Here is a 90277-nt window from a genome sequence, read left to right as displayed (position 1 = left end):
AGCCCTTCGACTTATGTTGTCTTCAAAACCGCCATCCCCAGCGTTCACAGGGTCTCAACCGCTGAACGTCACATAACCGCGAGGACAACATAATCGGCACTCGCGGAACCCGTCACAAGACCAACGGCTTTGCCCACCACAAAGGCGACGGCTTCGGCCTCCGTCTCGCGTACCGTTTTCGTCGTGGCCGTGCGGCGTTCTGCCTTGTGCAGGAGTTCATGCGCCGTTTCATGGACAAGGGTGGCGAAGGTTTCGGCCTTCGACTGTCCGGGCAGGATGGCGATGCGTCCGCCGTAGCTCATGCCGAGCGCGGGGGCGATGTTGGGGTTATAGACAAGCTGAATCCCTTTGCTCTGCACGAACGCGGCCAGCCTGTCCAAGTTCTCACCGGGGTCGCCGGAAACCTCGCGCATCTCCGGCAGGTCTACGCCGTCGGTCTGCGATACGTCGAAGACGTAGGCGTTGCGGAATCCCAACAAAACCCGCTCGTTCTGCTTCGTAATGTCCTTGTTGGCTTCCCCGTTCTTCTTGCGGCGAACGCCGACGATGGGGGCAAGAATGCGGATGCCTTTTTGTCCCGCTTTCACGCTGCGTCCAAGGTTCTTCCACGTCCAGAACCCGGCCACGCGGGTGGCCTGTGGCATCTGTCTCGCGATCTCCAAGACGTTCCCGAAGGAATACGAATGAAAGCGGCTCATGGCGGTGAGGTAGTTGGTAAGGGCTTCGGAGTGTCCTGCCTCCAACTGCTCAATCAGCAGCTTGATATTGGCGGCGATCAATTCCTGTTTGGTGGAAGGCTTCTTGCTGTCGATGGTGGCGAGTTTGTTGGTGGTGTTGGCTGTGCTGCTCATGGTGTTGTCTCCTTTGCGGTTGCTTTTGCTTTTCATGCCATGCGTGGCATGTACCTACATGCCGAAGGCCTCCTGGCGAAGGCGGGGGGTAGCAAGTGCAAGGAGAGGGGGATCACCCACCCTTGCAGCGCAATGCAATGGAGCGGAAAGGGCGAAGCGTAGCGGAGGGCTGCACAAGCCGCAGGCGCGGAAGCCTGGGGAGACTCCTTGCGCGCGCGAGGGGGCAGAGCCAACCTTAGGAAGGCTTGTCTACCGCATGGGTGCGCGTCAGCGCACAGGGACTATCAGGGGCGGGCGTTACGGGGCCGGAACAGGCCCCGTTGAGGAGGGTGGCGGAAGACGCTGCAAGCGGCTGGAGACAGGGAGGAAACCCGTCCTCCCTCATCGGTGAAGTTTTGGGACGCCCTTGCGGACCTGATGATGGACCACGACTGGATTGTGCTCCGTGCTGAATTCGAGATCGGAGCTCTTCGAAGTGAACCCATCCGTAGAAGGGACGTCCTCGAGGGCGCTTCTCAACATTAGTTACCATGCAGTCCGCAACTTCTTGCATTGCCGCTTTGAGTCCCGTACGTTCGTGTTTCGATTCACCGGGTGGTGCGCTTTACGACCGGCGGGCAACTTCCACGGCAGAGTAAATTGTTTCCGATAACCCGTCAGACGCGCCGCGGCAGGAGCACCAAGTCGGCCGCTTCCTCAGCATCTTTGAGGAGTGTCTTGCGCGGCGTGCCTATCCGCGCACGCATGGTCAGGGCACGAGCAAGATCCGTGACTTGGACCGCGCGCACGGCTACCGGAAAGTCAGGCGGGATGTCTCCCGCAGAGATCCCATCCCGGAAACGGCGCTCCAGCAGCGCCGCGCCGCCAGCGGCCGCATGCTGCAGGAACCGCTGAACCTCAGCGTCGTTCACAAGCGGCGCGACGCACATCAGAAGGCAGCCCCGGGCGGACCCTTTCTCGGTTGCACTTTCGACGGTGTACCTCAGAAAGTCCGCGATCGAATCGCGAAGACTCTGTTCCGAGAGGAGTGCCTTCGCGGCTGATGCGCCCTGCCGTTCCGCGTACGCCCTAAGGACACGCAAGAATATCGCCCGCTTGTCCCCAAAGACGGCATACAGGCTTGGCCGTCCCACGCCCATCCCGACGACGAGATCATCAATCGTCACTCCGTCGTAGCCCTTCGACCAGAACACCTGAGTGGCCTTTTCCAGAGCCCCCGTCTCGTCGAAGCTGCGCGGTCGTCCTCGCGGCCTAGCGGTATTTTTAATCATTTAGTTCAAAACTCCTTGACACTCACATTGTATCAATATACAACCGAATAGTTCGATATTAAAAAGCTGGCTCTGGCCTCGCGCTTTCCGGCTCTGTTTTGCCCTTTCACTAAGGAGCCAGTCATGAAACATTCGATCGCTCTCGTCACCGGGGCCACCTCCGGGCTCGGTCACGTCGCAGCCCACTTGATCGTCGGGGAGGGCTACCGCGAGGTCATCGTAACCGAGCGCAGCGTGACTCGAATGCTGGAGATGGCCGCTCAGCCCGAGGCTGAGACGAAAACAAGGGTCTTCACACCGATGGAGCGGGATCTGAACGCGCCGCACATCGTTCAGTCCCCGCTCGTGAACGGTCATCATCAACTGACAGTCGAATTGCTCCATTCCGCAAATAACTAAGAACCGAACAAGGAGAAGAAAATGATCGAAAGTGTCTTAATAACCGGAGCAAATGCTGGGCTTGGGAAAGAGACTGCCCGCCAGTTCGCGTTGAAACAAGAAACCAAAAAAGTGATCCTTTTCTGCAGAAATCGAGCGAGGGCGGCGGCAGCGAAAAAAGAGCTTGAGGAGAACACGGGGAAGAAGATTTTTGACATCGTTATTGGGGATGTCACGGACGCGGATTCCGTAAGAAAAGCTGTAGAGGAGATAAAGGAGCCGATTGACGCGATTGTCTTAAATGCGGGTGGAGTAGTGGGTAAAACGGCCGCGAAATTTACGCCTTCCGGCATGAATGAATTAGCTGCTACGAACATTTTAGGCAACGTAATTCTAGCGGAGGAATTGATTAAACGAGACAAGCTACGGAAAGCAGTTCTGGCAGTCAGTGCGGAAGCTGTTCCAGGAGTAAAGGCGCTCGGAATAAAACGAGTTTCAATGAAGACTTCTTCTGTAGATGAGTTTGCTGCGGTTCTTGATGGATCTTATTTCGGTAAGAAGTTCGTTGCATTGAATGCATACGCATATGTCAAGTACGCAGAAACCATGTGGACGTTATCCATGGCCAGACAATATCCCAAGCTAAAGTTTGTTGTTGTGAGCCCAGGAAACACAACAGGAACTCTAGCGCCAGATAGTCTTCCGCCGCCAATGCGGTTTATGTTGAAGTTTGTGATGATGCCTATCGTATTCCCATTAATGGGCGGAATGGTGCATTCGCTGGACGTAGGCGCAAAGCGATTTGTAGATGCCATTTCAGATGACCGGTATAAAAGCGGCGTGTTTTATGCCAGTAAAGAGGGCAAGTTATCCGGGGAGATGGTGGACCAGAGCACATTCTTGACTGATTTGAAAAATACTTCGTTTCAAGATAACGCCTACGAGGCAATTCACCGTTTCACGAAGTAGGTCTGGAAACGAAGTCTCAGAGCAATCGTTCCGGCTCAAGGGGAGTTGACGGATCCAATTGAGGCGAAGCACCAACCACAGCTCCACGATCGCGTAGCCAAGCAGCCGTGCGGCGGGCCGTAGTCAAGGTATGCGGTATCGGCTCGTCAGCCGTCATCCTTGATGAGTTGCAGAACGAGAAGGAAGAGAAAATGCTTGCTTTAAACAACAAGGTCGCCGTCATCACGGGCGGCAGTAGCGGAATAGGACTTGCCATCGCAAAGCGCTTCGTGTCGGAGGGCGCATACGTCTTCATCACCAGTCGCCGCCAATCCGCATTGGATAAGGCAGTGGCTGAGATCGGCAAGAACGTCACCGCGGTGCAAGGCGACGTTTCAAAGCTAGAGGATTTGGATCGGCTCTATTCGACCGTCTCTGCTGAAGGGCGGAGGATCGATGTCGTCGTCGCTGGTGCAGGTTTCGTCGTAATCGCACCCCTCACAACTGCGACACTCGATCAGTTCGATCAGACTTTCGATACGAATGCACGCGGGGCATTCTTTACCGTCCAGAAAGCGCTCCCGCTGATGAACGACGGTGGTTCCATCATCCTCATCGCTTCAGCCGGCAAGAACAAGGCGACTCCTGGCCGAAGCTTGTACAGCGGGACAAAAGCAGCACTGCGTGCTTTCGTTCGCACTTGGACGATGGAGCTGAAGGATCGCGGTATCCGCTCGAATGTCCTCAGTCCGGGTGCCACTGAGACGCCGATCCTCGAAGACTTGTTCGGCTCGAAAGAGGCTGCTGAAGCGGGAAAGGCGCAATTCGCATCGGCGACTCCGCTTGGCAGGATTGGCCGGCCCGAGGAGATTGCGGCGGCAGCGCTCTTTCTGGCATCAAGCGAGGCCAGCTTTGTTGCAGGCATTGATCTGGCCGTCGATGGCGGATTGAGTGCTGTCTAAGCGTTTCAACCAAAAGACGGTTGAACAGAACAGGCAGCAGGCCGTCATCAAGGTCATATGCAAATCAACATCGCCACATTCCTAACTTGGGGTTACGGCGACCAACGAATAACAACCAGTCACCAGGAGAATGAACATGAAACGGTATGAAGGTAAGAAAGTGGTAATCATCGGCGGCACGAGCGGCATGGGACTCGCTACGGCGAAGATGCTCCTCGATGGAGGCGCCCGCGTTGCGGTGACGGGTCGCTCAAAAGAAGGCCTGGAATCGGCGCAGAAGGAGCTTGGGAATGAGGCAATCGTGGTTTCGAGCGACGCACGGTCGTTGACGGACATCGACGCCCTCGCCTCTCGGGTGAAGACCGAGTTCGACACCATCGACCTGCTTTTCGTCAACGCCGGTTTCAGTATTCCAACGCCTTTCGAGAGCGTGACCGAGGCCATCTACGACGAGATGTTCAACCTGAACTCCAAAGGACCGTTTTTCGCGGTCCAGAAGTTCGCGCCGATGATCAGTCGGGGAGGCTCCGTCATCCTCACGACCTCGATCGCAAACGTCAAGGGAATGCCCAACCAATCCACATACGGAGCCGCCAAGTCTGCGCTGCGGTCATTCGCCCGGGGGCTTGCTGCTGAGCTTCTTCCTCGGGAAATTCGCGTCAACGCAGTGACGCCGGGTCCAATCGACACGCCGATCCTCGGCAAATCGTTTCCCGCTGAGGCAGCCGCTCAGATGAGGGAGAAAATCCCTGGGATGGTCCCGATGAAGCGTTGGGGAACGTCAGACGAAATCGCGAAGGCCGTCCTCTTCCTGGCGTTCGACGCGACCTTCACGACCGGCGCTGAACTTCCCGTCGATGGGGGCTGGTCGCAACTCTAAGGTGCTGGGCCGTCCAGGAAGGTGCTCACATCGAGGACGGTCTTCGATGACTCGCGTACCAGAGCGCACTCGATGCGGATACGGAAGGCGGTGGCGGCGACTCGGTCGTCGCCACTGCTCCCTCAGGGCAATTCCAAGCCAGTTCGTTGTAGCACAACCTACGGAGGAAACAATGAAAGTGATAAAGCAGATGGTGGTTGCGGTAAGTTTAGTTGGCATCTCCGCGATGGCACCGGTAGTGAGAGCCCAGCAGGGGTGGGAGAAGGTTGCTCCCGGGACAATGATTGCGCCTGCCGAAGCGCTCAACTCGCTGCTGAGTATGACTGAAATCCAGATGATCAGTCTGGTGAAAGCATTGCCTGCCGACAAGTATGGATTTGCACCAAGCGCGGCAATTTTTGCACCTGGGCAACGAACTGAGTACGCAGGCGTCCGCACATTCGGGGCATTGGTCATTCACGTCGCGCAGGCGAATTACGCTTTGGGTTCGCACTTGAGTGGACTAAAGCCCGATATCGATCTAACCCTGCTCCCTAAGTTGAAATACAAAGATGAAATTATTGCGGCTCTCGAGGACTCCTTCGCCTTTGATCATAAGGCGATAGGGACAATCACGAATGCAAACGCGTTTGAAGATATAGGTGGTCGAACTCCGTCAGGAGCAACCATCCCGTCTACGCGCTCCACACAGGCCGCGTACATCGCGGTGCATGCTTCCGATGAATACGGGCAGATGGTGGAGTACCTGCGAATGAACGGTATAGCTCCTCCTGCCAGCGGCGCTCCTGCTCCGCCGAAGAAGTAGGTAAGTGTCGCAAGCACCATAGAGATGGAGTGCCCCCAAACTCTTCATCTCTATGGCCGCAAGCCAAGCAGGAAAGGGACGAGAGGTGGAGGTGGCTGAGAAGGTTATCGTCGTTACGAATGTATGGTCGGGTCCTGGGCTTGCGGCTGCCATTCTACTTTCTCGCCGTGGTTTCAAGGTCTTTGGCGCAGTTGCCGAGTACGTTTCAACGACGGAAGAGCTTCCGTTCACACAGATACAACTGAAACGAGGCGATACGGAGGCCGTCAGAGACTCAATTGCGACCCTTCTTAGCGTCGCTGGGTGTGTCGATGTTCTCGTAAACATATCCGAGACGTACACAATCGGTGCATTGGAGGAGCTCAGCGAGGAGCAGACGAATCGGCATTTCGCGGATAGCTTCTTTGATGTTCTTCGATTGACTTACGCGGTCATTCCGTTCATGCGGGCACGCGGCATGGGACGAGTGGTCAATATAGTTTCTCCGTTTGGCACCTCTCCAGCTCCATTTATGGGGATGTACGCAGCCTCTCACGCGGCGCTTGAAAGCTGGTCACAAAGCCTCAACACAGAGTTGGAAGGGACTGGGGTTCAAGTCACGGCAGTGATGCGCGGCCTTATTAGGCGCGTAGACAATGAAATTCGTTTGCCGGAGCGGCCTTTGCGGCGCTATGACCAAGGCACTGCCAAGACGCTCGCTGCGCTTGCATCAGATTCTGACAGGTGGATCGGGGATGAAATGTTAGCCGAGCACATTGAGCGCGCGATCACGGATAGAAAGCCGAGGACGATTTATCGCACTGGCTTCGAACTGAGAATGTTTTCTACTGCTCTCCGTCTCGCACCACGATTACTCCAATTTCTCTTCAAACAGAGAACCTGAGATTGAGAGGAAATGATCAATCAATCTATACAAACGAGGACACATGAGCCACCTGACCATCTACTACATCGCCACCTGGACGAGCGCACTCATCGCGCTCACGACCGCCATTGTTTACTTTGCAAGACCGAGTGTGATCCTGCAAAACTTCTCGTCACTCGGCTTTCCCAGCTACCTACCCATTCTCCTCGGGATTTGGAAAGCTCTCGGCGCGATTGCGCTAGTAGCGCCTGTGTCTCCGCTACTTCGTGAATGGGCCTACGCCGGCTTCACCTTCAACTACACAGGAGCTATGTTCTCGCACCTTGCGACCAAAGAGTACCCGAAGGTATTGCCACCATTGATCATCTTCGGCATCCTTGCGATCTCTTATTTCTTCAATCCAAACCAACTCCACTTCTAAACTCTCGTCATGGCGAGCCTCAGCCGCGATAGAACCTGACCGATGCAGAGGTCGGGCGAATCCCGTCGCACCTCACTGCGTCGAATCAGCAATGGCGCGAGTTCCGAATGCTCTGAAAGGAGATTGTCATGATTGATTGTAGAGAGCTAGCCGGAAAGGTAATACGCTCGCTTACGATCTTTGAAGATGGACGCCACGTGGGGATGTAAGCAGCCTCTCACGCGGCGCTTGAAAGCTGGTCACAGAGCCTCAACAGAGAGTTGGAAGGGACGGGCGTTCATGTCACGGCAGTGATGCGCGGCCTTATTAGGCGTGTAGACAACGAGATTCGTTTGCCGGCGCGACCTTTGCGGCGCTATGAGCAGGGCTCTGCCAAGACGCTTGCTTCGCTCGCATCAGATTCTGACAGGTGGATCGGGGATGAAATGTTAGCCGAGGTTATTGAGCGCGCAATCACAGATCGAGACCCGAGGACAATCTATCGCACTAGCGTGGAAGTCAGAGTATTCTCCATTGGTCTCCGTCATGCACCTCGGCTACTCCAATTTCTCCTCAGATCGAGATCCTGAAACTGCCAGCGCTATCTTCACGATGGCGTAGCCATTCGCTGCGAGATAAGCGGCCTCAACAAGTTCACCACTACGTTGTGCGTCTTTCTAGCCCTCTCCTTACCAGCCTCCATCTCCGCGTCGATCCTCGCCTAAGGTGAGGTCAGCGCCGGCAATTCATACCGGCGCTGCGCGACCAATCGAGGCACTGTTACCAGTGCCAAACTGTCGGTTCCCAGTTTCGCACTAGTCCCTGCTGGGTAATGTGGCCTAGTCCTGGGAACGGAAAATGAGGCACCAATACCAACGATTTTTCGGCAATGACCTGATTGAGCACTCTTAGCCGTGTGCGTGCCCCTAGTTCCTGGTCGTTATCGAATCCGACATGCCACTCGGGATGCACAATGCTGAGGGCGAAATGATGCAGGGCGTCCGCAGAATAGAAGAGGCTCTCCGAGCCCGATGAGATATTGAAGGCGAGCATACCGGGCGTGTGGCCGAACGCTTCTACGGCGGTAATGCCGGTCACGACTTCCTGGCCGGGCTTCACGAATTCGACTTGCTTCTTAATCCCGCCGAGATGACGTTTCGCCCCCGCAACAATCATTTGCTTCCACTCATCCGGTAGGAGATTTCCGAGCTTGATGTCTGGCTTCATCCAGTACGCCCATTCCTGCTCCCCAATCACATAGCGGGCATTCGGAAATACCTGGGAGTCATCGGGAGCCAATGTGCCAAACACATGATCCAGATGTGCGTGCGAGATGATGATGGTGTCAATTTCTTCGGGAACAACACCGAGGTTCCGCAGATGTTCGGGCAGGTGTCCACCGGATGGCCCAAGATACGGTCCCATTCCGTTGTCGATGAGAACCTTGTGTTTACCGGTATCTACATACAGTGAGTTGATCTGAAAGTAAGCAGATGCGGAGGGGAGAAACTTACTCTCCATAAAGGCCTGAAATTCTTTTTCACTAGCTCCCGCCGCGATCATGATCCTGGGATTATCGAACTGGAGAAACCCGTCGCTGACAGACGCAACTTCAAATTCTCCAATCTTGAAACGGTAAAAGCCAGCGCCCTGTTCTTTATTCATTGCGGTCTCCTTTGGTGCCAATTCCTTGCTGTTCACTCGTTGCTGCGCCGTCAACTGCGGGTAGTAATATATCGAACACTATAGTATGCTCGACATGTTGTCAATTTTGTATAGCTATCGCTACACAACTGCACGATCCCACAGGAGAGCACACTATGCCAGCACTACAGGGAAAGGTCGCCATCATCACAGGCGGCAGTAGCGGAATCGGACTCGCTATCGCAAAGCGTTTTGTATCGGAAGGCGCATACGTCTTCATCACCAGCCGCCGCCAATCCGAGTTGGATAAGGCAGTGGCCGAGATCGGCAAGAACGTCACAGCGGTTCAGGGCGACGTTTCAAAGCTGGAGGATTTGGATCGGCTCTATTCAGTTGTCTCTTCTGAGGGACGGAAAATCGATGTCGTTGTCGCAAATGCGGGTTTCGTCGGAATGGGCCCAGTCGCAACTGCAACAGCTGAGTTTTTCGATAAGACCTTCGAGACGAATGCGCGCGGAGCATTCTTCACTGTCCAGAAGGCGCTGCCATTCATGAACGACGGTGGTTCCCTCATTCTCATTACCTCCGCAGGTAAGGACAAGGCGACCCCAGGCCGAAGCGCGTACAGCGGCACGAAAGCAGCTCTGCGATCGTTCGTTCGCACTTGGACCATGGAACTGAAGGAACGAGGCATCCGCTCGAATGTCCTCAGTCCCGGAGCCACGGAAACACCGATCCTCGACGGCTTATTCGGCTCTAAAGAGGCTACGGAGGCGGGAAAGGCGCAATTCGTCAAGGCGACACCGCTTGGCAGGATGGGCCGTCCCGAGGAGATCGCGGCGGCAGCGCTCTTTCTGGCGTCGAGTGAGGCCAGCTTCATTACAGGCATTGATCTGGTTGTAGACGGCGGATTGAGCGCTGTTTAACCGAAACGAAGCATTCCAACCGAATCAGGAGAGAACAAAATGAAGATCCAAAGAATCATCACGGCTGAGGGCAAAACTGGCGTAGCCACCAAAGTCGATACCATTGACACAGCAACAGTCGACTTCCTTACCAACATCTGGGGATTCGACAAAGTTCCCGAATTGCCGCTAACGCCAGAGCAGGTTTTGGGCGAATATAAGCCGTCGGGGATGTTTGGCCCGCTTGGCGGAATTCGGGCCGATCTCTTTACGCTGGCTCCGGAGACGCCAGAGGGACCAGCGCCGCTTGAACGGGCCGCCTCAGTCGACATGGGCACCCCAGGAATGGTCCCGGGCAAAGAAGGTGACGGGATGCATCGCACCGACAGCATCGATCTTGCCATCATGTTGGATGGCGAAGTGAACGCCGGATACCCAGGCGAAGATGGTCAGGTACACGAACTTACGCTCAAGACAGGGGACCTGATTGTGACTAACGGAACGTTCCATAGCTGGCATAACCGTTCCGCCAAGCCTTGCACCATTCTCTTTGTCGTTCTTGCAGCCGAGCGCAAAGCGTCTTAGCAAACTCCATGCCCGGTTTGTCCCTGTGAGGAACCTGCTTGCAAAACGTGGACGCCTCAAAGACGTGAGGCGTCCATGCAACGCCTGCGTCCTCGCTATCGAATGGAAACGCCACGCTGAGTAACACAGCCACTACTGCCGAATGCGCGAGGATGCGCTTTTACGGCTAGTCGGCCTCTGTTCCGGTCTCGTAGCAGCTGCTGAAGGCCACGCCGCCAGACCGACGGCGATCGCGCTGTACAGGTCTTTACGTTTCGCTCCCGATTGAGCTTCCACCGCCAGGCCCCACGCAGTGACTGCAATATAACGCGCGAGCACATCGGGATCAGCATTTACGGGAAGGTCGGTGGTGCCACGGGCCTTGGCGATTCGTTTACGAAGTCGCACGATCAACTCGCCGCGCAACTTGGCCAACCAAGCGCGAACCGTGTCGTCTTCTGCAGAAGGAAGAGAACTATTGAGAGCGAGGCAGCCAGGCGCGTGAGATGACCCGGTGAGGACGTCGGCATAGCCATAGAGAAACTTGGCCGCGACACCTCGCACAGTCGATTCCTGAAGCGCACTCTCAAGAAGCTCTAGCTGTTTTTCGTAATACTGCTCGATGACTACCCGGAAGAGCTTTTCCTTATTTCCAAAAGCAAAATAGAAGCTCGGCGCGGTAATGCGCATAGCACCGGTGAGATCACTGAGCGATGTGCCTTCGTAGCCCTTTCGCCAGAAAAGTTCAGTCGCCGTCTTGACGGCCGTGTCGATGTCGAATTCGCGTGGACGTCCCATGGCTGCTCCGTACTATTCTATACCACGCACTACATAACATTGACACCTATCGTCCGTGTACTATATCGTTCGATATAGTATTGCTGGCGCGGACGACTGACCTATCTCGGTCCGGTTCGCGTGAGCACTCACACAGTTTTTCGGAGGTCCGAGAAATGCCAGATACCACTTACGAAATGTTTCCCCGCACGGGCTTTACCGTAACGCACTTTCTCGTTTCGGCGAACATAAAGAAGTCGATGGACTTCTACTCGCGAATCCTCGGCGGGAAAGTCGTCATGGACGGCGAGAACGGCAAGCCCTGCGTCGTACAGCTAGAGAACACATGGGTCATCATCAATTTGGGCGGCGGGCCGACCGACGACAAGCCGGACATTTACCTTGCGGCTCCGAAGGATGGCGAGGCTGTCAGCAGCTTCATGAACATCCGCGTCGCAAACATTGCAGAATGCTACGAACGTTGGAAGGGTCTCGGTGCGGAGTTCCTAACCGAGCCCAAGGTTCACGAGGCCGAGACGCGGTGCTACATGCGCGATCCGGACGGCCACCTCATCGAGGTCGGCGAAGCGAAAAAGTAGCGTCGAACTGCTGGCGCGACTGGCGTACGATCTCGGTGCGATTCGCGTCAGCACATACAGTTTTTAAAGGTCTGAGGTGCTCTCAATGGACGTTCCTGTTCTTGTAGTCGATGGTGTTGTAAAGCTTCCTTCTGAAGCAAACGGTGCCGTCGTTGTTGGCGGCTCGAATGCCACGGCTTACGCGGCGTACTACTCGGCTAGAGCCGGCGTTCGTGCCGCCATCCATCATGACTGCGGCATCGGCCGGGATGAGGCCGGGGTCAGTGGTCTGCCTTGGGCGGACAAGCATGGCATGGCTATGGCGGCCGTTGCGACGGACAGCGCCCGGGCGGGCGACGCCGAAGACATGTTCCACCGAGGGATCATCAGTCGCGTCAACAAACTTGCGGCCAAGTGTGGTGTAGAGACCGGTCAAACCGTCGCACAAGCAGTAGAGCTATTGAAGTCTGCCCCCTGGCCTCACGCAGACGTGGAGGCACCGGTAGAGGAACGCGCCTTTGTTGACGGCATCCTCTGCATAGGCTCCATCTCATTTGCGACTCCAGAAGATGCAGGCTTGGTCGTGGCAAGCGGTAGTCATGGCGGCAGAAGCGCTGCTCCATTTACGCGTTCCTTCAAGCCACGCCTTGTTTTCTTCAATGATGCCGGTTTCGGCGCCGATCGCGCTGGTGCCGCCTGCCTTCCTCTTCTCGATTCCGATGGGATTGCCGCCGCTACGGTCGCTGCGGATTCGGCCTGTATTGGTGATGGCGAGTCAACGCTGACGCAGGGCATTATCTCGGCAGTGAATGAAACGGCATACCAACTGGGCGCCAGGGTCGGCATGCGGGCCCTTGATGTGGCGCGCACAGTAGGGGACAAACCCTAAATAGTCGACGTAGAGATTGTCACTCAGGTCTGCCGAATTCCAACCCCTACAGCGTGCGAATCCTACACAGAACCCGAGAGGATGTTATGCCCCAACGTGATGCAGTGTTTCCCGCTAACCCGGATGCCCTATACGAGAAGTACGGATATTCTCCCGCAGTACGATCAGGCGACCTATTGTTCGTGTCGGGTCAGGTTGGCAGCCGTCCCGACGGTTCGCCCGAACCCGATTTCGAAGCACAGGTTCGCCGAGCCTTCGCCAATCTAGAAGCCACGCTCGCGGCAGGAGGATGTACGCTGGACGACATCGTCGACCTGACGACGTTTCATACGGATTCGGAAAAGCAAATTGGCGCGGTCATTGCAGTAAAAAATGAGAAGTTCCCGAAAGCCCCGTATCCTAACTGGACCTCTATTGGGGTTACCCGGCTTGCGGGCTTTGATTTTGAGATCAAGGTGATCGCACGGATTCCGGCACGTGCCTCAACGTCAGTGAGCCGGCGCAACCCTCCAACGATGTGGGATATGGCGTCGCTTGGGTACTCGCACATCAGTGTCGTTGAACCTGGCCGCCTTGCGTTCCTGTCCGGCCAGATCGCAGCGAAGCCTGGCCGTGAGGACGTGCCCAAAGACCTCGCCGGCCAGGCAATGCTTGCGACTGCCAGCCTCGCCGCCGCACTGAAGGAATTGGAGGCGTCTGCGCAAGACATGTCATGCTGCGCGTCTATGTCGTGAATGCGACTACAGAAGCGTTCCAGCAGGTCCTCCCCACTCTACGTGAACTGCTCGGGGACGCAATGCCGAGCATCACGACGATTGGCGTTCAGGCACTCTATACGCCGGAGATCAAGGTCGAGATTGAAATGGTGGTGCGCGTCCCCTAGAAGGGAGATACAGGTCACGGCCATCGAACTTCGGTGGGCGTGTCAAAGGTGAAAGCGGATGTGTCGGGCCGGATTCGTTGGGGTCGAGATTCGTGCGGCGAATGGATACTAAATCGATCAATTTGTCCGGACACAAGGGGAAAGTGCAAACCAAGTGCAAGGAGAGAGGGATCACCCACCCTTGAAGCGCAATGCAATGGAGCAAGGGCTGCACAAGCGGAGCGCGGAAGCCTGGGGAGACTCCTTGCGGGCGCGAGGGGGCGGAGCCTAGTAGGTACCGGGGACATGGTTTACACGCAGTACCGGAGACAGCCTTTACAGATATGGAGAGAATGGCTCTTCAACGAGGACCAAGACGCGGCAAGATGCGTTAATGTCCTGGAAAGAGAGTCGCGTTGTGGATCAACGCCTACAATTTTTATCGAGCTATCAAAAAGAGGAGATGTCACTGACGGATTTGTGTCATGAGTACGGCATCTCGCGCCCTACCGCCTACAAATGGATCAAGCGATACAACGAGGTTGGGCCGGAAGGTCTTCTTGATCTATCGCGCAGACCGCGCAGTTGCTCGCATGCAACACCGGAAGAACTAGTCAACGAAGTACTCGCGTTACGGAAGAGATTTCCGTCGTGGGGAGCGCGCAAGCTCAAAGCCCGACTTGAACGGATGAACCCGAACGTAGCATGGCCGGCAGCGAGTACCATCGGTGAAATTCTTCGCCGCTCCGGTTTGACAAACCCTGTACGCAAGCGGAGGCGGACCACACCTTATTCTCAGCCGTTCTCCGAAGTCACCGCGCCAAATCAGTTGTGGTGCATGGACTTCAAAGGCTGGTTTCGGACAGGCGACGGTCAAAGATGTGATCCCTTCACGATCACAGACTCATACAGCCGATATCTGATCCGTTGCCAAGCGATCACTCGCATGGATACGGCGCATGTTCGTGCCATCTGTGAAGCAGCCATGCGCGAGTTCGGAGTTCCAGAACGCATACGCACCGACAACGGAGCGCCGTTCTCGGGAACCGGCATTCTGGGGTTATCACGTCTTTCGTTGGAATGGCACAGACTAGGTATCCTTCATGAACGAATTCAGCCCGGCAAACCCCAACAAAACGGTCGGCACGAACGGATGCACCGAACGCTAAAGCAGGACACGACAAATCCTTCGGCGAAAACAATCAGTGCTCAACAGAAGCGTTTTGATGAGTTCCGCCGTGTGTATAACCACGAACGGCCTCACGAAGCGCTGAATCACGAAACGCCAGGTAGCTTATATGTTCCGAGCACTCGGCTTCTGCCTCGCTACACCAAGGCTCACACGTATCCTTCACACTTCCAAACAAGACGAGTGAACGATGCGGGCGATATTAGTTGGCACAAGAGCCGTGTCTTTATCAGCGAAGTGTTCCGTGGTGAAGATATCGGTCTAGAAAAGATCGAGCAGGATTTCTACAAGGTTCACTTCTGCAATCTGGAGGTAGGCGAATTTGATGTGAGCGATCTGCGGTTTCGACCAGGGCTGCGAGCATAGACAAAGGCAGGAATGGAAGCGCAGAATGCGCTCCATTCCTGCCTTTCAGAAGCTTTTCCGCAACCAAAAGCGAACTTGGAAGGGTTCAACCGGATGAAATACGTCGGTGAAAGCAGAGGTTGCCGTAGGCGTAATGCGTGACTCATAGGCATAGTCGATGTCATGGTCTCGACGATCCAATACGTTTAGGAATTCAGCGGAAGCACGCCAGTTTCTGAGGAACGTGTAGCCGACCTCACCATTCAGCATCGCAGTGTAATTCGAGCGATAGATGCCGTCTGAAGTAAGGTCGCGCGGGCCAAAGAGGCGCAGGCGCAGGCTTGAGGAGAGGCCATGCATGTCATGCAGCGTTACCCCCGAGGCGATGACGAGGCCAACGGCCTCCGGCACGCGCTTACCGCCGGGGCTTCCGGGTGCAGCATCATCGGTATCCGGGGCCGTAAAGAGAGCCTTTGAGTTGGCGAGGTCGAGGTCTACCGTGACGTGTTCAGCAGGCGTGTAGTAGTTTGCCCACTCAAAGCCATAGCGCTCGCTGGGCTGTTGCGAGGCCGTCGTCCCACCGGTGTCGCCAGACTGCTGCAACTCCGACGCGCTGTGAAGGTACCACACTGAAAACGTGCTCTTAAGATGCGGAAGCGCGGAGGTACGCAGTCCGAACTCACCACCCTTCGTGGGGATCAACGCCGGAATCGGCGTGGCGGCCGTGTTCGGGTAAGGATTGTCGCCGGAGACAGGTTCGATCGTCAGCGTCGTCCCGCGCCCATCGTTAGAGTGGAAGCTGAAGCCCGCCTGCGCGTAAAGCTCCGTCTTGCCCCCAGGGCTGAAGATGAGGCTCATCTTAGGACTGGGCAACACCTTAGCGGTCATGCCGCTATTCGCTGAGGTGATAAGGCTGGTGACGTTGAAGACCTGGGCGTCTCCGCGCAGAGCGACTACCGAGCGGAACCAGTCGGTCCATTGGATGCGGTTCTCTGCGTAGAAGCCAACCTGCGTATCGGTGAAGTGATCCGCCTGCGTTGTTGCGGGTAACGTGTTGCCTGTGCCGGAGTCGGTCTTATCCACGCGGACGCGACCCTGCGACTGGAACAGCCCGTTGTGAATCCAGTCGTTGCGCACTTGCAGACCGAAAGTATTCTCCACCTTACGGCCGAACCACTCGCCGTCGATCCTATGGTGCGCATCAAGTCCCGCAGCCCAGCGGCGGTCGTTCTGCTCGAACTGGTCGCCGCGATTCGGATCGGTGAGATAGTAGGTGAAGTCGGAGAACAGATCGAGGTCGTAGTAAAAGCCATACGCAGTAATCTGAGTATGCGAGCGCTCGCTTTGGCGATGCCAGTCGCTTTGCAGGCTGTATCGCTGCGAGTGGCCGCCATCCGTGGGGTTCAGTGTGCCGAATAGGCCGACTAGTGGTACAGCATTGTCGGCGATCTGGTCGCTTGAATGCCATTGACCATGGTATCCGCGGGCACTCATGCTGAATCCGCTCTCAGCGCTGCCTTGACTATAGGTGAGCAGGCCATTGAACTTGTAGTAGTTGTCAGGATGCGTCCACGGACCGTTGTCATGGTACGCCTCCCCGCCGTAGAGCAAGTTTCCAACACCCAGCTTATGGGATGCACCGAAGACGAAGCGACCGTACCCAAACATGCCGCCTTCGACTTGCGCGAAGTTCTGCGGTAGCGTCTTGAAGAATTCGAGGTGGGCGGAACCGGCAGAGCCATAGTTGCCTACGTCCGCGTAGTAAGGTCCTTTTTCGTAATTCACGCGCTGCACTAACTCCGGAATGACAGTGTTCATGTCCGAATAGCCTTCTCCGTGCGCGTGCGAAGGCAGATTCAGAGGCATCCCATCGATGAAGATGGCGAAGTCCGTGCCATGGTCAAGATTGAAGCCGCGAAGGAAGTACTGGTTCGCCTTCCCGCCACCAGCATGTTGCGTGATGATGACACCAGGGATAGACTCCAACACTTCGCCTGAGCGAAGGATAGGGCGATTTTCAATTTCTTTGGCTCCGACCGTTCCCTGTGTGCCAGAATCGGCGATACCGCCCAAATCATCTTCTCGGCCATGAACCTGGACGGTGGTGTTCACAGGATTCAATCCTAGTGTGATGCTCAGCGAAACCGTTGTCCTGCCATCGCGAACGACTAATGGCACCTCACGGATCTGAAAGCCTGGGCTCGACACGACAAGCTGATAGTCACCTTCGGGCAGCGCTAGCGAAAACTCGCCATCCTTTTTCGTGAATGTCGTCTTTAGCGCAGCACCATTCGTACGGAGAACACGTACAGAAGCTCCACCGATCCTTGCGCCGGATGCATCGGCGACCATGCCTCTCAGCGGCGCTTGCGAATTATCCGCCTGTTTCGCCGCTTGCACATCCGCTACGCTTGGTATCTGAGCAACCACAGACGCAGCAGAAAGAGTTGCAAGTAGAAGACAGGAACTCTGTAGCGATCGAACGTAAGTCTTCCAAGGGGCGCGAACCTTCACCGTGAATGCCTTCATGTTGGCCAGGAAATTCGGAGTGAAGTGGTTAACCACTTCACTCCTACTTGATTGTGCCACAACTCCTAGAGAAAACGTGCAGGAGCCAATGATAAGTGCTAGAGTATGCTCTGCTGACACTCCGAATCGCCTATGCCAGAACTCGCGTCCACGTCTCCAATAGCCAACTCTCAACCGCCAGTGGTTGACCAGATACGCGATTGGATTGCGGTAGAACAGCTCCGATCGGGCGACCGTTTGCCCGCTGAACGTGAGTTGGCAACCAAGCTTGATGTAAGCAGAGGTGAAGTTCGCAGAGGCATCGGGTATCTCGCAGCTCTCGGCATTTTGGACGTTCGACACGGAGTCGGAGCATTTCTCGCCGAGACGCCAAGCGGGCTGGGTGAAGCGCCGCTTCAGTTCATGCGCACTCTAGGAACCTTAACAACGGAACATCTCTTTGAGACGCGGCGTGCTCTAGAGATCACGATTGCCGGGCATGCCGCAGAACGGTGCCAAAAAGAACAGCTCGTTGCGATCTCAGAAGAACTGACCGAGATGTTCGCAACTGCTGACGATCCCGAGGCTTTCCTTGTTCATGATGTCCGCTTTCATCGCGCGATAGCTCAGGCGTGTGGCAATCCAATTTTGTTGGCCATGATGGACAGTATCGTTGGTGGTCTCTTTGAAGAGCGGCGTCAACGAGCAGGAACATTGGAGAACCGACAAAGTGCATTGCTCGCTCACCGCCGCATCTACGATGCGGTACGACGTCACGATGCAGACTTGGCGCGTCGCGCGATGGATGAACATCTCACGACAGCAAAAGCTGAAACCTCCCGCCCGAAAGTACAGAAAACAAGGCGAAGCGCACAGCCGGGTTCAACGCGCAGAACTTCAACCCGAAAGTAAGCGTTGGAAATGCCGAGTAGTGGAAAGCATGGAAAGCCGAAAAACCGGCTTCCCACCCTTCCCAGCACTCTTGGAAATCCCTGCGGGATTCCCACATTCCCAACGCTACGGCTGCGAGGAATATCCTATTTCAAGACCGGGCTTAGCCAGCCATTCACCAATAACCGAGCCGCACTCTCCGCAAGGGGCTTGTAAACCCTCTCCCCGGTACAAAACGTAAATCATCTCCCGGTACACTCAGCCAACCTTAGGAAGGCTTGTCTACCGCGTGGGTGCGCGTCAGCGCACAGGATTTGTCAGGGTCGCGTTGCGGCAGGAACAGGCCGCTGAGGAGGGTGGCGGAAGACGCTGCAAGCGGCTGAAGACAGGTGAGGAGTGGAAAACTCCTCCCTTAATAGGCTATTTACGAGCATCGAGAATGGCTCAAGCGACTGGAAGAATACGAGGGTTTCACGGACATCGAGTTCAACCCGCAAAAGTCGATCAACTGCCAAGCCCGTTCCGTCGCTCTGTTCATGACCCTGATGAGACGCGATCTGCTGGAGGAGGCAGTGCGTTCTCCGGAGGACTTCCGCAAGATCCTCTTGCAATACCACTACGCCCCGAAACTGCGCGAAGACGGTGCGGCACAGCATGTCCTATTTACTCCTGCGGTTCAGCGGGACGAAACGAAGGAACAGTCAAAGGACGAACAGAATCCTCGTTCCGCCTGACAGGATACCTACAGGGAATTGGACACATCTCCGCCGAAGGGGGGCTGGCAAGTTTTTAAAAGACGCCATGATAGCGTGCTGACCGCTATCATGGTTTGCATCTTTGCATGACTGCTAAACTCTCTGCCCGTCTCGATCTCGATGCCCTTGTCCGTTCGGTGGCCGTCAACCCGAGCCAGCCGATGAGCCTCCTTTTGGGGGCAGGTGCTTCGATCTCTTCCGGGATGCCGTCGGCGGAGCGTTGCATCTGGGAATGGAAGCAGGATATTTTCGGGACGAATAATCCGACGCTTCGAGAGATCGTCGGCGAAATCTCTCTTCCAGCCAGCAAGAGACGGATTCAGAGCTGGCTGGACGGACGCGGTGGGTATCCTCCACTCGGGGCGGAAACCGAGTATTCGTTCTATGCGGAGGCGTGTTATCCGACTGCGCGTGACCGACGGGTTTTTTTCGAGAAGTACGTCAAGACTGCGCAGCCTTTCCTCGGCTACAAGCTGCTCCCGCTGCTGGTTCGGAACGATATCGTCCGCTCTGTCTGGACCACGAACTTTGATGGACTCCCGGCGCGTGCGTGTGCGGCGGTCAACGTCCAGTGCGTTGAGATCGGGATGGACACCCAACACCGTGTGCTCGCTCCCGCAAGCCGCGGTTCGCTGCGTCTCATTTCCCTGCACGGGGATTACCGTTACGACGCGTTAAAGAACACCGAGGTCGAATTGCAGGAGCAGGAGGCTCAGCTCCGCAACGCCCTGGTACACGATATTCGCGAACATGATCTGCTCGTGATCGGATACAGCGGACGCGATCAATCTCTCATGACAGCTCTTGGTGAGGCTTATTCAGGGGTCCAAGCTGGGAGATTGTACTGGTGCGGCATGCAGGCGCAGCCGGGTAAAGAGGTTTCTGACTTGCTCGCCACAGCGCAAGCCAAGGGGCACGAGGCGTTCTATGTGTCGATGCAGGGCTTCGACGATCTCGTCGAACGGCTTGCTCTACGGATTTTGCGCAACGAAGATCTTGAAGTTGCGAAGACGATCCTTGCCGAAGGCCGTTCTATTTCCAGCCACAAGGCTCGGTTCAGTGTCGGCAATGGCTCCCTAACCTCGTTGGTCAAGAGCAATGCCTATCCCCTGACCACACCAAGCGAGGTGCTGAAAGCAGATTTACGTTTTCCCGAGGACGAGAGACCAAAGCGGTGGCTTCTGCAAGCGATGACCGGCCAACAGGGAGCGTGGATTGCCACCCCGACCGGAGGACTCTTTCTTGCAACAGCCGCTGATATTCGGCAAGGTGTCGGGAGCGCACTCCTCGGTGTTCCGGTAGCCGTTCGTATTTCTCCTGAAGACATCGCCGCAGACCCGCAACTCTTTGCCTTGATGCGTATCGGCCTTGTGCGGAGCGTGGCCCAGACGCTCGGGCTCGATCAGAACGGCAGGACAATCTGGGAGAAGAAGCCTTATGAGCGCAGACCCCTCCAGCAAGGTACATTTGCTCTCCATAAGGCACTGTCGTTTCGCCTTGTCAGCCTCCAGGGACGGTTACATACCCTGCTGACTCCCGAGATCGTAGCCAAGACGTTGACAGACGAGTTCGCAGACCAGGAGTCCACCAAAATCCTGCGTAACGCCGTTTACGGCTACCAGCACAATCACATCTACGATCAGGACATCAAGGCATGGACGAGCCGGATCACGGACAAAGATCTGTTGGACCGCGGCGGTCAGACGTTCCGTATCGGAAAGGTGCCGATCTATGCAGGTCTGGCCCAAGCAGAGCGGCGCCCTTTGCCAGGACAGTTCCAGCGTTATGCGACGTTACGAGGGACTGTGCTCCCGGATGCGAAGCTGGTGTTTGCTTCTGCATCGGGTCACGCCGAAGTCAAAGAGACGAACCCGCTCATGGGTTTGATTCAGAACAAACCCTGGGACTATGCCCTCTCGTCTACGGCGCTCGCACACTCCACCGAGATTGCCGCAATCTGCCCTTCGCAATTTTCCCAGGCACTCTCCCGCTTCATCGGTAGCCTCAATAACGGTAGTCAAGCGGCTGCCACAGAGAAAGACTACCTCCAGGATTTTCCCGGATTCAGCGCAGCTTTCGGTCTCGCACTCACTTCGTCGCTGCCGACCGATCCCGCCTGGCATAACCTCCAAGTTGATCTCAATGGCAATGAGTTGGAGGTCGCCAAACGCATTGCACGAAGTATTTGCGCGGGGCTCGACCAGATTCGAAGCATCAAGCCTGGAGCCATCACCGCCATTTTTGTTCCCGGCACATGGGCTTCGTTTGAAATCGTGAATCAGGCGGACGAGCACTTCAACCTGCATGACTCCGTGAAAGCCTATGCTGCGCGCAACGGTCAGAGCACACAATTTCTTCGGGAGAAGACCGTCGTCCCAAACGTAAGCTGCCGGGTCAAATGGTGGTTGTCCCTCGCGTTATATGCAAAGACCATGCGAACACCGTGGAGACTGGAATGCCTCGATGAGGACAGTGCGTTTGTGGGCATCGGATATAGCTATGATGCCTACGCTCCGAAGACGAGTCAGATTCTTCTAGGGTGCAGTCATATCTATAGCGCGCGTGGTGAGGGGCTTCAGTTCCGCCTCGGACGGATCGAAAATCCTATCATTCGGGGACGCAATCCCTATATGTCACTCGACGATGCTCGGCGAACAGGCGAAACAATACGACAGCTCTTTTACGAATCCCGGATGCGCCTTCCTCGCCGCGTGGTCATTCACAAGAGAACACATTTTACGGAAGACGAGCAGCAGGGATTGAGCCAGGGACTCGAAGGGGTTCAAAACATTGAACTCATCGAGATCAATACCGAAGAATCGATCCGTTTTCTCGCCTCCAAGGTAGAGGGGCAGAATCTCGTTATCGATAAGTTCCCGATGCCACGCGGCGCGGCCATCGTTCTTGCCGACAATGCCGCACTGGTTTGGGTGCATGGCTATGCGCCTAGCGTTCAGAACCCTCGGTTCAAATATTTTCAAGGCAAGCGAAGGATTCCGGCACCGCTCTACATTACGCGGTATCGTGGCGATTCCGACCTATCCCAGGTAGCCACGGAGATATTGGGATTGTCGAAGATGAATTGGAATCACTTCGACTACTATTCAAGGATTCCGGCGAGCCTCGATTCGGCGAGCGCAATAGCTCGCGTCGGTCAGTATCTTAGCCATTTCGGAGCCGCCCCGTATGACTACCGCCTACTAATCTGATCTACCGACCCATAGCGAATCAGCCGAGATTGTTCGCAAAGCTGAAAGTGAGCAAGCCGCGACTCGGTTCATTGCGCAATCTAGGCGCAGCATAGGAGCGTCGTGGAGCATTCAGCGCGAAACGGGCGTCGTGGAATAGTCCTTCAGCAATTGCGGCTGGCCGCCATCATCCCGAGTCACCGTGGCTTCCAGCGATGTGGACATCTTCAAGCAGGAAGAAAATACGGTGCCATCGGTGAACTCGATACAAATCTCTGGCCCATCAATGGTGTCTTCGTAGATCGTGAATTTGCTTACGACCTTGCCAATGAACTCCATACACTCGATCATTCCAACTCCTCCCTCATTAGGGATGCGGCAAATAACGCATCGTTTGGTCGGCAGGGTGCATTCGGCCCGCCATCAAGACAAGCCGCAAGACCGGGGATGGCCCATGGGAAATCTGTTCGCGAAACGAAAAAAGGATAGCGCAAGATGCCGGGAACCGGCATCGCTCATGGTCACAAATCCGAATCGAGGCAGGCAAAGGGGGGCTGGCGGTGACGCAGGGAACATGGAATCCGTCTCCTCAACCGGATTCAGGGGAAAACATTTGCGGTGCGCCCCCGCAAACAGCCCTTAAACCCGTGATCGGGGAGTTGGAAAGCCGAAGTAAGCACGGCTCCTGTGACCTTTAGCTTTAGGGGCCTGGACATACGTCACAGGCACCCCGACCGCAAAGGCGTAGGGATACGTCGGCACGGTTGAGCGTGCCTCTTGCTTACTTTGGAGTTTCCACACTCCAGGACGGTGCGTGCCCGTCCCGCATCCATGATTTCGGAATAGGGAGCAAAATGCAAGGCGTCCATGGACGCCTTGGCCTTACCGGAGACTGTTGGAAGAATCTATGTACCGTTACAGGCGCGTAAAGTCAGGCCGCTCTCACTGCACGGGACTATCCAGTTTCGGTATGAAGCCAACAGAAGCCAGCTCTTCTTCCGTCGTGTCTCCCTGAGCAATAAGCACATGGCCCTCTTGCGCTTCCATACTGACCGGTTCTGAATCGGGATAGACCAGCTCGGTCAGGGTAACGAAATCCGTCATCGGCGTGGTGGTGATTCCAGGTTGCGGTGTGATGGTCGTACTGGCCGCGGTGAGACGAGTCGCAGTCTCAGAATCCAGAAAGCCAAGCGAAACGAGAATGCCTGCAACCTGCTCTATACACATAACCTGCATTTCCCATGCTTGCGGCGGCTGGGTAAAAGGCAGAATGGCGATCATGCGGAATCTCACGAATACATCCGTGACCATAATGGTGGCTTTCATGGTCCCCCTTCCGCAAAGGCAGTACCCTCATCGCATGAGCAAGCAGGGTATGCACTATAAGGATGAAACAGGAGAATGGCTCAGCGCAAGGTGAGAGCTAACCCCTTCACCGCCGCGTTGCTTTGTGCATTGCCGAAATTGAGGGACCCTAGTGAACCGTACCTAATTGCTCACTCATGACATAGCCAGCCTCTGTGCAATCATTGATAAGCATGCCGCCTACCTACCAAGTTGCTGAATACATTACGGATTTGCGAGCGATTCGCTCGACCGGGTCGGCGACGGCGGAAACTTCGTTCTACCCGCCGGTGGATCGACTTCTTAATGGCGCAGGCCAGGCGCTCAAGCCGCCCGTCTTGTTTTCTTCTCAGCTCCGCAATAGCGGGGCAGGCATGCCAGATGGCGGATTTTTCCCTCAGTACAACCGACAGCGAAGGAATACGGAGCCTCAGCCTCTTACCAATCCTGAACGCGGGGTGGTGGAGATCAAACCAGTCGACTACAGCCTTGACGCGCTAACGAACGAGCCGCAGACAATTCGCTATCTACGGCAGTATGGCCTAGTTCTGATTACGAATCTTCGGGAGTTCCGACTTCTTAAGCTTTCAACGACGGGTGTTCCACAGACTCTCGAATATTACATTTTGGCGGACAGTGCGGCTTCACTATGGTCGGAACCGATCGGGTCTTTTGAACGGCACGCTGAGCTCCTTCCTGACTTTCTTCGCCGTGTGATGCTTTATCGCGCGCCACTTACCCAACCCAAGGACGTGGCATGGTTGCTTGCGTCTTATGCCCGCGAAGCACGCGCCCGGTCTGAAGATCATCCGCTCGCCAGTTTTGAGGCCGTCAAGAAGGCTTTGCAGGAGTCCCTGGGAATTCAGTTCGAGGGTGAAAAAGGCGAACACTTCTTTCGCTCGACGCTCGTTCAAACGCTCTTCTACGGTATCTTCTCGGCGTGGGTTCTGTGGCATCGTTCTCCAGAAGGACGAGCTCCAAGCGCACGATTCGATTGGCGAGTCTCGGCCCATTACCTCCGCGTGCCTGTTTTGAGAAAACTGTTCGGCGAAGTCGCCGATCCAGGTGCGCTCAACTCCTTGCAGCTCCAGGAAGTATTGAATCTCGCAGGAGAAGCTCTAAATAGGGTTGACGATTCGTTCTTCGAGACCTTTCGCGACGACGTTGCGGTTGCGTACTTCTACGAGCCGTTTCTTGAAGCGTTCGACCCGGTGCTACGCAGAGAGCTCGGCGTATGGTATACGCCGAAAGAAATCGTGCATTACATGGTGGAACGTGTAGATTTCCTCCTCCGTACAGAACTGCATCAGCCACTGGGCCTTGCCAGCCCATCGGTTCGGATTCTCGATCCCTGCTGCGGGACCGGCGCTTACCTGACCGCCGTGTTGAACCGTATTCACAGGACACTGATGGAAGAAGCGGGGGACGACAATGCGCTGGTTCCGAACGACCTGCGGACCGCCGCTCTGACTCGCGTTTTCGGCTTCGAAATCATGCCAGCGCCTTTTGTCATAGCCCATCTCCAGATAGCTTCTCTCTTGGAAAACGCGGGGGCACCGCTTGTTGACTCAAGCAGGGCGGGAGTCTTCCTCACCAATGCGTTGACAGGCTGGGTCCCTGAACGCCATCCTCAGTCTTCTATATTCGAGGAATTCCGCCGCGAACGCGAGGATTCAGAGAATATCAAACAACACAACACTATTCTCGTGATTCTAGGCAATCCTCCATACAACGGTTATGCGGGGATTGCAAAGATAGAGGAGGAGCGAGACCTCACAACGGCATACCGAACCCCCATACCCGGTATACCTGCTCCTCAAGGCCAAGGACTAAACGATCTTTATGTCCGTTTTTTTCGGATTGCTGAGCGTCGCGTCGTCGGCGACGTTCATGTTGCCGGAAATCACGATGGCTGCGGTATCGTGTCGTTCATTTCGAACAATGCGTGGCTGGATGGACTCTCACACCCTTCAATGCGGCACAAATACCTGACCACTTTCAACTCGGTATTTATCGATAATCTTAATGGCGACAGATTCCGAACGGGAAAGACTACTCCAGACGGCAGACCTGACCCCAGCGCATTCTCCACGCCGCAGAATCCTGAAGGCATCCAGCTCGGTACGGCTATCACCACTCTAGTGCGGAGCTCGCGAGCAAGTACTGGATCTACGATTGAGCTCCGCGATCTGTGGGGAACAGGAAAGCTCGCCCAACTAGAATCTGAATCGTTCCACGAAACGGAGCTTCTATACCAGACCTTCTCTCCAGTTTCTGGCCTTGGACTGATATTCGCCGAACGGGCTCATTCCGCCAACTATACGAGCTGGCCACGTCTGACTGAGCTATTTCCATATTCGTTTCCAGGAATCAAGACCAGCCGCGATCCTCTCGTCATAGATATAGATAGGGAGCGCCTTGAGGAAAGGATGGGCAAATATCTGGGCCGATCTGAAAGCGACGAACAAATTGCAGCAATAGCACCAAGCTCAATGGAAAGAAGCGCCCGATTTGACCCGGTTTCCACTCGCAGGACACTCCAAGAGAGAGGTTTCCGTTCGTGGCAAATCGTGAGATACGTCTATCGGCCTTTTGACCTACGCTGGCTCTACTGGGAGCCGGAAACAAAACTCCTAGATGAGAAACGGGATACCTACATGGCTCAACTTGTAGGCAATACCACTTGGCTGGAGGCGCGCCAACGGGAATCAGGAGATACCTTTTCTCGGGGCACAGTCGCCAACGGTCTGGCCGATAATTTCGGTAACGGTCTATCAAGTTTCTTCCCTGAAAGAGTTTTATCGACCGCAGGGTTATTACTCTCCGACGTTGAGATCCATGACAATTTAAGTGTTGCGGCAGAGCGCTACCTGTTACCGAAGAATGGATCGGGTTCGGACTTATTTTTTCATGCGCTTGCGATCATGCACACACCCGCATACCGGGCGGAAAATGCTGGAGCCCTTCTCGGAGATTGGCCCCGAATTCCGCTTCCATCAACCGGCGAAGAACTTAAACGATCCGCTAATCTCGGAAGGTTTGTATCTCGGCTGCTGGATGCCGAATCGCCACTAAATATGACTGCGGAATGGTCCTTCCTTGGTAGACTCAGCCTTCCTTCGGAACACGACATCGAGACGATTTTGGCTCTCGAAGCGGATTGGGGTCGGTTGCAAGGCACGAAGGTTATGCCTGGAAACGGTCGAATCGTGACGCGTGACTGGACTGACGCTGAGCTTGGGAAGATCAACGCGCTAGCGGCAACTGAGTCAATTACGGTCGATGACGCATTAGCTCTTCTTGGCGAAAGATGTGTGGACGTCTACCTGAATGGCGCGGCGTGCTGGGCTGCGGTCCCAATCAACGTCTGGGCATACACACTAAGCGGTTATCAGGTTCTCAAAAAGTGGCTTAGCTATCGGGAGTCGCGGCTTCTCAATCGAGCCTTGCGTCCTGAAGAAACACAGTATTTTGCCCAGGTCGTACGGCGAATCGCAGCCGTTCTGCTACATGGAATTGCCCTCGATGCGAACTATCTAAATCTGATTCGAACCGCAACCGGGCTGCCTCACTAGCACTGAACTGAGGTTTCGTTTTTTTTTCGCTTCTTTGGGAGGAAACGGGTATGATGGATGCTTTCGAGGAAGATGCGTGAAAAGGATTAGCGTAGCCGTCGGAGCGGACCATATTGACAGTCTGGCCCGAGCGCGTAAGCCGCTCTTGGCACTCATCGAACTCATTTGGAACGCTTTAGACGCCGACGCGAAAAAGATAGCTGTCATCTTGACCCCAAACGGCCTCTCTGGATTGGATTCAATCCAAATTGAGGACGACGGGACGGGCATACCCCCCGAAGAATTCGACAGCGGTTTTGGTCAACTCGGGGACTCGTGGAAGAGACGAAGTGAGCGCACGAAGGTGTTAGGCCGTGCGCTCCACGGGAAAAAGGGCATCGGGCGTTATCGGGCTCTGTCTCTTGGCGGACGTGTAATTTGGAACACTCGATTTGAGGTGGACGGGCAAGTACTGCAGTATGAGATTGCCTTTGACGCCGGGGATAGACGTACCGTCACAGCTACTGATCCTGCACCGTCAAGTGATCGCCCCGGCACCATCGTTACGATTTCGGATCCTTCGCCGAAACTTGAGACGCTCGAATTCGATGCAGTCAAGCCAGAGCTTACGGAGCATTTCGCTCTATACCTACGACAATATCCCAACGTCGAGCTTCGATACGATGGCGCTGTCGTCAATCCGGCCGAGCTCATCTCTCGAACGACAGATATTCCGTTTGATTTCATGACCGAAGATGGTCAGCTCGCCCCACAAACGCTGACCGTGATTGAATGGCGGGTTCCGCTGGAACGCGCACTTTTCCTTTGTAGCCGAGATGGTTTCAGTCTTCGTGAAACTGTCGCAGGGATTCAAGCGCCGGGGCTTCAGTTCACCGCATACTTACGCTCGGAGCTATTAGAAAAACTGGAAGCACAGGATGCTATCGAGATTGAATTGGGTGATCTCGGTAAGCTTCTGGAATTGACGCGAGAGAAACTGCGGGAATACTCCGCGTCCAGGCAGGCTGAGCAAGCAGCCGAACAGGTTGAAGAGTGGAAGCAAGAAGAGATTTATCCCTACGAAGGTATAGCGAACGACGCTGTTGAGGTTGCTAAACGACAGGTATTCGATGTAGTAGCTCAAAATGTCGAAAAGTATCTGCCAGACTTCAAGGGTTCAAAAAAGAAAAGCAAACAATTCACTTTCAATCTCCTCAGGCAAGCGATTGAGACAAGTCCCTCGTCGCTCCGAAAAATTCTAGAAGAGGTCATTGGCTTGCCGAAGGAGAAGAGAGACCAACTGGCGACTCTGCTGGAAAAAACCTCTCTTGTTTCAATCATCAATGCGTCAAAGATTGTTTCAGATCGGTTGGAGTTCATCCAAGGACTTAAATCGATGCTGTATGACAGTCCCTACCGGGACAAGCTCCTCGAACGCAAGCAACTTCAACGTCTCGTCGCAGAGAATACTTGGCTTTTCGGAGATGAGTACTTACTCATGAATGATGATGAAAGTTTGCTGAATGTTCTCAAGAAACATCTAGGCAACGGCGGCTATGTGATCGACGAAGGTCTTATAGATTTTACAGAGGATGTCACTTTTGAAGGCGGCGGTACGGGCATCGTGGACCTTGCGCTTACTTCTGAACCACCCGCTGATGAAAATCTGCCAGGGACAGTTTTAGGGAAAACCCTTCCCCGTTCAGGCGTCGATCCTGTGCATAATCTCGTCATTGAACTCAAGCGTCCGTCTCAGAAGATAACTCCCGCAGTTCTCAAAGAGGTTCGCGACTATGCGTTCGCTATTGCAAGAGATGAACGCTTCCACAGCGTCCCCGCAAAGTGGACCTTTTGGGCGCTCTCAAACGCAATTAGTGAACAAGCCCAAGAGGAAGCAATGGTCAAGAACTTGCCTCCAGGCGTGGTATACCAGAGCGGAATTGTGGCGGGAAGAAACTATGAGTACACAGTTATTGCGAAGACATGGGCACAAGTTCTAGACCAAGCAACTCAGAGGCTTAATTTCTTTCGGACCCACATCGGTTACAGTCCAAGTTTCAGCCAAGGTCGAGAATATTTGAACGCCGTGTACCGTAAGTTCATTCCGGTGGAAGCTCAAACATCAGGCGATAGCGCAACTCTCGTCGAAATCAAGTAAATTGAAGCGCGCCGGTCCGAGGTACGACTACGCGACCCATCTGCGAATGTTCACCGAGCGACTAGAGCCAACCCCTGCGCCATCGAATTGCTTTGTGCATTGCCGAAACTGACAGCCGCGCTCTTGCTCACGTCCTGACTCAGTTTGCCGACGAGCGACGCAGCATCGTTGGTATAAATCTGCGCGTCGTGCGAAGCACGCGAGACAGAGACATAGGCAAACCTGCTGTTTATCAATTCTGGATGAACCGCCGTATCCATGTTCACCAACACACGCTCGGAGGTAAGTCCCTGCGAGCTCTGCGAGGTGACAGCATAGCCATGATCGAAGTGCCGCATCGCGCTCGCATCGAAGCGGACGGTACGCTCTTTTGTCTCAACCATGCGGACGCTGATCTTGCCATCGTCACTGATGTGTTGGATGATGCCGAGGTCGCGATTGGCGACCTGCAAATCCCTAGACGGAGCCGTGAATTGTATTTTGTCGCCAGTAGCAAACTCGCGCTCGATCTCGCGGTAAGCGGAGATGCCGTGCAGCCGTGACGGATCATAGGTCACTTGCTGGCCGTCACCTTTTCGCACCGTAACGAGGTTTTCATCCGGGTTCGTGGTGACAACCTGGGCATAGCTTTTTGCCTCGATGCCATGCTCTTTGCTGCCGCGAACGTAGTGGAGAACATCTCCAGGCTGGTAACGTGCGGCCCATTCGCGGTCAGCCCCGGTCATATCGTTGCGTGGCGCGAGAACTCGCATCGAGTGATCTTTGCTGTCCACGGCGCCTAGCGTTTGCAGCTCCTGTCGCACAGCCTGATTTATGGCGCGGCGCGAGGCGTTATCGGGTGAGACGATAAGCGTGTTTTCCGGGTGCGCGGCATACTCTTTAGCGATGGCCGAGACGCGTTGCTGCGGGTCTACAATCTCTTTTATCCGTCCCCGCTGCGAAAGCATTTCAACCCCGAGAGCGGTTTCGTTATTGGACAAATGCTCGACGGCTTTGAGTAGAGCTGGGTCCTTCTGGCGCATGATCTGGTCAAGCTGGGCGGTCTTCATGCCCGCTTCCTGCAACTGCTCGAAGGGCTTTCCGGCGTCAACGCCCTGATGCTGGCGGGTATCGCCAATCAACAGTACCTTGTCTTGTGGCCCGATCTTGTTAAGGAAGTCTCGCATCTGTTGGGTCGACGCCAGCGAGCTTTCATCGACCATGTAGAGATGCTTGTTCGCGGGATCGTCGGCAGCCTGCAGGCTGCCGCCCGCGAGGAAGCGTTGCAACGTGTCCGCCTGAATGCCAGCATCACGGAGCTGCTTCGCAGCCCGCGAAGTCGGCGCAAAACCTTTCACGGCGTAGCCATTCTGTTCGGCTCCTTCGCGTATGAGGGAAAGCACGGAAGTCTTGCCACTGCCTGCGCGCCCCTGCAATCCCTGCACCTGATCGCGTGAGGTGAGAACATCTTCGACCACCCTTTTCTGAGCGGCATTGAAGTAAGAGCGTGAATCCGCAAGCGGGACTGCGGACTCAATCGGCATGATCTGTGGTGCGCGGCTCTGCCCGTCATGCACCTTCTGAACGATTTCACTCTCGGCTTTGATGGTCGCCGCCGTCGTGAACCTGCGCCCGGTATCGTGCGCGGCATTTTCAATTTGGCGGAACTCGCCGGAGGCGACACGCGCCTCGAAGCTGGCGCGAACCTCCGGGTACGTCATCCCGCCCATTCCCCGGCGCAACGCATCGACATAAAGCGCACGTTCGTCCACGACCGCCTCCCGCTCGAAGCCCTTATCGCGGGCAAAGGTGACTGCCTCTCGAACTTGCTGGAGACGTTCTTTCTCGAGCTGTGGTGTTTGTTCTTTTCTGCGCTCCCGCGCCTCGGCCACCACACGATCCGCCTGGTTGCCGAACTCATCGGCAATTTGCTTGTGCGCGGCCAGGATTTGATCGGCAGACAAGCTGACTTTCTTGTCGCGGGTGTTGTGCGCCGCGATCTGCGCTGCCTCCGGGCCTACGAAACCACTGCGGGAGAGGGCTTCCTCGATCTGCTGGCGGCGCGGACTGGAGGCATCCAAGTAGTCCCGTGTGAAACCCTTGATGTCCGGGGCACCGCTCTTGCCAGCTTCGATTTCATAGCCAAGCGAGCGGAGGTTGTACGTGAGATGGGACTGATAGACAGCGGTCGCAAACTGCTGGCTCTCAAACAAGGAGTGCGGCTGCAAGGCCCCCATCTTGCCGTTGTCCCTTTCGGTCATGTTGAAGATGACAACGTGTGTGTGGAGCTGCGGTGCGGAGTATCCGTCCACCGGACGGGCGGTATCATGCTCGAACTTTGCCGCCACAAACTGCCCGGTCGTCTCGGCGGGATTGTTGCCGCCGATGCGGGCCTGCGTGTACTTCTCCAGTTCGTTCAAGGCAACGTTGACGGCTTCGCGGTGTGCTTCGCGCACCCGGTCGTCGCCACCGACAAGCGCGGTCAGTGATATGGACTTAGGTGCGGAGAATGTCGCATCCCAACCGGCGCGATGCTCTACGGGCGATACCATCTTTCCCTCGGCATTTCGGTATTCATGGACGGTGCGATGGGATACCAACTGCGCGCCGGTTTGCGGATGCTGGCCTTCGGAGAGGCGGGCGAACTCCTCGGCACCCACAGCACCGGACAGGCCAAAGTTCTCCGCCAGATTGCCATGCCACTCGCCCTGAATGGTGTCGCCCTGCTTCCAATAGTTCTGTTCGGCTGCGGTGAACTCCTTCGCATGGTAGGTCTGTGCCTGCGATGCGGAGAGCGGTTTCGAGATGTTCAACATGGCAGCCTCCTTATCCCTTGAACGTAAGCGTCTGTTGTTCGGTGGTATCGTCTGGGACGGTTGTCTCCGGCTGAATCTCGTGCGCCGCGGCAGGTTCGTTGGGTTGTGGTTGCGGCTCAGTGGGGGCTGCGGAAGGCTGCGGCTCCTGTGCCAACTCTTCCGTGCCGGGTAAGGTCTTCGGGACATACGGCAGCCTGTCATCCGGGCGTTCGCGCAGCTCGAAGGGCTTCGCCACCTCCGGCATATCGAAGTACGGAAATGAAAAGAACGTCACGTAATTCTGGTACTTCATAAAGGCGTGAAGGTCGGCGAGGCCGGAGATTTCCGACTCCAGAACCAGCGGCTCAACTTGCCGTTCGATGGTGAAGTTATGCCCGGAACGTGTCCCATCGAAGTGTGTCTCACGCAGGCGCTCGATCTCGACCTTGCCGATGAACTTGGACACCCATTCCCCGGCATTCGGTTCCTTGGTCGTGAGCCAAACGCTGGTCGCAGGCTGCGACAGCATCACCTCGGCGAGATGGCCGTACAGATACTCAAGCTGCGCCTTGCCCTGGAAGCCAAGCAGCACGGGATTCTGACCCTTTCTTCCTTCGGTGATCGCCGTGTGAAGCTGCGGCAACTTCTGCAAGCTCGCCAACTCATCAATGACGAACCACACTCGTTTTTGCTCCTTCGTTGGCTCATTCAAGAGCCGCAAAACCAGCCAATCGATCCATAGGCTCTGCAAAGGCCGGAGGGCTTCCCGCTCTGCCGGAAGAGAGGTAATGAAGATCCATCCTTTCCTCTTTTCGGTCCATTCCGTTGCCGTCCAGGTGCCGTTGCCTTCCTCTTTCTTCGGAAGCAAACGCAAGCTGTCCGCAACCAATCCGAGAGAGCCGAGCACACCGGCACGCTGCTGTTGCGCGCGGGGATCGATCAGGTGGGCGTGCTCCGTGCCTTTCAGTCGGCGATCGATCTCATCGGGGTTCGACATCCACTGCACCAGCTCGTCCGGAGTAGGCCGATAAGCCATCAGGAAGGCGAATATTTTCTGCGGAGACTCGATGAAGAACTCGCCCTTGCGATCCTGCGGTGGCTGGAAGAGCGACGCGGCCAACGCCTTCGCTTCGGAGCGGCTGCGCAGGTCTTCGGCTGGTCCCCAATAGGGGCAGCGTTTGTCCAAAGGATTCAAGATGACATCGCCACGTGACGGGTCATAAAACCGTTTCACAAACTCGCGGGCGGGGTCGTACACGATGGCTGAATCACCCCGTCCCTGCACCTGCCGGAGCACCTGAAACAGCAGGGCGGACTTGCCTGAGCCCGTATCGCCGATGATCTGCATGTGCTGGGCTTCAGCTTTCGCAGGAATGCGAATCATCTCCTTCATGTCGTCGGTTTTGAAGCCGATGCCGTTCCCTTTGACCGTCCGATTGAACTCTTGCGGCGTGAGCCGTTCGGGGCCTTTCAGCCGCCGCCCGTACTTCAGCGATTTCTGCCGCTTCATGTCCTTGGTGACGGCAAACGGCAGCACCACCAAGAAGATTCCGGCACCACCGAGCAATGGGATTTTCAGGATCGCGGACAGGTCATCTTTATAGACAGCAACCTTCAGGTAGTCGCACAGCCGGGCATCCACGTAGCTGCGTATTGGCCCGCGGAAGAGCAGGTCGTCGCCACGCTGGAGCGCAGCCGGAGAAAGCGCCAAAGGAATGATTCTGCCGCCGGGCTCCACGGTTTTTCCACGCACCACGTCCTCACTCATGGTAGGGCTGGGCTTCCTGCCATGGCCGGTCAGAAAGAGCATCCGATAGTCGCTGCGGTGTGTCCGGCTGAATGACCCGAAGATGGAACTACGCACATAGACCGGCATGTAGAACCGCTGTAACGGCGTGCCGATAAAGCGAAGGCGACCGTACAAAAATACGGCCGTCAGAAATATGGCGATGAAGATAGCACCATAGGTATAGATGGGCCGATGCTGCGGCCAGATGATCGTCTCTTTGCGACCCCACGTTGTCTTTGCCATTGCGTTATCTCCTTCCTTCAGCCATGATTTTTCCGGCCAGTTCATGCTTCGCCGTGCCGATCTGATCCAGCAATTTGTCGAATGCTTCCGGCGTCATCGTTTGCCCGATAGCAACCGACCGCAGCGCGTTCACCAGCAGCAAACGAACGCCAACGATCTCCGGCAGCACGACGGTTTCCGCGCCGGGTTCAGTCCGGGCCGCGACGGCCTCCAAAGCCAGGTCGCGTAGCCATTCGCCGGTCGTCTTGGCTTCCGCGCCTGCGGCGTCCTCCACCGCGCGATATTCCGTCGCAGTCACTTTCGTTGTGAGGGTCTGATTGCGGCTCTCGCGGCCACGAATCTTGCCGCGCTTCACAGCCGTTTGCGTATCAAGAATCGCCATGCAGGAGTGCTCCAATTCTCGAAAATCGCAGGGAGCTAACAAGCTCCCCGATTTTCGTAACTGATGTCTTTTGTTACGGAACCCATTAGCTCCCACAGGGAGCTAAACAGCTCCTTACTAGGGGTGGAGTGTCGAAATACACCCGGTGCGCAGCACCGCTCTGGTACTGCCACGGATGTAGATGGAGGATCATGCTTTCGATCCCGCCACAACTGCCGGTGCTTGGGATGAAGAAGACGCTGCGGAAACCGGCTTCTTCACAGGCTGTTCCGCTGCCTCATTTGCGGATGCTCTACGCACGCGCAACGTGGGCGTAACCTTCTGAGCTTCGGGCGACTTCAGGTACTCCTGAAAGTCGCGGTCTTTGGAGAAGACATAAGCGAGCGCCTGTTCCACAACATCGTTCGCAGAAGCGTGGATGAATGCGGCGTACTGATCGACCTGGGTTGCGGTCGTATCCGTCAACCGAATCGAGGCGCTGAGGTGGCGGGTTTGAGTGACTTCTAGCAGGGGCATTGCATTCTCCTTTTGGTGTGAAATCAAGCGGACTTTCTGTTGGCGATCATGTGTTGTGCTGTGGTCGCAATCTCCCGAGCACGAGCGGAGCAAACTGCGGCGGGAATCTCACTGCAACGCCGGGCTTCGAGCATCGCGATGATGTCGCCAAGACTGCTGCCTTCGATGAGCCAGAGACGGGCGGAAGCCACGTCGATAGTGCGCTGCGCGTAGTAGAGAGGATTGGGCTTATCGGAGCGGCGCGAAGCCAGCTCATGCGTGAGCGTTACGGCATCTTTGCCCTGAGCAAGCTCATGCAGAACCCACGCCCAATCCGATTCCGAGTGGCTGTGCTTCAGCGGAGGATTTCTGTAGCCGGACGTATTGCCGGGAAGCATCGCATCGACCGCGCCTGCCTCAAGCTGGAAGTCATTCGGAGTCCAGACGGAATCGTCGGGATATTCGACGGTGACTTTGTAAGGCGGATCGTACTTCCTATTCAGTAAACCGGGGACACGCAGAACACGGTTGCAGTCAGTGCAAGCTGGATCGCCTCCGAAGGCGAGGGCGAGGAGCTTGAGCATCTGTTCCTGCTGTACAAGGTCGAAGCCTTCGACGCGCCAAAGCACCTGATACTTGCCGGGCGATGTCGAGAGAATCGAGGTCGCCGGTGGCACCAACTCCGATGCCCGAAGCGCAGCGAGCCGGACATCCCCATCCGTGTCGATATCGAGATAGAGATGGCGGACGGATGCAATGCACTCTTTTGTGCGCTTGCGGCTGCCGGGGCGAAGCGGATTGGCAGCGACGTAGATGTTGTTGCGGCCATGCTGGTTTTCATATGAGAGCCACGCCATATACCGGCTCTCTAGCACCTGTTCCACTCGCACGACCCGCTGCATAGGAGCTGATCCATCCTGACTCCGCAGCAGGAGGGCTATAGTCTCTTCCGGGGCAAAACAACGGCGGAGAAAAGTAGCGGCAATCTGACTCATCGCGGCACCTCTTGCGAGTGGGAACGTTCGGGCCTTTAGCAGAAGAGAAGCCCGGCTTTCACCGGGCTTCGGCATGGAGGAAATGGCCTATGCGGCCACGTCCTCCTCGAAGGTCTCATCGAACTCTTCCTCGGCGGCAACCCGCTCTGCGCGATCGAGCTTGAGGATCGAAGTCACCCGGATCGTGTCGGTCTTCACGCCCTTGTATTCGGAGTGCTGAATCTTGCCCTCGATCTGAATGTGAGCGCCCTTCTTGAGCTTGCCGGCGAACTCGGCCAGCTTGCCGAAGACGATGAGGTTATGCCATTCCGTGCGCTCGTTGTACTTGCCGTTCTCTTTGTCCTTATAGGACTCCTTGGTTGCAAGGGAGAGCGTGGTGAACTGCTTGTTGTTTTTGCCGGTACGAACGACGGCATCGCCGCCGAGGAAGCCCATGAGGATTGCTTTGTTCAGGTACATGATTGTGTCTCCGTTTTGAAATTCCCGATCTGCTCGGGTCACACCTGGCGGAGCCTAGCGAGTGGGTCCGACTCCCAAGGCCGAAGTTCTGCATTTACGGAGGGTCCGTCGTAGATGGAAACCGTAACCGAAGGCGGCGCCAGCCGAAGCAGAAGAACGAGCCTGCCGCCGGGCGTCGGTATGACCCCGAAGCAGTGACCGTGCAGAAAGCGGGATAGCTATGGGAGACACCCGCCTGAACAATCCTCTTCATCCGCTTCCTGGGGATGCCATGTACTGGCAAGAATGGTTCACTCGTCCCCACCAAGAGCTGCGCAAAGAGCCGCAAGTCAGCGCCGAAACCGAATGTCTCGAAGCTGCCTGTGCCATGCTCAGGAGCGCACGTTCTGGTCGAGAGATTCAGCGCCGGGATATCGGTGAGAAGCACCATAACGATTCCTGTTCCATCCGCGTCTCAAGCCGCCGCTGCCGCAGAGGGAGCGCGATAGATCTCCTCGGTCTGGAAGGACTGATCCGCGTGGCTGTAACCCGTCACACGAATCAGCTCGCGTACCCTGCGTCGGCCCGCATGGTCGCGCTCGCAGTACAGAACAAAGTCGATGGCCTCGGCAGTCTCCGAACGCACGAAAGAATGGTTGAGATTCGGTCGCGCGCTTAGAGCGAGATCGGAGAGCCGATTCAGCGCGTCCCACGCGCTCTTGGCATGGATGGTGGAGAGCGTTCCACCGTGCCCCGTGTTCATCGCTTGCAGCAAGTCATAGCCGCATTCATCGCGTATCTCGCCCATGATGATGCGGTCGGGACGATGCCGCAGTGCGGCGGCAACAAGCTGGCTTGGAGTCACGGCAACCTGACCTGGAATGGCCTCAACTGCTTCCCATCGAACGGCGTTCGGATGGGCTATCTTTAGCTCGGCGGGCTGCTCAATGACGATGAGCCGTTCCTGCATCGGCACATGGTCGAGCAAGGCTTTCATCAAAGTCGTCTTCCCACTCCCAGTTCCACCGCTGATGATGCCGTTCTTCCGCTCTCCAATGAAGCCGACAACAACATCTCGGATCTCCACCGGCAGACTGCCCGATGCAATCAGCTCATCGGAGGTAAACCAGCGGTTGAATTTCCGTACCGTGAACGTCGGACCATTGATGGATGATGGCGAGCCGACGACGGCGACTCGGGAGCCGTCCGGCAGGCGGGTATTGAGGATGGGATTCTGGCTGGTGAGGTCTTGTCCAAGCAGGCGGGCGACACGCTCGATGGCTGCTTGCAAGCGGTCGTTGGAGTAGGGAGTGGAGAGCACGATATGCTCCACCACGCCGCCACGATCCGCGTAGACGCCGGTGGTCCCGTTAATCATGAGATCGGAGATGGACGGGTCCAACAAGAGCGTTCGCAGCTCGTCGGGAAAGAACGGTAATATCAGATCGAAGCTCATCGAACCACCAACCCGCCAGAAAGGACGCTATGGCAATCAAGACCATCTCGTACGACAGTATCGCCAACGAACTGATGACCAAGGCCAGCCGCTCCCGAGCAAAGAAGCGCGCCAAAGCCATCCTCGAACGCATGGGACTCGACGAATTGCGCGAGGTTCGCAAGGTGACGCAGGAAAACCTCACACCTTCTAAATAGCGCAACCACTGGTCCCGGCTGGCAGGGTCGCGTGGATGATGCTTTGCCAGGAAGTCTCATCGAACTCCCCCATCGGTCGTTGCGACGGTGCCGCGAGTAATGGGATCAACCGAGACGCGGTTTTCGTGGAACTCGGTGATGGTCAATCCCAATGGATTGATGAACTCATATTGCGGGTAAATCTTGGCCTGGTCGCTGACCTGTTTGGGATTCAGATAATAGGTCAGACTGAGCATCCAGTGCTCGGCCCTCGGCTGATGCGAGTGGCTGGGAGAATACAGCTTATCGAACGCCAGCAATGCCGTGCCACGCGCCATCAAAGCACCTTGCACGGTCTCTTGCGACATGGACGTGATGGTGACGTTCTTCACCTCCACATCGCTTTGCTCGATCTGGCCGCCGACCACCTGAGAAACAAGGTGGTTGGCATTGTCTTCTGTCATCAACTGCGAAGCGAGATTGCCGGACAGGAAGTAGTAGTTGAGGGGGTACTTCTTGGCGATGGTGTCGCGGCTGATCGTGTAGCGGTAGTTCGCCCAATCGGTGAGATAGGTTCGTACCTCTCCCTCGCGCGGGCTGTAGCTCAAATCGCTGTACTGGATCGCCTGGGCGCGCCCCATCTCGTCGATGCGGATGTAGCGGTTTACCAGTGGACGGCGGGCCAGCGAGAGATTGAGCCACATGGAGCCGCAAAGCAGGACTGTTCCACAGGTGAGGATGATGCGGTAGGCTTTGCGCTCAGCATAATGTGAGGCGTAGACCTCATTGCCAATCTGATCCGTGAGCAATGCTTGCTCCGGCGTTAGGTGTTGCTCATGGACTACTGTGCGTGTGGACATGGGAATGGCTCCTTTGCTCAACCGCTTGCAAAATCACGTAGGTGTAGATAACTCCGGCTACAGCAGAACCGAGAAGGATGAGAACAATCGCCAATCTGACGACCCGCAGCCGCAATATGCGACGAACAAATATGACTTGTAGGGCGTAGTCGAACATGGGCCTTATCCTCCTCCTGACATTCCTAACGATGCAGCCGTGCCAGCAACTTTCGTGATGCTTTCAGCCATTCCAGCCGCCCCACCGAAGATTGCTTGAGTCATGCTCGGAATGAAGAGCATGTTCACGATGAATGCGACGAATACCATGATGCACGGAATGAGGTTCGCAAGCCACATTTCCATGGAGTAAGTTCCGTTGAATGTCTGCTGGATAAAGGCGTTCATAAAGCCGCCCCAAACAAAGATGAACGCCGCTGCGACAGCGCGAATCATGGCGAAGCTAATCAGCACGTCAAGGAAGTGAAAGAACTTTGCCCGAAAGGTCTTGGTCATCAGCAAAGGGATGAAGACGGGACCAAATAGAGCCGTCACGCCATAGAGGATGAAGGCGCTGCAATTGATGACAAACAGGATGGCGGACGCGATGCCGAGAAGTGCTTGCACAACGAAGTAGCAAAGGATCTGCACCGGAGCCGTGAGCGACGGCATCGCGGTATTATCGCCAGCCGTTTTGAAGAGCTGCAGGAGATTATCGAGCGAATGCTGGTCGAAGGCCGCCACCATCGCCTGCGCGATGTACGAGAAGAAGTGGTTGATGCCGAAGCTCGCGCCGGGGAAAGGGTTCACCCAGTAGTTCTCAAGCAGGCAGCAAATGATAAGTCGCAACAGGAAGTTGACGAGATCGCCTGCGTGGACCGGCTGAGCGTGAAAGCGAAACGTCATGCTGGTGGTATTCCAGTTAATGACCAGACTGATGAGCGTGAAGAGAGAGATGCAGGCCAGCTCCGTCAATCCCAGTTGCGAGAGTGCGCCGCCATTCTGCGTGGTGAGATTGGTCAGGTTGTTGGTGAACTGATAGAGCCAATCGACCCCGGAACTTGTGCTCGGCAGTGCTTGTGCTAACAACGCCACGGAAACCATATCGCTACTCTCCCTCGGTCACAGTTACGGGATGTACTTCTGCCAGCTCTTGCCTTCATGTGCGGCAGCGGAGTTGTGCTTCTTCTTGGCCGCTTCGACACGCTGCCGGAACGCCTCATCCTCGGCCTTGCGGTCCTCGGCTTCCTTCTGCTGTTGCTGGAGGATGGCCGCAGCTTTGGCGGCGGCAGCGGCGGCTTTCGCCGCCTCGTGCCGCTGGTAGGTGAGCGCGCCACCAATCGCGGTGAGAGCCGCGAGGATGGCGAGCAGGATTTTGGTATTGATCGCTTTCAACATCGCGGTCTCCGCTTAGGGCAGATAGCTATCCCAGGTGCCGCTTTCGTTGGCGGCGCTGGTGTCGTTGACGGAACGTTGCTGCTGGACGAAGACGGCGGTGTTGAGGTCTTCGACGTGGGCGTTACGACGCTCCATGTTCGCGACCGTCATCTGCGAAGCAAGGCAGGCGTGCAACGTGCCTTGTGATTGCATCTCGCTCAATCTCTGCGCCTCGGCGGCATTCAGGAGATTGAGCTGCTGTACCTCACTGTTGGTGCTGTCGCCACCGTCGAACTGTTGCGACAGAAGCGAGCTGTTCGCCGTAGCATTCTCGCTGCGTGCGGCGCGGTACTGGCCCACGGCGGTAAGGCAGTCGGGAGAGACCGAATCGGCCGTCTCGATCATCGCCAGTTGCGAGCTGCGGGAGCTGCCGAGAGACTGGCTGGCGAGGTAAGTCGGCGCACTGCCGTTCATGGTGACGGTGGCCGCCTTCCATGCCGTACTCGATGCACCCGGCGAATTGGTATTGAGCGCAATGCTCATACCCGCTGTCTCGCCGAACATATTGGCGACGTTCACGTTCTCAAGAGCATGCAGCGTCGTCTGCCACTGCTGCTTGGCCGAGAAGTGCGTAATGTTGTTCTTCAGCATGTTGTATTGCGTCTGAAGAGTCGTCAGTTGCGATACAAGACTGGCATAGCTGGTGGGATCGAACACAATGTCACCGATGCCGAACAAGGCGAAGCTGGGAGTTGCTGTGAGCAACACCGCCGCGCCTCCGATAAGCCACTTGCGACGCTTGCTGAGAGTGAGTTTCATAAACCCTCCTGTCATTGGGTTGAACTACATGCACTGCGGGCAGGTCGGGTCCAACCTGTCCAGGGGAAAAGTGCGGATGTGGGTTGCGTTTGTAATCGCTTCGGCGGACTGGAGGTAGATCCACCCAAGCGCATCTCTACCGGAGGTTGTACCCACCAGCAGCAGGGCGAGCACAACGGCGGAGAGAATTCCGGAGACCTGGCAAAAGCGATGGACGCCGACTCTCTGCATGGCCTTCACTCCTCCTCTGCAAGTTGCCGTGCAACCTGCGGAATGATCGCGAGCCATTCGGGCCCGCTGCGTTCAATCGCTTCGGGGATCGTGTAATCGATCTCGGCCAACCAATCGGCACGATTGAGGACGAACGCCACGGCTACCTTTTCGCCGGTGGACTGCACGGCCCATGCGTCATGGCCGCCGTGCTTGGCATCGCGCGATTTGCGGAGCAGATGGTCATAACGGTCATTCATGGCAGGCTCCTCTCTATAGCGTGGGATCGACGCGATGCTCCGCATAGGCTGGAATCAACAGATCAGTGCCGATGTACACGCGAGCGCGGGAACCTTCCTTGAGCGTGATGATGGGCAGGCGATTGAGGAAGTGATTCAAAACCTGCTCGCCTTCCACGGCAGACTGCTCGGAGATGCCATTCCGAATCTGTACCGAAGGATCGAGAACACTTCCGCCATTTCCGATCTGCGCCAAGCCGCCTAAGCCGCCGATGGCAGCAGCGGCTGCGAACGCCTGCAAGTAGCCGTGGTCTACCTTGGTGGCAAGTCCGGTCGTGCCGATCTGGTCAAGGCCGATGTACTTGGCGAACTCCAGCGAGAACCCATCGGGGCAGATAGCGCGGTGGAAGGTAACGAACATCTTGCGCTGCTGCGCATTGCCGACGCTTTGCACGTAACCAAGCAAACGTGTGCCTTGCGGCAAGAGAAGCTGCTGATGATCGTGGGAATACAGGTCAGTCGTCAGCGACACCATGATGGGGCCGCTGAAACCCCCGTCAATATGATTGGTCACGACACCTTCCAATACCGTGCCCTCGAAGATGCGATACAGACGGCCATCGTAGGTATCGAAGTCATACCCAGCCATCGCATTGCCTTTGCTGTCTTTCTTGGCATCTACGCTGGCTGACTTTGCTGGAGCCGCGCCGCCGGCTGCGGCAGCAGCCGTCTCCTGCGCGGCCCCCGCCGTGGCTGCCGGACTGGTGCGCTCGAAATCAATCGCAACGGTGTCGCTATTGATGGCGTCCTGCTGCTGCTTCTCTTTGGCGAGCTGCTTCTGTTTGGCTTCGGCCTGGGCCTGCGACATATTCGAAGTCCGCTGCGGGGCATTTGGACTGTCACCATAGATCGCAGAACGCTGCGCAGCGGTCATGGGCGGGGCTCCTGCGGCCTCCGGGCCGGGCGCACCTTCCGTCTGCTGCAACTGTTGGAGGGCAGCATTCAGCTCCCGCTGATGCTGCCGCGCCTCGGCATCGCGTTGCGCCTGCAACTGCTGCTGCGACTCAAAGCTGTTGACCTGCTGTGCGTTCGGCGCTGCCGGACGCATGGGCAGGGCGCTGGCTGGCGCATTCCTCTTGTTGCCGCTCAACAGGCTGGAGAGATTGGAGATTCCGATAATCCCGATGATGACAACTAGGGCGATAACGACCGGCATACTCTTCCGCAGTGGGGGCTTGCTTTCCGGTTGTTCGGGAACGGTCGCAGGGAGATTCTGATTGGGCTCCGGCATGACTACCTCGCTTCCTCGGTACGGTGAAACTCAACCTTCTGTTTGCCGATGGCGAGATAACCGTTATCCAGCTTCTTGGGCACGGTATAAAGGCCATTCGCGAAATCGAAGTTGATAAGCGATGGCTTCTTGTCCTTCACCTCGTACAGGGCAGGCGTCTCCTGAAACTGCCCGCGCAGGTAGGTGAACTTGTCATCGCGCCAGATTGCCTGCAAGCCAAGCTCCTTGCCCTTCGGCTTGTCCCACGTGTAGTCAAAGTGGAGTGAGCCGGGGTACTGACTGCGGTAGGCTTCCTCTTTACTCTGCTCAGCCTTCAAGGTTGCGGCTTCGGCTGCTTTTGCGGCTGCGGTTTCCTGCTTCGCTTTGTCCAGTTCGGCGGCGGGAACGAAGACAGGCAGTTCGGCCAGCCGGTCTTTGGCGGCTTTGTCGCCAGGTGTAATGAAGATCTTGGAGTCGAAGTGGGGATCGTCGTCGCCGGAGACCTCACGCAACTGCAAGGTGTACTCGTTGCCGTGATCGGAAACGATGTGAACGTCGGTGGTGCTGTTCGCAAGCTTCGGCTTGATGCTGATGAAGCGCGATGCAACGCGTCCGCCATCGAATACCCAATCGACGGTATCTCCAGCGAAGACATTCGCAACCTTCTCCTGATCGGGAAGCAGAATGAGGGTCGATTGCAAAAGTCCGGCACGGACCACAGGCGGCGTGTCCGTCTCGGACACGGTGATGGCGCGTGGCGCGTTCGCTTGTAGATGCTTTGCGTCGGAAGTACCAGGGCCGGAGGCAGAGGCAGCGGAGGCAACTAGGGCGAGACTGCTGGCGACGAAGATAAGGAAGGGTGGTTTCATTGCTCTCTGTTCCTTTCGGTGGTTAGGCGATCTCACCCTGGGCGAACCGCGTGATGCCCTCGGTGAGTCCGTACTTGGCGATCAGCTTCGACCGGCGCACCCGGTCCTTGGGCTTGGTGGAGAAAGTCGCATAGCTGCGACCGTCGAGATTGAGGCGAACAACCTTGGTGAGGCCGTCACGGCGCATGTAGAGTGCTTCGCGGTCCTGCAAGCTCTCAAACAGTGCGAGCTGCTGTTCTGTCATCTTGAACAGCTCCGCATACCGTTTCCGGTTGAAGGTCGCATCCTTCAGAAACAAGAACGACGTGCAGGAGTTCACAATGGAATCGGCGTTCTCGCCCAAGTCTTCCGCAGACTGTCCAATCATGGTGACGCCGCCGAGATTCTTTCGGACGGTCTTGATGGACGCGAGAGAGCCTTCAAGCAACTGCCGATTCTTCATAGAGCTGAAGATTTCTTCGATGAGGATGTGCTTGGGTACGCCGAGATTGGCAGAGTCATAGAGCACATCGTTGATGCGCCGTAATAACCACACCATCAGCGGCTCAATCAGGTCGGCATATTGCGCGTTATTGACGCCCTGGAAGTCGAAGCACTGCACACGCGAGAGCGAGAGGCTGTCTTCGACGTTGTCGAAGATGGCGCTGTAGACGCCTCGCCCAACCCACTTTGAGAGATACCTGTCAAGCTTCTTCGGCAAGAAGAGATTGGAGAGACGGCGGTTTTCTGGGTCGAGCAGGTAGATGTCCTGCACGGCCTTGTGGATCACGTCGTCGTCTTCTGGTTCCAGCTTCGCGCCGCCGTTGGTCAAGAGCAGCTTGATAAACGAATACAAGAACTTGATGTTGGCCTCGGTCGGCTCCAGAGAAAAGAGGGCGACACGGGGACCATCTTTGCCGATGCGGTCAACACGACCGCCGTACAACTCGACCACGCTTTCATAGCTGCCGCCGATGTCGAAGATGTACGTAAAGCCACCATACTTCTGCTCAAGCGCAACGGTGGCATTGCCGATCACGCTCTTGCCTGAACCTGTAGGTCCGATGATGAGCGAGACCCGCACGCCCTCCACGTACACATCTTGGAAGAACGGCGTCCGTGTGCGTGTCTCGAAGACATTCAGGTACTCGGAGTCCAGGTCTTCAGAGTGCGGGTGGCCGATGTGCGGAGCGAACACAGAGGACAACCGCGCATGATGTTCTTCACTGAGCCACATCGGAAAGACATTGAACTTGCCGTTGCCGGGGAACATGGCATAGAAGGCGCATAGATTGCCAAGCGTCTCCTCGATCACCTGGGCGCGTGCATCGACGAAGATCCGATGCACAGCGGGCGCGGTATCGCGTAGCTGGTCGGCGCTGTTGGCCGCCAGCATCAAGCGCAGCGAGTATTCTCCCTGCGTCTTCTTGTCCAACTCGCGGATGACCAGGCTCAAGTCATCGACACTGCTGTTAGCGGCCTTCGCACCCGCGCCTGTGTCAAGCGAAGCAGTATCGCGCCCGCTCATTACTCGCGTCAGAACACCCACTTTGAAAAACGAGATGAACTTTTCCTGCGCGTCGATCTCGCTGCGGGCCGCGGTGGTGGACTTGGGGCGCCATGTCGAGCACAGCACGCTATCGCAATCCAGTGCCAGCAAGCCGGAGAAGAGGCAGGGCCGCGATGCCTCTGGCGTCGTCTTGAGGGAATACATCTGCACATACCTTTTACCGACGCGTAAATGATCGCTATGCCATGCAACGGGATTCCTGACAATCTGCCGGTCCACACCCGCATCGTCGCGGAGCTGCGCTTGTGAGGCCCACTCTTCGAGATTGAAGAGGTACGAAAAGAATTGGAATGCGTCCGCCTTGTCGAGCAATCGTAGCCCCAACAAACTTCCCAGATGACCTCCAAGGATCGTTGCGGCTTTCTGTAGTTCTGCGAGCATCCGCGAGCTATCTGCGACGTTCTCCTGCGGCTTGCGCTCGAACGCTTTCAGCTTCGAAGCCTCCAACGTGAGGCACCAATGAAGGTCGATGCGTCGAAAGCCTGCGGTCTTCTCAAGGAAGGTTAGCCGGTCGTCCACGAAAACCTGCGTGACGGGATTGCTGTACTGCTTCTGTCGCGGCAATTCATAGCCCGACATGACACGGGAGTACTGATAGAGACATGAACCTTCTGGCAGGCCGCGCAGTGCACCTTCAATCGAGCGCATGCGCGACTCTAATTCCTGGTCGGTCAAGCCCTCTTCGTCGATGCCGGTCAGCGTGAACAGGCATCCATATCCGCCGCCCTTCAGGGCGAAGATATTTGGCCCGATGAAGCGTGCAATCGGAACGATGCTGCACGCGGCTCCGGCCTTGGCGAACCACGGAACGAATTTGGCTTGCTCAGTATTTGCGCGGGTCATAGTAGCTCTTCTGGTTGAGGCTTAGGCCCCAGAGCTGGAACATCTTTGGGTGTTTGCGGATGATGAGCCATGAGCCCACGGCAAGCGTGGGGAAAGCCATCATCGCCAGCAGGCGAAACCCAACGAGGAAAACCGTCACGCAGACGAATAGGATCGCCATCCATGCTGTAAGATCGAGACCAAGCTTGGCCCTCGGTCGATTCAGCGCCTGATTGATCGGTAACGGCTCTCCTCGCTTGGTCATGGTCGATGTCACCTCCTACATCGACTGTCCGGTCAGGCTGCCTATCCATCCGGCTCCCCAACCGAGCACTCCAGCGCCGAAAAGCGCGCCGAAAAGGCCTGGAATCGCGTCCTGGAACCGTCCACTCATCATGCGAATTCCCGCAAAAATGAGCCCTCCAAGGCAGATAACGGCCCCAGCGTACATTGCGAAAGTTTTGAAGGTTGTCATCAGCGTTTGAGCGCCAGAGAAGTCCATCGTTCCTTGAGCATGAGCGACGCCGCTTCCGACACCCGCAAAGACGAGTGCAGTAAGCGTCGGTCCCATCACATGAAGAGCGTGGCGCAGGGATTGCTTTGAGAGGGGGATTGCCCACCATTTAGTGGGGCGATTGAAAGACCGGTTGAGGGGTTTTCCCAACCAGACTGCGCGGCGGATTCTGAGCATCTTTGCACCTCCGCTGACTCGGTGTCAGCATGGCGCAAAGCTAAGATCCTCCTGTCCATCGCGTCCAATAACGAAACAGAGTTCGGTCATTACGAAATGGAATAGTCGATCCTCTAAACCTTCTATGAAGGCGGGCCTATTACTCGAGGTCTACGCTTTCGTAAACAACCCTCTTATCTCCCGTATGCCGGGTGGTCATTGCGGCGATATTTCGTAGCCGGTACATAGCCTGAGCAGCCTCATCCTCGGGCATCACGCGAATCTTTGTCGATTTGTCGACACCGAGACTATTGAAGCTGGTTCCAAAATCTAGACCGGTCTTTCCGCAGCACCACCAGCGGTCGTGGATTAGCGGATCACCTTCTGCGCCAACCGCAACGACTACGATTCTCGTCATGGGAGCAGATTGAGAGGACGTTTCTGTCCATGTGGACCGGAACTGATCTGCAAATGGAGCTACAAAACGCGCACGTTGAAGACCTACCTTCGACGTGATGAATGTCAAAGCGAGTTCGGGTTTAGTCTCCAAAACCATTTGCAGAATGGTCCCCACGTCACTTGGCATTAGATACGGATCGTGAATGACTAGCTCTTGGCCTTCCACAGAGGTCAACCACTGCCTGATGTAATTGAGTGCCTTTTCGCGTTGGTCGGGGTCTACGTAACAGAAAGACCTACTATCCTCAGTCAACAATGGGGGTTGACTGGGTAAGCTGGTTGCACTTCGTTCGGCGAGGAAATAGAACAGGTCAGCCGAAACAGAAATGGATCGATAAAGTCCACGAAGGCTCCTCTTCTCTTCGGCGCGCTCCTGAGGTCTCCGAATGGCGTTCTCTATTGTGTATGAATAAATTGAGAATGCGGAACTAAACGGTAGAGCAGCTGCATGTTCCAGGTAGGCTCGCGTGAGCATTATCTTTAGGGGCACAATCCGGCCCGAATTCAACGAACCTAAGAGGCCCCAGCTCGCTTCTGAGAGACGTCTTTTCGCAACCGGGGGAAGCTCTTCGGTCTCGTCCCGTTGCTCCATCAATTGCCGGCGCAAATCAAGTAGCTCTATTCTCGAAGAGACGCCGCGCTTTGCACGCCTGGCGTAATCATCATCCATTGCGGAAGCAATACTTGTGGCCAGCTCCGGATTGACCTGATGTGCAGAATCGATGATGTCACGCCGGACGTCATCGTACTCCGGTGCCGTATCGCTCGCGGTCATTAGCAATGCCCGCGTATATAACTCCTTCGCGAGCACCTTATCAAAGTCGTATGCCTCACGCGCCATCGTCTGAAGCCGCTGAGCTCTGTCCAGAGCAGACGGGATCTCCTCGGCGTATGACTCACAGTCCTTCAGAATAGATGTGGCCCAATTCCTGTCATGCTTCGAAAGCATACCCGCAAGGTAGGCGAGCACGAGGCAGCGGTCAGCTACGTTCGGTATGCCGATAGCCTGCGTCAGAACAGCCTCCCACCTATCTTTAGAAAAACGCTCAAGTTGAGTGATCTCGATTGAGCACAGGATGTGGTAGCCCATGTGCTGAATAAACTGCGGTGTCGGGAACCTCTGATCCCGGATGTTTATCAATTTGGATATTACGTCCAGCCTTTGGTTGCTGGTAATCGTCCTTTTGGCCTCCTTGGTTTGTAACGAGGCAGCTACAGTGCTAAGTATCCAATAGATTGTCGTATCTACAGTTGCTCGCATCGCCAAATCACATAGATCAAACATCTCATCTATCGTGAGTGCAAACACATGATGATGCTTTGTTTCAAATGGATCCCATGCTGGCTTTTTCTTGATAATGAAATTAACCGTCTGCGCAACAGCGCTATTCAACCACGATGGCGGCAGTTCTCTCATTAGCCCGATCGCTGTGACTCTGCTCGTGTGGTAAAGGAGCGGCAGAGTAATTATGAGGGCGCTGTACCGCTCGCACGTGTCCACCTGATAGTGAGCCAATCGTTTTTGAACTTGGTCTTTGACAATTGCTTGCGCTTCGGTCAGCTTTCCGCAACTTAAAATGCGCAGAGCCACGTCAGTCCAGAGGATCAGTTGCTCTGTAAGAGACGGTATACGCGCAATTAGACGGTTTAAGACGTCTAAGTCCTCTCGCTGGTCCAAGCGCTTCAGAACGAGTCCCATGTAGCTGCGGGAGAGCAGCAATAAACAATGCCTGTATGGATCAGAGGAGGATGAGATTGTGTGACTCGATCTGCACGCCTCCGCCCGTTTCAGCCAGATATCTGCCATATCGCGATCTGCTGATGCAAAACGAGCAGAAACAGTAAAGCCAAGCGATACCTTATCTTCGTCCAAACTCAATCGCTCCCATGCACTTAGCATCCTTTCTTGCAGGGATTGCTTTAGTCGATCAGAGCTGGTTACGTTGAAGTGCCTCAAACACAAGAGAGCTGCACAGCAGGCCCTCACCTGGCGATCGGCATCTTTGAATTGCAACGCCGCGCCTGCCAAGAATAATATTGCTTGATCCAAGCCAGATCGATTTATAGGCTCTGAATCATGGTTTCTAATCCGCTCGAGAACTTCACAAACTGCCACTTCCGCATCGTCAGGATCATAGAAAGACTCGATGACTTTATTTATATTTGTGAGATCTAGATATTCTGCTTGCACGCGAAGTAAGGCAGAAACAAGCCAACTCAAGGCATCATCTCGCCGGTTCGCTACATTCAATGTCAAGGCAACCTTGAGTGCAAGAGGGACATTGCGCGGGACAAGAGCAGCTAGGATGTCTCTTGTTGCATAGGTATGATCCGCTGTTGAGCGGAGCAGTGCATCTAGACTAGTCTCAAAGGATTGCAATGCCAGCTCTTCCAACCCCTCACGTTTTCGAATCTTCCCTTCGGTGTCCACCAAGGGAAGAAGATCCAATAGTCGTGCTAGGCACGCTGTCCTTACGGCGAGATCCTTGATCTGCAATATTGACGAATAAGATTCAACCAATCTGTTGGCTGCTGCTGTATTGTCGACCTTTGCCTCTGCAAGTGCGAGCAACATCTGCAGATAGTGATAATCGGTGGTGGGTCCGACAGCTTCAACTGAAGCATGTTGAGCATCAAAGCGGCGAATCAGATCTACTATTTGCTGAGGATCGATGAGGCTTCTCAGCGACTCTGCGAGTTCTCGGAAATCAGTGGCAGTCGGAGTATATTCGGTCGCCCTAATCGCAATATCCAGGGCAAAAGAGACCACAGCATAGGCGCCGTCCTTTGCGCGGGAGTGAAGGCTCCATTGCCGTAGCAAATAGAGCTGCTCTTTGATTGTATTAAGCTCCCGGACTTTATCGATGATCTCAGCTGCATCTACACCGCGCATGATCGACGCAAGGGCATTAAACATCGACAGGAATCGCGGATTCTTGATCGCCGCTCGAAGCCGTTGAGCATTGTCTTTAGCGGTGCTGTCCTGGCTGGTTTCTGCTGCCATCGATGCTGAAGCGAGAGCGAAATCTAGCCTCATCGATCCGGTCTTATTTTGAGAGGTCGCCCGTTCAAGAGCCTGGGTTGCTAGTTCTGGCCGAACATAGACCAGATCTGCCGCAAGGTCGTTCAAAGCGCTTGGATCAAACTCTTTCCAGTCAGCTCGCTGGAAAAGCGACTCTATTTCTGCCAATAGATCTGGCTGCAAGCTTTCCCCGCGCTCGCGTTTGAGCTTCGCTATGACGGCAAATAATCTCAGCCGATCGTTTATCAGGACGGCAGCCTGGGCCAAAGCGATGCAAGAGGCTTCGTCTTGTAGTTGCATACGGGCCGCGATTTCGGAACGGGACGCAGTAAAGCCAGAGTACTCGGAGAGTGCGGATGCCTGGACTGCGAAGCGCATCATTTCGCTGTAGCTCTTTAGTTCGCGGGCAGTTTCAAGTCCAAGAGTAATTTTTTGACGGACGGGACTTATTTCATGCTGCGAGTCGATTAATTTAGCGAATCGTTCTGGAGAGAGATATTGCAGTAACTTCCTATTGTGTCCAGCCTGTTTCAGGTATGAGGGCAAAAGAGCAACTGAGTCGATGCTGTCTTGATCGCTTGACAGCTTATCGATGATTCTTTGCGTTATCTTGTCCCGCAGCGATGAAAGCTTCCCTGCCACAAATTCTCGGAAAGGTTCGGATACAAAGTCCACGTCGCCAGAATCAATTGTGGGGAGGCTCACGAAGCGCAGGCGGCTAAGCGAGGATCGGAGGTTGCCAACAGACGTCTGCGAGAAGATAGCCAATTTGCTCAGGCTATGCTTATTAGAGTCGTGAGCAAGTAAGGCCAGTGCATCTATCAAGTGGACATCTGCTTCGTCTACCGAGCGCCACTCAAGAGAGAAGATATCGGGAAGGCTGGCTGGTAGGATCGATAAGAGTCTTTCTTCGGTGAGACCAGTATCAAGCAGCCGCCTAATTCCTGACAGATAGCCCGGTGCGCCTCCGCAAGTCGCGTGTATTACACGAGCTTTGTCGGATGATAGTTTCCCGTCGAAATAGGCTAGCGTTTCCTCAGTAGAGAACGCGGGGACGAGCCATTCTTTAGCGCCTGAGCTTACTCCACATTCCGACTTGGAAACGGACGTAAGTAGCTTAATGTAGTCCAGTCCAAGAGGCAGTTTGGATATCAGCAAATCCTTGAGATCGCTTTGTTCTTCCGGTATCTCTGCGAGTCCATCGAGGATGAGCACAAGCGGCTTGCCTAAACGAATGCTATAGGTTCGAAGCTTATACAAGAGGCTACGAAAGGTGGCGTCTGTAATTTCTTCCGTGAATGGCGGTTCTTTCCTTTCGATCAACCAATACATTTGAGCTGCAAGATCGTGGAGCAGAAAGCCCGGATCATAGGTGAACCAGCTACTCCGTTTGGCAAATACGGATACGGCGCGATCTTTTCGGGTTTTTGCGAATTGCGCAAGCAATATCGACTTGCCGGATCCGGACGCCCCTTCCAGGTGAACGGATTTGATATCTCTGCCGTCAATCATGGTTTCGAGGGTCTGGAGGATATTGTCTCGACTGATTTCACGTCCCTCTACCTGAGGCAGTGTACTTATAAAGCTGGTTGTGCCAACCACCTCACCTGAGTGTTGGAACTCTGCCATGGCAATTCACCTCGTTCATGAGTGAAACGTTAAACCGGACTATGAGAGCACATTGTTGTTTCAAGCAGCATTGTTACTGCTGTTGGTTTTCGGAACTGGAGAATACGTCACGACTGACAATAGTATTACGACAGAGGTTGGATCGCTTCACGTAGGAGGGGAATTGATTCCATGTGGGTTGTGACTTTGAATCGTGCCGCTTCGTCCAGCGGAAGCTGTTTCTGAAGTACCGGCCAGACGCTCATCATTTTGTCGGCGGTTTCTCTGGCGGTATCAAGAACCAGCTTGCTCGGGACTTGCGCCTTGCGGGCAAAACGTTGCAACAACTCGATGTTCAACTCCTGCGGGGATTTTTCTTTAGCAATCGAGAGCGCCAGCCGGTCGTCGGCGATATAGCGGACGGTCGATACGAAATCATAAGCGGGAGCGAGCCGTGGCGTATGTCCGTCCGCGTAGATAAGAGACCAGTTCTTCAGGTGCATATCGTTGTTGCCAATGGCCACGTTGAAGATGAGCCGACGAATGAACTCGGCGAACTGTGTCTCATCCGTCAAACGCCATAAATCGTTAGCCATATTCGTATAGCTGTAGTTCTTGTATTTGGCTTCCGGGAACTGGCCATAGAGCTGATTGAAATCCTCGATATGGATGCGTTTGCCATGAGAACCACGATCAAATCGCCGAATGTAATACGCGTTTCCTTCAAGCTGCTGCCAGGGCTCCGGAATGCCGGGAATCTTGTCCAGTGGAATCAACCCGATTTCGGGCACCTGAATCCCTATTGCACGCGCAAACTCCATCATGGAAAACTCGTTCTCCGGTAGCCCCGGATACGCGTGCGACGGCAGTTTGACAATCCAATGGCCGCCCACGCTGGAGGCGGGGATGGAAAGCTGACGGTGCGGGTTTCCGATGGCGGAGAGTTTCAACTGCACGCCCGCCAAGGAGAATCGCAGTACGTCCCGGCCTGTGCGCGCGCGGGCGACGGTGGGATTCTTTTCCGACGGGGGCAGGGTGCGGCCCTCCGCATCGCGCACCGTCACAGCGCCAGGAAGATCGTTTCCCAACAGCCAGAGCAGGAAGAATTCTCGCTGTGCGTTGACTTCGCCGTGCTCGGCAATGAACTGCCGCAGTGCGCCTTCGGGAAGAAGGTTGGAGAAGAATGGCGGCAACCGGCGCGTCACGGGGCGAACGTTCGTAATCGGATTGCGGTACGCATCGTAAAAGCTCAGGCTTAGGACGGGACGGTCCGCATCGGCGACATACGCCGAATCGAAGACGAAGAGGTTCTGGTCGTTCGGCAGATTAGTGATGGTACCCACCAGGGTTTCTGCGAGGCGCACTTCCAGTACCGAAGGCCGATTCGTATTATTCGCTGTCTTCGGCATCTTCCGGCGCTCCGCCTACCAAGGGAATATTTACGTCTGAGGCAGGAACCCCGCTCCGGCCCATGGCGTGGCCGACAAGAGCCTGCACGCCTGGAACCAGCTGCTTCGGGATCAGCATGGGTTCCATTTCCAGAACGCGGGCCATTTCCAGCAGAGTGGAGACACGGAGGTCGCCGCCACGCTCGATACGGGAAACCGCGCTTTGGGGCTGACCGATGCGCGAACCGAGATCGGCCTGGGTGAGGCCTTTCGATTCCCGTGCTATTCGAACCTGTCCCTGAATATATGCCATGAGGTATACCCATGGAGAATTATATGTCTAAAGTTATGTTTGCGCCCTTGTGCCCACGTTTGCCGAAACATGCAAAAACAAGGGCGCAATTGTGCCCATTTCGTACTCTCTTCGCTTTTCAGGAGCGGGGGTTCGCCTTCTATTCGATTTCCATTTTGCGGAGCCTCTGCCGATATCAGGCAGAGGAGAGGGGTGGAAAACGCGAATAATGCCGCAGGACGGCAGAGGTCTCAGGTCGATTTTGAAGGGTTTAGGAGCGTTTTGGGGAAACTTTGAGGGCACAACATGGACACAATAACGGTTCCTCGGTGTACCTTTTAGGGCCTATTGGAGCCACCCATTGCCCGGCGTTTCTATAAGTTACGGGTTTTAGGCTCACTGTCACGGCAGAGGTCGCGGGTTCGAGCCCCGTCGTCCCCGCCATACATTCCAAAAGACTTACGGAATATATGGGACCTAAGTGACAAGCAAATCAGGGTCCAATAAGGGTCCATTAAGCTCCAACCTGAGCTTTCTGCGGGTCCATCTCACCCGCTTTCTGACCCACGCCGGGAACCATCATCCTTACAACCTTGCTTTGTGCGGCGCGCTTATTGGAGCCCACTGCCTGGGTATACACGTCCAGTGTGATCCTGCTGTTCGCGTGCCGTAAAAGCTCCTGTACCGTCTTCACATCTTCCCCGTTCGCCTTCAGCAGCGTGCCGAAAGTGTGGCGGAATGTGTGCCAGCCGATGTTCTTGTAGATGCCGTTCGCCTTCGCGATCGGCTTGATGTACCGCTTCATCAAATTGTCCGGCCAATAGGGTTGTTCTCCCTTCATGGTCGGGCTGGCGAAGACCCAATCCTCTTGCAACGGATAGGGACTCCTCTTTCGCCACTGAAGCAAATCCTCTGCCATATAGCCGTCGAGTGGAACCGGCTTGGCCGAGGCTTCCGTTTTGCAGTCTCCGATCTTCTGATGCCATATGGATCGAGTCACACGAAGTTCAAGGCTGTCGAAGTCCACATCTGCCCATCGAATCCCTAACAACTCACTTACGCGTAGTCCTGTGGCAGCAGCCAACAGAACTAGTGTGCGTTCGCGCGTGTCGAGCTTGGTGAGAAGAAGCTGAAGCTCTCTCAGTTCGAGAACATCAGGAACGCGCTCTCTCTTCGCGCTCTGGCGCACGAGCTTGATCGGATTTTTATCCGTCCACTCGTAACGCATTGCGTGACTGAAAAGAGCGCTCATGAGATTCCGTAGCTTGGCTCGTGTGGCTTTTGCCCGCTTGATCCCTCGCAGCCACTCTTCGACTGCTACGGGTTTTACCTGGTCCATCTTGAGTCCACCCCAACGGGGCAAGATCCAGTTTTCCAGATAGCTTTGATAGGCAGCTCGTGTCGGAAACGACTTTTGGCTGTGGCTGTCCTCGTTCAATTCCTTGAGACGATAATGAGCAACCAAGTCCGCGATTGTTTCCGGCCCGCTCTCTGCCTGCGGGGTTTGTGCGTTAGCGTCGATGCGCAACGCGCGAGCTGATCTGAGTGCGATTGCTTCGGTGGGCAACGTGAGCACATTGCCCACGATCGCTTTCCTCCGCTTGTTCGCGCCATCAGAGCCAGGCTCCCACCAGCGAAAGACCCATACATCAGGTCCACTCTGGCGCTTTTCGCGCTGCACGCTTCCATTCTGATACCGTGTCCGCCTAGACATTTTCTCTCCTGTCTTCGGCGCAACGGATGGCTGTTATTAGGCTATCGCTACGCCGGGCAAAGGTCGAGACATTCTTGGATTAACTGGCGAGCTGACGCTGAATCCAATCCTCAATCGTGGAGGCTCGGAAACGCCATAGCTTCCCCACATGTACCCCACGCACGATACCTTTGCGCGCGAGCTTTTGGAGAGTCTTGGGGTGGACGTTCATAATTTTGGCTGCTTCATCACTATCAAGCAGCCGTTCTGGAACGAAGCCTCCCGCAGAAGCGGGAGGCTTTTTGCCTGGAGCATTCTGGTCCTCGATACCATACAGATCTGAAGGCATGTACACCTCGCTTATGGGATATACCCGGTCCTCAGAGTGCCTTTCGATTCTGTAGGAGTCCAATACTTCTCATAAATACCACTCAAAGTTTTTTGCATAGATGACTGATCAAGGTAGGAACCATTTGGTGCCTAGTTACCTGTCTGGGTATCCAGATACGCAAACGAAACTAATTGACGCATCCGGTTCCTAGTAGAACGATTTAAGGAGCAACATCGACTCTCGTCCCCCCGAGGGAGATGTGGAGTCTTGACGTCACTGCCAGCGGAGTCTTAGGGCCATGTCAGACATCGTCGAGTTTCGCCATCTGGAATACTTGGTTGCGATTGCAGAGCGCAAGAACTTCAGCAAAGCAGCCGAGCATGTCTTGCGATCACAACCTGCCGTCAGTCATCAGATCAAGATGGTGGAGGCTGATATTGGCTATCCACTCTTGATTCGCGATGGACGCAACGGGGTCCATCCAACGCCTGCCGGAGAGTTCGTGCTCGCATGGGCCAGGATCGTCCTTCCACAGAAGAAAGAGACCTTCCGCATGGCGAAAGCCATTCATGACGGAACGGTCCCTCTGCTCCGAATAGGTTTCTCGTCATTTGTGAATGGCTTCCTTCTCGACAACTTCCGCCTTGCCTATCAAGCCATGTTTCCAGAGTGCGAGATCAACCTTTCGAGCGGAAATACAAAGCACAACCTGGAGCGTCTCGAGAACGGGACTCTCGATTGTGCTCTGCTCCCCATGCCTATCGACAAGGACACCTGGAATGTTCGACAAGTAGCGCACTCGCCGCTTGTGATCTGTATGCGCTCGGATGATCCCCTCGCTAATGAGGCTTTGGTGGACATACACGAGGTTGCATCACGGCTCAAAGTGTTCCGCGATCCTGAACTACACCCTGCGGCTCATACACGTCTTTCGGAGATGTTTGCGGAGGTTGGTGTGCCTTTAAACATCGCCAGTTCCGCAGCAACTCCGGCGGACATACAACTAATGGTCAAGCAGGGGTACGGACTTGCCCTGATCGATCAACTCTGGCCACTTGATGCAGGGCTGATTACGAGGCCATTAGCGGGCCTGCATTGGACCGCAGATGTCGCCTTCGTTACCCCAAAGGATCGCAGGCATATGGCCTTGATGTTCATCGAGCAGTACCTCGATGAACACGGCCTCGGAAACAAGCGCAAGCAGCCGCAACCCGCTGCGGTTCGCCATCCCAAGCAACTCGCGCTTATCGGTTGATTGCCTATCTATAAACAGAATCTTGAGCACTATAAAAATTACGTCTTGGACTTTGCGGATCTCCTGACCTTACCTTCCGTGACATGGCGAAGCAAAATCAGCCATCAGGAGATTGCCTATGTCACTCAACTCGTATCGTCGTTACCGGATTACGCGGGGATTCCTCCACGTTGGACGCACGCTTCTGCCTGCGCTCTTCGCCCTCACGTGTGCCGGCGTTGCCCACGCACAAGGGACGATGGACTTCTCAGGGGCGCAAACGCTCATGGGAACGTTTAAGACCTTTGCAATATACGCTGGGGCCGTCATCTGCTTTGGCGGCCTCATTTTCGCGGGAATTCGCATGATGAGTGGGCGGTTCCAGGATGCAATTCCAGGACTCTTCGGCGCGTTGTTCGGCGCCGGAGTGCTCGGTTGGGGTGCCGGTTGGATCGGTAGCCTGACCGGCCAGTCGATGTAGGAGGTGACATCGACCATGACCAAGCGGGGAGAGCCGTTACCAATCAATCAAGCGCTGAATCGACCGAGAGCCAAGCTTGGTCTCGATCTTACAGCATGGATGGCGATCGTATTCGTCTGCGTAACGGTTTTCCTCGTTGGTTTTCGCCTGTTGGCGATGCTGGCTTTCCCGACGCTCGCGGTCGGCGCATGGCTCATCGTCCGTAAACACCCGAAGATGTTCCAACTGTGGGGCCTGAGCCTCAACCAGAAGAGCTACTATGACCCGCGTAAACACTGAGCAGCTCAAACATACTCCGTGGTTCGCCAAGGCAGGAGCGGCGTGCAGCATCGTTCCGATTGCACGCTTTGTCGGGCCAGAGATCTTTGCTCTCAAGGGCGGCGGTTACGGATGCCTGTTCGCTCTCACCGGCATCGACGAAGAAGGCTTGACGGACTTAGAGCTTGAGTCGCGAATGCGATCCATCGAAGGTGCGTTGCGCGGCTTGCCGGAGGGCTCGTGCCTTTACCAGTACACGCGCGTGATGTCTGGTTTCGACCTTCCGCGTCAGGAGAAGTATGCGAACCCCGCCACGGAAGTCTTCGCCAGTGACCGTCTCACATTCCTTGAGAACACGGCGGCCTTCCGCCGTATCGACCTGCACTGGTGCCTCACACTGGAGCCGTCGAAGGTGAAGCCGTTCGAGCGCAAACCGCAAGAGAATGCCGCGGACACATCGCGGATGCTAGCGGACCTTGAGAAGACCGCAACCATCCTTCAGAGCCATCTTGGCAGCGCCATTGGATTGCGGCTCCTTGGTAAGGACGAAACCTTCCAGTTCTTCAGCTATCTGTTCAACCTTGAAGAATGGGCAGAGCGTGACCAACTCCGCAACGATACTGGCGTGGACCGGCAGATCGTGAAGACTCCGATTGCGTGGCATAGTGATTACCTCCAAGTCGGCAAGCGCCATGTGCAGATGTTTTCGCTGAAGACGACACCGGAGGCTTCGAGGCCGTGCCTCTTCTCCGGTCTGCTGAGGCTCGATTGCGATAGTGTCCTGTGCTCGACATGGAGGGTGAAGCCTACATCCTCCGCCCGCAGCGAGATCGACGCGCAAGAGAAGTTCATCTCCTTTTTCAAGGTCGGTGTACTGACGCGCGTGATGAGCGGGCGCGACACCGCATCGCTTGAAACCGGCGCGGGCGCGAAGGCTGCCAACAACAATGTCGATGACCTGAGCGAAGTTATCCGGTCGCTCGATAAGAAGGCCCAGGGCGAATACTCCTTACGTTTACTGCTGGCAGCCCGAAGCCCCGAGCAGCTTCGCAACATCGTCCCCGCCGTGCATCGCATCTTCGTCGATGCCCGAGCGCAGGTGATGGAGGAGACGCTTGGGAATCTGTCGGCGTTCTATGCGATGTTCCCCGGCAATCACAAGTTCAACGTCTTCCCGCTGTGGCTGGCGGAGGACCATCACGCGCGGCTCTCCTCTGTGTTCGCTCCGCACATCGGTCATCCTCACTCGGAAGACCTCGACAACGAGTACCTCAATATCTTCGAGACCCGTACCCGGACGCCGTTCTTTCAGGATGTGTATGTGGATGGCGTGCGGGTCATGCTCATCATCGGTCCCACGGGGTCGGGCAAAAGCGTGGTGGGTAACGCCACCGTCGCACTGGAGCAGAAATACGGCGGTTTTACCTACATCTTCGACATCGGTGGCAGCTACGAAAGTGTGGTGGAGTTGTACGGTGGCAAGGTTGATCGCGTGGGCAAAGACGGCCCACGGGTGAATCCGTTTGCTCTGGAGCCGACCGAAAGCAATATCAAGTTTCTCTACTCGTTTATCAAACTCCTGCTCACCAACGGCGGCGCAGAGCTGGAGCCGGAAGACGATGACGTGATCCACAAAGCCGTGCAGGATATGTATCTGCTCGATCCTGAGAACCGCCGCCTGGCAAATCTGTTTCTGCCAAAGAAACTCGACCGTTATCTGTCGAAGTGGGTTGGGAAAGGCATCTATAACGCCGTCTTCGACAACGTCGAAGACAGTCTCTCGCTATCCCGCCTGCAATGCTTCGACTTCCAGGGCGTGAACAACGAGCAGTATGCCGACCTGATCGAGCCGCTGATGGTATGGCTTCTTCGGCGTATTAATGACGTTCTCTACAACCCGGCGAATCTGGGCGTTCCCAAGCACATCCTCATCGAAGAGATCTTCTCTTCGATGAAGAACAAGCAGCTCCTTGATGGCGCGCTTGCTTCCATCAAGACCGTTCGCAAGAACCTTGGCGGCGTCACCATGATCGGCCAGTCCGCCGACGACCTGGGTGCGAACGCTGACAGCATCGTGAACTCTTGCACATCGTTTCTGTTTCTGAAGGATGCGACTTTCAACCGAAAGCGCTACGCCGAGTTGTTCAAGATGAACGAACAACAGATCGCGTTGTTCGAGAGTTTGCAGGACCGCGAGGCGCTGTACATGCGGCGCGACGGCATTACGAAGGTCGTCACGTTGAACCTCGACAAACGCAGCTACGCCACGTTCTCCACCAAGCCGAAGGACCGGGTGCGACGGTCAAAGCTTATTGAAAAGTATGGACTCACCGAGGGCATTGATCGCTTTGCCCAGGGAGAGACTGTGTAACCAACCCAACCGAAGAAAGGCCAGTGCCATGAAACCACTTATCCCCATCGTCGTCTCCGCCGGACTAGCGCTGGCCTCTGCCCAGTGCCACGCCGTCGATACCCATCCTCTCCAGCCGAATGCACCGCGCACCGTCACCGTGTCCGAGGCGGACACGCCTCCTGTGATCCGCGCTGGCCTGCTGCAATCGACACTGATCGTCCTTCCCGTTGAGGAGAAGGTCGCCAACGTCTTCGCCGGTGACACTGTCGATTGGGTCTTCGATGGCGGCCATGTCGCCAGTCGTTTCATCAGCGTTAAGCCCAAAGTTGCGAATGGATCAACGGACATTCACATCGTCTCCGACCACGGGAACGAGTACACCTTGCAACTCCATGAAGTCTCCAGTGAGCCGGATGCCCACTTCGATTCCAAAGTCTTCATCGCTCCCGGCGACCAGGCGGCAAAAGATAGGCTGACACAACTTCCTGTGTTTGTACCTGCCGCAGAACTGGATAAGGCCAAGCAGGAGGCCGCTACCGCCAAAGCTGCCCAGGCAGCAGAGCTGAAGGCCGAAGAGACGAAGGCCGAGCAATATCGGAGCCAATATCCCAGCAACCTCCACTTTGATTACACATGGGATCAATCAAAGGGTAAGGCTCTTGGCCTTCAGCAGATCTGGCGGGATGACAAATTCACCTACCTGCGCGGCCAGTTCCAGGAGACGCCTGCCTTGTATGAAGTGAAGGACAAGAAAGGGTCGCTCATCAACTTCGATTTCAGCAATGGTCTTTACACCGTGCCGAAGCAGTTGGACAACGGCTATCTCGCCATCGGTAAGCAGAAGGTCGAGTTTCATCGCGTGGGAGGGGCAAACTAGCCATGACTGAGCCGAATCAGAATTCCCCCGCCACTGTCCCCGACCAGCCGGAAGCGAAGTCGCCACTCAAGAAGGGTATGCCCGTAGTGGTAGTCCTCGTTGTCATCATTGCCCTGATCGGCGTCGCCAATGTGTCCAGCTTGTTGAGCGGCAACAAGAAAGCGGCCCCGGCAAGCGCAATGACCATGCGCCCCGCTTCGCCCAATGCCCAACAGGTAAACAGTTTTTCGACGCAGCAGCAGGTGCAGGCACAACGGGACGCTGAGGAGCGGCAGCATCAGCAGGAGTTGGCCGCTGCGATGCAGCAGCTCCAGGCCGAACAGAGTGTCCCCGGTCCAGAGGCCGCCGGGACACAGCCAATGACGGCAGCGCAACGCGATGCGATCTATGGCAATAGCCCAAATGCACCACAACACACCTCGAACATCTCGCAGGCTCAGGCAGAGGCGAAGCAAAAACAGATAGCGAAGGAAAAACAAACGCAGGACGCGATCAACAGCGACACCGTCGCTATCGACTTCGCCCACCCGGGCGCAGCGCCCGGTGCTGCTGTGCCGACGCAGCCGGCAACGGCTGTATTGGGGGAGCATGAGGAGGTCCATCCCCAGGCGGTCGCGGAAGTTCCAAGCAGTTCATCTACCAGTGGAGCGAGCGACAAATCCGGTGTTGTGCAAGTGCCTTCCGCGCAACAGGCCAAAGCTGTTTCCAAGACCGACGCGATGGGTGGATACGACTTCGATAACTATCAAGGCCGTCTCTATCGCGTCTTTGAGGGCACGGTTCTTGAAGGGGTTGTCACCAACCACATCGACGGTGGGTTGAGCGGCCCGATCCTGGTCATGCTCACCACCGACTACTACTCGCATGACCATCAGCAGCTTCTTATGCCGCAGGGTACTCGACTGATCGGTACAGTACAGAGCGTGGGCAATGCCCAGCAGCGAAAGATGTTTGTGACCTTCCATCGTGCCGTTTGCCCCGACGGCTTCTCACTCGACTTTGATAAATACATCGGCCTTGACCCACTTGGCACGACCGGCCTTGCAACGAAGGTAGACCACGGCTATCTGATGGCCTTCGGCGCGGCGGCTGCCGTGGGCGGTTTAGGTGGCCTGGCACAGATCGGTAATAACGGCAGCGTGCTTACGGCGTCGTCTCAGATACGCAGCGGGATCTCCGAGCAGTCAGCCACTGAGGGTGAGCAGGTGTTGAACCACTTCCTGAATCGCCTGCCTGTCATCACGCTCAAGGAGGGTTCTCGCGCCCGCATCTACGTCGGGCGCGACATCCTCATCCCGTCCTACGCGAAGCATCGCGTCGACCCCACCATGTGAACGCTTTTCCGAGAGGCAATTCTATGGATGAGAGGAATCCGAGATACGCCCATTTGTTCCGCAAAGCGCAGGATGCCAAGCGCGGCGGTCACGACGCCTGGGCTGTCCAGTCCACTGGCGAGAAAGTCGCTGTTGCTCTGGTCCTCAATCGTGCCGATTGGCTTATGGAACAGGGATACACCATTGCGGAAGCCATCGAGCGGTCTGGTTCCGAGTGGGTTGCAATGATTCCGCAGATTGCCCGCCAGCTCGTGGATCAGGAATAGGAGGTTGTGCTTATGACCACACTCACCATTACGAGACGCAACAGGCTCATTCTCTCAGTCAGTGCATCCATGCTGGCTCTCGCTCCTCTCGTCTCGCCGGTTGGACGCAGCTCTGTCGCCAGCACACTCGATTGTTTTGTCCAAACTGTGGATGCCGTGGCGAAGTTCCCGTGCCGGATCGTGAACAATATCAGGCACTTTTCCCTGGACAGGTTGGACCCCACCTGCCCGCAATGCTTCTAGCTCTTTCACCCAAAGGAGGCTGTATGAAACTCGTGATGACCAAACGCAACAAGTATCTTCTAACCGGCGGTCTGCTTCTGTTGACCGCGACACCCAGCTTCGCTCTCTTCGGGATCGGCGACATCGTCTTCGACCCGACCAGCTACGCCAGCCTTGTTTCCCAGCTCACAACGCTGGAGTCGCAGTACAAGATGCTCCAGAACAACATCACGCACTTCTCACTCAAGCAGCAGTGGCAGACGACCTTGAATGCGATGAAGAACGCCAACGTCGCCAATATGCTTGGCGAGACGAGCGGCATGAGCATTGCTCTCAATACGAACTCGCCCAGCGCGTCGTCCACGGCGTGGACAGCCGGAACGATTAAGGTGAGTGGAAACACAACCACCTACCTACAAGGGCAGACGTCGGGGAGCGCCCAGCTCTCGCAACTGGCCATGATCGAGGCATCGGACTCCATCTCTCCCGACTGCCTTACCGCAGTCGGCCAGTACAGGGGCGCGAGGACACAGAACGTCACCGCGAACAACACGCTCGCCTCGCAGCAGCTCGACGGGAGCGATGGCACGAACACTGAGGTCGAACAGCTCAACCTTCTGAACGCAGCAGAAGCGCAGAAGATGTCGGAGATGCAGTCGCAGGGCGTCTTGCAAGCCTGCCTCGCTTCACAGATGACCGTCACGAACATGCAGCAGCGGAACGCTGCTGCGCAAGACCTGAATACCGCCGCGTTCGTTCAGCAGCAACGTTCGACCAACAACGTGAGTGCGGCGAACGAAAGCAACACCTGGCAGACCTATCTTCCTTGATTCGGAGACGCAATGTTGAAAGCGATCAACACCAAGATACTGCTTGCGATTCTTGCGGCGCTGACTGCCATTGGCAGCGCCGTGATTTACCAGAGCCTTGAAGCTCACAAGGCCGCCGCCATCCTTCAACAGCAACAGCACGACGCCGAGGAGCAAAGAAGTCGCGATGAGGCGTTCCGCAGGCAGGTAGAGCAGGACAAGAAGCGGCATAATTCCGCCGCTGGTAAAGAAGGCAAGACATGGAAGAGCTATATCCCCTGATTTCACCGGAGACCGATATGAGCATCGCCGTTCTCGCACAAGCACTGCCGTCCGCATCGTCGGGCATGGACTGGCTCTACCAGTTCACCAACAATCTGACCAACCTCACCACGCAGAACGGCGGCGCGTTGACCCAGTTCGGTTGGACCGAGCTGAGCTGCATCTCTCTCTTCACCCTTGTGAACATGGTCATCAACTGGAACACCAGCACGATGACGTTCCGGCTGCATCACCATCCCGTGCGTGCGGGCGACCTTACTCACTTCCTACTCAAGCTCATCGTATGCAGCTTGCTGCTGAACTATTGGGTGAACCCGTTCCCAGGAGCGAGCTTCGGCATCAATCACTTCTTCAGCTACATCGCACAGGCGATGGTCGCAGCCTTCGATCAGCACTCGCTTGACCAGCTGCTCCAGCTTCTCAAGAACGCCGGCGATGGAACGTCCATGCCGTCTTTCACCGCGCCAGTTCAGATCCTTTGCTATGTCCTCGTGCAGATCATGCTTGGCTTGGCATCTGCCATCTTGTTCGTGATTAATTGCAGCGCCTTCATCCTCTACGGTGTTACCGCGCTCTTTGGGCCTGTCTTTGTGCCGCTACTCATGACACAGACCTTCAAGGCGAAGTTCTTCCACTTCCTTGATGTGCTCATCAGCTTCGCTATGATTCGCGCTGTCGCGGCGGCGTTCATTTATGTGTGGGCCGGATTCATGAACGGGTTTCTGCAGCAGACCTTCAATGGCAACTATTCGATGGATATGTGGATCGCCAATCTAATCCCTTGCTTAATGGTCTTCGTCGCTTTCATCATTAATATGCTGTTCATTCCGAGCATGACCCAGGCCATCTTTGGCGGGGCGGCTGGGTTGGTTTCTTCGGCTCAGAATGCTGCGGGTGGCGGGGCGATGCTACTCGCAAAATTGGGAGGTGGCTAGTGAGGAATTGGTTTTGGATTCTCATGCTAAGCGATGGCAAGTTGCGGTGGCCTCGTTGGTTCTCCGCCTTGTTGGTCATTATTTTGATCGGTGCTCTCGCAGCCGGGTTGATCTACGCCATCGTTGTCTTCCATGCAGTCGAGGAAAGGAGTCAGGATCCCCATGTCCACACACACAGCACCCGTTGAGGGCGCGCTCACGCCGGAGCAAGCCCTGCTCACGGACCACATCGGGAATGAGGTCTATGCCTCCCACTATGCGGAGCGCAAAGCCTACCGTCTCGTCATTGGTTGCGGAACAGTAGTGCTACTTGGTTCGATGTGGCTTAACTTCTCACTCGCCCATCGCCCAACTGCGAATCGCTACATCCGCATCGATGAGATGGGCCGCGCCCAGGCAATCCAATACACCGACCTCAACTACAGTCCACGCGAGGGCGAAGTACGGACGTATCTCACCGATTGGGCCAACTACCGCTACACCATTGGCCGGGACACCATCGCGAAGAAGTATCCGCTCAACTACTACTTCTTATCGCAGACACTCGCCTCGCAATTGATGACGGCCGACAACGCGAATCATCTTGTTTCGCAAGTGGTGGCGGGGCAGATCGAGACCAGCGATGTGCAGGTGAAGAACGTCACCATCACGTCGATGTCAGATGAGACTGTTCAGGGTACCCGAATCGCGCGTGGAACGGCCCTTGTAGCCATCGACAGGTTCTACTCTGCCCAGAACTCCCGCGAGCCCCGCACCGAGCATTGGATGCTGAGCATTACCTATTATCTGAACCCCAAGCAGGTCAGCGACCAGGCACGTATCTTCCCGCAGTTCGAGACGATCAACCCCCTTGGATTAACCATCACGGAGTTCCACGAGAACCGGCTCTCCGTCGATCCAATCGCTCCAGGAACCAATGCAGCGTTGCCGGCACTTCCGGCAACGCCCACCACGGGAGCAAGGCGATGAGCTATCACCTAATCCTCCCATTCTTTCCCGAGGAGTTGCGGGCTCTGCTCCTAGACCCGTCCATCTCCGACTTGATGATTAATGGCACCACCGGCGTCTATGCGGATCGCAATGGCGTCATGGAGCATATCCCTCTGGCAGCGCCGTATACCAATGACCGTCTTCAGGCGGCTATCGAGCGCGTAGCGCGCATCCTTGGGCAAGACCTCACGACACAGAATCCGATCCTGAATACACGCTTGCCGGACGGCTCGCGTGTGGCGGTGGTAGGTGCTCCATCTTCGATCAATGGGCCGACGCTGACCATCCGCAAATTCAACCGCTGGTACACCTCTGATGAGTTGATCGCCGCTGGCAGCTTGCCCGAGCCGGTTCGCGACAAAGTCATCAGCTTCATCAACGAGCGAAAGAATGGCATTATCAGCGGCGGAACCAGTTCGGGGAAGACGACCTTAATGAAAGCGCTGCTTGACCATGTTCCCCAGCATGAACGTCTGGTAGTTATCGAGCAGCCCGCCGAATTGAAAGTGAACCATGCCAACGCTGTTCGCTGGGAGGCCGTTGAGGCGATTCCAGGCCAAGTCGCCATCACCCCGAGCCAGCTCTTAGCCGCCGCTCTGCGTCATCGTCCCGACCGCATCATCATGGGAGAGATACGCGATGAATGCGGCTATGACCTGCTGCAAGCCATGAACACCGGGCATGGTGGAACGCTCTCCACCATCCATGCAAAGTCGGCGTGGGATGCCCTGAATAGGCTTTCGGATTTGGCCCTGAGTGCCAGGGCTAATTTGAATCACGCATTCATTCGCTCGGAGACGGCGGAGGCCATCGACTTCGTTCTGTACTGCGAGCGTGATGCCACGGGCCGTCGCCGGGTGCGCGAGCTGATTATCGTGAACGGATATACCCACGCGGACCAGAGTTTCCAGACGGAGGATATCTATCGTGCTTCCGCCGCCTGAGCATCAGGCATACAGCTAGAGAACCGAACCCGAATCGAGGTCACTTCGATGTACCGTCATGCTGCCAAACCGGCTGCACAGCCCAACTCGTCTCTGAAAGCGCCCAGCGTGGCATTCCGGCATAGCCGAGAGCGCAACGGAGGGTGCTCTGAGCCGCCCTTCTATGGAGCCTTTGTAGCTCGGAAGATAGCTGCGGTCTGGGCAAACTTCAAGCGCCGGGATCGAGAGTTTGACTTCGGTGCATCGGGGAGCCTTCCGCCTCGTATCCCGTCCTCTGCTCGGGGTCACGCTTCGGGGCCAAACCGGCGCCCTGCGGCTCGGCGTCGTTCTGCTTCGACTACGTCGCCCCTACGGGGTCTCGGTCCCTCCCAAAAGAAGTTTGAGAGCCGCGGCCAAGAACACCGCGCAAACTTCTTTCGGGCCCCACCAAGAAAGCACTCCTTGGCACTTGGGAGCCGGGCCCACTCGCTGGCTTTGCCAAGTGTGACCCGAGCAGGATACGGGAAATTCAACGAAACGGAGATCACCACCATGTACTCAAACAAAGTCACCCTCATCGGATTCACGGGCGCTGATGCAGAAGTTCGCACCAACAACGACCGCAGCCTCACCACTCTCTCGCTGGCAACCAAGTCCTCCTACAAGAAGGACGGCAAGTACATCGAGCACACCGAATGGCACCGTTGCGTGGTCTTCGGCAAGCTCGGAGAGTTCGCCGCCACGCTCAAGAAGGGCGCTCATATCCAGGTCGAAGGCGAGTTGCGCAGCCGCAAGTACGACAGCACGAAGACCAACACCGAAGTGACCATCTGGGAGATCCGGGTGAACTCGATTCTCAAGCTGGACCGCGCTGCCAAAGCGGCGGCGGAAGACGAGGATGAGTCCACCGAGGAAGAGGCCGCATAGGCCCCTTCCTTTCTCCGAAGGGTCCGGCATCGTGCCGGACTTCTTCGGCTGCTAAAGACCCATGGCATCGCGCACGCAGTGCAGGTCGGATTGGAGGTATCAAGATGAATGGAACAGCCCAGGACTTTCTCACCCGTTGCTTCGCTCCGGGTGACACGATCGCTCTCTTGCTTCGCAACGAGAACACCGCGAAGACACAGCAACGCGTCGTTTCTTTGGAACGTGCGCTCGCGCCTCGTTACCGTGGCTGGCTCGCCCATGAAAACCATAGCGGCACGAACATCTACGTGGCTGCGAATCCGTTGCTCGCCGGCAGCCGGAAGCGCACCAAGGATTGCATCGCTTCCATTCGCCATCTCTATATCGATATCGACGTGAACGGAGAAGCCCGGCTCGCTGCGCTGCGGGCTTCCGAGCTTGTGCCGGAGCCGAACGTGATCGTCTCGACATCGGCGGGCAAGTACCAGGTGTTGTGGCGCGTGGATGACTTCGACTTCTACACGCAAGAGATGACGCTCAAGCTCCTCGCAATGGCCTTCCACGGCGATATCTCCTGCACGGACTGCAACCGAGTTCTTCGCATCCCCGGATTCAGGAATTGCAAGTACGATCCAGCGCAGCTCGTCACCGTCGAGTACCTCTCCGATGCGACCTACCAGCCGGATGACTTTCACCTGTATGTCCTTCGCGAAGCCTGCCTGATTCCGCCTATCCCGCAGCAGCCGATTCGCCGCGATATGCAGACCAACTCCGAGCATGATTGGGCTTGGATCTCGCGTGAGCTTGCCCACGGCAAAGATGCCGTGACGCTCACGCTGGAACTGGCTTCGCACCGCTCCGATAAACCCAATCCCACCTACTATGCGCAGCGGACTGTTGACATGGCTTCGGCCCGTCTCTGGCTGATGGAGGGCACATCCATCGCGGACGTAATCGCCATGCTTGAGAGCCGCAGACAGTCTGAGCTTCCCGCGGCACTTTGCTCCGCTCGTGCGCGGGAGATTGCGGCCACGGCACAGCGCATGATTGCACGCAACAAGGTCGCCTGAATTCATCACCCAAAGGAGAACAGCAATGCCACTACTCGAAGTCATCCAAACCCGTCAGGTCAGCGCCTCTATCCGGCTCACTGACTCAACCGCTACGCAGGTCGATCAGTACGCCGCTTTCATCCACGCAGCAGCGGATGACGTCGTGGAACAGGCGCTTGCGTATGTCTTCTCAAAAGATCGCGACTTCCAAGACTTTCTGAAGACGCCACAAGCGAAGCAGGCTTCTTCGACGCTTCGCATCCGCAGAGCGCCAGCTAATGATGCAGCGGAGCCGCCCGCGAAGAAGCCGGTATCCGCTGCGTCATCGCCAGCACAACCAGCAGCATTCGTGGCGGGATCGAAGGCATGATCCCGCTGCTAAAGCAGTGGCAGAGCCACTACGGTGCTGCGCACCGGAAGAAGATTGACACTCCATCCCTCGGATGGGTGTGTTTTGGGCGACGTGCGTATGCAGTTGTCTACACCTTATCGCTCCAGAGCTTACAGGCAGTCCGTATGCAACTGCATACATCACGTATGCAATTGCATACGTGATGGAGGTATCAAATGCGAGTGCTCCCAAACACTGAAACCAGAACCTTAGAAGACCGGCTCTCTCGCTCGAAGAGCCGTCCGGCCAGAGCATATGTTGCACAGGCTCGCGTTACGGGCCCTGAACAACATGAGTTGGAGTCGGCTGCGCGCCGTCAAGGCAAAGCTCTCAGCGAATGGGCACGTGACGTGCTGCTGCGGGAGGCGCGGCACTCTTCTGGAGATGCCGTCTTCACCGAGTTGATTGCCACTCGGATGTTGATGGTGAATCTTCTCAAGCCATTAGCACTAGGCGAAAAGGTTTCTCCCGCGTGGATCACCGAAGCCATGACGATGGTCCGCAAAGAGAAGCATAAGGCCGCGCAGGAAGTGATGCAGCAGTACACACAAGCGGCAGGAAAGGAATAATCCGATGGCAACACAATGGGGTAGAAAAGAGACGATTATCTGGCCGCCGCACGTCCCGCTGATGAGCTATTGCGCTATCGCCGGGGCACTTCTACTGACGGTTTTCTTCGCGTGGGAGCGGTTCGCCTTCCAGCTTCCGCCGCTCCAGAAAGCGTACTGGACAGACTACGTTCGGGCGGGAGTCGGCAGCACCTTTCACGCCCATCAGAGTTACCGGCTTCTTTACCTTGGTGGCTCGAAAGCCAAGCCACGTACTGCGTTGCCGGTGGACTTTGTAGACGGCACGATGACACTACCGGATGGCAAACGGATGCCGTTCGCCCTGTCAGAACTTGCCCAGGTACAGGGCTATCGGTTCCCGTTCCGTGGCCCTGCCGAGAAGCTGGCCGATGCTTCGATGTACCGCTGGCTGCACGAGGCGGTCTTTGGCAACAAGAGTCCCTGGCTGACATTCTCCGTCGGCTTCATTGAGGGCGGTATCTGCCTCGCACTCCTGCTTGCTTTGGCTGTCCCGAAGGATATCCGGCGCTTCAAAGAGATGAAGTATGGCCGTGTGCTGCGTGGCCCCCGGATGCTTGACCCGGCCGAGTTCAACAAGGTCCAGAAGGGCGAAGGGCTTGGATTCAAAACGACCGAGTCCGACAAGATGATGCGGATTCCATTGCAGAAAGAAGCGCAGCATCTCCAACTGATGGGCGACACCGGCGTGGGGAAAACTCAGCTCATCATGCAGTGCCTCCGCCAGATCAGGGGACGGGAGGATTCGGCCATCATTTATGACCCTGCCTGCGAGTATATCCAGCGATTCTACGACGCCAGCCGCGGAGACATCGTGCTCAATCCACTGGATGCCCGCTGCCCCTATTGGGGACCGGCGCAGGAGTTGGAATCTGAGGACGAAGCCTATGCCATCGCTACATCGCTCTATGCGCCGAAGACGGATAAGGTGGATGAGTTCTTCCACGAAACACCTGCTCAAATCTTCGCGCATCTACTGAAGCGTGGGCCTACGCCGCACCAGCTCGCCGCCTGGATGTCGAGCGATACCGAGCTGATGAAGATGGTCGATGGAACGGAGATGGCCTTCTATATCGACCGGAAAGCAGGGCCGCAGCGAGCCGGCGTTCTCTCCTCGCTCGGGCTGGTCGCCAAGTCTTTTCGGATGCTGCCGGAGCGAGGCGAACAGCGACCAGTCTGGAATGCTCGCATCTGGTCCAAGAAGCGTGAAGGGTGGATCTTCATTACGTCTCGTCCGCCCGAGCGGGACACACTGCGACCGCTGCATTCGCTCTGGATTGACCTGCTCGTCATGCGGCTCTTGACGGCACCCCAGCCCGGGCAAAAACCGGTATGGTTTGTGATTGACGAGCTGGCAAGTCTTCAGCGGTTGCCTCAGCTTCATACCGCGATCACGGAGAACAGGAAGTCCAAGAATCCGCTCATCCTTGGCTTTCAGGGCAAGGCCCAACTTGAGGTCATCTACGGTCATCTGGCCGAGGTCATGCTCTCTCAACCTGCGACCAAAATCTTCATGAAGACGGCGGAGCCGAAGGCTGCCGAATGGATATCGGAGGCAATCGGCAAAGTTGAAATCGAACGGCTGAAGGAGACCAAGTTTGACGGTACCCGCTCCGGTCACAACTTCACAGTGGAGCGTCAGATCGAGCCGCTGGTCATGGGTTCAGAGATATCCGGCTTGGATGATCGTCACGCGTATCTCAAGCTGGGGAACAGCGTTGCACGGTTCGCCTTCGACTACCTAGACCTGCCAACGCCGACACCGGGCTTTTTGCCTCGGAAGACCGCCGGCGGACTTCGTTTCAACCCGGATACGTTGGAGCAAATTACACCTACTTCCGAACCGGAAGAAGAGTCACAGGACCCAGAAGAGATGCCTGCCGCGACCGAGAGTGACGGCCCACACGACAAGGAACGCGCGCCAATTGCGTGGCCGACCCCCGCCGCCGCGCAGCAGGCAGAAGAACAGAAGCCCACTCTTCAAGAGGAGCAGGAGGAGCTTGAAGAAGAACAGGCGCTCGGTCCAGCCCTGATCCGGGAGACGTAGACATGCTCGATATCTCCAAACCGTTGAATGCAGCCCAGGCGCAGAACTATCACAAGCTCGATTACACCTCGCCGACTCAGAGCTACTATGCACAGGGTGACGCAGTAAAGGGCGAGTGGCAAGGCAAGCTGGCCGAGTCGATGGGTGTCTCTGGCGAGGTCTCCGCCCTGGAGTTCTCCCGCCTCACCGAAGGCCAGCATCCGATGACCGGCGAACAGATGGTGCGGCATCGCATCGCTACCGAATACGCGAATCCCGATGGCTCGACAACCAAGGCCGTTGCGCACCGTGCTGGTTGGGACGCAATGTTTGCGCCGGCGAAGTCCGTCTCCTTGACAGCTCTGGTCGGAGGCGATGACCGCATCCGCGTCGCCCATCGTGAGGCGGTGACAACTGCGCTGGAGGAGTTGGAGAAGTATACGCACGCCCGTCTCGGCGGCAACAAACCGGCTGAGCAGACGGGAAAGTTCCTGGTCGCCAAATTCGAGCATGACACTGCCCGCCCCGTAGACGGCTACGCCGCTCCCCAGCTCCACACCCATGCCGTCATCTTCAATGTGACCCAACGAGCGGACGGCACGACACGAGCCTTGCAGGAGCAGCCGTTCTTTGAGAGCCAGAACTTCATAACGGCGGTCTACCAGTCGGAATTGATGTTTCGGTTGCGGAGCATTGGCTACGAGATCGAGCCGGGAGAAAGTGGCGCCCCTGAAATCAAGGGATTTTCGACGGACTATCTGAAAGCGTCCAGCCTGCGTCGCGAAAAGATCAAGGAAGAGATGGAGCGGCGTGGCGTCTCCGGCCCCGAGGCCGCGGAGATCGCTGCCCGCTCCACCCGCGAAAAGAAGCATACGCTGACTCCAGCCGAGGTTCTGGCTGCCCATCGAGAGGTCGCCGCCGAGTACGGCAACCAGCCCCAGCGTGTGGTTGCCGAAGCCCGCCAGCGGGCACAGGCGCAGCAGCACAATCCCGATCGTGTTGCCCACGCGCGTGAAGCTGTCACCTATGCGCGGAGCAGTCTATTCGAGCGGGAGGCCGTGTCGGACGAACGTCTGTTGCTTCGGGATTCTCTACGACGCGGCATGGGCGAGACGACCTACACGCAGGTGCGCGCAGAGTTCGAGGCACGGCAGCAGCGTGGCGACTTCCTTCACGTCGACGGGCACAAGTACGCTTCCAGCCGTAGCTTTACCACACCGGAAACCATTGCAGCCGAACGCGCCAACATCGCCCAGGTGCAGGCCGGAAAGAATACCGTCCAGTCGATCATGAGCGCGGAGCAAGCGCAGCAGCAGGCACGTTCGCAGGAATTTCTGAACGACTCTCAGCGCCGCGTGATCGAGGAAGTTCTCAACTCCACCGACCGCATTCAGGGCTTGCAGGGCCGAGCCGGGACCGGGAAGACCAGCGTGCTCCGTTCTATCCGGGAAGGTGCAGAGAAGAGTGGTTTGATTGTAGAAGGTTTTGCGCCTACATCGCGTGCCGCCGGCCAGCTCCGCGAGGTAGGGATCGAAGCCAGCACCTTCCAGAGTTTCCTTGCTCGGCGGACTGACGGTGCAGCCCCGGAAACTGCCGTGCGCCATCTTTACATGCTCGATGAATCGAGCCTTGCCAGCACCCGGCAGATGCGCGACTTCTTCCAAAAACTCACGCCCAACGATCGCGTGCTGGTAGTCGGAGACACCGCCCAGCACCAAGGCGTGGACGCAGGCCGACCCTTTCAACAGATGCAAGAGGCAGGAATGCGAACGGCGCAGCTTGACCGCATCATGCGGCAGCGCGACCCCGAATTGCTGAAGGCCGTCGAGCATCTATCGAAGAGCGAAACCCGCGAAGGCATCACCCTGCTGCATGAGCAGGGACGCATTACGGAGGTATCGAATCGCCAGGAGCGCATCGCGGCCATTGCGAAGGACTATGCTGCACGTCCAGAGAACACCATCGTCGTCTCTCCTGACAACAAGAGCCGTCAGGAAATCAATGAGGCTATCCGTTCTGAGTTACGTCAGATGGGCAAGCTGCAGAACGATGGCCAGAGTTTCCGCACCCTATCCCATCGTTCCGACATGACCGGAGCCGACCGCACCTGGGCCGCGCGATACAACGTGGGTGACGTGCTTCAGTACAACACCGGCAGCAAAGAACTCGGCATCGAACGCGATAGCTTCGCCAGAGTGCAGGCCGTCGATGCGAAGGCGAATCTGTTGACCGTCCAGCGATCCGATGGCGAGACCGTTGCCTATGATCCTCGCCGGCTGCGTGGCGTAAATGTCTTCCGCGAACAGGAGCGCGAGTTCGCCACAAACGATCGCTTACAGTTCGTCGCTCCGCTGAAAGAGCTTGGTGTCGCCAACCGCGATCTAGGCACTGTCCAGAGTATCCAGAACAGTCGCATGACGGTTCTTATGGACGGCAAGGACAAGCGGGTTGTTTCATTCGACACAGCGAGCGTTCGTGTATTCGATCACGGATACGCCGTGACCTCGCATAGCTCCCAGGGACTTACGGCCGGGCGTGTACTCGCGCACTTCGATACTGAAGGCCCGCGCGCGCTCATCAATCGGCGCCTTGCCTACGTCGCTATCTCCCGAGCCTCGGAGGACGCCCGAATATATACGAACAACGCCGCAACACTCGGCAAACGGCTCGCTACCGACATCTCCAAGACGGCTGCAATTGATCTTCATGAATCGAATGTTCCGGCCGGAATCCAACGCGTAGTGTCGTCCTTTCGGGACAATGAACCCGCTATGGCTACCGCGATTCTGCAGCAGGACGGTAAGGTTCATGAATACGCCAGCAGTGAGCACAGGATCGCCGCGGTCGCGCTTGCTTATGCAGCCCAGCAGGATCGTTCCATCGTCTTTGCCCCTGACCCGGATGAGCGTCATGAGCTCACGACATTGATTCGCGATGAACTACGGCAGCGCGGACTCCTTGCTCCTGAAAATCACGTATTACCTGTGCTCATCGAACGCCAACTCGGCAATCCTCGACTGGCTGCCAACTACCAATCCGGCGACGAGATTCACTACAAAGCTGGCAGCCCTGTAGATCATGGCATCGCAGATCACAGCATCTCTACCGTGCTAACAGTTGACGCCAAATCGAACCTACTCACCGTCGCAACCCGCGATGGAAGTGAGGTCATCTACAATCCCGCTCTATTGCGAAAGCAAACCGATCAAGCCCGCGTATTCCGTAGCGAGGAACGTGAGATAGCCAATGGAGAGCGCATCCGCATTACGGCTTCGATGCGGGAATTACACGTCCGCGCCGGCGACTTCGCGACCGTAGAAGCCGTTGGAGACGACCATTCCGTTTCTGTGCGCCACGACAGCGGCAGAATGCTCGCTCTCTCAGAAGAGCAGGCCCCGCATATCGAATACGGCTACACAGCAGGACGAATTCCGCAGTCCTTCAGTGGACGAGTGTTCGCCACCGGAGAGGCACAATCCCTCGCGCAACATGCGCAGGATTTTGCTCGACTCTCCGGCCAAACGCGGGATCTCGTGCTCTATACCTCAGAGGGCGGCCGATTCTCCCGTGAACAATCCATCGCAGCCGATGCAATCGGTCAAACCGTCTCCATGCCGGGTCTGCCTTCAGGCGATCGTGCGTCCGTGGAGCTTTCCGTGGAGCAGTTCGGTAAAGGGCGCTAAGGCTGCCGCCGGAATATCCGCATACAAACATCTCACTGGGTAAAATATCTGAAACTGGCTGAGGCTGGCAGCGGTCGGCACCCTCCAGTGCGCTCATAGAGCTATGAGGCTAGGCGGTCCTCAGCAGTGCCAAATGCAGTCAGCACAACACGCTCAGTCGGACAGAGAAGGCAGGTAGGCGGTGCTGCCATGCAGGGCGGGGCACGCTACCAGAATCAAGTGACGGCATGGCTGGCGTCCAAGATGCTCGCCGAGCGACCGGCCGCTCCGATCCTCGGACGTGGCACGCTGACCTATATCGCAACAGAGTCCGGCGAAGCCGTCGACGACGCGTTGGCAGGCACCGATCAGGGCAGTTTCGCGTTCGTGCAGGCCAAACGAAAACTCTCACTTTCTGCGCGAGACGGCTCAGACCTCGAAAGCGTGGTGAACCAAGCTGTCCGGCAGATCGCGTCCGCAGTCGAGCCGGGCAAGCGCCCCTGGTCGAGAGCGCTGAATCCCGACTCGGATCGTCTTCTGCTGGTCACGTCTTCGGATTCCCCGGCGACGATCAAAACACACCTACGAAATGCGCTTCAGCGAATCGGCGGACTACATCCCGAACAGACCATCATGGATGCCGCAAAGAACCGCCAAGAGGAAGAAGCGCTGACGGACTTGGTTACGCTCCTCAATCGCGAATGGGAGAACGTCGCAGGAACCGCGCCGACCGTCGACGAGCAGAAGCTCTTCCTGAAACTCTTCGATGTGGAGGTGCTCGATCCCGACGACGGCGAAACTCATGAGAGCGGAGCGAAGGGGGAACTTGCTGCCTTTGTGCTCAAAGACAGCTCCCAGGAACATCTTGCCTGGACCGCGCTTGTCGCGATCTGCGGAACGAGCGCAGCACGGCAGACGGGTTTCACCCTCGAAGGACTGCGGCGTAGTCTGCGCGCCGATCATATCGCGCTCAAGGCGGTTCCCAGCTTTGATGCCGACATCGAGGCTCTGCGCCGGCATACGAAGAGCACGCTTGATCACCTTGCGGGACTATCCCGCATCCAGATCGGAGGACAGGAGCTGAAGGCGGATCGGCTCGCAGTCACCGAACTAATCCGCATTGCCGAGCAAACATCGACCCTGATTGTCGGTCAGCCTGGGGCAGGCAAGTCGGGAGCGACCTATGACACCGCCCGGCGGCTTCAGGAGCAGGGCTACGATGTCATCTGCTTCGCCGTGGACCGGCTCGATTTCACTAACCTCTCCCAGGTGCAATCCGAAGTCGGGTTAAGGCACAAACTCACCGACGTCATCAAGGCGTGGGACGGCAACGGGAAAGGCATCATCCTCATCGATGCGCTGGACGCAGCGAGGGGCGCGGCGGCCGGCGAAGTCATCCTAGGGCTGATCCAGGAGTTAAAGAACGGCTCGCGTTGGAACGTCGTCGCGAGCGTACGCAAATGGGACCTCCGCTACAACCCCGATCTCCGCGCGATCTTCCGCCCGACGGCTGCGATCCACGTCGCGGCAGAGCTGACCGACACGGAGTTCTACGACGTGACCCACATCAATGTCCCCGTGTTCTCCGCCGAAGAGCTGGACGCGATATGCTCGCGGTCCACGCCACTACAGACATTGAAAGAGAGCGCAAACGCGGACATGATTGCGCTGCTTCGCGTTCCATTCAACCTGCGCCTTGCCGCAGAGTTGCTCGACAGCGGGATGGAAACCGCAGAGTTCTCACCACTGCGTGATCAGGTCGGGCTACTTGAGGCGTACTGGAAGCGAAGGGTCGCAGTCGTACCTGATGGTGACAGTCGCGAGCAGGTGTTGCGCCTCTGCCTCTCAGACATGGTAGCGAACAGACGCCTGCGCACCAGCCGCGCGAAAGCGCTCGAAGGTGGGGGCGTAGAACCGCTCCGACAACTGCTGAGCCTGAATGTTCTCAGCGAGTGGCAGGCATCGTCGGCAAGCAGTCCTAATCGGCAGCTCCTGGCCTTCGCACACAATGTTCTCTTCGATTTCGGAGCGGCGGAGCTCTATCTTCCCCACGAGCCGGACGATTTTCTCGCGCTGATGGCAGCACAGCCAGATCTGGCGTTGCTGCTTCGCCCGAGCCTGCATATGAGGTTCCAGCGACTCTGGATGACGGACAAGGCCCTCTTCTGGGATTTGACCTTCCGACTCTGTGCGAATGAGAGCCTGCCGGCCCTCTTACAGTCATGTCCGCTGGGAATCGTCGCCCCGAATGCAAAGGCAGCAGAGGACGTCGAGCCTCTCGCTGCGCAGCTCCGCAAGCCGCCCGAAGATCAGCCCCCCGGCGCTGCACGAGCCTATCGCCATCTGGTTGGTGTCCTCGTAGCAGGCGCCAGCGATAATCGACCCGATCTCGGCACCGACGCCGGGCCCTGGCTCGGTCTTGCTGCGGACGCCCTGATTCCCGTCGATGCGAGCCAGGCCGTGGACGTGCAATCGTGGCTCGATTCGGCGCTCCAGAGATGGGGGACGCAGACCCTCGATCAAATGAATCGCTTAGGGACGTTAGCCCGCACCCTCCTCGACCGAGTTTGGTCCGCGGAAGATCGGAACGGGCCGTGGGCAAAAGCTGCGATTAAGAATGTCGTGACTACCTTTGGAAGCGACAAAGAGGCGTCAGCGGCGCTGCTTCGCAGGGCGTTCGAAATCGAACACCTCATGCAGTACGGCCATGAAGAACTCAACCCAATGGCCCGGGAGGTAGCTCGCCTCGCAAGGCTCCATCCTGCGTTTGTCCGCGATCTTTACATAGCCACTTTCGGCTGGCAGGAAACCTCGGACGATCGGACGTCACTCAACCAAAGCCGCCTGATGGGCTTTTTATCGAACCGGGCGCAGGATTACAAACACGCTCGCTGGGAGCTGGCACAGAGATACGGACGCTTCCTGGAAGCAGCGCCATCCGCAGCAATGCAAGCGCTCTTCTCGATCGTTGAAGGGGAGTGCCGAACGAAGCACCGCGATACGTCGAAGGTCGTTCCATTTACGGTTGCTGGAATCGCTACCGGCATTCGCGAAGACCATTCCCACATCTGGGACACGGGCTACGGGATGGATGAGAACGCCCATGCCATTCTGAACCATTTCTTCCACTATCTGCAGGAGTGCTTGCAGGACGCTGAGCTCGCTGAATTCACGGCGGCGCTCGTCCGCTACCTCATCACCGGCGCCAGAGACGCAGTGTTATGGCGGCGACTGTTAGAACTCGCTGCGAGGTTCCCGGTGCTCGCGCAGCAGATTCATGACGCAGCCTCGGCCGAACCACTGCTCATAGCGTCTGATACGGAGCGGCAGGTGTACCTGTTCATCGAAGCGCTTCACCCCCTGTCCACCCAGGACGAGCGAGAGCGGATTGAGAAAGCCATCATAGCGCTCGGCAACCTTCCCGAGCCGCGGCGGCGATGGGGAGAACACCGGCGCGACACCTATCTTGCCGCTCTGAAGGACGATGCCATCGTGACGCAACAGTCTCGGACACGGATCGAAGAGCTACGCGCTGCTTCCAGGTTGCGCACCGGCGCCCCGATGGACCCCCGAGCGCAAGGCGGCGCCGTCGCAATCGATCCCGAGCAGTTCTATGAGATGGCAGGTGTCTCCACAGAAGGCCCTGCGAATCAGCGCCTGGTCGACCTATTGCGGCCCGTGCGCGGGTTCTGTGGCAATTACTCGATCAATGGAGACCCTCCCAACCTCGATGCGGCCCTTGCGGTCGTGCCGGCGCTGAAGGCGCTTGAGGCCGCGCTTCGCAGTTGCGAGCCTTCCGCTATTACTGATGACATGATTCATACCGCGCATGGCTATCTCGTCGAAGCGGCATCGAAGATCGCTCGGGTTACGGAGTTGGACGCTGCCAGTGACCTCGGCATGCTGGTACAGCGAATCCTGGATGAAGGTGTAACAGCCCACTGGCCGGCTGACGGTGCCGACGCGGAACACTACGAAGGCGGCTGGGGCTCCCTGCCCGGAAGGATCGAGGCCGCCGAAGGCCTCTTCTACCTCCTCGCCAATCCCAGCTTCGACGTCGAGCGCATTCTCGCCAACCTGCGCATCCTGGCCCTGGACCGTCTGCCCGTCGTGCGGTTTCAAGTCGCATGGAGATTGTTGCTGCTTTACGATCGTGCTCCAGCGGCCATGTGGGAGTTGATCGAGTTGCTGTCATCTGACCCAAGCTACAGGGTCCGGCTCGAAGTCGTTACCGCCCTGGATCGGTGTGCGCGAGCACTACCGGACCGCGCTTTGGCGCTGATGACAAAGATGCTGGACGAATCCGGCACCGCTCTCGGTAAGCCGGAGGAAGTCAGAAACCACTGCATCGCCTGCCTCACTTGCTGCTACCTGTGGCGTGACGACCCGACCGCGAAGGTCACAGTTGATCGGATCGTCGAAGGGATACCGGCGACGGCGCGTGAGGCTGGCAAGATGTTTCCCACGCTCCGCAACGCATTGCAGTACGTCGAACCCGCGCACTCCGAGCGAGCCTTACGCACCAGAGAACGGGCAGCGAAACTCTTCAACGAAATCACAGGCAAGGCAGTTCCGTTGCTGCGCGAACTCATTGCGAAGCGATTGCGGCGTGAAAAGCCTACGGAGGCGGAGGAAACGCAGTTTGATGATCTTGAACGTTTGCTCGTCACGTGCAGCACCGAGCTCTTCTATGCGTCGGGAGCGTTTCAGGAACTACGTCATGGCTTGCCGCCAGAGCTGACCACCGCAGAGCAGAGGGAGCTCTATCCCGCTCTTGGGCCAAGCTGGAATCTCCTCGCGGAGATCGGCTCGCCGAATCTCGTTCATCACATGGTCCAGACACTAGAGATGTACATCCCGGTCGACCCCGCCGGAGTGTTTCTCCTGGTCGGCAAGGCGGTGCTGGCAGGCAGGCTGTGGCGCTATCACTTTGAAGATCAGGCCGTGGACCTTGTCGTCCGGATCATCCGCACCTACATTGCGGAGCATCGCTCGATCTTCGAGAAGAACCCGGAGTGCCTTCGCGTGCTCCGAGAGCTGCTCGACTTGTTCATTACGGCGGGATGGCCGTCGGCCAGGATCGTGGCCTACCGCGTCGATGAAGTATTTAGGTAGAGTGGCGCAGGTCGGGAAAGTGCTAACACTCGACTAGCCTGGAACTAGATGAACGGTCTCCAGCAGCACGCAGCCAGCCTCTGGGGTCGTCATATCGCGGACGCGGAACTCAACGCGTTCGCCCGTCTCCGCGTTCGTGAATGACACGTCGGTCGGTTTCCATCTGATACCGTCAGTTGCACCCCGCGCGACACCCTCCACCCACAGAGAACGATCCTGTTTCAGGCTGCGCATGACATGACGATCCGCGCCGACATCATCCGGGTAGAAGGTCGCAGGCACTTCCACGACTCCCGAGCACTTGATCGTAAGCGAGTCTTTCTCTGCATTCATGTATACGGCCTCAAGCAGGATTTCGTTTGTCTTCCAGCGTGTGAAGGCACCTAGTCTGTCGGATGTCCTGTACCCGGCATCCGTTACATGGTAGGCAGATCGATCGGACGTCGTAGGTTCAATCAGACCTCGCTGTTCGAGAGCTCGCAATGCTGCTAACCATGCGGCCTTTGCTCGGCGGCCACCCGACGCCAAGAACGACTTCCCGTTTGCTACGAGCAGTTCATCGGCGTTGGACTTGGTGTGGCGTATCTGTTCATCGTGATCACGCACTGCGGCGTCCAGGAGTTCGTGCTCCTTTATCGAAAGCTCCTCCGGCAAGTCGAGCCAGGTAAACCGCGATGCCTTCGTGACAGGCTCATTGATGATGCTTTCTTGTGGCGCCTCTTCCTCCTCAAACGCAGGCGCTGGACCCAGGGCTGGGGCGGCCGCATTCTTTCGATGCAGAGTCTTCAAGAGCTCATGGAATTGATCTTGCCGATACGGCTCGCCGCTCAGGTCGCACCCAACCGCGAACTTGAGCCAGGCGGGAACCGCGGTTTTCCAGTCTCCCGACCGAAGAACAGGGATGAACTTCTGCTTACCCGCCTTTTCCGCGATTCGACTGGTGATGATGTTGGATTCGTATCCGACTCCGCCAGAACGTTCCTCCGAGCGTTCAGCGTAGGTGGGTGTACAGATCACAAGCACGAACTCCGCGCGGGTGACAGACTGCTCCATAAACTGGAACCGGTTATCTCCCAAGCCGAGATCCCAACGATCGAGCGTCACATTTACCCCCTTGCCACGCAGACCTCTGGCGAAATCGAGCACCCATCGCTTAAGCTCTTCCGATTCCCAGGCATAGGAGATAAACACCCTGGGGCCGCTGGTCTCCTCTGAAGTCTCCGGCTCCATAAATTCATCTTCTGAACACTCCTCGGCGTCTCCTGGCGCAAATCCTTGCGCCGCATAGAGTGTGATCGCATTGTTCAGGCGCTCTTTCATCCTGGCCCCGGCATCTTTCACCTGCGCGTCGATCGCGGTAAACCGGTCCGACATCGGGGTAACAAACGACATGCAGAGGTTGCGAGTGACTCCCTGTGCTCTCGTAGTCTGCTCCGTCAGCCTGACCTCGAGAATCTGCCTCAACTGCATCTCCATCAACGGATCAAGGCAACGCGCGAAGCGGTCCAGGTAGGTTGACCGAAAAATCTGCTCAACCTGCCGGAAGGCTTTTAGAACGGCGTCCGCAGCTTGCCGCGCAAAATTGCCAGCTTCCGCAATGCCGGCGTTCTGATACAGCCTCGTTAAGCCTCGGTTGTGCTCGATGGCTGGCTCATAGATCTCGGAGACAGTATCGTCAAACTTCATCTTTGCGAGTGCCTCGAACGTCGGAGCTGGCGCGGAGGCGCTGTTGCGGGCGATAGCGGCACGTTGCGCCCACGCCGTGGCGGGATCGACGATCTTCAGCACTCCTTCGGCGATGGTGAAGGACGCTATCTGGCTGCCGTCCGGAGAACGGCCGTAAGACTGAACGGCGCCGAACTCGCCCACCACCAGATAGAGTCCCAGGCTGATTTCATCGGGGTCGATTGAATCGTACCTGGCTCGCGCCCGCTCGATCAGCTGCTCGAGCGTGTACTGCGTCGAAGATTCGTCCACCTCGTAGAGGTTCGTCAGCGTATGAAGAACCTTGAGAACTCCGTCTCTGGCCTTGACGTACTTGGGATCGTCCTCGTTGAGGATCGCGAAGGTGCTGAGAGTCGGGAAATACTCCGTCCGGTTTATCTCTGCCCGCACCAGGCTTCGGTTTTCCATTTCATCAAGAATCCCCCCATCCCGGATGAGAACGGCCAGCGGTTTTCGCGGGCTTGGCTGTCGCATGTTCAGAAAGCGAGTGGTCATTCTCTGCGCGACATCGACTTTCACAGGGTCAAGGGGCATATCACTATTGTCGCCGATCCCTGCCCCGAAAATGACGTTAAGCACGCGGTGCTCCCTCAGATCATGCTCGCAGACGGTTAGCTTCCTCAATATGAGCCTCCGCCGGGTCGGGCACGCGTGCGGGGCTTTATCCGGCTTCGACCGGAATCGAACAGCGTCCTGAACTCTGAATGAGTTCGAATCGTCTTTCAAGTTACTCCTCAACAACCGAAACTCGCTAAGTTGAGATTGATCGAGGAGCTCCCCACTGCTCCTGCGGAAGCTCTCCTAGAATGAATGGGGGCCGCCGATGGCAGCCTTGCGGGTCGATTCGAAAAGTAGATGGGGCATCACGAATGAGTAAAGATCGCGGGAAGAGGATGTCGAAGAGCAACCAGACTGGGAATCAGGGCGAGGAATATTTCGCGTACTGGGCGTCCAAGCACCGGCTAGCGGCTACAAAGGCCAAGACAGACATCGGAGTGGACTACCTCTGCCAAGTATTGGCTCCGGTTGATCAATCAGAATCCTGGGAAGGTACCGGCTCCATGATCGGCGCGCAGGTCAAGACGGTTGCCGACTCACCTAATCCGAACCTCAAACTCGACAGGAAAGACGCAATGGATCTGTTGCGCCAAGCGCAGGCTACCTGCCTCATTGGCGTCTTGCTGGCCACGGAAGAGGTCTACTTTCGATTCCTCGATGAAACGGTGATCGACCTGCTCCTGGATTTTTTAGCGACAAAAGACAAAAGCACATCTTTTAACTTTGACCAAATGTCGAATGATCCCAAGGCATTTGAGGAGGCACTTCCGGACATCACGAATTCATTTCGTCAGGCTCAGCTCAGGGTATATCTGCTCAAACAGCGAATCCACCGCGCAATTCCAGGGTCTGATGTCGAAGTGGTTTCCGGCTCACAAGCGACGACTTCGCATGTCCGCGTGCCGTCCATCAATGATGTGTTTTCGATCCGTCCGGAAGCACACGCAAGCGTGAGAGCACAGATTTTCGAGGATGGACTGATCGACCCAAATACCGTTGGAGTCGATTTCCACGAGGAGATTAGAAGGCTCATTGCACAAACCCGAAGCAGACAAGTCACTATCTTGGGAGCCGCTGAAAGTGTTGAGACTGTCACGCTCACCTCGGGAGCAGATACGGCGAAGCAGATATTCGCCCTCCGCCAATTCGGAGACGAGTGGGCACTCGTTCACGAAGCCGGCCTCCGATTGACGCTCTCCTCTGCGCGAAAGACGAAGAACGGTTACGTGCACTTCGTGGAGTCGACAATCTTTGCACCGAAATTTGCGCATCCCCTGAATAAGGCCACTTTTCGCTTCTTTTCTCTACTCAAGCCCGGCGCCTCTCTTTGTATCGGGCAGGGTAAGCCTTTTCCCCTCGCAACGTTCGGCACGAGTGCTCAGACCATCGGTCCAGCCGTCGAGGCATACTTACTCCTGGCGGAGGGCCTCGAGATTAGCTCTTCAGATTTTCAACTTTCTGATCTTCTTGACGAAGAGTTCGCTCGAACATTGTTCGTCCTCGATCAACTGCTGCTCAAGGGTGCCACCCTGGCGCACATTCTGCCTGGCTTCGTCATCGGTCCCGGAGCGCGGAATCCCAAAAAGAAACTGCCGACTGAGCCGGTAGAAGCACGAATTCCTCTGGTGCTGAACTGGAAAGCTATTGGCATCGAAATCTGGGTGGAGTGCACTGCTGAAGCCTTTGTCTATGAAACAAAATTTTGCGGATTTCGTGTCGTAAGCCAAAGAAGTTGGACGATCCAGAAGACCGAACACTGGAAGAAGAGTATCTATCCGGAAGCTTGGTTCTTCAGTGACTGGCCTCCCATACACATCGGATCGAAAGTGAAGCCGGTGTCAACCTGGACTCCTAGCGAAGGCCTTCCACTCGAAGCGGAGATTCGGCGCGTGAGCGCCGATCAGGAAACTGAAGCTCCATAGCCATACGCGGGGAACAATCTCGGCAGTTAGGCTGATAAAGTCCATCAGGGAGGCTCCAATTCGAACATCGGCTCAACGTCCGCCCATCGGCTTTCTCGACTTTTGCCGGATCTTCAGCATCATCTCCTGCGTGCTGGAAGAGCATTGTGATCTACCGCACGCCTGCAATCTCTTTACGATGCTTGGTGCATACATCTTGCGCGAACACTATCGCCTGAAGGCCGAACCGGTCAGTGGAGCCGCATTCTTTTGTCTCAGCCCGGACCTTGAGCCACTTGCTTTTGCTGAGCGTCGCGGTGGGAGCATCCAAGCGGGTCTCGATGGTTTTCATTCCTGGATCGAATGCAAAGGGTACGCGATCGATTTCCTGTCTCCGCTGTTCCCAGACAATGTTGCCGAGATTGATCCATCGATCACGATCCCGCGACGGGCCTTCATCCGCTCACTTGCTTCGATGTCGCTGAGCTTACCCGCTAGGGGAGATGCCGCGGGAACGTTCTTGCTCATACCTGACGAAGTTTGCCAGACGAATATGTTCAAGACCTTCCTGGAAAGGCCCATGCTTACAGACTTGTCGCGCATCTGCACGACTTGGTATCAACGCCCCCCGAAGAAAATACAGAGTGAGTTCCAGATACGAGATGATCGAGGGAAAGTGACCACACTGCGTAGGAAAGACATCGGAATCAGAGGCCTGTGGTAATGCGAATGACGGGTCGCTTCAAGGTCGTGTGAAAACGGCTGATCGTAGGCAGGCATGCAGAAGTATCGAATCAAATCAAGGAGCGCGCAATGGTCTGTGTAGATCCGTCTGTACACCCTCTGACTGCCTTTATGCTCGGCCGGTATGTCTCTTCCTGTGAAGACCCAATCAACTTTCCCGAGGATGAGGTCAGCGCGATTCTGGATCGTTATGAGGTCCTTTTCGCCAATGTGCTGACCGCATTGAGGCTTACTAAAGAGCAACTGCGCAGAAAAAGCGAGTTTAACTTCAGCTCCTGCGATGCCGCCAACCTGGAAGGCGGCATTGCGATCCTGCGTGTAGTCGAAGCGCTCCGGCTGAGAGGCTTCACGGAGTTGACCTTAGTTGCGCCGATCAAGGGCCAGCAAGGTGCAGATATTACGGCGATGTTCGCTGGCATCAAGGTATGCGTAGAAGTCAAGGCCGTTACCAAGCAAAGCCGCGGTCGTGAAGAGCTGTTCTTTGAAGATCAACTCTATGAAAAGGTCAGAGAGCATGCGACGAAAGCCTCAAGGCAACTTGCGATCTCGGCCGAGCAGCTGCACTGTGAAGTCAAACTCATTGCGTACGTCGTGAATTGGTTCGCACAATCCATTTATTTGATGGAATCTGACTACCAGCAGATCGTGAACAAGCTTGAAAAGCATGGCGACGTGGAATCGCTCGACGGCGTAGACGGCGTCCTCTTCATTACCAAGATGGGCCAGGAGTTCCTGTTTTTGAACGAAGTGGGAAAGCGAATCGACGTTGCGCCCAGAAGTTAAAGTGGAGAGTTCGGTTCAAAGGGCGGTGCTGTAGCTCCTCATGTTTCCTTGCAAAACGGCAGGGGTCCCACGCCTTGTTTCTCTCTGCTCTTGGTAGCCAACTAGCTTGGCTCACCTCCCCCTCGCGCACGGCCAGCAGGTTTGCGCGACCAATATGCACGCCATCTGACACACCTCGCCCGAGCGCAGAGGCAGCTTCTGATCTGCTATGAGTACGACCAAGCCTGCACAGAGGGGCCACCTTTTTCCGTGCCGGCAGACGCGGTGAAGCGGCTGTATCAAGCGACGTTTGCGTTAGAGCTTTTAGATACCGATAGTGTGCAGGGAGTTCAATCAGACTTTTGCCAGCGAGACAGAGCTCTCCGCGCAGCTTCGAGTGCCGTTTCGTCTTCGTACATGACGATCTTCCATTCTTCTTCATGTCGGACAAACATCATCCCATGCTGCGCCATCAGTTCGCAGATGAGGTCGTAGATCGGGGCGAAGACTTCAATCGAGTCCCATGCAAATTCGGTCAGCCAGAGCTTTTCCAAAAGACGCTCCAGTCGGAACACTAAATCCGCGAGTTTCGGGTTGCGGAGAAGTTCGCTTTCGTGGCTGGCGAGGTGTTTGGAGAGATTTGTCTCCAGGCCATGAACATGGCCCAACAGATAGCCCCCATAGATGAACACGTCGCCGAATATCTGTTGGAGTTCGCGGAAGACAAGAGCGGCACCGCGACCCTCGCGGTAAGCCTTGATCTGTTCCAAAGCCTTGCCGGAGCAGTCTTCGACGGCGCGACAGAAGATTTCTTCAAACTCTTCGACCGCCTCGGGCCGGAACGCTGCGGAAGATCGGCAGGCTGCATACTCGCTCCATACGTCCATCGCCTTGAGGAAGGTCTGCCGAGAGCGGTCGCCGCACTCCAGAGGCTTTCCATAGCTCTCGGGGAAGGTGCGATAAAGATGGCTTTCGTGCTCGACGTGAGCGGCTTCGTGGGCGATGCACGCTTGTGCAAGCCGCTGCATCGCTTTGTCCGGTGAGATCGCCATAACGCTGAGGCCGGGGCGCACAACAATGTGGAACTTCAATTCACCGTCACGACGAACCGCCGCTGTCCTCGCCAGTTCCATCGATTCCGGCTGCGGGCTCAATTCGAGAGGCACTTGTCCTTCAGGCATATTCTGGAGAGCGCAGGCCGCAGCGCGGCAGTCAGGCGCTACCGTAATGCCGTCGAGCGCCTTCAGGTCGATTCCCGCGTAAGCCGCTACATACAGGCTTTCTTCTAGGGCGAAGGACACAGCCTCTTGCACTTCCGGTTGTCCCAGGCAGGAGACATCGACGGTGCATCGGCTTGGCAGTGGAAGTTCCGCTTGCGCACCCACATCGAAGATCAGTTCACGCACGAGATCCATTGCCATCCATCCTTGTTCTCCAGCCGGAGAAAGATCAGGGCAGACAAAGCGTCAGCAACGGCGGAAAGCATCCGCGTGCCAGCGAGCCGAGGCAAAAGGGGTTCTACCGGGACAGACCGGATCAGCATACTCCTCCAATCCGAGGCCGGGAAAAACGTCTGCGGTGCGCCCCCGCAAACAGCCCTTGTAAACCCTCGTCGGGGAGTTCGAAAACCGGCAGAAACACGCGGTTCCATGGACCTTTAGCCGTGAAGCCTGGACATACGTCCATGGCTCCCCGACGCAAAGGCGTTGGGAATTCGTCCCGTGACTGTCGCCAGCGCACGGTGTTTCTGCTTGGGTTTCGACACCCAGGACGGTGCGTACCCGTCCCGTATCTATGATCCCGGTTCGAGCTGGAAAATGCAATGGAGTGGATTTGAAGGCGGCTGGCTCGTTCGCTGGTGCAGGAACAGGATTACCGCCGGGGACTACGCGTCCGGATCGGAGACAGAAGCTACCCGTTGTTCGTAGAACTCATGCAGTTTCGCTTGCAGCAGCTTCTTATCCGGCAGTTGGGTCTGATATTCCGCGACCAGTGCCGGGGAGAGACTGCGGCTCAGGGCGTACTCCACGACCTCATCGTTCTTGCTCGCGCAGAGCAGCAGACCAATCGAAGGCTGTTCATGGTTCTTGCGAACCGTCCTGTCCAGCGCCTCCAGATAGAAGTCAAGCTTGCCCAGGTACTCCGGGCGGAACGCATTGATCTTCAGCTCGATGGCGACCAGGCAGTTCAACCCACGATGGAAGAACAGCAGATCGAGCGCGAAGTCCTGCCCGCCCACCTGTAACGGATACTCCGAACCGACGAAACAGAAGTCCCGGCCCAACTCGATCAAAAAGTCTTTTAGCTTGTCGAGCAGGGCACCATGCAGATCCGCTTCGGCGTGGACCTCCGGCAGCCCCAGAAATTCCAGGTTGTAGGCATCTTTGAAGATGCTTACGGCCTCGGGATGGAATTGTCGCACCGCCGGTGAGACTTTTGGCGGACTGAGGACGACCCGTGCAAAGAGTGCGCTGTCCAACTGCCGTTCCAGCTCCCGTTTGCTCCAGCCTTCCTGAATGGCGGTTCGGATATAAAACTCGCGCTCTTCGGCGCGCTTGCTCTGGCCGAGGATGAGCAGGTGGTGCGACCACGGCAATTGTCGTACCAGTGGTACGACTTTCTCATCGTCCCGATAAGTCTCGTAGAACTGCCGCATCCGAAACAGGTTGGCCCGCGTAAAACCACGGAGTCCGGGTTGCGTCCGCGCGATATATTCCGCGAGTTGCCGCACGACGCCATCGCCCCATTCCGAAGAGGCTATCTTTCCACTGATGATCTCCCCGACCCTCCAATAAAGATCGATCAGAACCGTGTTGACCGCTCGAAGCGCTTTTTCTTGAGAATCTGCAATGAGCTGCACAATCTCCGAAAAGATGGATTCCTTTCCGGATGGAGTGCTCAAACGAGACGGATTGGGCTCAGACGAGGGCATGGTCTTCCTGATCCATGATAGCGAAGGGTCGATAGCAAAGGCGCTCTACGGAGGGAGGGGCTACGCCCCTCTCCTGTCTCCAGTCGCTTCCAGCGTCTTCCGCCACCCTCCCCAGCGGCCTGTTCCTGCCGCAACGCGACCCTGACAATCCTGTGCGCTGACGCGCACCCATAAGGAAACCAAGCTTTGCTAGTGGGCTCTGCCCCCCGCGCTCTGCAAGGCCGTTCGCCCGCCGGGTTTTGGCTCCCCCACGCTCAAGCGCGGTCCCCCCAAAAAGCTCCGCTCGAAGACCTTTCCGTTTGCTACCCCCGCCTTCGCCAGGAGGCGTTCGGCATGTACATGCCGCGTTTCAACGCGGACGTGCAAAAGCAAATGCCGACAAGGAGAAGCCACCATGAGCAGCAACGCCAATACCACCATCACCGCCATCGACAGCAAGAAACCTTCCACCAAACAGGAACTCATCGCCGCCAACATCAAGCTGCTGATTGAGCAGTTGGAGGCAGGACACTCTGAAGCCCTCACCAACTACCTCACCGCCATGAGCCGCTTTCATTCGTATTCCTTCGGGAACGTCTTGGAGATCGCGCGGCAAATGCCGCAGGCCACCCGCGTGGCCGGGTTCTGGACGTGGAAGAACTTAGGCCGTTCTGTGAAGGCCGGACAAAAAGGCATCCGCATTCTTGCTCCCATTGTCGGCGTTCGCCGCAAGAAGGACGAGGAAGCCAATAAGGACATTACGAAGCAGAACGAGCGGGTTCTTTTGGGATTCCGCAATGCCTACGTCTTCGATATTTCGCAGACGGATGGCCTAGACCTGCCGGAGGTGCGCGAGGTCTGCGGCGACCCCGGCGAGAACTTGGACAGGCTGGCCGCGTTCGTCCAGAGCAAAGGCATTCAGCTTGTCTATAACCCCAATATTGCCCCCGCTCTCGGCATGAGCTACGGCGGACGCATCGCCATCCTGCCCGGACAATCGAAGGCCGAAACCTTCGCCACGCTTGTCCATGAAACGGCGCACGAACTCCTGCACAAGGCCGAACGCCGCACCGCAACCACAAAGACGGTACGAGAGACAGAAGCCGAGGCCGTGGCCTTTGTGGTTGGCAAGGCCGTTGGGTTGGTGACAGGTTCCGCGAGTGCCGATTATGTTGTCTTCGCAGTTATGTGACGTTCAGCCGCTGAGGTCTTATGAACGCTGGGGATTGGCGTTGCCCAACGTCACATAAGCTGGGCTAG

Annotated in this window: 76 protein-coding genes and 1 pseudogene; 44 read left to right on the top strand and 33 right to left on the bottom strand. The window is 56.5% G+C overall.

Annotated features, from left to right (window positions below; translation table 11 throughout):
- Window positions 1–68: 68 nt before the first annotated feature.
- Together C4S68_RS22405 and C4S68_RS22400 are read right to left on the bottom strand one after the other, a co-directional pair.
- Window positions 69–851, bottom strand: a complete 783-nt coding sequence (locus C4S68_RS22405; protein WP_235011801.1) for an ArdC family protein — start codon at window positions 849–851, stop codon at window positions 69–71.
- Window positions 852–1507: 656 nt separating this feature from the next.
- Window positions 1508–2122 carry a TetR/AcrR family transcriptional regulator gene (locus tag C4S68_RS22400; protein WP_103935357.1) on the bottom strand — a complete coding sequence of 205 codons (615 nt, stop codon included), beginning with the start codon at window positions 2120–2122 and terminating at the stop codon, window positions 1508–1510.
- Window positions 2123–2245: 123 nt separating this feature from the next.
- On the opposite strand from C4S68_RS22400, the gene C4S68_RS22395 reads away from it, so the two are divergent.
- From C4S68_RS22395 to C4S68_RS22365, 7 genes are all read left to right on the top strand, one after another.
- A complete protein-coding gene (locus C4S68_RS22395) occupies window positions 2246–2521 on the top strand; it encodes an SDR family NAD(P)-dependent oxidoreductase (protein WP_103935356.1) in 276 nt (91 codons plus the stop codon).
- 21 nt (window positions 2522–2542) lie between these two features.
- Entirely contained in the window at window positions 2543–3469 is a 927-nt protein-coding gene (locus C4S68_RS22390; RefSeq protein ID WP_103935355.1) for an SDR family NAD(P)-dependent oxidoreductase, read from the top strand.
- A gap of 191 nt (window positions 3470–3660) precedes the next feature.
- Window positions 3661–4410, top strand: a complete 750-nt coding sequence (locus tag C4S68_RS22385) for an SDR family NAD(P)-dependent oxidoreductase (RefSeq protein WP_103935354.1) — start codon at window positions 3661–3663, stop codon at window positions 4408–4410.
- Window positions 4411–4546: 136 nt separating this feature from the next.
- A complete protein-coding gene (locus C4S68_RS22380; protein ID WP_103935362.1) occupies window positions 4547–5290 on the top strand; it encodes an SDR family oxidoreductase in 744 nt (247 codons plus the stop codon).
- A gap of 172 nt (window positions 5291–5462) precedes the next feature.
- Complete coding sequence (locus tag C4S68_RS22375) at window positions 5463–6095, top strand: DinB family protein (protein WP_103935353.1); 633 nt, start codon at window positions 5463–5465, stop codon at window positions 6093–6095.
- Window positions 6096–6186: 91 nt separating this feature from the next.
- The gene (locus tag C4S68_RS22370) at window positions 6187–6978 is read left to right on the top strand and encodes an SDR family NAD(P)-dependent oxidoreductase (RefSeq protein WP_160115289.1); all 792 of its coding nucleotides are present in this window, start codon (window positions 6187–6189) and stop codon (window positions 6976–6978) included.
- A gap of 43 nt (window positions 6979–7021) precedes the next feature.
- Entirely contained in the window at window positions 7022–7381 is a 360-nt protein-coding gene (locus tag C4S68_RS22365) for a DoxX family protein (protein ID WP_103935351.1), read from the top strand.
- A gap of 759 nt (window positions 7382–8140) precedes the next feature.
- Here the strand turns inward: C4S68_RS22365 and C4S68_RS22360 are convergent.
- Window positions 8141–9025: an MBL fold metallo-hydrolase gene (locus C4S68_RS22360; RefSeq protein ID WP_103935350.1), complete on the bottom strand. Its 885-nt coding sequence runs from the start codon at window positions 9023–9025 to the stop codon at window positions 8141–8143.
- Between the two features lie 155 nt (window positions 9026–9180).
- On the opposite strand from C4S68_RS22360, the gene C4S68_RS22355 reads away from it, so the two are divergent.
- Both C4S68_RS22355 and C4S68_RS22350 read left to right on the top strand, forming a co-directional pair.
- Window positions 9181–9930 (top strand): SDR family NAD(P)-dependent oxidoreductase, encoded by a 750-nt coding sequence (locus tag C4S68_RS22355; protein WP_103935349.1) that lies wholly within the window; start codon window positions 9181–9183, stop codon window positions 9928–9930.
- A 39-nt stretch (window positions 9931–9969) separates the two neighbouring features.
- The gene (locus tag C4S68_RS22350; RefSeq protein ID WP_103935348.1) at window positions 9970–10494 is read left to right on the top strand and encodes a cupin domain-containing protein; all 525 of its coding nucleotides are present in this window, start codon (window positions 9970–9972) and stop codon (window positions 10492–10494) included.
- Window positions 10495–10626: 132 nt separating this feature from the next.
- Here the strand turns inward: C4S68_RS22350 and C4S68_RS22345 are convergent, their stop codons facing one another.
- Window positions 10627–11271, bottom strand: coding sequence for a TetR/AcrR family transcriptional regulator (locus C4S68_RS22345; protein WP_103935347.1), 645 nt, complete (start codon window positions 11269–11271; stop codon window positions 10627–10629).
- 155 nt (window positions 11272–11426) lie between these two features.
- Between C4S68_RS22345 and C4S68_RS22340 the strand changes: the two genes are divergently transcribed.
- The 5 genes from C4S68_RS22340 (at window position 11427) to C4S68_RS22325 (ending at window position 15134) form a co-directional block, all read left to right on the top strand.
- Window positions 11427–11849: a VOC family protein gene (locus C4S68_RS22340; protein ID WP_103935346.1), complete on the top strand. Its 423-nt coding sequence runs from the start codon at window positions 11427–11429 to the stop codon at window positions 11847–11849.
- Between the two features lie 85 nt (window positions 11850–11934).
- On the top strand, window positions 11935–12717 hold the full coding sequence (locus tag C4S68_RS22335) for a hypothetical protein (RefSeq protein WP_103935345.1): 783 nt from the start codon (window positions 11935–11937) through the stop codon (window positions 12715–12717).
- Window positions 12718–12803: 86 nt separating this feature from the next.
- Window positions 12804–13451 carry a Rid family hydrolase gene (locus tag C4S68_RS22330; RefSeq protein WP_200821621.1) on the top strand — a complete coding sequence of 216 codons (648 nt, stop codon included), beginning with the start codon at window positions 12804–12806 and terminating at the stop codon, window positions 13449–13451.
- Complete coding sequence (locus tag C4S68_RS23470; RefSeq protein WP_200821620.1) at window positions 13430–13600, top strand: RidA family protein; 171 nt, start codon at window positions 13430–13432, stop codon at window positions 13598–13600. The genes C4S68_RS22330 and C4S68_RS23470 overlap by 22 nt, the downstream gene beginning before the upstream one ends.
- 373 nt (window positions 13601–13973) lie before the next feature.
- Window positions 13974–15134 (top strand): IS481 family transposase, encoded by a 1161-nt coding sequence (locus tag C4S68_RS22325; RefSeq protein ID WP_103935344.1) that lies wholly within the window; start codon window positions 13974–13976, stop codon window positions 15132–15134.
- Between the two features lie 45 nt (window positions 15135–15179).
- On the opposite strand, the gene C4S68_RS22320 is transcribed toward C4S68_RS22325, so the two are convergent.
- Window positions 15180–17465: a TonB-dependent receptor gene (locus C4S68_RS22320; protein ID WP_160115288.1), complete on the bottom strand. Its 2286-nt coding sequence runs from the start codon at window positions 17463–17465 to the stop codon at window positions 15180–15182.
- Between the two features lie 309 nt (window positions 17466–17774).
- On the opposite strand from C4S68_RS22320, the gene C4S68_RS22315 reads away from it, so the two are divergent.
- The 3 genes from C4S68_RS22315 to C4S68_RS22305 all read left to right on the top strand — a co-directional run bounded on the left by C4S68_RS22315 (window position 17775) and on the right by C4S68_RS22305 (window position 22476).
- Window positions 17775–18533: a FadR/GntR family transcriptional regulator gene (locus C4S68_RS22315; RefSeq protein ID WP_103935342.1), complete on the top strand. Its 759-nt coding sequence runs from the start codon at window positions 17775–17777 to the stop codon at window positions 18531–18533.
- 401 nt (window positions 18534–18934) lie between these two features.
- A complete protein-coding gene (locus tag C4S68_RS24060; protein ID WP_407641120.1) occupies window positions 18935–19246 on the top strand; it encodes a DarT1-associated NADAR antitoxin family protein in 312 nt (103 codons plus the stop codon).
- A gap of 107 nt (window positions 19247–19353) precedes the next feature.
- Window positions 19354–22476, top strand: coding sequence for an SIR2 family protein (locus C4S68_RS22305; RefSeq protein ID WP_200821619.1), 3123 nt, complete (start codon window positions 19354–19356; stop codon window positions 22474–22476).
- A 111-nt stretch (window positions 22477–22587) separates the two neighbouring features.
- Here the strand turns inward: C4S68_RS22305 and C4S68_RS22300 are convergent, their stop codons facing one another.
- Together C4S68_RS22300 and C4S68_RS22295 are read right to left on the bottom strand one after the other, a co-directional pair.
- Window positions 22588–22806 (bottom strand): hypothetical protein, encoded by a 219-nt coding sequence (locus C4S68_RS22300; RefSeq protein ID WP_103935340.1) that lies wholly within the window; start codon window positions 22804–22806, stop codon window positions 22588–22590.
- A gap of 591 nt (window positions 22807–23397) precedes the next feature.
- Window positions 23398–23781 (bottom strand): hypothetical protein, encoded by a 384-nt coding sequence (locus tag C4S68_RS22295; protein WP_103935339.1) that lies wholly within the window; start codon window positions 23779–23781, stop codon window positions 23398–23400.
- A gap of 212 nt (window positions 23782–23993) precedes the next feature.
- Between C4S68_RS22295 and C4S68_RS22290 the strand changes: the two genes are divergently transcribed.
- Together C4S68_RS22290 and C4S68_RS22285 are read left to right on the top strand one after the other, a co-directional pair.
- Complete coding sequence (locus C4S68_RS22290) at window positions 23994–27374, top strand: type ISP restriction/modification enzyme (RefSeq protein ID WP_103935338.1); 3381 nt, start codon at window positions 23994–23996, stop codon at window positions 27372–27374.
- A 145-nt stretch (window positions 27375–27519) separates the two neighbouring features.
- Complete coding sequence (locus C4S68_RS22285; RefSeq protein ID WP_160115287.1) at window positions 27520–29511, top strand: ATP-binding protein; 1992 nt, start codon at window positions 27520–27522, stop codon at window positions 29509–29511.
- 50 nt (window positions 29512–29561) lie between these two features.
- On the opposite strand, the gene mobF (C4S68_RS22280) is transcribed toward C4S68_RS22285, so the two are convergent.
- From mobF (C4S68_RS22280) to C4S68_RS22250, 7 genes are all read right to left on the bottom strand, one after another.
- Window positions 29562–32306 (bottom strand): MobF family relaxase, encoded by a 2745-nt coding sequence (gene mobF, locus C4S68_RS22280; protein WP_103935336.1) that lies wholly within the window; start codon window positions 32304–32306, stop codon window positions 29562–29564.
- Window positions 32307–32316: 10 nt separating this feature from the next.
- Window positions 32317–34362 carry a type IV secretion system DNA-binding domain-containing protein gene (locus tag C4S68_RS22275; protein WP_235011799.1) on the bottom strand — a complete coding sequence of 682 codons (2046 nt, stop codon included), beginning with the start codon at window positions 34360–34362 and terminating at the stop codon, window positions 32317–32319.
- The gene (locus tag C4S68_RS22270) at window positions 34322–34699 is read right to left on the bottom strand and encodes a hypothetical protein (protein WP_103935334.1); all 378 of its coding nucleotides are present in this window, start codon (window positions 34697–34699) and stop codon (window positions 34322–34324) included. Before C4S68_RS22270 ends, C4S68_RS22275 begins: the two co-directional genes overlap by 41 nt.
- A 189-nt stretch (window positions 34700–34888) precedes the next feature.
- Entirely contained in the window at window positions 34889–35215 is a 327-nt protein-coding gene (locus C4S68_RS22265) for a hypothetical protein (RefSeq protein WP_103935333.1), read from the bottom strand.
- A 23-nt stretch (window positions 35216–35238) separates the two neighbouring features.
- On the bottom strand, window positions 35239–36189 hold the full coding sequence (locus tag C4S68_RS22260; RefSeq protein ID WP_103935332.1) for a RepB family DNA primase: 951 nt from the start codon (window positions 36187–36189) through the stop codon (window positions 35239–35241).
- A gap of 87 nt (window positions 36190–36276) precedes the next feature.
- A complete protein-coding gene (locus C4S68_RS22255; protein WP_103935331.1) occupies window positions 36277–36648 on the bottom strand; it encodes a single-stranded DNA-binding protein in 372 nt (123 codons plus the stop codon).
- Between the two features lie 454 nt (window positions 36649–37102).
- Window positions 37103–38083: a CpaF family protein gene (locus C4S68_RS22250; RefSeq protein WP_103935330.1), complete on the bottom strand. Its 981-nt coding sequence runs from the start codon at window positions 38081–38083 to the stop codon at window positions 37103–37105.
- Between the two features lie 29 nt (window positions 38084–38112).
- Here C4S68_RS22250 and C4S68_RS22245 point away from each other — a divergent pair, with 29 nt between their 5' ends.
- Entirely contained in the window at window positions 38113–38280 is a 168-nt protein-coding gene (locus C4S68_RS22245) for a hypothetical protein (RefSeq protein WP_235011797.1), read from the top strand.
- Window positions 38281–38336: 56 nt separating this feature from the next.
- Here C4S68_RS22245 and C4S68_RS22240 read toward each other — a convergent pair whose 3' ends face one another.
- From C4S68_RS22240 to C4S68_RS22165, 16 genes are all read right to left on the bottom strand, one after another.
- The gene (locus C4S68_RS22240; RefSeq protein ID WP_103935329.1) at window positions 38337–39119 is read right to left on the bottom strand and encodes a VirB8/TrbF family protein; all 783 of its coding nucleotides are present in this window, start codon (window positions 39117–39119) and stop codon (window positions 38337–38339) included.
- 162 nt (window positions 39120–39281) lie between these two features.
- The gene (locus C4S68_RS22235; protein WP_103935328.1) at window positions 39282–40199 is read right to left on the bottom strand and encodes a type IV secretion system protein; all 918 of its coding nucleotides are present in this window, start codon (window positions 40197–40199) and stop codon (window positions 39282–39284) included.
- A 24-nt stretch (window positions 40200–40223) separates the two neighbouring features.
- The gene (locus C4S68_RS22230) at window positions 40224–40493 is read right to left on the bottom strand and encodes a hypothetical protein (RefSeq protein WP_103935327.1); all 270 of its coding nucleotides are present in this window, start codon (window positions 40491–40493) and stop codon (window positions 40224–40226) included.
- 12 nt (window positions 40494–40505) lie between these two features.
- On the bottom strand, window positions 40506–41291 hold the full coding sequence (locus C4S68_RS22225; protein WP_103935326.1) for a hypothetical protein: 786 nt from the start codon (window positions 41289–41291) through the stop codon (window positions 40506–40508).
- A gap of 24 nt (window positions 41292–41315) precedes the next feature.
- Window positions 41316–41522 (bottom strand): hypothetical protein, encoded by a 207-nt coding sequence (locus C4S68_RS22220; protein WP_146072279.1) that lies wholly within the window; start codon window positions 41520–41522, stop codon window positions 41316–41318.
- Window positions 41523–41527: 5 nt separating this feature from the next.
- Window positions 41528–41761 carry a hypothetical protein gene (locus C4S68_RS22215; protein ID WP_103935324.1) on the bottom strand — a complete coding sequence of 78 codons (234 nt, stop codon included), beginning with the start codon at window positions 41759–41761 and terminating at the stop codon, window positions 41528–41530.
- Between the two features lie 13 nt (window positions 41762–41774).
- Window positions 41775–43031 carry a TrbI/VirB10 family protein gene (locus C4S68_RS22210; RefSeq protein WP_103935323.1) on the bottom strand — a complete coding sequence of 419 codons (1257 nt, stop codon included), beginning with the start codon at window positions 43029–43031 and terminating at the stop codon, window positions 41775–41777.
- A 2-nt stretch (window positions 43032–43033) separates the two neighbouring features.
- Complete coding sequence (locus C4S68_RS22205; RefSeq protein ID WP_103935322.1) at window positions 43034–43879, bottom strand: TrbG/VirB9 family P-type conjugative transfer protein; 846 nt, start codon at window positions 43877–43879, stop codon at window positions 43034–43036.
- A 22-nt stretch (window positions 43880–43901) separates the two neighbouring features.
- On the bottom strand, window positions 43902–46271 hold the full coding sequence (locus C4S68_RS22200) for a VirB4 family type IV secretion system protein (RefSeq protein ID WP_103935321.1): 2370 nt from the start codon (window positions 46269–46271) through the stop codon (window positions 43902–43904).
- Window positions 46252–46515: a VirB3 family type IV secretion system protein gene (locus tag C4S68_RS22195; protein ID WP_103935320.1), complete on the bottom strand. Its 264-nt coding sequence runs from the start codon at window positions 46513–46515 to the stop codon at window positions 46252–46254. The genes C4S68_RS22200 and C4S68_RS22195 overlap by 20 nt, the downstream gene beginning before the upstream one ends.
- A 15-nt stretch (window positions 46516–46530) precedes the next feature.
- Window positions 46531–46821 carry a hypothetical protein gene (locus C4S68_RS22190; protein ID WP_231581250.1) on the bottom strand — a complete coding sequence of 97 codons (291 nt, stop codon included), beginning with the start codon at window positions 46819–46821 and terminating at the stop codon, window positions 46531–46533.
- A 259-nt stretch (window positions 46822–47080) separates the two neighbouring features.
- Window positions 47081–52030: an ATP-binding protein gene (locus C4S68_RS22185; protein ID WP_103935319.1), complete on the bottom strand. Its 4950-nt coding sequence runs from the start codon at window positions 52028–52030 to the stop codon at window positions 47081–47083.
- 125 nt (window positions 52031–52155) lie between these two features.
- Window positions 52156–53418, bottom strand: coding sequence for a type II toxin-antitoxin system HipA family toxin (locus tag C4S68_RS22180; RefSeq protein ID WP_103935318.1), 1263 nt, complete (start codon window positions 53416–53418; stop codon window positions 52156–52158).
- Window positions 53399–53710: a helix-turn-helix domain-containing protein gene (locus C4S68_RS22175; RefSeq protein WP_103935317.1), complete on the bottom strand. Its 312-nt coding sequence runs from the start codon at window positions 53708–53710 to the stop codon at window positions 53399–53401. Before C4S68_RS22175 ends, C4S68_RS22180 begins: the two co-directional genes overlap by 20 nt.
- A 493-nt stretch (window positions 53711–54203) precedes the next feature.
- Window positions 54204–55370 carry a tyrosine-type recombinase/integrase gene (locus tag C4S68_RS22170; protein WP_160115286.1) on the bottom strand — a complete coding sequence of 389 codons (1167 nt, stop codon included), beginning with the start codon at window positions 55368–55370 and terminating at the stop codon, window positions 54204–54206.
- A 112-nt stretch (window positions 55371–55482) separates the two neighbouring features.
- Window positions 55483–55731, bottom strand: a complete 249-nt coding sequence (locus C4S68_RS22165; RefSeq protein ID WP_103935359.1) for a helix-turn-helix domain-containing protein — start codon at window positions 55729–55731, stop codon at window positions 55483–55485.
- A 280-nt stretch (window positions 55732–56011) separates the two neighbouring features.
- On the opposite strand from C4S68_RS22165, the gene C4S68_RS22160 reads away from it, so the two are divergent.
- The 19 genes from C4S68_RS22160 (at window position 56012) to C4S68_RS22065 (ending at window position 80416) form a co-directional block, all read left to right on the top strand.
- Complete coding sequence (locus tag C4S68_RS22160; protein ID WP_103935315.1) at window positions 56012–56968, top strand: LysR family transcriptional regulator; 957 nt, start codon at window positions 56012–56014, stop codon at window positions 56966–56968.
- Window positions 56969–57086: 118 nt separating this feature from the next.
- The gene (locus C4S68_RS22155; protein WP_103935314.1) at window positions 57087–57428 is read left to right on the top strand and encodes a hypothetical protein; all 342 of its coding nucleotides are present in this window, start codon (window positions 57087–57089) and stop codon (window positions 57426–57428) included.
- A gap of 15 nt (window positions 57429–57443) precedes the next feature.
- Complete coding sequence (locus C4S68_RS22150; protein WP_058188582.1) at window positions 57444–57707, top strand: VirB3 family type IV secretion system protein; 264 nt, start codon at window positions 57444–57446, stop codon at window positions 57705–57707.
- Window positions 57688–60057, top strand: a complete 2370-nt coding sequence (locus C4S68_RS22145) for a VirB4 family type IV secretion system protein (RefSeq protein ID WP_103935313.1) — start codon at window positions 57688–57690, stop codon at window positions 60055–60057. Before C4S68_RS22150 ends, C4S68_RS22145 begins: the two co-directional genes overlap by 20 nt.
- 28 nt (window positions 60058–60085) lie before the next feature.
- Window positions 60086–60916: a TrbG/VirB9 family P-type conjugative transfer protein gene (locus tag C4S68_RS22140; RefSeq protein WP_103935312.1), complete on the top strand. Its 831-nt coding sequence runs from the start codon at window positions 60086–60088 to the stop codon at window positions 60914–60916.
- A 2-nt stretch (window positions 60917–60918) separates the two neighbouring features.
- Window positions 60919–62250 carry a TrbI/VirB10 family protein gene (locus C4S68_RS22135; RefSeq protein WP_103935311.1) on the top strand — a complete coding sequence of 444 codons (1332 nt, stop codon included), beginning with the start codon at window positions 60919–60921 and terminating at the stop codon, window positions 62248–62250.
- Window positions 62251–62273: 23 nt separating this feature from the next.
- The gene (locus C4S68_RS22130) at window positions 62274–62516 is read left to right on the top strand and encodes a hypothetical protein (RefSeq protein WP_103935310.1); all 243 of its coding nucleotides are present in this window, start codon (window positions 62274–62276) and stop codon (window positions 62514–62516) included.
- Window positions 62517–62782: 266 nt separating this feature from the next.
- Window positions 62783–63568: a hypothetical protein gene (locus C4S68_RS22120; protein WP_103935308.1), complete on the top strand. Its 786-nt coding sequence runs from the start codon at window positions 62783–62785 to the stop codon at window positions 63566–63568.
- A gap of 12 nt (window positions 63569–63580) precedes the next feature.
- Window positions 63581–63829 (top strand): hypothetical protein, encoded by a 249-nt coding sequence (locus C4S68_RS22115; RefSeq protein WP_103935307.1) that lies wholly within the window; start codon window positions 63581–63583, stop codon window positions 63827–63829.
- 17 nt (window positions 63830–63846) lie between these two features.
- Complete coding sequence (locus tag C4S68_RS22110) at window positions 63847–64764, top strand: type IV secretion system protein (RefSeq protein WP_103935306.1); 918 nt, start codon at window positions 63847–63849, stop codon at window positions 64762–64764.
- Window positions 64765–64926: 162 nt separating this feature from the next.
- Window positions 64927–65733 (top strand): VirB8/TrbF family protein, encoded by an 807-nt coding sequence (locus C4S68_RS22105; RefSeq protein ID WP_103935305.1) that lies wholly within the window; start codon window positions 64927–64929, stop codon window positions 65731–65733.
- A complete protein-coding gene (locus tag C4S68_RS22100) occupies window positions 65730–66698 on the top strand; it encodes a CpaF family protein (protein ID WP_103935304.1) in 969 nt (322 codons plus the stop codon). The genes C4S68_RS22105 and C4S68_RS22100 overlap by 4 nt, the downstream gene beginning before the upstream one ends.
- Before the next feature lie 531 nt (window positions 66699–67229).
- A complete protein-coding gene (locus C4S68_RS22095) occupies window positions 67230–67604 on the top strand; it encodes a single-stranded DNA-binding protein (protein ID WP_103935303.1) in 375 nt (124 codons plus the stop codon).
- Between the two features lie 104 nt (window positions 67605–67708).
- Window positions 67709–68653: a DNA-primase RepB domain-containing protein gene (locus tag C4S68_RS22090; protein ID WP_103935302.1), complete on the top strand. Its 945-nt coding sequence runs from the start codon at window positions 67709–67711 to the stop codon at window positions 68651–68653.
- Window positions 68654–68678: 25 nt separating this feature from the next.
- Window positions 68679–69005 carry a hypothetical protein gene (locus C4S68_RS22085; protein WP_103935301.1) on the top strand — a complete coding sequence of 109 codons (327 nt, stop codon included), beginning with the start codon at window positions 68679–68681 and terminating at the stop codon, window positions 69003–69005.
- Between the two features lie 197 nt (window positions 69006–69202).
- A complete protein-coding gene (locus tag C4S68_RS22080; protein WP_146072278.1) occupies window positions 69203–69595 on the top strand; it encodes a hypothetical protein in 393 nt (130 codons plus the stop codon).
- A gap of 4 nt (window positions 69596–69599) precedes the next feature.
- Window positions 69600–71660: a type IV secretion system DNA-binding domain-containing protein gene (locus C4S68_RS22075; RefSeq protein WP_103935299.1), complete on the top strand. Its 2061-nt coding sequence runs from the start codon at window positions 69600–69602 to the stop codon at window positions 71658–71660.
- A gap of 2 nt (window positions 71661–71662) precedes the next feature.
- Window positions 71663–75322 carry a MobF family relaxase gene (gene mobF / locus C4S68_RS22070; protein WP_103935298.1) on the top strand — a complete coding sequence of 1220 codons (3660 nt, stop codon included), beginning with the start codon at window positions 71663–71665 and terminating at the stop codon, window positions 75320–75322.
- Between the two features lie 189 nt (window positions 75323–75511).
- Window positions 75512–80416: a hypothetical protein gene (locus tag C4S68_RS22065; protein WP_103935297.1), complete on the top strand. Its 4905-nt coding sequence runs from the start codon at window positions 75512–75514 to the stop codon at window positions 80414–80416.
- Window positions 80417–80449: 33 nt separating this feature from the next.
- On the opposite strand, the gene C4S68_RS22060 is transcribed toward C4S68_RS22065, so the two are convergent.
- Entirely contained in the window at window positions 80450–82720 is a 2271-nt protein-coding gene (locus C4S68_RS22060) for a toll/interleukin-1 receptor domain-containing protein (RefSeq protein ID WP_146072277.1), read from the bottom strand.
- A gap of 314 nt (window positions 82721–83034) precedes the next feature.
- Here C4S68_RS22060 and C4S68_RS22055 point away from each other — a divergent pair, with 314 nt between their 5' ends.
- From C4S68_RS22055 to C4S68_RS24055, 4 genes and pseudogenes are all read left to right on the top strand, one after another.
- The gene (locus C4S68_RS22055) at window positions 83035–84621 is read left to right on the top strand and encodes a hypothetical protein (RefSeq protein ID WP_160115285.1); all 1587 of its coding nucleotides are present in this window, start codon (window positions 83035–83037) and stop codon (window positions 84619–84621) included.
- Complete coding sequence (locus tag C4S68_RS22050) at window positions 84599–85324, top strand: DUF2026 family protein (RefSeq protein WP_146072275.1); 726 nt, start codon at window positions 84599–84601, stop codon at window positions 85322–85324. The genes C4S68_RS22055 and C4S68_RS22050 overlap by 23 nt, the downstream gene beginning before the upstream one ends.
- Window positions 85325–85413: 89 nt before the next feature.
- Window positions 85414–86127: a hypothetical protein gene (locus tag C4S68_RS22045; protein ID WP_103935293.1), complete on the top strand. Its 714-nt coding sequence runs from the start codon at window positions 85414–85416 to the stop codon at window positions 86125–86127.
- A gap of 141 nt (window positions 86128–86268) precedes the next feature.
- Window positions 86269–86403: pseudogene (locus C4S68_RS24055) on the top strand (hypothetical protein); the annotation flags it as partial.
- Between the two features lie 53 nt (window positions 86404–86456).
- On the opposite strand, the gene C4S68_RS22035 reads toward C4S68_RS24055, so the two are convergent.
- Both C4S68_RS22035 and C4S68_RS22030 read right to left on the bottom strand, forming a co-directional pair.
- A complete protein-coding gene (locus tag C4S68_RS22035) occupies window positions 86457–87527 on the bottom strand; it encodes a hypothetical protein (protein ID WP_235011796.1) in 1071 nt (356 codons plus the stop codon).
- Window positions 87528–87991: 464 nt separating this feature from the next.
- Window positions 87992–89038: a PDDEXK nuclease domain-containing protein gene (locus tag C4S68_RS22030; protein WP_103935292.1), complete on the bottom strand. Its 1047-nt coding sequence runs from the start codon at window positions 89036–89038 to the stop codon at window positions 87992–87994.
- Window positions 89039–89432: 394 nt separating this feature from the next.
- On the opposite strand from C4S68_RS22030, the gene C4S68_RS22025 reads away from it, so the two are divergent.
- Complete coding sequence (locus C4S68_RS22025; protein WP_235011795.1) at window positions 89433–90209, top strand: ArdC family protein; 777 nt, start codon at window positions 89433–89435, stop codon at window positions 90207–90209.
- Window positions 90210–90277 lie beyond the last annotated feature (68 nt).

Origin of the sequence: Bryocella elongata (genome assembly GCF_900108185.1) — a bacterium.
In the GTDB taxonomy this organism is placed as follows: Bacteria; Acidobacteriota; Terriglobia; order Terriglobales; family Acidobacteriaceae; genus Granulicella; species Granulicella elongata.
The sequence above is the reverse complement of the archived record's forward strand: the minus strand, read 5'-3'. Positions and strand labels throughout refer to the sequence as shown.

Bases quoted from the DNA above. Each gene is read 5' to 3' on its own strand.
- C4S68_RS22180 (WP_103935318.1), bottom strand. From the start codon at position 53,418: ATGCCGAAGACAGCGAATAATACGAATCGGCCTTCGGTACTGGAAGTG.
- C4S68_RS22100 (WP_103935304.1), top strand. From the start codon at position 65,730: ATGAGCTATCACCTAATCCTCCCATTCTTTCCCGAGGAGTTGCGGGCT.
- C4S68_RS22030 (WP_103935292.1), bottom strand. From the start codon at position 89,038: ATGCCCTCGTCTGAGCCCAATCCGTCTCGTTTGAGCACTCCATCCGGA.
- C4S68_RS22230 (WP_103935327.1), bottom strand. From the start codon at position 40,493: ATGTTGAAAGCGATCAATACCAAAATCCTGCTCGCCATCCTCGCGGCT.
- C4S68_RS22185 (WP_103935319.1), bottom strand. From the start codon at position 52,030: ATGGCAGAGTTCCAACACTCAGGTGAGGTGGTTGGCACAACCAGCTTT.
- C4S68_RS22315 (WP_103935342.1), top strand. From the start codon at position 17,775: ATGCCAGAACTCGCGTCCACGTCTCCAATAGCCAACTCTCAACCGCCA.
- C4S68_RS22265 (WP_103935333.1), bottom strand. From the start codon at position 35,215: ATGCCCCTGCTAGAAGTCACTCAAACCCGCCACCTCAGCGCCTCGATT.
- C4S68_RS22385 (WP_103935354.1), top strand. From the start codon at position 3,661: ATGCTTGCTTTAAACAACAAGGTCGCCGTCATCACGGGCGGCAGTAGC.
- C4S68_RS22145 (WP_103935313.1), top strand. From the start codon at position 57,688: ATGACCCGCGTAAACACTGAGCAGCTCAAACATACTCCGTGGTTCGCC.
- C4S68_RS22380 (WP_103935362.1), top strand. From the start codon at position 4,547: ATGAAACGGTATGAAGGTAAGAAAGTGGTAATCATCGGCGGCACGAGC.
- C4S68_RS22140 (WP_103935312.1), top strand. From the start codon at position 60,086: ATGAAACCACTTATCCCCATCGTCGTCTCCGCCGGACTAGCGCTGGCC.
- C4S68_RS22290 (WP_103935338.1), top strand. From the start codon at position 23,994: ATGCCGCCTACCTACCAAGTTGCTGAATACATTACGGATTTGCGAGCG.
- C4S68_RS22295 (WP_103935339.1), bottom strand. From the start codon at position 23,781: ATGAAAGCCACCATTATGGTCACGGATGTATTCGTGAGATTCCGCATG.
- C4S68_RS22305 (WP_200821619.1), top strand. From the start codon at position 19,354: ATGACTGCTAAACTCTCTGCCCGTCTCGATCTCGATGCCCTTGTCCGT.
- C4S68_RS22065 (WP_103935297.1), top strand. From the start codon at position 75,512: ATGCAGGGCGGGGCACGCTACCAGAATCAAGTGACGGCATGGCTGGCG.
- C4S68_RS22120 (WP_103935308.1), top strand. From the start codon at position 62,783: ATGAAACTCGTGATGACCAAACGCAACAAGTATCTTCTAACCGGCGGT.
- C4S68_RS22105 (WP_103935305.1), top strand. From the start codon at position 64,927: ATGTCCACACACACAGCACCCGTTGAGGGCGCGCTCACGCCGGAGCAA.
- C4S68_RS22165 (WP_103935359.1), bottom strand. From the start codon at position 55,731: ATGCCTTCAGATCTGTATGGTATCGAGGACCAGAATGCTCCAGGCAAA.
- C4S68_RS22260 (WP_103935332.1), bottom strand. From the start codon at position 36,189: ATGAGTCAGATTGCCGCTACTTTTCTCCGCCGTTGTTTTGCCCCGGAA.
- C4S68_RS22115 (WP_103935307.1), top strand. From the start codon at position 63,581: ATGTTGAAAGCGATCAACACCAAGATACTGCTTGCGATTCTTGCGGCG.
- C4S68_RS22270 (WP_103935334.1), bottom strand. From the start codon at position 34,699: ATGGCGATTCTTGATACGCAAACGGCTGTGAAGCGCGGCAAGATTCGT.
- C4S68_RS22240 (WP_103935329.1), bottom strand. From the start codon at position 39,119: ATGTCCACACGCACAGTAGTCCATGAGCAACACCTAACGCCGGAGCAA.
- mobF (WP_103935298.1), top strand. From the start codon at position 71,663: ATGCTCGATATCTCCAAACCGTTGAATGCAGCCCAGGCGCAGAACTAT.
- C4S68_RS22175 (WP_103935317.1), bottom strand. From the start codon at position 53,710: ATGGCATATATTCAGGGACAGGTTCGAATAGCACGGGAATCGAAAGGC.
- C4S68_RS22210 (WP_103935323.1), bottom strand. From the start codon at position 43,031: ATGCCGGAGCCCAATCAGAATCTCCCTGCGACCGTTCCCGAACAACCG.
- C4S68_RS22135 (WP_103935311.1), top strand. From the start codon at position 60,919: ATGACTGAGCCGAATCAGAATTCCCCCGCCACTGTCCCCGACCAGCCG.
- C4S68_RS22275 (WP_235011799.1), bottom strand. From the start codon at position 34,362: ATGAACTGGCCGGAAAAATCATGGCTGAAGGAAGGAGATAACGCAATG.
- C4S68_RS22340 (WP_103935346.1), top strand. From the start codon at position 11,427: ATGCCAGATACCACTTACGAAATGTTTCCCCGCACGGGCTTTACCGTA.
- C4S68_RS22200 (WP_103935321.1), bottom strand. From the start codon at position 46,271: ATGACCCGCGCAAATACTGAGCAAGCCAAATTCGTTCCGTGGTTCGCC.
- C4S68_RS22390 (WP_103935355.1), top strand. From the start codon at position 2,543: ATGATCGAAAGTGTCTTAATAACCGGAGCAAATGCTGGGCTTGGGAAA.
- C4S68_RS22130 (WP_103935310.1), top strand. From the start codon at position 62,274: ATGGATGAGAGGAATCCGAGATACGCCCATTTGTTCCGCAAAGCGCAG.
- C4S68_RS22055 (WP_160115285.1), top strand. From the start codon at position 83,035: ATGTCGAAGAGCAACCAGACTGGGAATCAGGGCGAGGAATATTTCGCG.
- C4S68_RS22090 (WP_103935302.1), top strand. From the start codon at position 67,709: ATGAATGGAACAGCCCAGGACTTTCTCACCCGTTGCTTCGCTCCGGGT.
- C4S68_RS22110 (WP_103935306.1), top strand. From the start codon at position 63,847: ATGAGCATCGCCGTTCTCGCACAAGCACTGCCGTCCGCATCGTCGGGC.
- C4S68_RS22350 (WP_103935348.1), top strand. From the start codon at position 9,970: ATGAAGATCCAAAGAATCATCACGGCTGAGGGCAAAACTGGCGTAGCC.
- C4S68_RS22395 (WP_103935356.1), top strand. From the start codon at position 2,246: ATGAAACATTCGATCGCTCTCGTCACCGGGGCCACCTCCGGGCTCGGT.
- C4S68_RS22365 (WP_103935351.1), top strand. From the start codon at position 7,022: ATGAGCCACCTGACCATCTACTACATCGCCACCTGGACGAGCGCACTC.
- C4S68_RS22405 (WP_235011801.1), bottom strand. From the start codon at position 851: ATGAGCAGCACAGCCAACACCACCAACAAACTCGCCACCATCGACAGC.
- C4S68_RS22300 (WP_103935340.1), bottom strand. From the start codon at position 22,806: ATGATCGAGTGTATGGAGTTCATTGGCAAGGTCGTAAGCAAATTCACG.
- C4S68_RS22325 (WP_103935344.1), top strand. From the start codon at position 13,974: ATGTCCTGGAAAGAGAGTCGCGTTGTGGATCAACGCCTACAATTTTTA.
- C4S68_RS22095 (WP_103935303.1), top strand. From the start codon at position 67,230: ATGTACTCAAACAAAGTCACCCTCATCGGATTCACGGGCGCTGATGCA.
- mobF (WP_103935336.1), bottom strand. From the start codon at position 32,306: ATGTTGAACATCTCGAAACCGCTCTCCGCATCGCAGGCACAGACCTAC.
- C4S68_RS22345 (WP_103935347.1), bottom strand. From the start codon at position 11,271: ATGGGACGTCCACGCGAATTCGACATCGACACGGCCGTCAAGACGGCG.
- C4S68_RS22335 (WP_103935345.1), top strand. From the start codon at position 11,935: ATGGACGTTCCTGTTCTTGTAGTCGATGGTGTTGTAAAGCTTCCTTCT.
- C4S68_RS22025 (WP_235011795.1), top strand. From the start codon at position 89,433: ATGAGCAGCAACGCCAATACCACCATCACCGCCATCGACAGCAAGAAA.
- C4S68_RS22330 (WP_200821621.1), top strand. From the start codon at position 12,804: ATGCCCCAACGTGATGCAGTGTTTCCCGCTAACCCGGATGCCCTATAC.
- C4S68_RS22080 (WP_146072278.1), top strand. From the start codon at position 69,203: ATGCGAGTGCTCCCAAACACTGAAACCAGAACCTTAGAAGACCGGCTC.
- C4S68_RS22045 (WP_103935293.1), top strand. From the start codon at position 85,414: ATGGTCTGTGTAGATCCGTCTGTACACCCTCTGACTGCCTTTATGCTC.
- C4S68_RS22360 (WP_103935350.1), bottom strand. From the start codon at position 9,025: ATGAATAAAGAACAGGGCGCTGGCTTTTACCGTTTCAAGATTGGAGAA.
- C4S68_RS22375 (WP_103935353.1), top strand. From the start codon at position 5,463: ATGAAAGTGATAAAGCAGATGGTGGTTGCGGTAAGTTTAGTTGGCATC.
- C4S68_RS22250 (WP_103935330.1), bottom strand. From the start codon at position 38,083: ATGAGCTTCGATCTGATATTACCGTTCTTTCCCGACGAGCTGCGAACG.
- C4S68_RS22400 (WP_103935357.1), bottom strand. From the start codon at position 2,122: ATGATTAAAAATACCGCTAGGCCGCGAGGACGACCGCGCAGCTTCGAC.
- C4S68_RS22075 (WP_103935299.1), top strand. From the start codon at position 69,600: ATGGCAACACAATGGGGTAGAAAAGAGACGATTATCTGGCCGCCGCAC.
- C4S68_RS23470 (WP_200821620.1), top strand. From the start codon at position 13,430: ATGCTGCGCGTCTATGTCGTGAATGCGACTACAGAAGCGTTCCAGCAG.
- C4S68_RS22255 (WP_103935331.1), bottom strand. From the start codon at position 36,648: ATGTACCTGAACAAAGCAATCCTCATGGGCTTCCTCGGCGGCGATGCC.
- C4S68_RS22245 (WP_235011797.1), top strand. From the start codon at position 38,113: ATGGCAATCAAGACCATCTCGTACGACAGTATCGCCAACGAACTGATG.
- C4S68_RS22155 (WP_103935314.1), top strand. From the start codon at position 57,087: ATGTCACTCAACTCGTATCGTCGTTACCGGATTACGCGGGGATTCCTC.
- C4S68_RS22150 (WP_058188582.1), top strand. From the start codon at position 57,444: ATGACCAAGCGGGGAGAGCCGTTACCAATCAATCAAGCGCTGAATCGA.
- C4S68_RS22320 (WP_160115288.1), bottom strand. From the start codon at position 17,465: ATGGTCGCCGATGCATCCGGCGCAAGGATCGGTGGAGCTTCTGTACGT.
- C4S68_RS22235 (WP_103935328.1), bottom strand. From the start codon at position 40,199: ATGGTTTCCGTGGCGTTGTTAGCACAAGCACTGCCGAGCACAAGTTCC.
- C4S68_RS22355 (WP_103935349.1), top strand. From the start codon at position 9,181: ATGCCAGCACTACAGGGAAAGGTCGCCATCATCACAGGCGGCAGTAGC.
- C4S68_RS22035 (WP_235011796.1), bottom strand. From the start codon at position 87,527: ATGGCAATGGATCTCGTGCGTGAACTGATCTTCGATGTGGGTGCGCAA.
- C4S68_RS22225 (WP_103935326.1), bottom strand. From the start codon at position 41,291: ATGAAACTCACTCTCAGCAAGCGTCGCAAGTGGCTTATCGGAGGCGCG.
- C4S68_RS22085 (WP_103935301.1), top strand. From the start codon at position 68,679: ATGCCACTACTCGAAGTCATCCAAACCCGTCAGGTCAGCGCCTCTATC.
- C4S68_RS22190 (WP_231581250.1), bottom strand. From the start codon at position 46,821: ATGGGACCGACGCTTACTGCACTCGTCTTTGCGGGTGTCGGAAGCGGC.
- C4S68_RS22195 (WP_103935320.1), bottom strand. From the start codon at position 46,515: ATGACCAAGCGAGGAGAGCCGTTACCGATCAATCAGGCGCTGAATCGA.
- C4S68_RS22160 (WP_103935315.1), top strand. From the start codon at position 56,012: ATGTCAGACATCGTCGAGTTTCGCCATCTGGAATACTTGGTTGCGATT.
- C4S68_RS22220 (WP_146072279.1), bottom strand. From the start codon at position 41,522: ATGCAGAGAGTCGGCGTCCATCGCTTTTGCCAGGTCTCCGGAATTCTC.
- C4S68_RS22215 (WP_103935324.1), bottom strand. From the start codon at position 41,761: ATGAATGACCGTTATGACCATCTGCTCCGCAAATCGCGCGATGCCAAG.
- C4S68_RS22205 (WP_103935322.1), bottom strand. From the start codon at position 43,879: ATGAAACCACCCTTCCTTATCTTCGTCGCCAGCAGTCTCGCCCTAGTT.